Raw genomic sequence first — 115,343 nt, forward strand, 5'->3', positions numbered from 1 at the left:
CACTCAATTTAGACGTTTTAGCAGTCTTATTGATATAAGGAGGAAAGATAATATGCTTAATTTCTTGTTTATTCTGCCAAGCTAAATCATGGGCGGCCACTTCCTCTATCGCTAACCGTATAGGTATCTGGGCTATTTGCTCACTAGAAGGAATTTTAAGTTGCTCGCCCACTTTTAAGCCATTTAAATTCCCTTGTGTAAATGCATCTAAATTTGCTCCAACAATAGCAAGAACCACTTGAGGCAAGGTTGTATCCGCAGTTTTATATCTTTGAGCTATCTGCCAGATACTCTCATTAGCTAACGTTGGCCCATAGGTTGCTTCCTGAGTTACGGCGCTAACCTTACCACTCATATGCTGATAGACTGGTTGATTAATAACCCCCGGTTCGCCAATACTTGTTTTATTAACATTAGCTTTTTTGATAACAGTGATTGAATTGGGCTTTTTAATCTGATAACCCGGCGGATCTAATAATATGGTATATGCTCGATAAATTTGTCCTGCAGGCCAAGCTAAATCTACTACAATTTGGAGATAAGGGTCTGAAATTCGTTCAGTAGAGGTAATAGCAATAACGGGTTGACCATTCTGGTCTCTTTTTACAGTAAACCTTAGAAATGATAATATTTCATTTGACGTTAAGCCAATACGTGAATATTCCTCGACCGATGCTAAATTTACTCTTATGGTATCTAGAGAAACCCCTTCAGTATCTGTAAGTGGAATCTCAGCATTAAAGGGTTGATTAAGAAACGAATGTACCCTTATCTCACCCATTCCCATACCAAAAACTGATATAGGCAGCGATAAAGATAAAATCGCAGCCCAAAGACAATTTACTTTCAAGCAGCGCTCCCTGCGAGGACTAATCCATTTAAATATAGGAAAATAACATCTATATTCCTGTTATTCAACAAGTTCACTAGAAATCTCTTACAAATTAAGTAACTTATAAATTGCATCAATGCGCTTAGTGCTCCATAATTCTTATACTTTAATTAGATAGATTAATATGAAAGCGATTCTTTTAAATGGTAGGCAACTTGCATCGAAATTAAGAACGGCTGTAGCACAAGAAATATCAGCAAGAAAGAGAGCTAGTATTACCCCACCTGCTCTAGCAGTCATTTTAGTTGGTGATGATCCGGCATCTGAAATTTATGTAACCAATAAAAGGCGAGCTTGTGAAGAAGCAGGTATTACTTCGGTTGCTTTCAATCTTCCAGAAAATACCAAAGAAGAAAAATTAATTGATTTAATCCAAGAATTAAATCTTAATACAAATATTGATGGAATCTTAGTCCAATTTCCTTTACCACCCACTATAGATAGTGATCGCATTATTGAGTGTGTTGCACCCTCTAAGGATGTTGACGGTTTTCATCCATATAATGTAGGCCGTTTAGCGCAACGTATCCCTCTTCTTAGACCCTGTACGCCCTTTGGTATTATTCAACTACTTGACTTCTATGATATTCCTCTACGTGGGAAAAACGCTGTTGTTGTGGGCTCATCCAATATTGTTGGGCGCCCTATGGCTTTAGAGTTTTTGCTTGCTGGCGCTACCGTAACTGTTTGTCATCGCTTTACCGAAGATTTAGAGCCCCATATTAGACTGGCCGATATCATTGTTGTAGCTACCGGCGTATGTGATTTAATTCAACCTAGTTGGCTAAATAAATCGCAAGTTCTAGTCGATGTAGGCATACACCGATTAGACAATGGCAAGTTAAGAGGCGATATTAACTTTGATGCTGCAAGTCTTCAGGCAGGCTGGATAACGCCTGTGCCTGGAGGCGTTGGACCAATGACTATAGCAACTTTGCTCCAAAATACATTACAAGCTAGTAAGCGACAGAGGAAAGAACTATCTTTCTAATTCATCCCAATCAAATTCACCATCCAATTCATCAATATGTTCTCGTAAGCGTTTACGTTCTAGCTTGTCTTCTAGCATCTTGCGTATACGCTTCTTGTGAGCTAAGTCCACTTCCTCTTCTATAGGAAATTCAGAATAAGAATGGGCATCATCATCGAATTCACGATCATATTCTCTTGGTAAGTTCATCTTTGTTTCCACATAGTTTGAATCAATATAGTTTGAATCAATTAAGTTTTGTTTAATTTATTATCAATTTGTTCTTATATTTTCAATATAGATTATTTTGAAAAAAAATGTTAAAATATTTTTTGATTAACTTGCGTGGATTTAAAGCATATAAAGCCGTATACTGCAGAAATTTCGCTAAATCAAAATGTTATGCTCAGCTATCAACATGGTTATCATGCCGGAAATTTTGCAGACGTAGTGAAACATGTCACCTTATGTCGCATCTTAAATTATTTAACCCAGAAAGATAAGCCTCTCTTTTATTTAGAAACCCACGCTGGCTCTGGTTTATATGATTTACAAGATAATAAAGCAAAGAAAACGGGTGAAATCAATACAGGGATAGTTCCTCTCTGGGAGGCACGAAAGGCATTACCATCTCTATTTGAACCTTATACCCGAGTCATTGAATTACTAAACCCTGATAAACAACTGCGTTATTATCCTGGATCGCCCTCTCTAGCCCTGGCAAACTTACGTATGCAAGACCGAGCGACATGTTTGGAACTACACCCTCAAGAATTTAATCAGCTAAAAATGATACCTCGCTTTAATAAGCGTGTTTTCTTCGGCCACCAGAATGGGATTACAGCATTAGAATCGCTCCTCCCACCACTTGAGCGTCGTGGGCTCATTTTTATCGATCCTTCTTATGAAATTAAAACAGAGTATAAAGAGATTGCTAATGCAATAAACAAAGCCTTCCATCGTTTCGCAACGGGCGTTTACTGTATATGGTACCCTATTCTTAATCGACGTTTGCATACACAATTAATTGAAAAAATTAATGCCAATAGCCCTAAATCTAACTTACGTATTGAATTTTCGTTAAACTTACCAGATAAAACAGCAATGAATGGCTGTGGCTTATTTATTATAAATCCCCCATTTAGTCTTGCAGAAGAAATGAGAATAATTTTGGATTATTTGACTAAAATTTTTAATCCTAATAAATCATTTTATTTAATTGAATAACATGCTATTTATAATCTAATTTGACTTGCAACTTTTGAAGGAATTTTGTGTTAGTTACACCACTTTTAGCTTTTAAGGATAACTATATTTGGCTTTTGATTGACACCATGGGTAATGTAATCTGTGTTGATCCAGGTGAAGCTAAACCAGTTATGGACTATTTAAAAAGAACGGGATTCTCGCTTAAGGCCATTTTAATTACCCATCATCACATGGATCATATTGGAGGTGTAGACGAGCTTTGTCGAGCCAATCCTAAGACAATTGTCTATGGTCCGCCTGACACAAGAATTCCTTTAGTTCAACATACTTTACTAAATAATGATATAGTTGAACTCAATCCTTGGTACTTTCAAGTGTTAAATATTCCCGGTCATACCTCCAGTCATATTTGTTATTTTGAGACCAATAAGCAACTCCTATTTTGTGGCGATACCTTATTTTCAGCAGGTTGCGGCCGAGTTTTTGATGGAACTTATGAGCAGCTACTTAGTTCTTTAACCTTGCTTAAAGAATTACCGGAGGCGACAAAAGTTTACTGTGGGCATGAATACACGCGACAAAATTTACGGTTTGCCGCGACAGTAGAGCCTAATAATTTAGTTATTCAAAAATATCAACGAGAACTAAACCATTCTGGAGCTTGCTCCTTACCTTCTTCCATTGCATTAGAAAAGCAGATTAATCCTTTCTTACGAATAAATGAACCACAAGTAAGAAACTATGCCAAAATGCATGGTTGTGACTCAGATGAGCCTTTAGCAATATTTAAACAAATAAGATTTAACAAAGACAACTTTAATTAAATTAAGGCATAATTTTGAAAATTTGATCAGACTATAGCTAAAAAAAGGGTTTCTCGGCTAGATTATATCGAGTACACTGTTAAACCATTTGGCTTAGAGACAGGCTTTAATATTGAAGGCTAAGAGAACAATTCGAATAAAGTTATTTTTACTGTTACAATTCTGCTTTCTTTTAAATCCAGTTCAAAGTGCTTCAATCCCAACCGTTTGGGATGTTTTACGTGATCATTTTTCCATGAATCACGAGGTTTCGCAACCTGAAGTACAAGCACAAATACGCTGGTTAGTTTCTCACCCAGGCTATATTCAAAAACTCGCCCGTGCTGAGCCTTACATTTATCACATAGTTACAGAAATAAAAAAGAAAAAATTACCTGGTGAGCTTGCACTGATACCTATGCTTGAAAGTGCTTACGATCCATTTGCTTATTCTGGAGCGGGTGCTGCAGGTTTATGGCAATTGATGCCAGGAACAGGCAGTGAATTGGGTTTAAAACGGGATTGGTGGTTTGATGGTCGGCGTAGTATTGGTTTATCAACCAATGCCGCATTAAACTATCTAGCTTATTTAAACCGCTTTTTTCATGGTGATTGGACTTTAGCTATTGCAGCTTATGACTCTGGTGAAGGAACTGTCTTGCGTGCTATAAAACATAGCAGACAAAAGTATCGTGCTCGCTTCTGGTCCTTACCTCTCCCAAGTGAAACGAAATTTTATGTTCCACGCTTTCTGGCTTTAGCTGAAATTGTTAAATATCCCCAACGTTATCACGTTTCACTGCCTTATATTCCTTATGTACCTTACTTTGAAGAGGTCAATATTGGCAGTCAAATAGACTTAAATCATGCAGCAAAACTAGCAGGAATTACCTATAAAGATTTACTTAAGTTAAATCCAGGCTTTAATCGTTGGGCAACAGCACCTTATAAACCTTTTAAGCTATTAATTCCAGCTAATAAGGTAGCCGATTTTAATCGCAATCTTGCTAATCTTCCACAAGATAAACGGGTAAGCTGGACTCGTCACCAAGTACAAGCAGGTGATAACATAAATTCCATTGCAAAGCGATACTTTACTACAGCAAAATTAATACGTGAGCTTAATCAACTAAAAATGGATAAAGTAAAAAAAGGTCAGTATATACTTATACCCAGTACTCGCAATGCCCCTATGGCAGAACCTAAACCTTCTATGACAGTTATTGCTGATAGGCTCCCAACTACGCGAAATTATAAAGTAATTCATATTGTTCAACCGGGTGAGACGTGGCAAACCTTAGAAAAGAAATATGGTGTCAACACGCGAGATATAAAAACTTGGAATAAGCTCGCAACAAGACAAAACCTAATTAAAGGTGAACAATTAATTATTTGGCGCAAAACGACCACTCCTGGCATCTACACGGTTCTTGCAGGTGATAATTTAAGCAAGATTGCTAAACGACATCATACTAAAATAGCAGTATTAGAAAAGTTAAATCCTAATATCAATAAAAAAAGATTAAAACCTGGCCAGAAAATATTTATCGGATAAAGCTTACAATTAATTAAAGTTAGAAGCTCACTTGTTAGGCCATCTTAGCTAAGGTTTCGAGAGGTAGAGTTTACAGAGAGTAAATGAGCAGCACCGCAGAAACGTTTGCAACGCAGAAACGTTTGCAACGCAGAAATAAAGGAAAAGATGCAGGTTAGGCAAGAGCTCCAATGTAATTTCACCATAAAAGCCTTCACTTCTTTCTTGCCAAGCTAATAAGTTTTTATGCACAAGTTTAAAAAATAAACTAAAATTTTATTAATTGTTTAATTATTAATACAAAAATCTAAACTTGCACTTGCAAGTTATATATAAATCATGTGTTATAATTAGTTAATTAATTAACTAAGTTGAATATTATGAAATTATTGTTTGACTTTTTTCCGGTATTTCTTTTTTTTATAGGCTATAAGCTCTTCGGCATTTATGTTGCTACAGGTATTGCTATGGTTGCCTCCCTATTCCAAGTTATCTTTTTTAGGTTAAGGCACCAACGCTATGAGAAAATGCATTTGTTTAGCTTAGCTATTATTCTAGTATTAGGCGGAGCAACGTTATTTTTCCATAATCCATGGTTTATCAAATGGAAACCAACGGGTATTTATTGGCTAACTGCGCTTGTTTTCCTTCTCTCGCCTGTCTTTGCTAGCAAACCTTTAATTCAAAAAATTATGGATAGCAATATTAGTTTACCTACCAAAATATGGTATAGGCTAAACTACGCTTGGTCATTCTTTTTTATACTTATGGGTGCTGCTAACCTGTATGTCGCCTATCATTATGATACGGATGTATGGGTAAATTTTAAATTATTTGGCGGTGCTGGCTTAACTTTAATATTTGTTTTCCTGCAAGCATTATATTTAACGCGGCATGTATTAGATAAAGATAAAGAGTCACAGAAATCTGACTCTTCTCATAGTTTGTTATAATCAGGGGAGCAACGATGAGATTGCTACTAGTTGAAGATGATGAGTTACTTGGCGACGCTGTTAAAACCGGTTTAACCCAATTTGGCTACGTTGTCGACTGGCTCAAAGATGGTGAAGCGGCAAGAGCCGCTGTAAAATCTGAATCATTTGAATTAATTATTCTTGATTTAGGTTTACCCAAGCTATCTGGTTTAGGCTTCTTACAATCTATTCGCAATGAAGGCTATACAACACCTGTCATCATTCTGACTGCCAGAGAATCTATTGAAGATCGCGTTAGAGGCTTAGACAGCGGCGCTGATGATTATATTATTAAACCTTTTGATTTAAATGAATTAAGTGCACGCGTTAGAGCGTTAGCTAGACGATCTCAGGGTCGAGCTGATTCTATTTTACAATATCGCAATATTACCCTCGATCCAGCTGCGCATTCTGTTTACGTTGACGATGTAATGGTTAACGTTCCTCGTCGAGAATTTGCTCTCTTACAAAAACTCCTTGAAAATAGTGGCCAAGTCTTATCGCGCGAGCAATTGATGCAAAGTATTTATGGTTGGGATGAAGATGTTGATAGTAATGCCCTTGAAGTCCATATCCATAATTTACGTAAAAAACTTAATGCCAATTTTATTCGTACCATTCGTGGCGTTGGCTATATGGTAGAAAAAAATGAGAGCCATCACACCTGATGAAATCATCAATACGTAAATTTTTATTAATTAATTTATTGTTAGCTATTACGATTACCACAACATTAACAGCGATAGGTAATTACTATCTAGATCAAAAAGATATTCAGGAACACTTAGATACCTTAATGGCTATTTCAGCACTGTCTTATCAAGCGTTATTAGGCGATGATGTACATCAGCGGCCGCTTACTAAAATTCAAGACAATTTGGAAGTTATCCCACAAAAAATTGAAAATTTTTATCAACGCCGGTTTTTAAATGACTTACCGCCTAAAAACTACTTAGACAAATTTAACTTTCAAGTTTGGACAAATGGCGGCAAACTGTTATTGCATTCTTCAGCAGCACCTAGAATTCCCCTAACTGCCGAAGTGGATGGCTTTAGTGATAAAATCATAGCGAATCAGAAATGGCGTGTCTTTACAACTTATAATGCTCAAGCAGGTATTCGTACTGTCATTGCAGAGCGCTATGACACACGCAATGAGTTAGGTCATCGCATTGCCCAAGATGATCTCTATATTATGCTACTTACTTTTCCTCTTTCTGGCTTATTAATTTGGATTATCATTGGTCGGGGTCTAGATAGCCTAGATCGTGTTGCCCAGGAAGTGGCTAACCGAGCACCCACCCATTTAGAACCAGTTGATTTACAAGAGGTGCCGGAAGAAATCAAACCTGTCATAGATGAATTAAATAAGCTATTTTTTCGGCTACAAGAAGGTTTTGAAAGGGAAAAACGTTTTGCAGCTGATGCGGCGCATGAACTACGCACGCCACTTGCAGCACTTAAAACGCAGGCTCAGGTTGCTTTAAATACCAATAATATTGGAGAAAAGAACCAAGCTTTACAAAAACTAATCGCGAGTGTTAATCGTAGTACTCATATTGTTCAGCAGCTACTAACGATGAGTAAATTAGTTCCTGAAGCAGCGAGCATCAATGACATTGACGAGGTTAATCTTGTCAAAATAACACGTGAAATTTTAGCCATGCTAGCACCTAGCGCAGTAGAAAAACAAATTGAGCTAGAATTTGAGCATGACGAATATCTGCCCAAGTTCGAAGGTAATCCAACAGCACTAAGTATTTTAATACGGAACCTCGTAGATAATGCCATTCGCTATTGTAAGGAAGCTGGTAAAGTGCTAGTAAAAGTTTACCAGCAAGATCATCAAGAACTAGTTTTGGAAGTTCAAGATAATGGTCCAGGCATTCCTAGTGAATTACAAAATCGAGTATTTGAACGCTTCTTTAGAGTACTTGGCAATAAAACAACTGGTAGTGGCTTAGGTTTAGCTATCGTTAGGCAAATCTGTGACTTACATGGCGCTCGCGTTAAGCTAGATTCGCCTAAAGAGGGTACAGGTCTTATAGTGCGTGTTTATTTTCCTATTAACTTAACTAATAAAAGTGAGGATGCAGATCATTAATGTTATTTAAGGGAAGGTAATACCCAAAATTAAGAATTACGCTTTACTAAGTGCTTGAGAACCAATCCTATACCAATGCGCTAAAATTAGTTTTCTCTATACGCTATGGACAGCTAATTGCCGCAGGGCTTCTCTAATCAATTGCTCACAAGTTTTTTTACCATCATCTAATTTTCTAACTATTCTTGTTGCTTCCTGCAGCTTATAACCTAGGGCTTCTAAAGCACAAATTGCTTCGTGTTGCTCATGCTGATTACCAATCATAGTTTGATCGGGCACTGAAAGTGATTCATTTTGAGCTAATTGATTAACGATATCTTTCATTTCAATGATAAGGCGCTCTGCTGTTTTTTTACCTATACCAGGCAACTTAGTTAAAAAATTAGTATTATTTTGACTAATTGATTGAATAAGTTCTAAAGGTGTCACACTGGAAAGAATTCCTATAGCCACCCGCGGGCCTACACCATTTATTTTAATTAACGCTCTAAATACTGATCGTTCTAACTTATCTAAAAAACCATATAATAAAAAAGCATCTTCACGAACAACTGTGTGGATATGCAAGCTTACGGTATCACTGCCACTGTCAAGCTTAAAAAAGGTTTGCAATGATGTTTCTACATCATATCCTACCCCTTGAACATTAATTACCAGCTTTCCTGGTTTTTGTTTATCAATAATCTTACCTTGCAACCAACCAATCATCGTCTTTTCCTTAAGCCTAATTGCTTCTTAATATTATTCCTCATATGGCTGTGGCAAATTGCAATAGCTAATGCATCAGCCGCATCTTTCTGTGGTGGACGGTTTAACATAAGTAAGCGTACAACCATATGATTAACTTGATCTTTCTCGGCAGCACCATAGCCAACAATAGATTGCTTTACTTCCCGAGCTGAGTACTCACTGACTTCAATACGGTGAGATGCAGCTGCAACTAGAGCTGCACCGCGAGCATGCCCTAATTTTAAAGCAGCACTAGGATTTTGATGCATAAAAACTTCTTCAATAGCGACCTCATTAGGGCTAAAATCATCCATAATTTGGCAAATACCATCAAATATTTGTAAAAGTCGGGTACTTAAATCACCTGCGGATGTTCGAATACAGCCACTATCAAGATAGTATATATTGCGTTTCTCTTCCTTAATAACACCATACCCTGTTACACGTGAACCTGGATCGATACCTAATATAACACTCATCAATGGGCCGATTCGAATAATGACTCTGGAAGCTCAGCATTACTATGAACTTCTTGCACGTCATCTAAGTCTTCAAGCATATCAATTAATTTAATTAATGATTCTGCTGTTTCTTGATCAACCTTAACTGTTGTTTGAGCACGCATCGTTATATGAGACTGCTCAATCTCAAAGCCTGAATTTTGTAATGCTTGTAGGACATTATGGTAATTCTCAGCAGCAGTAATAATTTCAATTTGTCCTTCTTCAGAAGTAACATCTTCAGCACCCGCTTCAATAGCAACTTCCATGACTTTATCTTCTGGCTGACCGGCGGCAAGCAGAATTTCACCTTGTTTAGTAAATAAGTAAGCGACAGAACCATCCGTACCTAAATTACCGCCATATTTAGTAAATGCATGTCGAACGTCAGACACAGTACGATTTTTATTATCAGATAAGCAATCAACTAAAATAGCCACACCGCCAGGGCCATAACCTTCATAACGCATTTGCACCATATTATCGCCCTCAAAGCCACCAGCGCCACGCTTAATAGCATTATCAATCGTATCGCGCTTCATATTTGCTTTTAAGGCCTTGACAATGGCATCCCGTAATCTCGGATTGCTTGTCTCATCAGCACCACCCATACGCGCTGAAACAGTGATTTCGCGAATTAACTTAGTAAAAATTTTTCCACGCTTGGCATCTTGAACGCCTTTTCTGAATTTAATATTTGCCCATTTACTATGACCTGCCATAACCTACCTCTATCTACTCAGTGATAAATCTTAAATTATATCCTGTCATGACTTTAAAAAGAATGACTTATCGGATAGTTCCTCTAGTGTTAGAGAGTAAAGAACAATTTAATTCGTTTATAATTTGAAAGACTTGTATAAAGTGCCTTAGAATGCAACTATTAGCAAATTACAGGAATAGAATAAATTGTAATTATTTATGAGGAGAAAGGTGTGTTAGCAGGATTCGGTAACTATCATCAAACGGAGGCAATTGCTGGAGCCTTACCCCAAAATCAAAACTCCCCGCAGCAATGTGCTTATGGGCTTTATGCAGAGCAACTCAGTGGTAGCGCTTTTACAAGGCCCCGCCATCTTAATTTACATAGCTGGCTTTATCGCACTGCGCCCTCCGTAACTCAAGGTGATTACAGTTATCATCATGAACCCGCATTGAAATTTATTGCTCTACAGCCCCCTAACCCATATCGCTGGTCACCACTACCTATCCCTACGATCGAAGTAGATTTTGTAGACAGCTTATTTCACATTGCAGGTAATAAACTTGTAAATACTTATCTGTATCAATGCACGCAGTCAATGTCAGATCGTTATTTTAGTAATTATGATGGTGAAATGTTATTCGTGCCTTATCAAGGTGACATTATATTATTCACTGAATTTGGCCGTTTAGAGATTGGCCCTGGCCAGATTGCAGTAATTCCCCGCGGCGTTAAATTTAAATTGGAATTAAAAGATGACTTAGCATGTGGCTATTTAGCTGAAAATTCAGCGCAACCTTTAACACTTCCTTCTTTAGGAGTTATTGGTTCTAATGGTTTAGCTAATCCACGTCATTTTCTTTATCCTGTTGCTGCATTTGAGGATATGCATCAACCAATTGTTTTAATTTGTAAGTCAAACCACCACTTATGGTTTTGTCGCAGTAATTACTCGCCTCTAAATGTAGTGGCCTGGCACGGTAATTATGCGCCTTACAGCTATGATTTATCATTATTCAATACAATTAATACAGTCAGTTTTGATCATCCTGACCCTTCTATTTTTACTGTATTAACCTCTGAAAGTAGCAATAGCGGCATTGCTAATTTAGATTTTGTAATTTTTCCTCCGCGGTGGACGGTTGCTGAACATACCTTTAGGCCCCCCTACTTTCATCGTAATATAATGAGTGAATTAATGGGTCTAATTAAAGGCGAGTATGATGCCAAAAAAGAAGGTTTTCTACCCGGCGGAATAAGTATTCATAATTGTATGACAGCCCATGGGCCAGATAGCCAAACGTATAAAAGCATGATTAATGAGGAGCAAAAACCTACTCGCTATGAAAATACCCTAGCATTTATGTTTGAAACATCTTTACCTTGGCTAATCAGTGAAAAAGCATACATGCATTCGGCCAGGCAGCAAGATTATTCAGCTTGTTGGCGGGACCTAGATATTGTTAAGCCATAATCTTTTTTCTCTTAAGCTTGATGTTAAGGAATCGACATTAAAAAGATAACGAGTAATAAAAGAAACGCATAGATCTTTCCATATAACCAGTCAGGAACTATTCCACTAAAGAAAATACCAATTTTAGAACCTAACATACTCCCTAAAAATAAACCAAAAAGTGCTGGCCAATAAATATAGCCAGTACTGTATGGTGGGAGGTTTGGTAAATTATAGCCTGCAACAGCCAACACAAGGCTACCTATTAAGCTACTTGGCACGGCTAAGCCATTAGCCACTGCAGACGCTTTCTGCATTGAATAATTATAATATCTAAAAAAAGGCACAATTATGACACTTCCACCAATCCCTAACATAGAGGCAATCACGCCGGTTATTAAGCTAATTATGTAAAGAATTGTTTTATTTGGCTCTTGCTCTTGGGAAACAATACTATTTTTTTTATAAAAAAACTCCTTTTTAAAAGTATTTATAAAGACTAAAACCAGTAAAATAATAAACAGTCCCCTTAAGGCAAAAGAGCTTATAAAACTTGCTATTAAGGCACCTGCCATAGCCCCTAACGCGACAGGAGGTAGCATAAGTTTTAACAAAGCAGCATTTAAAGTTTGATTTAGGTAATGAAGCCAGCTGGCGTAAAGCATGTTAATTAATATGAAAGCTAAAGAAGTTCCCACTGCAATATGCATTACAATTTCAACAGGAACATGGTGAAAAGATAAAATCCAGAATAGCAAAGGTACAACTAACACGCCTCCGCCGAAACCAAACATAGTAGCGAGTATGCCTGTTAAAACTCCGACAATAAGATAAATCATAGTAATTAATAACATAATCCTTAGCGTTTAAAGTAATCCATTTAATTTCTATTTATTCTAGTAGGCTATTGATCTTAAGGAAAAAAATTATTTTATCTCAGGCAAGGCTAACCGCTTGATTCGGAATAAATATTATACTTATCTAGATAAATACCCTATAAACCAATGCTGTTCTAATAACACAAAGGTAATTTTTATTTTATGTTGAGCTTTATTGTTCAATACGCTATTAACAATCTTTATTTATTATTTAACTCTTTTTAAGTAATGTGCTAAATTTAATGTTTAAATTATCTTACTTGCTATAACACAACACTATTCTATCCATATGTAACAACTGAGATTAAGTTTATAAAATAAGATTTCCTTTAAATTCTCAATGGCTAAAGTGGCCTACTTTACATCTTAAAGCGTAAAGCAGGCATAAATTAAAATAAATCTTCTTGCGTCAAACCAACTCGTTCTAATAACCCTCTTAAGGTCTTTAATGCTTCAACCTGAATTTGTCGGACTCGCTCTCTAGTTAAATCAATTTCTTTACCTACGTCTTCTAGGGTTGCTTTCTCAAAGCCACGCAAGCCAAAGCGCCTTGCAATGACTTGTTGTTGGTTTTCCGTTAATTTATCAAGCAAGGATTCAATATGTACGCGCAAATCTTCATCTGTCAGTAACTCGGCCGGATTCATACTATTTTCATCAGGAATCGTGTCTAGAAGTGATTTATTTTCATCATAACCAATAGGTGTATCAATTGAGGTGACTTTATCATTTAGACCTAAAAGTTTTTGTACATCTTCTAGAGGTCTATCCACTAAATCAGCAATCTCTTCTGGTGAAGGCTCATGATCTAGTTTTTGTGTTAGATGTCTTGCAGCGCGCAAATAAACATTTAGCTCTTTAACCACATGAATTGGCAAGCGTATTGTACGTGTTTGATTCATAATAGCGCGCTCAATCGTCTGTCTAATCCACCAAGTAGCATAGGTAGAAAAACGAAAGCCACGATTAGGATCAAATTTTTCTACAGACTTCATGAGACCAAGATTACCCTCTTCTATCAAATCTAAAAGTGGAAGGCCACGATTTAAATAGCGTCTAGCAATTTTAACGACTAAACGTAGATTTGACTCAATCATCTTTTTACGAGCTTCAACATCCCCTTTTAAAGCTAGTTTGGCATAATGGACTTCTTCCTCAGCTGAAAGGAGCGGCGAGAAACCAATTTCACTTAAATACAATTGGGTTGCATCCATTATTTTACTTGCTTGACGGCCGCGGTGAAAGGATGGAAAAGCTTCTTCATCAGAAAAGTCAGGCTCAAATTCAACAGGATCAATATCAATATCGAGACTTATGTCATCAGAGGCAAGTATGTCGTCGGCTGGCTCGTTCCATTCTTCATCTGGTAAATCAGACTCTTTAATTGAATCATTATCTGCCTGCATGATTTCACCTTTGTGTTTAATTCAGTTCTGAGAAATTGGCTTACTTTGAAACTTAACTTCTTAAAAACTTAAATAGCTGTTAAAATTATATCCGCGGCAAGAATCCAGCTGGGTTAACTGGTTGACCTGCTTTTCTAATTTCAAAGTGAACCCCCCAAAATTTCCTATCCACAATACCCATGTCGGCAATAATCTGGCCAGCTTTAACAATTTGGCCCTCTTTCACTCGATTATGCAAATTATTTCCATATGCGGTAAGGAATTGATCACTATGTTTAATTATAATCAAATTTCCATATCCTGCTAGACCATTTCCAGCATAAGCAACAATTCCTGAAGAGGCTGCATAAACCTTCTCACCCTTTTTACCAGCAATATCTATGCCTTTTTTTCCAAATTTAAGATTAAAATTATTAACAATTTTACCTTGTGCTGGCCAAAACCAATGCCCTGCTGATTTAAGAGAAACTTGTTGGTAATTTAACGGTTTGTTAACAGCATTTTTAGATTCAGACTGCCAAGGTAATGCTTTAGAACTGAAATGAGGTATCTGTAAAACTTGACCAACATGGAGTCTTGATCTTAATAAGTGGTTATATCTTAATAGTTCACGAAAATCTAAATCATAACGAAAAGCAATAGCATAAATAGTTTCTTCCGGACGAACAATATGTTTTGCAGGCCTGCCTAAGTAAGAATGCCACTTTAATTCTTCAACAGGTGCTATATAGTTTCGTTCATGACAACCAACTAAAGATAAAAGTAGAAATAAATAACAAAACTTCTGCATGATTTCCCTAAAAAGTAAATTAGGCCAGACTCTTAAATGATATATTCCAAATTTAATAACGCTCATTTATTTTTTACTTCTACTTAACATCCTTTAAATCAATTAGGCTAACTCTATTTGATCAACCCAATTAGTTAATTGCTTAAATACTTTAAGATGGGTCATATCTAAATGAAGAGGCGTTATAGATACATAATTCTGACTAACTGCATGAAAATCTGTACCAGGACCGGCATTAGCTTCTATCCCTGGGGGCCCAATCCAGTAAATAGGACGACCACGGGGATCTACATCCTTAACTATTGGCTCTGCGCCATGACGGGTACCTAGTCGGGTTACTTTAAATCCTTTAATTTTATTTAAAGGTAAATCGGGCACATTAACATTTAATATAGTTTGTATAGGTAGCATTTTAGGACGCATCTTAGAAACTAATTTTCGCGCGATAATTGCAGCAGTATCGAAATGTTTAATATTATCCCCTACCATTGAAAAAGCTAATGCAGGGAAACCTAAATATCGCCCCTCTACAGCAGCAGCGACTGTGCCCGAATAAAGCGTATCGTCACCTAAGTTGGCGCCATCATTAATTCCTGAAACAACAATGTCTGCAACATTATCTAGGAGTCCTGTTAAAGCTAAGTGTACACAATCTGTAGGCGTACCTTCTACACTATAATAACCATTATCAAGCCTTGCCACATGCAACGGCTTTGTTAAAGTTAAGGAGTTACTCGATCCACTCTGGTTCCTATCAGGGGCAACGACATCAATTTCTGCAATTTTAGCCATTTCGGTTGCTAATGCTCTAATACCAGGTGCGTATACGCCATCATCATTACTTATTAAGATTCTCATGGTCTGCTCTCAGGTGATTCTAACCACTTTACTACAGCTAGACGTGTCTTTAATTCTTGCCTTTCTTCGATTATTTTATCTTCTAAAGCAGATTTTGTTGGATTTTGCTTTAATTCATCTTGTATCTTTGCTAACTGCATTTGTAAGTCTAAGATTTTTTGGCCGAATCGCTGTGGATTCAACTGCAATTCAAAAGCAAAACGGTTCATGTCTTCGGCAATATCATTAAGCTTGTCACAACCTATAGAAGGCTGCTTATTGGGGCACTGTTTAAGCGCAGCTTGCAAAGCTCTTGGATTATTACGATAATATTCTTCATCATGAGCCATACAGCTTGTTAAAAAAAGCATCATAAGGCATCCTATTAAGCGTTTAACCATATTAACCTCGTGGTTATAAAATTAAAGATGTTAACATTAGTTACTTACTTCTGCCATGTGCGGTCCTTGATTATTTTTGTAGGCTGCTTTGATTGAATTAATTGTGCCAATTGGCTATTTTACCCAATTTATTTTAAAGATAATAATTATGTTAGATTTTGATATTTCTCGTGATGAAGAAACAGGTGAACTATATCTTGAAACTTCAATCAATGGTAAAGCACTATTAACACTACCTCAATTAAATAAAAGCACTGCTTTTACTTTTGATGAAAGACGAGAATTCGGTTTGTTAGGAAAATTACCGCATCGAGTTGAAACATTAGAGGAACAAGTCAGACGAGCTTATTTGCAGTTTTCAAGCTATAAAACAAGCTTGCAGCAAAATATATATCTCAACAATTTACATGATAAAAACCAAATTTTATTTTATAAACTGGTTAGCCGCCATCTAGCTGAAATGTTACCGACGATTTATACGCCTATCGTAGGTACAGCTGTAAAGCGCTTTAGTCATGAGTATCGCCAACCAAGAGGTTTATATATTGCCCACTCTGACAAAAATCAAATTGAAGAAATCATTGGGAATCGATCGAATCCTGAAATTGACGTCATTGTAGTCACCGATGGCGAAGGCGTCCTAGGCATAGGTGATCAAGGGATTGGTGGTATGGATATACCTGTCGCTAAACTTATGGTTTATAGCTTATGCGGCGGTATAAACCCAACCCGCACCTTACCTGTCTTTTTGGATGTTGGAACAAATAATACTGAATTACTGAGTGATCCTTTTTATCTAGGTTGTAGACATCCAAGAATTAATGCCGAACAATATGACGCATTTATTGAAACGTTTGTTAGAGTGGTTCACAAACACTTTCCTAATGCTTTTTTACATTGGGAAGACTTTGGTCGTGGTAATGCAAGGCGTATTTTAGATCGATTTCAAGATGAATTATGCACTTTTAATGATGATATTCAAGGTACAGGCGCAGTTACATTAGCTGCTTTACTTGCGGCTTGCGAAGTGACTGGGAAGAAAATACATGAACATCGTATCGTTGTTTTTGGTGCCGGTTCAGCAGGCACAGGTATTAGCGATCAAATTGTTGATGCATTCGTAAGGCTTGGTATAAATGCAGAAGAAGCTTACGATAATTTTTGGTTAATTGATCGTCAAGGTCTTTTAATGGAACATGATTTAGAACTCACTAATGCTCAAAAGCCTTATGCTCGTAAACTTAAAGATATTGCTGATTGGACGATTAATGAAAAACAATATCCATCTTTAACAGATACAATTCGGCATGTTAAACCATCTATCTTAATTGGCTGTTCAGCACAACCAGGTGCTTTTTCGCAAGATATTATTGAAATCATGGCTAATAATTGTGAGCGGCCAATTATTTTTCCTCTTTCTAATCCGGATGACAAATGCGAAGCACAGCCTGCAAATATCTTAAACTGGAGTCAGGGAAAAGCACTTATTGCAACCGGAACAGCGTTCCCAGCAGTAGAATATCAAAATCGCTTAGTAGAGATTGCACAGTGTAATAATGCATTAGTGTTTCCAGGCATTGGGCTAGGTGTCTTAGCAGTTCAAGCCAGTCGACTGTCAAAAAGGATGATTTGGGCAGCAGCGCAAGCATTAAGCGAATTTGCACCCAGCAGAAAAGACAGCTTCTTACCACTTCTCCCTTCTTTAAATGATGCGCAAACCGTTGCAAAATATATTGCTATTGCAGTAGCTAGAGAAGCTATTGAAGAAAATCTAGCCCAGCAAAATCAAGAAGCGGATTTAGAGAAAGTAGTTAATGACTTATTTTGGGAACCGCGCTATTTACCTTTTCGCAAAAGAAAAATAGAAAATTTTTTATAAAATTCAATTCATAGTTATCGACCTATGCTATAGCTATGAATTCTATATATGAGCTAGGTTTCAGCAACAAATCAATACACATTAAGCAAAAGTTATTGCGTGCTAACCGGGGTATCTTGAAATCGAACTGTTACAGTTTGTGATGTTCCTCCCTGATTTTCCCAAGGCCTTGCATAACTAAAAACAAGTGATGTAACGCTTGGCGTTACTGCACCATGTATTATTTCAAAAGTAAAAACAGTAGCACCCCTGGCACCCATTAGCTTTGAATTAGGTCGTATAAATTGATTAGAAACTAACCGCAATAATGATCTATCGTAGTTATGCAAAGTCCACTGATAACCTGTTGTCGGATTAGCAGGTAATACGACTTGAAATTGAGTATCGTGCGGCTTAAGATTTATAGTCATAGGCTTATCACTTGTAGCTGCATAAGAAGTTGCTATAACAACTAATAATATTATAGTAGCCCATATCGCTTTCATATTAATCTCCTAAGCGTTATCTACTTTAATGTAAAAGTATATAAGCTATAATCTAGCTTTTTATTTGTATATCGAACTGGCTTATCTAAATCTAGCTCTGGTATAAACACCGCATTTAATACCATACAAAGAGTCATTATCCCTTACGGGACTTATTACTTTAAGTATAATCTGAATTTAAAGACTAGCTTATTAATAGTTTTAAAAGTTATACTAGCTTGCAAAATTAAGGAAAATTTTACTTATGAAAGCAATCGGATATAAAACAGTGGGTACGCCAGACGTTTTAGAGGATTTGGATTTACCTGTACCTAAAGCAAAGGGACATGATTTATTAGTCGAGATAAAGGCCATTGCAGTTAACCCTGTCGATTGTAAAGCCAGGGCTTATCTTGTTCCGCCTAAAGAAGATCAATATCAAATTCCTGGTTGGGATGCAGTTGGTGTCGTAAAAGAAATTGGCGAACAAGTTTCTCTGTTTAAACCAGGTGATGAAGTTTGGTATGCTGGCGCTATTAATCGCCAGGGCTGTAATAGTGAATATCATCTAGTTGATGAACGAATTGTGGGCTTTAAACCTAAAACCCTTTCCTATAGTCAAGCTGCCGCCTTACCTTTAACGACGCTTACTGCTTGGGAATTATTATTTGATCGTTTAAATGTTCAAAAAACTGATCAATCGACTATTCTTATTACAGGTGCTGCAGGCGGCGTAGGCTCTATATTGATTCAGCTAGCTCGCCAGTTAAGCGCATTAACTATCATAGGTACTGCCTCCCGGCCAGAATCACAGGTATGGGTAAAAAACAATGGCGCTCATCATGTTTTAAATCATCATGAGCCCCTTAAACCGCAATTAACTCAGTTAGGTTTGGACGAAGTAGATTATGTCGTTAGCCTTACCCATACTGATGAACATGGCCTGCAATTGCTAGATTGTTTAAAACCGCAGGGTAAATTTGCTCTCATAGATGATCCACAACAGCTAGACTTTAAGGCATTTAAGTTAAAAAGCATATCAATTCATTGGGAGCTTATGTTTACGCGATCCCTTTTTATGACAGCTGATTTAATAAGACAACATGAGATCTTAAATGAAGCAAGTCAGTTAGTTGAGCAGGGCTTATTAAAGACAACTCTAAATGAAGAGTTTGGAATTATTAATGCCACTAATCTACAACGTGCTCATCATCTAATTGAAAGTGGACGCTCTGTAGGTAAGATTGTTTTAAAAGGATTTCATTAGAAAAATGCTTTTAAAATTACTTAGTTCTTAGTTAAAAACCTTGATGAAGCTATTAATTAATTTGGTGCAGAGCCATTTTTATAAATACTTCATTAAAAATTAAAAATGTTGTTAGATATAAAGTTAATAAGTTTAATTTGAACTATCGTTTAATTTGCTTAACCTATTGACTAATAAATATAAGGAAGGAGTCTTTAATGAAATATCTCTTATTTGGCTTAAGTGCTTTAGTTTCTTTTTCAGCCTCGGCTGAAATGATTAACAAAGGAGCAACTTCGCCTACTATTGCGCAGCCTACTACCTGTATTTCTGCCGAATTTACTGCTACGGGCAATGAGCATTGGAAACAAGTTAATCTTATGCTAACAAATAATTGTACTACGCCCGTTGATTTTCAAGATGCGACAATTACTTTTAAAAGTAAAACTGCCATCAATACAAATTTCTGGGGAGATTTTGCACCACTTCCTTATCCTGATGGTAATCATACTATTACATCGCAACCTCAAACAGATAATAGTTTTTTAGCTACCCTCAACCTTCATTTCCCAGACTTTCCTAATTCTTCAACGTTGTTACCAGTAGGACGCTCCATTCATATTAAATATGGCGTTCCTTCCGATGATCATATTGAAGGCAGTACGAGTGTTTATTTACAATCGACCCCTCCCCCTCCTAGCACTGGCACGATTCGCTTAAAAAATAATTCAACAAAACCTGCAAATGTCACGCAAAACTATGCTCTCGTACACATTACAATGAATGGCCAAAATGTTAAAGATGTTCAATTAGGCTGGGGGGCAACTCAAGATGTGACTGGTTTGGCTACTGGAAACTATACTATTCTGCCTGAAAATGTAGTCGATAGCGCCGGAAATACTTATCAAGCCACTGCTGTACCAAATACTATACAGCTTGCAGCAGATCAAATTGTTACTTCGACAATAACCTATTCTTTAGGCCAAAATAAAGGAAAAATTAATTTTAAAGTACAACCTTTACCTACAGAGTTAGCAGGCTATAGCGTTAATCCACGTATATTACTTACAGAAACCTCTACTGGTGGATCTGTTTCACAAACAGTTCCCTGGAATACTACTACGACTGTGTCACAGCTGAAAGCTTGTAGTACTTATAAATTTTCTACAGCAGCGATCAATTATAATAATTATAATTGTACTCCTACCTTTAATCCTCCTAGTGCTATTGCCAATACAATTACAATTACTCCAGCTGAAATTAGTTTAACTTATAAATGCGTTCAAGTTGCCCAAGCAGCTGTTACTATTAATGTGCGCAATGCACCAACAACTCTAACTTCACTAAGAGTTACGCTAACTCCAAATGATAATACTTCACCTATTACGCAAGTTATTAGTTTAAGTAATGGAACAGGCTCTAAAGTTGTTAATTTAACTCAAGGGGTTATTTATAGACTCTCAGCTGAGAATGTACCTGGCTATGCTGTTACATTTTCACCTCAACCGTTAACTGCTACAGCCGATGCAATTGAAACCATTACCTTTACTAAAATATCAGAAACAACAGGCAGGTTAATTACTTATATACCTGGCTGGAAGACACCGCCTTCAGCAGAAGCATTAGCAGCTGCTGGCTATACTCATGCAATGATTGCCTTTGGCGTATTTAGCACCACTAACCCAGGTGTTATAGTTCCTGCATTCAACACCATTACAAAAGATTATATTCAATCGTTGCATAATGCAGGTATTAAAGCCATCCTTTCTCTAGGCGGTGCTTTAACCAGTATCCCCAATACGAGTGTTGACTTTCATCAAGTCTTAAGTGCTGCTTCTTCACCGCAAACTTTCCAGCAAACCTTTATCAACTCATTAAATTGCTTAATCACTCAATATAACTTTGATGGATTTGATATTGATATTGAACATGGAATAAATGCGGGCGGTACTTTCTCTCAACCACAAGGTGATATTGCTGTACTAGCTAGTATTATTAACACTATGTATCAACAAAAACCATCCTTGTTAATCACTTTAACGCCACAAGTAGCTAACATTGCTGCAACTAGCAGTTTTGATCAAACATGGGGAAATTATGCCTCTTTAATTATGCAAACTCACAATTCCTTAGCTTGGGTTGGTATTCAATTATATAATACAGGCTGTGCATTTGGGATTGATCTAGTTTGTTATGGTCCTACGCCAACTAGTTCACCGAATTTTAGTGTCGCTATGGCTACAGATTTACTTGAAAACTGGCCTGCAACTGTTAATGGTCGTGCGACAGGTTTCCAACCCTATATTAGCCATCTTAAACCTAGTCAAGTTGTGATTGGTTATCCAGCGCCTAATGCAAGCGGTGCTAGCGATGGCTCACCTGTAACACCAACCAGTACCATTAAACGAGCTATTCAATGCTTAAAAACAGCAACCGCTGGTAGTACAAGTTGTGATACTTATATACCACCACGCGCGTATGGCATGATTGGTGGTGTTTTTAACTGGGAAGTGACCTATGATCAAAATAATAATTTTAGGTTCGCGACTGATCTTAAAAATTGTGTAATCAATGGTAACTGTTCTTAATTGTTCGTGCGCCCTTAGCGGCGCACTTCCCCCTTTTCAGATTAATTTCCTAACTCATTAAATTTCTTTGGAAACTCGCTACAGAGAGTGCAGTGCGAGGAGACACGGAGTGCAGAACCGGAATGTACACTGAGTACATGAGGATTCGAGCACCGTATTAACAAAGCAATGCGCCTCTGTAGTAGAGTTTCCGAAGAAGTCTATTTTAAAACTTGATCTTATTTACCAGACAAGCGATCATTTTCTTTTTGCCTCAAGAAGGAATTCAGCGTGGAACGTGAAATAATGGAATACGATGTTATTATTGTCGGCGGAGGCCCTGCAGGCTTAACTGCTGCAATTAAATTAAAACAATTAGCTGCCCTTGCTAATACTGATATTAGTGTTTGTATTTTAGAAAAAGGGGCTCAGATAGGAGCTCATATTATTTCAGGCGCTATTCTTGAGCCTAGAAGCCTAAAAGAGTTGCTACCTGACAGCTGGCAAGAAGCACCTCTAAATACGCCTGTTAAGGAAGATACCTTTTATCTCTTTACAGCAAAAAAAGCCATCCGTTTTCCAAAACCGCCACAGATGCATAATGATGGTAATTTTATTATTAGCTTAGGTGAGTTATGTCAATTTTTAGCTAAGAAAGCTGAAGAACTAGGCTGCGAAATCTACCCAGGATTTCCCGCAGCAGATATCCTTTATAACCCGCAGGGTGAAGTCATAGGCGTTGCTACAGGTGATGTTGGAATAGATAAGCAGGGTAATAAAACTGCCAATTATCAACCAGGCATGCATTTACTTGCAAAACAGACACTCTTTGCCGAAGGTTGTCGTGGGCAACTTAGTCAAAACCTGATGAATCGTTTTAACTTAAGGCAAAACGTTCAGCCTCAAACCTATGGCATAGGCATAAAAGAAGTTTGGCAAGTTAAGCCAGAAAAACACCATGAAGGTAAGGTTATACACTCTTTTGGCTGGCCTTTAAATCAGAGAACTTACGGTGGCTCATTCATTTATCATATGGCAAATAATCAAGTTGCGTTAGGTTTTGTCATAGGATTAGATTACGAAAATCCATGGCTTAATCCATTTGGCGAGATGCAACGTTTAAAAACCCATCCATTTATAAGTGAGTTATTAATGGGTGGTGAGCGAATTAGCTATGGCGCTCGTGCGATTAATGAAGGTGGCTGGCAAGCTTTACCAAAACTTACTTTTCCAGGTGGGGCTCTAATTGGTGATGCAGCAGGCTTTTTGAATGTGCCTAAAATTAAAGGGATTCATGCGGCTATGAAATCGGGCTTATTAGCTGCAGAGGCTTGCTTTGAAGCCTTAAAAACAGCTAAAGGAACAGAAAACAAGCCTATGGAATTAACGCTCTATTCGCAAAAATTTAAAGCATCTTGGCTTGCGAATGAATTATATCGTGTTCGTAACATTCGCCCTGGATTTAAATACGGCTTATGGGCAGGTTTAGCTAACGGCGTCTTCGAGACTATTACCCAAGGCTATGTGCCTTGGACTCTAAAACATCGAGCGGATCACACAACTTTACATCCAGCAGATAAAAGTAAAAAAATTGATTACCCTAAACCTGACGGAGTTCTGACTTTTGATCGGCTCTCCTCTGTATTTTTAACTAATACTTATCATGAAGAGAATCAACCTTCTCATCTTAAACTTCGGGAACCCGAGATTGCTATCGACATTAATTATAAATTATATGCTTCGCCAGAAATAAGGTATTGCCCGGCTGGTGTTTATGAAATTATTGAGGAAGAAAGTGGTCCTCGGCTACAGATTAATGCTCAAAACTGCATTCATTGTAAAACATGCGATATTAAAGATCCCAAGCAAAATATTATTTGGACAGCACCCGAAGGAGGTGGCGGCCCTAACTATATTAATATGTGACATCTTTAAGATATTACCTATTAATGTGAAATTAAGATCACCTGAGGTAGTTTTGCAATTTTAAAAAGATCTTCTATCTGCCTTTGGTTAGATTTCTTATTAAACTCTACTGTACCGAGCTTTATAAAAAGTCTAATGATAGGATTTATCAATTAATCTAATAATTCCTACTATCCAAAATTTGCCAGCAAATTAACTTAGCTCATTTGAATTTCATTAGAATAATTAACAATCATTTGAGTAGGCGCTATCGATTTTACTTTATTCATTAAGTCAGGCATCAAACTAGAGAGCCAATTTACCATCGGATCAAAATGTGCATACAATTGTGACTGAGCGCTATATTGTTGATAAGGAAGTGAAGTCATTTTAATGATAACCATAATTAAAGCCACCATAAAAATACCTCTTACAAAACCAAATACCATGCCTAACAATCTATCAGTTCCACTTAAACCTGAGCGCTTTAACAGAAAGCCTAGCAAAGTATTGACTATAGCACCGATAAAAATTGTTATAATAAGTAATGCTACAAAAGTAAGAATATTGCGTGCTGTTTTATCTTGAATATAATTTTGTAGCCATGGATCTAGATAATGCGAATAGCGGAAGGCAACCCAAAGAGCTATAGCCCAAATGCACAGCGCAATTAATTCTTTTACAAAGCCACGAAATAGGCCTGTTAATACGGACAGTAAAATAATACTAATTATTACTAAATCAATCCAATTCCATTGCATAATTAACTAATCCTTGTAGTAACAATAAGCCCCTGCAATTGCATCGCACTTGCTAAACGCTGCTGCAGAACAATTGCTTGTTGCTTTTGACTTAGCTGACCTACTATAACTCGATACGCCACACCATTTTTACCCACTACCTTACGATAAGCAGCTTGATAACCTTTATTTTTTAATTTATTTACTAATGCAATAGCATTACTTTGTTGCGAGAAAGTTCCTAGTTGTACGGCATAATACTTAGAGCCAGTTGGCTTTAAAGATTTATTGGCTTTTGCTAATAAATTTTTTGAACTCTGAACAGGAGCAATATAACTATTAGAAAGCTGCTTCGGAGCAGTAGCTACTGTAACTTTTACTTTAGACGCCGAAGTAGAATCCTGTATCTTAATCTTTTGGGCAGCTACTACTTGATTATTAGGCTTAATTGTTTCTTTGGTAACGATAACAATTGTCGATTTTAAATCATTGAGAGCACTAATAGGCTCAGCTTTTACTTTCACATTTGAAGATTTAATGTCATTTGGAACTGCTGGAATATCAACATGAGCAACTTTCATAGTCTGAAAGACTTGTTGCTTTTCTGGCATGGATAATTTTGGCGTGATAGGTTTTGGCGGTAATTTAATAGAAATAGTTTCATCAAAACGATGGCTAGATTTTTTTATAAGGACAGGAGCAAAAATAGTGCCAATAGACACAATAACCGCAATGCCGATTAATCTATGTTTTAATCGTTCATCAATTATTAATTTCATAGCCATTCCTTAAAGTGCTAAAACTATTATTAAAATAGTTACCCTCATTAAGAGAAGCAGATAAGATTGCGCCTACTATTATAAAAGAGCCAAAAACTACAATTAAATCATGACCCTCTGCCTCTTTACAAGCAGCTTGATATGCCAAAAAGGGACTATTATAACATATATTTAAATTTATTTCGTTAGCAGCTAAAGATGAAATTAATTGCTTAGCCTGCGCTGCTCGCTTTCCGGGTAGTAACGCTGGATACCAATATTGGACATAATCTTTAAGTGGTTTAATCATCCCTATGATATCTTTATCAGCCAATGCTGAAAAAACAGCATGCACCTTTACATTAGAATAATGGGTCATTAAATAATGAGCGAGGTATTGAGCTGCTTGCGGATTGTGTGCAACATCTAAGAGGGTATGACGAGGTTTGGTAATTATTTGAAAACGTCCAGCAAGGTTTATTTTTTTTATTCCATCAACGCACATGTCAGCTTTAATGGGTAATTGTTTTTTTAGGCAAAAAGTAGACATTAATGCTGCAGCAACTGAATTAGGATGAAAGGACGTCTGAGGGATAGTCAGGTTAGTACCTTTAAATGAAAACTTTATTTTCCCATCGGCTATGTGATAACTGTATTCTTGGCCATTGCGATAGATTGGCGCATCACATCTTACCGCTTTATGCAATATACTTTGCGGCGGATTTCTATCAGCATAGATTACAGGTTTATTAGGACGAATAATACCTGCTTTTTCATGACCAATTTTTTCTAATGTATTACCTAAGTAAGCTTGATGATCATAATCAATTGTTGTAATAATTGCTAAATCAGCATCAATGCAATTGACTGCGTCAAGGCGTCCGCCTAGCCCTACTTCAAGGATAATCAAGTCTAAATGATGACGCTTAAAATGCCATAGGGCCGCTAAAGTTGCTACTTCAAAATAAGTTAATGCAATCGCTCCCCGTGCTTTCTCAATCCTATTAAATGCTTCTACCAATTCTAAATCAGTAATAGGTTTTTGATTAACACGAATACGTTCATTAAAATTTATTAAATGAGGCGATGTATAAGTAGCTACTTTATACCCTGCTTGTGTATAAATTGACTCAAGTGCTGCAACTGTAGAGCCTTTTCCATTTGTACCAGCAACAGTAATAATAACTGCATTTAAATTAAGGACATCTAAAACAGTCGCAACTTCATTAATACGCTCTAACCCTAACTGGATAGTTTGCGCGTGACGATGCTCTAAATCATCAAGCCACTGGGATAAATTTTTTCCTTTAGTCATATTACTTATGAGTTAGTTTAGAAATCAACTCTGCAATAGTAGAACGCAGCGCTTTGCGTTCTAAAATCATATCAATGTGACCATGCTCGAGTAAAAATTCGCTACGTTGAAAACCTTCAGGTAGTGTCTGCCGCACTGTTTGTTCAATTACACGTGGCCCAGCAAATCCTATTAAGGCATTGGGTTCAGCGATAATGACATCACCTAAACTTGCAAAACTTGCTGACACACCGCCCATGGTAGGATCCGTTAATACAACGATAAAGGGAAGCTTGGTTTCTGCAAAACGCGCTAAGGCTGCAGAAGTTTTGGCCATCTGCATTAAAGAAAATAATCCTTCTTGCATTCGAGCTCCTCCGCTTGCAGTAAAGCAGATATAAGGTCGATTTTCAGCGGTAGCAGCATTTACTGCTCTAACAAATTTTTCACCAACAGTAGCTCCCATGGAGCCGCCCATAAAGTTAAATTCAAAAGCACTCACCACTACCGGATGAGATTCTAAATTGCCTTTCATAACGATTAAAGCTTCTTTCTCACCTGTAGCTTTCTGCGCTTGACTAATTCTATCTTTATATTTTTTTGAATCTTTAAATTTTAGGCGATCAACAGGTTCTAAATTAGCTGCAATTTCTTCTCGAGGAGATTCATCTAGAAATTGATCTAAGCGTTCTCTTGCGGTGATGCGATGATGATAACTACAAGTTGGGCAAACTGATAAATTTTTTATAAGTTCAGTGCTATACAAAACTGAATTACAACCTTGACATTTTACCCATAAACCTTCTGGCACCCCTTTTTTTTGACTAGATTCTGTCTTAATAATAGAAGGTAATAATTTCTTAAGCCAACTCATAAACTAAACCTATACAAATTGAATGACGATAGTATAACGCGAAATTAAGTTAAAAGTTAGCAGACATTTCAAGCAAACCTTGCCTAAATATTTGTAGAAGCTTTTGCAGCTATTCAACCTATATCACCTGTCTTGATTTAAATTGAACTAATTTCGGCAATATAAGTAGTAAAGAGCTAACACAAGCTCTCGCCGCTATTCCTAAAATGTGAAACTGTAACTTTCAGTAATAATTGATATTATAGATTTAATAGATAAAACTAAAATTTATATAAAACTTTATTTAAGTTTTTCTAAAAAAAGCCGCTAATATCAGTAACCAGCAATATCGGGGTGGTTATGATAAGATTACTTATAATAATTATAACGATGATGGCTTGCTTAAATTCTGGCTGGTCGCTAACCCGCTATGGTGAAACTCTTTGTCACCAGCCCGATTATTTCTGCCTTAAAGTTAAATCTGGAGATAGTTGGGAAAAGCTATTTCCTAATTCCGAAGCACTGGATATTGTCAAGCGAGTGAATCGGATGAATATCAGATTGCGCCCTGGCATGGTCATTGCCATTCCTAAAAATTTAGATAGATTAAGTGTTTATGATGTTTCTCCTTTTCCACGTTATATTGAAGCCAATAATGAAAAAACTATTTACGTTAGTCAACAGAGATTAGCTTGGGCAGCTTATGATGAATCTGGGGAATTAGTTTGGTGGGGGCCAATTTCTTCTGGCCTTGACAGATGCCCGGGTGTTTATGGAGGCTGTACAACACCAACGGGTTCTTTTCGAATTATACGAAAGCAGGACATTGATTGCATTTCAACTGCTTTTCCTATGCGAGCAGATGGTGATAATGGCGGTGCTATAATGCCTTTTTGTATGCACTTTTTTCGCGGTTATGCCCTTCATGGCAGCGATGAAGTTCCAGGCTATCGTGCAAGTCATGGCTGTATCAGAATGTTTACTGAAGATGCGCGTTGGTTAAATGAGGAATTTGTTGACTTGCCAGGCGGAGGAATGCCCGGTACGCGAGTCGTTATCGACTCGCCTAATGGCTAATACTCTATTGCGCCTTTCGTTTTTTTACAATTTATGATATTACCCTTAAAGAAGGGTAAGCCATGCAAAGGGCTATAAATTGCTTATTGTAACATAGTAAAAGAACCTGCAATCCCATGTGCCGCTAGCTGCATTTTAAAAGACTCTGTCATCTTTTTGTCCGCAAAAGGTCCCACTTTAACAATAAAGCGCTCTTGATGCTTTTCAACTAAAATTGGAGAGGGCGTCAATTTAGAAAGTTTTTTTTGCAATAAATTAGCTAAGTCTTTAGAAGAAAATGCACCAGCCTGCACATAGTAATGTGCAAAATCTGATTTACCCGGAAAAGCCAACGCTTCTACTTCCACAGGCGCAGTCCCATGCGGCAATAAACCTAATTTACTGGCCGCTGCATAAGATAAATCAATGATTCGATCTTTGCGAAATGGCCCTCTATCATTAACTTTAACAATAGCTTCACGTCCATTGCTTAAATTTTTTACCCGAACATAAGTAGGAAGAGGCAATGTCTTATGTGCAGCAGTCATGGAATACATATCATAATTTTCGCCACTTGACGTTCGATGACTATGAAATTTAGTACCATACCACGATGCAATACCTCGCGTTTTATAACCCTTAGCCGTTCTTAATACAGAGTATTTACGTCCTTCAACGGCATAGGATTCAGGGTTCCCATAACGGCTTAAGGGTTCATAAACAGGTTTAATCTGCCTAAATTTTGTCGGCGGCGGCCCTGGGGGCGCGGCATCTTTTATACTCGTTGAGATACGGTTATCTATTTGTTTATTTTCAGCAGCCACATTTGTAAACTTAGCTTGTTGCCTTGTCGAATTTTTTATAAAACCTGATTGAGGATAGCAACCAGCTATCATTATTAATGAAATCAAAATCAATACGCGCATTTATTATCACTCTTTAATTTTTTTTAATACTATATACAAAGCTCTATTTGAATAAAATACTTCTCATAGGTAATTGGATGGCTAGTTAAGGCTGTGTTACTATGGCAACATTTGGAATAACGAGTATAAAAATGAGGATTTTACATACTTCCATAAAGTTAGCATTAGCTACATCATTAATATTAAATTCAACTAATTTTTATGCTACTACTTCTCTACCCACTGTAGCATCTTCCCCCGCACAAACAATAGCAAATAAACCTCTTATTACCCCTGCTCCCCCTATTGCCAATGCACAAGCTTTTATATTAATTGATGTTAATAGCGGTAAAATAATTGCTGAGAAAAATAGCGAACAAAAGCTGCCGCCGGCCAGTTTAACTAAAATGATGACGCTTTACGTTATTTCAAATGCCCTACGTAGTGAGCAAATTCATCTCAATGATAATGTGCGTATCAGCCATAATGCCTGGAAAACAGGTGGTTCACGTATGTTTGTAAAAGAAGGTCAAGAAGTTTCTGTTGCAGATCTGCTAAAAGGAATCATCGTTGATTCAGGTAACGATGCATGTGTGGCTATGGCAGAACATCTAGGTGGTAGTGAGACTGGCTTTGCAGAGATTATGAACCAACAGGCTCAATTATTAGGCCTGAAAGATAGCCACTTTACAGATAGTACAGGCTTACCTAATGAAAAATTATATACAACTGCGAAAGATTTAGCGATTTTAGGTAAAGCACTGATTAATGATTTTCCCCAATATTATCATTGGTATAAACAAAAATGGTTTACTTTCAATGGGATCCGTCAACCAAATCGCAATCGTCTATTATGGCGAAATAGTCAAGTTGATGGTGTTAAGACAGGCCATACTAGCGAAGCCGGTTTTTGTCTAGTCTCTTCCGCTAAGCGCGATAATATGCGATTATTAGCAGTTGTTTTAGGTTCACCGAGCGATTCAATTCGTGCTGATGATAGTGAACGTTTATTAAATTACGGCTTTCGTTTTTATGAGACTCATGAATTGTATAAAGCCAATCAAACCGTTTCAGAGTTACCTATTTACAAAGGCAAAAGCAATAAACTTAGTGTAGGACTGTTACACGATCAATTCATAACTATTCCTAATGGCCAATATCAGCGGCTAAGCATTAAAACCGAAATACCATCAACCATTGAAGCGCCTATAAAAAAAGGGGATCGCATTGGCAATTTAGTAGTCAACTTTGATGATAAAGTATTAGAGGCTTATCCTTTATATGCGTTAGAAGATGTTCCAACAGGTGGCTTTTTTACACGATGTAAAGATTCAGTACACCTAATGTTTAAGCACTGGTTTGGTTGAGGATCTTAATGAATTCTGTTGTCTATTTAAATGGTAAATATTGCCCTGCAAATGAGGCAAAAATTTCTATTTTTGACCGGAGTGTTCTTTTTGGTGATGCCATCTATGAAGTAATTCCTGTGTATAACAGCAAACCTTACTTCTTAGATTTGCATTTAGAGCGATTAAGGGCAAACCTTAAAAAGTTAAAGATCAATCTGCCATTTTATAATTGGAATGCCATTTTTTTAGAATTAATCCAGTATAATGGTGGTGGTAATCTCCAATTGTATGTGCAGATTACTCGAGGTAATCAAGGTAGTCGTAAACATGATATTCCTCAAAATATAAGCCCTACCTGTTTTGCTTTCACATTACATAATCCTTACCCCACGCTTGAAGAAAAACGCCGTGGCTTACATGCCAAGTTACTGGAAGATATACGCTGGCTTAGATGCGATATTAAAACAACTTCTCTTATAGGTAACATCTTACTTAATGAAGAAGCCTTATCCGCAGGCGCAAATGTTGCGCTGCTGGCTCGAGATGGCTTTCTTACTGAAGGCAGTGCCACTAATTTCTTTATTGTGGATAAACAGGGCATTATTAAAACACCTCCTTTATCTAATCTTTGCCTACCAGGCATTACTAGACATATTATCATTGAATTAATTACCAAACTTAAGCTACCCTTTATAGAAGGGCCTATTCCAGTTGAGGCTGTTTTTAAAGCGAGTGAGGTTTGGGTAACGAGTACAACAAAAGAAATATATCCTATAACAATTATTGATGGCATACCCGTTGGCAACACTAGCAGTTCTTATTGGGTACAATTACATAATGAATATCAAAGATTAATTAAAGGCTTTAATGACAGATAAACTAATTATTGAATTTCCTTGTGATTTTCCAATTAAAATTATTGGTATTCATTCTGATAATTTTAGTTCTGATATTACAGAAATCATTTTAAAACATTTTCCTAACACAGAAAGTAGCCGGATAGTTTATAAAATGAGTGAAAAAGGTAATTACGCGGCTATTACAGCAACAGTCTATCCAACTTGTCAGGTAGAATTAGATGCGCTTTATCAAGAGCTTACTCAATATCCTGGAATAAAGATGGTGTTATAATGCTCATAATTCGTCATCTAGGCTTGCAAGATTATCTTTCTACTTGGGAAGAGATGAAGCAATTTACCCTTAATCGAGCATCTAAGACCCTTGATGAGTGCTGGCTACTTGAACATTCTCCCGTTTATACGCAAGGACAAGCCGGCAAAGCGGAGCATATTATTAATCCAGGAAATATTCCTATCATACAATCTGATAGGGGGGGCCAAGTAACTTATCACGGTCCAGGTCAAATTGTAGCTTACCTATTAATGGATCTTAACCGGCGAGGCTTAGGCATTCGAACTCTAGTTAACCAATTAGAACAAATTTTAATTTCCTTGCTTGCGAAGTATAATATTTCAGCAGTGAGTCGCGAAAAAGCACCTGGTGTTTATGTTGAGGGAAAGAAAATAGCATCTATTGGCCTGCGTGTAAAAAATAGCTGCACTTACCATGGCATTGCATTAAATGTAAATATGGACTTAACACCTTTTGCTGGCATTAACCCCTGTGGTTTTGTTAAGCTACAAATGACACAAATGCGTGATTATGTACCTGATATCAATTTTGCAGATGTTAATAACAAATTAGTAGAACTATTTTCTAGATCCTTTAATAATTAACAAACTATGCAATTATTTTCAGAATATGTACAACCTGTTACAATTTGGCTTGAGGCACATCCTCATTGGGCATTGCTTTTTACCTTTTTTGTCTCTTTCACTGAATCCTTAGCAATTATTGGCAGTATTATTCCAGGCTCAGTTACGATGACAGCTATTGGTATACTAGCAGGTTCCGGTATTATGCGCGTTGATTTAACTTTGCTAGCCGCTACCTTAGGTGCTATTGCTGGCGATAGCTTTAGCTATTTATTAGGCTATACCTTTAAAGAGCGATTAAGAAATATTTGGCCTTTTAGCAAAAATCCTACCTGGCTCACCTATGGGCAAAATTATTTTCAGCGTCATGGTGGTAAAAGTGTTTTACTTGGACGATTTATAGGCCCACTACGCTCACTTATCCCACTTATTGCCGGTATGATGCATATGACTCAATGGCGTTTTTTTACTGCCAATGTGTTGTCAGCTATTGGCTGGGCTTTATTGTATATCATGCCAGGTGTTTTTATCGGCGCTGCAAGTAGTGAATTATCGCCAGAAATTGCAACACGCTTATTTATAGTTGTTTTAATCTTTCTGGCAGGTTTATGGTTAATTTCAGTGAGTGTAAAGTGGTTAGTTATCCAGCTTAACTATTTTTTACGTATCCAACTACAGGATTTTTGGACTTGGTCGGGAAAACACCCAAAGCTATCTAAATTAATCCAATTTTTAACGCCTCCAGGCGAAAGTAAGCACTATCAAACAGCCTCCTTATGCTTAGGATTTGTCTTAAGTTTTTTTCTTTTTTGCTTATTAAGTTTTTTTGTTATTCAAGGCATAGGCCATAAATCAATTAATGAGCCCATTCATTTCTTTCTACAAAGCTTAAGAACACATCCTTTTGATGTCTATTTTATTAGTCTTAGTCAATTTGTTAGTAACCTTAGTTTATGGGTTCTATTTATCTTCATTTGCTTAATAACAATTTACTATAAAGATAATCGTACCTTTAGATACTGGTTAAGTATTAATCTAATTTGTGCTTTATTATTGTTAATCACCCATTTTTTTATTGAGAATCCAAGGCCGGCTGATCTCTTAGAAATAAAATCAAGCAATTCTTATCCTGCTATTCATTTAACATTCGCTACTGCTCAATTTATGGGAATTATTTTATTTCTCAATAAATATGGCAAATGTCGCTTTAATCAATTTTTAGCTATTTTATTGCCTATTATCTTACTTATGGCAGGGATTGCGTATATTTATCTAGGCGATAATTGGGTTATGGATATACTAGGTGCCTATCTTGCTGGACTAAGTATTACTTTATTTCACTGGCTTTTATATCGACGCCATGGCAAGCCTCTAGGATATAAAGCTTTCTTGTCACCACTCTTATTCTTAATACTGATGTTAGGGACTACCATTTCTTTAATATTTAATTATGAGCCAGCTTTGCGTTCCCACCAAGTGTACCTAGCCCAATATGTTTTAGCAGATGATGTATGGTGGAATCAACAAGAACCTTTGTTACCAATTTATCGTACAAATCGCTTTGGTAAGCGTATTAGTTTATTTAATATTCAATATGCTGGAACATTAAGTCATCTTGAGGCAGCACTAGTAAATGCGGGATGGCGAAAGGAAAATGAATCATTTATTAAATCATTCATTCAGCGTATAAGTGGAGGTCATACTTCCCTAGATTCGCCTCTTATGGCGCAGCTATACTTAAACAGAAAACCAGCGTTAGTCATGACTTATCAGCCTAATCCTGAAAGCCCGGCTGTGATTTTAAGAATTTGGCGCTCAAATTATCATTTAAAAAATCTTCACCAGCCTATTTGGCTTGGATCAGTTAATATTTACTCTGTAGCAAAAGAGCAGACCAATAGTACAGCTGCTATCGATTATGTAAGCGCTTCTTTGACTCATTTTTTACAAAAACGTAATGTTGTACAATTAAGCTTACCTCGCAAATTAAGACGTACACCTTATCCTGTAGAACCTGTTATTTTATTAATTAAGGAAAACCTACCTCTTTCTAAAGAAAGCCATTAGAATTTTTCTTAATGAAGGTAATAGATCAGGAGGTATGACAATGTCTTGGTGAAGAGTTGGATTGGCGCTAAGGGCTGATCACTTACTAATGAAGAAGACTTTCATTATAACTTATCCTTATACTATGATTTTATATTAGATGGACAGAAAGGAAATTAAGATGAATTATATCAGGGATTTTATCCATGTTATTTTGCCATTAATAAGTATACTTCTACTTATATTAGGAATTAGGAATAAATATAAAAGTTACGTTGTTTTAGCACTTTGGGTAAGTATTATTTCTATTGCCCTTCATTATCATCTTGCAGGTGGTGAGATATTAGGTTACTACTTTGACTATGTACAAGCTTTTATTTATTCAATAAATTTATTGACTTTACTGGCGTGTATTATTTTCTTAATTTTTCAATTTAGTAGTCAAATAAGAGTTTTTCGTTATATTAGTAGTCTTCTGGGTGCTATTTCAATTATTGGTATTGGTTTGCTGCTTATCAATCTTTGGATTAATGCCTCATTTATAGAAAACAGAATGCCTGGTACACCTATTCTACAGGTAGCTGCTTTTAAAAAATTAGATTACTGCTCTTACCGTTATGTATTTTACAAAATAAGTCAAGATGGTACATTGAAATTTATGTGCCCTAATCATTATGGCTTAATTCCTTCTGTAGGCGTTTTAACTGCAGCACCCGATTTTATCTTAAGACAGCTACCGCCTAATTTGCAGAGGAAATTTCAAAGTGCACATTTAATAAAGCGCCGTTCTCATGCAACAGTTTAAAGAGTTTTCTTGCTTAACTTGTAAATTTTTATTTAAGTGTAAGGTGCAAGCAATTCACAGAATAACATTTATTAATTAGACCTCTTCCCAAACCGTCAGTGACGAGGCAAGGTCTGTTGTAAATGAGTCTGTCTGAATTGTTTGCCTACAGCAATAAAGTAAAAGGCAGAAGTTATGTTCTATTGTTTAATAAATTTTGATAACATGCTAAAAAGTCTTATTCCCTTAGTGTTATGCGCTTCTTCGTTTTCTTCCTCTTAGCAGTCTTAAGTAGCTTTGTACTTAGTATGGCTCCAAAAATAAATTGGGATAAAGCCGTTGATAATGCCATTATTCGCTATGGGCTTCGTACGGAACCTGAAATGATTCGCTTTTTTAACAAAGCGCATGTTAGCTATCCTCCTAAAGAAATTGCTCTTCTTGCTTTTAAAAAGGAACGAAAAATAGAATTATGGGCAAAAAATGATAATCAACCATGGCGTTTTATTCATAATTATTCTTTAACTGCTTTTAGCGGCCGACTAGGCCCTAAATTAAAGGAGAGAGATGGCCAAATTCCAGAAGGCGTTTACCGCTTAGTTAATTTTAACCCTTTCAGCAATATGCATTTATCGATGATGATCGATTATCCTAACCATTTTGATCGTCTTCAAGCCAGTAAAGATGGTCGACATAATTTAGGTAATAATATTTTTCTGCATGGCAAATCACTTTCAGTAGGATGTCTAGCTGTTGGCGACTGGGCCATCGATCAATTATTTCTTTTAACGCGCCGAGTTGGATTAAGTCACGTTAAACTCATCATAGCCCCTAATGACTTACGAATTGGGAAACCCGCTACTGCAACCTTTGCTCAACCCCGTTGGCTTCCAGAATTATATAAGCAGATTAATACAGCCCTTAATGAATTTCCCAGCTCACGAAAATATATTTAAACTAGATCAAACTATGAAGGATTGTCTATCTTTAGACACTAAGTGCTAATCTCATAATTAATCTTTTATCTGGACCTATTTAAATAATTTTTACTCATGCTCTGGAGACACAACAAAAATCCCAGGCGCATTGCGCAGGTATTCATTATAATCCATACCATAACCAAATATATAATGATCATCTACACGAAGACCAACAAAATCTGCATTTTCCAAGCCATTGGGAACACGTTTATGATGCTTATCGACTAAAACTGCACTATAAACTTTTGTAGCGCCCATTGCTTTAACATCTTTAATAATAGCTGCCAAAGTAAGCCCACCATCAAGAATGTCATCAACAACTAAGACCGTTCGCCCCGTTAGGTTAAGACTTGGTTTCACTTTCCAAACTAAATCACTGGCTTTAATATCACCCTTATAACGAGTAGCATGGACGTAATCCACCTCTAGTGGGAAATCTAGTCTAGGTAATAGATTTCCCATTGGGACTAATCCGCCAATCATAACGCATAAGATGATAGGGTTTTTATCATAAAGCTCTTGATGTATGTTAATCGCCATCCTATCAAGGGCCGCTTCTACCTCTTTAGTTGTATATAAACAAGTAGACTTTTCATAAACTTCTTTAATTTTGCTTGGAATTGACATTTAATGACCTACTACTTTCACAGTTAATTAACGCTTTTCAGGTACAGGAAATAAGCTAATTTTGCTGTCTACTCCCGACTTCTCTTTAACTTTTCCAATTCCTTGTTTACTAACCTCATCTATTCTATAGATAAAGTGCATAGGAATAAATGTCCGTTTGACATTTCCGAACTCAAGCTTTAAACGTTCTTCAGAAGGATCAACAACAAGAGAAGTATTTTCACCAAAAACAAATTCTTCTACTTCAAGAAAGCCAAACAACTCACTTTCACAAATCTTTCGCGCATAAATTTCATAAACCGCATCCTGATTAGCGAAAATTAGACGGTATAAAGATTTTTTGGACATTAAATATAACCAGAAAATTAAATGGCTCCATTATACAGAGAAAACTTATTTTTCCTACCATTGTCTTATCAGGAAAAGGGCTTAACGTTTACAAGTGGGTTGAAGTGAAACTGGAGCAGCATTAGGTATTTCTTTTTCATTACCTTCTAAATGAATAGGTCCAATTAAATTTTCTTCGAGCTTCTGCATAACAAGGCAATAAAAACCAGCAGGAAAAGGTGAAATCATTTTTCCTATTTCATTAAAAATTTCTAACTTTTTTAGCCATTTTTCTGATCGACAAGGCGGCACATAATAGAATGTAGATAAATGACATTGTATATAGCCCCGACGTAACATTGCTCGCTTAACTGATAAAACAGACGTAGGTTTACCTGATAATTCCTTAAAATCTTTTTTATTAGCTTTACGCAACCAACATCCCCATAAACTGATAGGATTTATACCAAAAAAAATAACATAGCCCAATGGCTTAAGCACTCGATCAATTTCATCAAGTATGCTTTTTGAAGTTAAAATATCTAAAGTCAGTGGAGCAATAAGGCAATCAATACTATCCCTATCAAGTGGAATTTGATTAAATAGCATTACAGCAGTAGAAGTATTGTCTAGATAAGGAGTTACCAGCCATTTATGTTGAAACCGAAGCTTGTAAAAGAAATTATCGCCTATACGACCTAATTGCAAGAGTGTATCACCATGTAACAGATCTTTTAGGGGATTTAATTCCGCAAAAAAAGCGTGATTAACCTCGACTCCCTGCTTAGTAGAGCACCAGTCATTTAAAGCATAGAATTTACTTCGCTGTTCCTCTAAAGACAAAATGGGCGTCCTAGACAATAAATTTATCTTTTTACCACAGAGGCTATAAGACAGCAAGCTATACCCTTTAGACATTAGACTTCTTTTACAATGTTAATCAAACAGATTTAACTAAATCATCCCATCTAAACTGGTATGTTTAAAGATACCTATGAAAATTAATAGAGCGCAGAAATAAGGAGAGAAACTATTGTTGCTTGTTTTTGAGATTAAGAGTCTACTATTAACATATCAGCAAACTATTATACAAGAATAATACAGTTAGGTTATTGAATATATTTAAAATTCTTTCTTGCAATTTTTAATTTTGTTATTCTCAATTTATAATTTCTTATCTTTGTTTTAATTTCTTCTCAAAAAACTAAGTAAAATAAAATAAATTAAGGCATAAGTCCTTATTTCTACTTCATATCTTTTATATTTTTAATGCACTCTAGCATAATGTTGTCTAAAATTAATCATAGGATTATAGGAAACCAACTAAGCTATGACAGCAACAGCAGAAGACCAATGCTTGCAAGGAATTGCCCAATTAATGGTGCATGAAAATCTCTTAGATAAGGGTAAAGCCTTAGAGTATCAGCATATTGCTCAAAATAACCGACAAACATTGTTGCAATACCTTGTATCTAATAATATTTTAGAAGCAAAAAGAATAGCCTTAATCATTGCTCAGAATTTTGGTGTTCCTTTATTAGATTTAGACAGCATCGATCCAGACATTATCCCAATTTCACTTGTTAATGATAAGTTAATCGGACGCCACTGCATTATCCCTCTCTATACGCATGGTAATCATTTATATTTAGCAACTGATGATCCAAGTAAACAAACGGCTTTAAAAGAAGTCCAATTTCATACTGGATTACATACTAATGCCATTGTGGTTGAAACAGATAAATTAGCAAAATTAATTGATAAATTTCTTTATGAAAAGGAAAGTGAAGGGCTAGCTAGCTATGGCGCTAGTGACGATAATTATGAAGGCATAGAATTTAATTCAGGTGAAGAAGAACCTGAAGAGAGCGCTCTTAAACAAGAAGATGCACCGATTGTAAGATTTGTAAATAAAATTATTATAGAAGCCATAAAAAAGGGCGTTTCTGATATTCACTTTGAGCCTTTTGAGAAAGATTATCGTATCCGGTATCGCCTAGACGGTATTTTAACCGAAGTAGCAATACCCCCTGTTAGTTTAGCAAGTAGAATAACCTCAAGAATTAAAGTGATGTCTAATTTAGATATTTCAGAAAGACGTGTGCCGCAAGACGGTCGTTTTAAAATGCGGTTATCAAAAACACGTGCTATTGATTTTAGGATTAGTACCTGTCCTACTGTTGGTGGCGAAAAAGTAGTTATGCGTATTCTAGATCCTAGTTCTACCAAGCTAGGCGTTGAATCCTTAGGCTTTAATCCAGTTCAGAAACAGCATTTTTTAAGGACAGTAGAAAAGCCACAAGGTATGATTCTAGTAACAGGTCCAACAGGTAGTGGTAAGACTGTTACTCTTTATACTGCCTTAAATCTTCTTAACACGCACGAGGTGAATATCTCGACTGCTGAAGATCCGGTAGAAATTAAACTTCCAGGGATTAATCAAGTAAATATTAATCCTAAAGCAGGGTTAACCTTCTCTGGAGCATTACGAGCTTTCTTGCGACAAGACCCGGATATTATTATGGTTGGGGAGATAAGAGACTTAGAAACAGCAGAAATTAGCATTAAAGCCGCACAAACTGGACATTTAGTGTTATCTACTATACATACCAACAGTGCTGCAGAAACATTAACTCGTTTGAGTAATATGGGAGTTCCATCATTTAACATTGCAAGCTCAGTGAGCTTAATTATTGCCCAACGTTTAGCACGCCGCTTATGCGATCAGTGTAAGACTATTCGAGATGATTTAACGCTCCAAAGCTTAGTTGAACTTGGATTCACTGAAAATGAAGCCAATACTATTCAATTGTATAAAGCTGTAGGTTGTCATTATTGCTCAAATAAGGGTTATAAAGGCCGAGTAGGGCTCTTTGAAGTGATGCCTATGTCAAAAGAAATTGGTAAGGTTATTATGTCTGGCGGTAATTCATTTGATATTTTACGTCAAGCTCAGGCAGAAGGATTAACGACAATTCATCAGGCAGGACTTGAAAAAATTAAAGAAGGGGTTACAACGCTTGAAGAGGTCAATCGAGTAACAATTGAGTAAAATAGTATGGATAGAAATAAAAACGCAGTAGCTACTTATCGTTGGGAAGGAATAAACCGCTCAGGCCAAAAGGTGAGCGGTTTTATTGAATCAAATAGTATTGCTATTGCCAAAGCTGCCTTAAGAAAACAAGGCATTATCACCAATAAAGTCATTAAAAAACGTAAATCCCTCTTTGACAAAAAGAATCGAAAGATTACTACTGCTGATATTACCGCATTTACCCGTCAATTAGCGACTATGATTAATGCAGGCATACCACTTATACAGTCTTTTGATATTATTGCGCGAGGCCAAACTAATCAAAAAGTTAAGACACTTATTGAAGAAATAAAAAAGGATGTTGAATCTGGCTTAACATTAACAGAAGCTCTAAAGAAACACCCCAAATATTTTAATGAACTTTATTATAACTTAGTTGATGCAGGCGAAAAATCAGGATCACTTGATATTATGCTTGGTAAAATTGCCACTTATAAAGAAAAAATAGAAAAAATTAAGAAGAAAATTAAAAAGGCCCTAACTTACCCTATTGCTGTACTTGTAATAGCCTTTTTAGTTACAGCTGCATTATTAATTTTTGTAGTTCCGCAATTTGAATCGCTATTTAAAGGCTTTGGTGCAGACCTACCGGCCCTAACAAGAGGCGTTATTAGTTTATCTGAATTTTTTCAAGCCTATTGGTATATCATCTTTGGAGTTATTGGTATAAGTATTTATGCTTTCATTCGTGCAAAGAATACTTCCGCTCACTTCGCACATACCATTGATCGCCTAATGCTGAAATTCCCTATTATTGGGCCTATTTTACAAAAGGCAGCTATCGCCCGTTTTGCACGAACATTATCAATTACATTTGCAGCAGGCTTACCCTTAGTCGATGCTTTACGTGTGGTCGCTGGAGCAACAGGTAATATTATTTATGCGCAAGCAACAGATAAAATACGAGAGGAAGTTTCAAACGGCCAACAAATTCGTATAGCTATGGAAAATACACACTTATTTCCCAGCATGGTCGTTCAAATGATTGCTATTGGTGAAGAATCCGGTGCTCTAGAACAAATGCTTGCAAAAGTTGCTGACTTTTATGAAGAAGAAGTTGATAATGCTGTAGATTCCTTAAGTAGCTTAATTGAACCCTTAATTATGTCAATATTAGGAATTCTCGTAGGCGGGTTAGTTGTTGCTATGTACTTACCTATCTTTAAACTAGGCTCAGTGGTTTGATGGTGATATTCGATAATCAATTTATAGAACTAAATAGTCCTTTATTTTATATTCTTGTTGCCTTTTTTTCGCTAATTATCGGCAGTCTGCTTAATGTTATTATTTATCGGCTTCCCTTAATGCTAAAACAAGAGCAATTAGCTGATTGCGCTTATTTATTAAACTTACCTGAAGTAAAAAGTAAAAATATTAATCTTTTTATACCTCGTTCATTTTGCCCTAACTGTCATAACACAATTAAAGCCATTCATAATATTCCTTTAATTAGCTACCTTTTTTTACGCGGTCATTGCCACTTTTGCCACACATCTATTCCTTGGTGCTATCCCCTAATTGAATTATCAAGTATGTTGTTAGCTCTCTATGCAAGTTGGCATTTTGGCTTCAATCTTTCTCTAGTCTTTGCTTTATTTTTTATTTGGATAAACATTTGTTTAATTTTTATTGATCTCGACCATCAATTATTACCTGACAGCTTAACTTTACTTTTATTATGGCTTGGTTTGATTGCCAATACGCAAAATTTATTTATATCTTTACCTAATGCTGTGCTAAGTGCAGCTGGCGCTTACTTAATATTGTGGGTGTTAATAAAAGCCTATTATCTTATTACAGGCAAAATTGGCATGGGCCATGGCGATTTTAAATTGTTTGCAGCTTTCGGAGCATGGTTTGGCTGGACAGCGCTACCCTTAATACTTTTATTCTCATCCATTACCGGTACTATTGTCGGTTTAATTTATTTAAATTTAAAGAGACAATCTAGAAATACGCCTATTCCTTTTGGGCCATTTCTTTGTATTGCTGGACTTATTACCTTGTTTTGGGGACAAAAAATCCTTACTTGGTATCTAAGTTATTGGCATTAATTTAGCTATCCTTATAAAAATCATTTAATCTAAATTTGCCTTCAACTTTTATTACGATGTTTTGCTAGTGCCGAGAAGAATTCGGGTTTATTAAGCCCTATTGCTGCAAAAATTTGGGGTACTTTATCCCAGCTATTTTCTTTATCAATGCTGTCAACGATGAGGTCAAACCCCTTCCTCTTATCAGAATCAACTCCCCAGCCATTGATATAGCAAAGGCCTCGTAGGCGTTTTGCTTCAATATGGCCTAAATTATCTGCAGCCAATAAATAAGCATGAGCTTCTTCATATAATTGTTGCTGCTGACGTTTATTACTTGGGTTTGCAAATAATTCTTCCTGCTCAAGTTGCTCTCGAAACTTTCCTTCTTCAAGAAGTTTACTGCCTAAGGTATACTGTGCTTCAACAGAATCTAAAGAGGCTGCGGCACGAAAACACTCATTTACCATTAATTCTGCAAAAGGAAACTTTTTTCTATTCTTTATCGATTGATGAATTTTCGCCAGATTTATATACAGACTAATTTCTTTTGCGATAGCCTCGTCAGATGTTGGATTGAGTAAACGATCATGTTTCAAAGCCTTAAGCTTTTTTTTGATTGATCTGATAGTATATCGAGTAAAAAAATTCATGAGTAACTCCTACTAAGTTGGCGGAGGCACAGAAAGTAACCAATGTAAGGTATATACCCCGCTAATAACAAGCACTATAAAAATTAATATTTGTACAATAACTAATAGTCCTTCTCTGCTGCTGTTTTTTACAGCTTTTTTTCTAAGGTCACTTTCTGTGGTAGTAAAACCATATAATTCATTTTCAATAGAATTTGAGGTTAGATAGGCAATAAGAGTAGCCAAAATAGCTGGCAGGAAAAAAATTAAAAAAACAACAGTATTGGCGCCTACATCGGTAAAATTATAATGTTGTTTAAGATCTTCACTCCAAATATAAATGAAAGATGGCACATTATAGTTAAGTTTCCAAATTAAATTAGGTAAAATAAAAAGCGCAAAAAGAAATAAAGATAAACCAGCAACTAAGCTAATTATACTAATAATAAATAAAGTTTTATTATGCTGATATCTGTCATGTTCCATAATTTTTTAACCTACAACCTTTAATTAACTTAATCAAAAATTGTATAGCCTATTTCTACCTCTAATAACTTAATTATTGTCTCTATTTGCTTTTTTGTAATTCTATTTATTGATAAAGGAGGTAATTTATCGAGATTAAAAAAGCCAATATCAATAATTTCATGATCATTGGCAAACTGACCCCCAAGTATTTCACACTCAAAGATACACTTATAAGTGTATGGCCAGTGTGGCGGATGATCATGCCGCGCTGTATCCCATAAAGCTAACAGCCTTGTAGCTCTACAAAGCAGCCCTGTTTCTTCCTGCACTTCTTTTACAATACATTCTGAAGGTGATAAATTAATGTCAGCCCAGCCACCTGGCAAGGACCATTTGCCATCTTGCTTTTCTTGCACTAATAATAATTGATTCTCTTTAATAATCACTGCCCTAACATCAATCTTAGGTGAAGCATAACCGGATTCAGCTAAAAACTTTACTTTCAGTGCGCTTGCCTCTTCATCTTTTAGAGTAAATAATTTTGCTGATACTGCCATTAATTGTTTATAGCGCTCTCTATCATAAATATTATTACAATAAGCCAACCCTGTTTGAGCAATAGCTTGTATCTCATTTGCAATAGCTAATAAATTTTTAGTATTTAAGAGGGTTTCTTTCATAGTTAATTTAAGTAACTTACCCTATTAGATTTTCCAAACACCTTAAGACCCAAGATCAGTAAAACGTACATAAGCATTTTAGAACTATTTTCTGCTGATACTTGCTTTAAATGACAGTTTGGAAGAATGTTATTATTCAACATAGCAGAAGAACTGTATGTTGCCAAGCAATACTAAATTTGGAACTGGAATCTATTGGGTATAGCTTAATATTCATCATTTCCTGTTATGATTAAACCTTTTAAATTTGTGGAATTTTAATGAAACGTCATGCATTTATAATTTCAGACGGAACCGGAATTACTGCTGAAAACCTAGCGCATAGCTTACTGACCCAATTTAATAATATTGATTTTGAGAAGCATATTACTCCCTATATTGATACTTTACCGAAAGCTCAGACCGCTGTTGAACAAATTAATCTCGTTTTTAAAAATACAGGTGTAAAACCTTTGGTATTTATGACTTTAATTAATCCTGATATAGCTAATGCTATTAAACAAGCGAATGCTTGTGTATTAGATTTATTTAATACCTTTCTTGGCCCTTTAGAAAAAGAATTAGGTGAAAAGTCATCTTATACTGTAGGAAGAGCCCATGGTTTCTCACAAGCTTATACCCATCGAATTATCGCCGTTGATTATGCGCTGGCACATGATGATGGGGTTAAAATAAAAGGCTATGATCAAGCCGATATTATTTTAATAGGCGTATCACGCTGTGGTAAAACACCCAGTTGTTTATATATGGCTTTGCATTTCGGTATTCTTGCAGCAAACTACCCTTTTACTGAGGATGAATCAAGTTATTCTCGCCTGCCTGAAAGCCTACGTCCCTATAAAAATAAATTATTTGGCTTAACTATCGATGCAGAAAGACTACAGCAAATACGCAATGAACGCAGGCCAAATAGCCGCTATGCTTCGGCTGAACAATGTCGTTTAGAGGTTTTAGAAGTAGAAGGCATGTATAAACGTGAAAATATCCCTTACTTAAATACTACTCGCTTCTCTGTAGAAGAGATAGCCACTAAAATTATCAGTATTGCGGGTATACCTCGTAAGTTTTGAGATAACTTAGTCTTTTCATTTAATAAAATTTGAACAAGTAATAAGTATAAACAACAATTTGAGCTAAAATTTAATAATTACTTATAAAATTTTTATTGTCATGCCCGATTTAGACAGAAGTTTTTACTTTTCTGAAACGCTGATCAAGGAAGTTTATCAAGATTCTCCTACAGGCAATATAGAAGTTAACGAGCTTATAAAACAGAAGCCCTATTGGATTTCTCCAACTGAACAAAAACGACCTAAAAAATTAATTCTTGCTGATTGGAGTGCACGCAATTGGTCTGAAGAAAAAATCATGACCGTTATTGAAAAGCTTACTCATCTCATCGACAATGGTTTTTCTATTGAAATATGGCAAAACGGTAAACTTGTTACTCTAACAAAAGATAATATAGCCTCACTTAGAGAAGAAAGTGTACGTTATGCCATAACTCCTGCCTTTCCCGAAGAAATTAGAGCAAATAATAAACTATACAATCAGGAAAATACACTTATTTTAGATAATTATTGGATTTCTTATTTACTTAATAAAAGTCATTTAACATCAGCTCGTGGCCTTAAAGTCAGTGACTATATTAGCTTGTCTGAGAAGGAACAAGCCAAAGTAATTGCAATCTTACAGGCTAATTCTCCTTTTACCCATCTTATACATGATGTTTTTTCTAAAGACGTAAACTTAGCATGTAAAAAATTAAAAAATCAGTTCCCAGATCTAAAAATTATAAAACATTATGAAAAAATTGACTTGGGAGAGATTAAAAAGGTTCTTACTAGTTTTATAAAACAAGGACAAGCAATTGTTGTGAAGGGCCTTACATTAACTCAAAATGACTTTAGAACAATAACAGATATTGAAAGCAGATCCCTTAATATTCCTACCTTAGAATTACAAGCATTATTAACAATGACTACTGAACTTCGTAGGCTAAAAATTGCTATAGGTGAGGATGATAGTAAAGGTAATCTAATATTAGGAGAAGATAGCCTAACTAGGCTTGAAAGTCTGATTTTAAGCACGATGACAATGGGCAATATAAAAGCACTCCTTAAGAGAGCCTCGAACTTAAAAATGTTAGAGATAGCTGACTCAACTGCCTTGGCTAAAGAAAGTTTATTACCAGATGACTTAGAAAATCTTAAAAATTTGGAAGAATTAAGCTTCCAAATTACCGTCAAAGAGACTGATTTCATCTTTAAGAATTTCGCCTTATTAATGGATGCAACGCGCAACATTAAAAGGCTTCATTTAGAAGGCTTCTATATTCCTAACAATATACAGATACCTCCTTTTTTGGAAGAGTTTAAGATAGATCGTTGTATTATCTCAGGCGTTATTTTACAGAAATTGTTTACTGATGCGCCTGTTAAAAAAATTTGCTTTATTGGGACCAGTGTTATAGATAAAAGTGAAATTAGATTAAACACTCATTATCTAGAAGAGCTCGTTGTAAACGCGAGTAAATTAGATATATTAACGCTTAATTTATTTCTTAAATCGGCATCTCAACTTAAAAAACTTACTATTAAGAATATTAGAGAAATAGACAATACTAGTCATTTAGAGCTTGAAAAAGAGAGTCTTAGCTATTTAAATGAGATTGATCTTTCTAATACTGACATTTCAGTAGCCACTTTATCAGAATTATTACTTGCTGCACCTAATTTAAAAAAATTAAATTTAAATGATTGCATTAACTTAGCTGACTTGTTGAAAGTAGCTTCATCTCTAACTCAAATGGAAGAATTGAGTGCTTCTTCAAGCAATATTTCAAGTACAAACGTACAAACAATTCTTACTTCTTCACCTAGACTTAAAAAACTCAATCTTGCTAACTGTGAAAATTTATCAGAAGTGATACAACTAGCTGAAAACAGCTTAGCTTATTTAGAGGTGATTACACTAAGTGGAAGCCACATTCATACACTAAGTTTACAAGCTTTGATCTTAGCTTCACCTAACTTAAGGGAATTAAATTTATCAAATTGCCCAACCTTACTAAGTAGTGGAAAAATTAGCCAACAAAACTTTTCTACTCTTGAAATACTTGATTTCAGTTTTAACAAGACTGTTGCTGATAATTTGCAAAGTATACTTACTACAGCTGTTAACCTTAAAAAATTGGTTTTAAGTAGTACTTATTTAGCAGGTGAGCTCTCTCTTACTCAAGGAACTTTAGCACACTTAGAGAGATTAGAATTATCACCTAGTTATCTTACAGCCACTAACCTAGCAAATTTGTTAAAAGCCGCCCCACATATTAAAGAATTAGATTTAGCAGTTGTTTCTTCTATAGGTTCTTTTGAACTTAACCTTCCAGAATTAAGTCTTAAGAGATTAGAAAAGCTTAGTTTAATACCTGGTAACAATAGCACTATCCAATTCTTATTAGCTGCAGCACCAAATCTTAAAACAATTACACTTTATGGCAATAGCAGTTGCAAGTTAATTGATAATTTGACGCTTGCAGAAAAAGGTCTACAACAATTAGAAAATATAACTTGCTCAGACATCAACTTCTCCGCTTCAGCCTTACAGACCTGGCTTAAAGCAACACCTAACCTTAATACCCTTAAATTAGAATCTTGTTCTCTTTTGCAAGGGCAATTTGACCTTCTGGCAAATAGCTTACCAAATTTAACAGAATTAAACTTAAGCCAAAGTTTTGTTAGTCCAAGTAATTTATTAATGTTATTGAAAGCTTCACCTAAACTTACTACGCTTGATATAAGTCGTGGCGAGGCGCTATTAAACCCAATTAAGATATTACCCAATAGCCTTATGCACTTAAGGGAAATTAATTTAGCAATCACGACAATTAGTGTAGATAATTTAAAAGCATTATTGAAAGCTGCACCTAATCTCAAAAAAATTCATTTATGGGGCTCTAATATTAACGACAAGTTAATTGATGAAGAGTTAAAAGATTTACTAAGCCATATAGAAGTTACAGGCCTTGAAAAGAAATCAGATGTTGCTAAAACACGTTCTGGTAATTTAACCAAACAGGATAATACTAGAAACAACGATGAAAAAGTACCTACCAGTCAAGATGCTTCCCCTAAACAAGAATCTATTGCAAGAGATAGATCTCATAATCCAGCTGATCATAGAGAGTTTATCCCCCCTTCTGATGATTTTGAATTCCAATTTCGTGGCCTCAATCAAACAAAAAATCAAGGCATGATTATTGAGAAGTTATCGCAATATTTATCACTAACAAATCAACATTTAGAGCAGATACCCAAAATTCAAGATGGTATTTGTGATGCGCTGTCTCACTTCTTTAAAAAAACTAATAATGTACAGACATGGAATAAATTTATTGACCGAATTGCTAACTGGGATGGAAAAAGTGAATCCCTAACAGATTCACTTAAACAAGATTTCAGTAAATTGTTAAACTATGTAAAAAAATATCAAACAAGTCGCCTTTCATTTCTTAGCCAGCACTATCTAGGGGATAACCTAGCTAATTTCCTAGCAAAATTGCAAGAATCTGCTATTTTGACTAATCCTTGGCATGCGATTGCGATTAAGCCTGAACCTGATAGTAACGATTGGATTGTCTATGATCCTAATTTTGTTGGAGGTGCTCGTAAAGTCAAACATAATGAGCTCGCGTCGATTATTCATCAGGCTTTGGGCAAATTGGTTTCAGTTGAGACATTAATTGCGCCAATAAAACCAAAAATCAACGATCCACAGGCTTTTTTGGAAGAAGGCGGTTTATTAACTTTAGTTGATTGCGCTAATCTTAAACTACTATTAGAGCAATTAACACCAGTGAAAGATCTGTCCATTCCCGCCTTAGAAGGACTCTTGTTGCGTGATAATGAAGGCATTCCTGCCTGGGTCATTGGATTAAGAGAGGCTAAGCTCAATACTTTCACGCAAACACTGCTACAGCAATTTATCGCCAAAATACCTGACCCTATCTCTGCTTTACAGCATAGTATTGCCCACTTAACGGAAATACAGCGACGCGAAATCTTAACTTATCTACTGCTTGTTAAACCTTTGAAAAAGGTGATTTTAGATAAAGACAATACCACTAAACGAGAAACAACTGTCAATTTGGCAGACATCATCCATCATCCTAATTTCCTTCTGAGAGATTATGAAAAAGCATTTACCACCTGGAAAGCACCGAAAAGTGTGACAGAAAACCTCAAAAGCTATTGCCTAACTTGTGTGCAACCGGCAGTTCATAAGAAACGTTTAATTAAAGTAAGCTCATCTGAAGAAGTCGAGGCTTTAAATTATGCCTTAGAACACCACTGCCAAAGGAAAAGTCGTCCTGTCTTTCGCATTGAACACCCAGATGACTTACTGTGTGCCTCGCCGTTTGTGGCGTATGACGATAAAACCCAGACCGGCCAGCTACGGAAAGGTCCCGGTGGGCGATTCTATGATTTTTTAAAAGCCAATCAAGGTAAAGCGCCGGTTATCTTAGTTAATTATGACCGCTTCTCAGCCAGTGACCTCGTTCGCTTTAATAGTTTGTTAGATGAAACACGTAAAGTCGATGGCATCCCATTGCCTGCTGAAGATGCCTTGGTAATAGGCGTTATCAATACCCAAAAGCCTGATTGTTATCAAGGCTCTGATTTTTATTCCCGTTTTGATGTTGTAGAAACCTGTCCAATTCATCGAGCCCCTTTAGTTGCTGGCGTGCCTGAATTGCCTGTTCAGGACATGACTATAGAGCAGACCCAGAACAATTCTTATATTATTAACCTCTATCAAGCACCGGATTGGGAAAATCAACTATTAGGGCACTGGGTTTTAGACGGTGATCAATTAACCTTTCAAAAGGGTGAATTAGCTAAAGCGCTGGACCATGGCAAGGCCATTGAGCTTCACAATGCCCCCTGGCAAGATGACTCATTTGTCCGATTCTGGCAAAGCGCCTATCTACGAGGCGCTATTCAAACGCCAGGACCGCGCCTAACATTTCCTAACGACATCAAGCTGACTAAGCGTAAGGGCTATAATTGGGAATCCCTACAACAAGACGTGACCTTTAAACCTGACCTCGATGGAAAGGCAGACACCGCTGTTTTAAACCCAACCTTATACAGCGACTTCTTAAGTCGTTATCACTTAAATGGCACAGCCATTAAGCATGTCCCAGGGCTTATTGAAGCGGCAAAAGGGAGCACGCTTACCGTGAATCTCACCCGGGCTTTAAGTGAACATGAGTGGGCAAGGCTATTAAGTACTTGCCAAACTCATCAAGTGAAGCTCACTGTCTGCTGCGCGCCAGGCGTTCATTTACCACCTGCACTCGCCTCATTGCGGACAGAGCCACATTCATTACCTAATTGGACGCGTCAAATCGCTACCACTCAAGTCTTGGTGAGCTCTGAATTAGATACGACCGTAGCGATGGTGACGAAAGAAAAAGGTTGGACCGTCATTGACGTTTCCGAGTGCAAGCCGTCTGATTTGCTTTATCGGCTATCGGGTGAATTTAAGAAAGAAGAGTTACGTTTTGAATTTAAGGGTGAAAATAAAGCCTTATTGCAAGCCTTAGATGCCAAGAAAAAAGTCATTTTAAAAGGCAGGTTTTCTGCTGAACTCCGTGATGCGCTCGCGCCGCTGCTTATCAAACGCTTAAACCACCAAGAGCCAGCAGGCCAACTTGTCTTAATCACTGATAAAACCGATGATTTTCACTTTGCCAATCCACAACGTCATGATGTTACTGTAGAGGAAAAACGAGTCCAATTAGGCACGTTAGAAGAAAACATTGAAGCCAAGTTAGCGCCCTACCTTGAGCAAGAATCCTTAAGTCAGTTAAACGCACGCCTTCGCTATTTACGCCTACATCCGACTCAAAAAAACAGTGATAACGCCTGGCTGGGGCTCTATGACTTGCCTCTTAATCGCCAAAAACTCCCGGCGTTTAATCCAAAAACAAGTGAGGCAGAAGCCAAAGCATTTACGCAAGCCAGACGCAATGAGATTAATGCGATACTTGCACACTCCCCCTTCGTCTTTTTAACGGGCCTGTCCGGCGTGGGTAAATCGACGTTTGTGGAGCGTGAACTTTTAGAAAAAGATGAAGGCGAACTGTTGATTGGTGAAGCCCGTATTGAAGATTGGGCACGCAGTAAAAAACCAGGTAAGAAAATTCTCTTTTTAGATGAAGCCAATTTAAGTCAAAAGCAATTTAGTGAATTTGAAGGATTATTTAATAGCCCACCGACCCTATTAATTAATGGGGTTTTATATGAGCTGTCGTCTGAGCATCAAGTTATTTTTGCCGGTAACCCATTAACTTATGGCGATGAAAGACAGTTAGCACCCTTCTTTAAACGCCATGGTAATGCCATTGCGTTTAGTCCACTGCCACCCGCTGTTTTATATGAAAAAATTTTAAAACCCGTTTTTGCAAACATTGGGATTACGCCAACGCAGCAAGAAGAAATTAGTCAATCTATCCTTAAGGTCTATGGCTACTTATGCACCTTATCAACCACCGATATTTTAATTACCCCACGTGAGTTGCAAATGATGGCGCTTTTGGTGATGTCGCAATATACCAAAAACCCCCATGCTGACATCAAAGTACTGACAGAGCAGGTCATTCATGAGGTGGCCTATCCATTAGTTCCTACGACACGGCGTGTTGAATTTGCTAAGCAGTTTCCAGCCCACTTGTTTCCTGAATCATTAGACACTTCGACACAACGATATGGAAAAAACGAGTTTACTATTACCCACTCTCGACGAGCTATTGTTAAACAACTGGAAGACTTACTCGATTTATGTGAACTGCGCGTTGAGAAAAAAAAGTCGTTTAATGAAGACCAAGCCTATGGCGGACTGGGCGGCATTATTATTGAAGGCGAGCCTGGTATTGGTAAAAGTGAGCTCCTACAAATGCTTTTGGCTGCACGCGGTTATCAGGAAGTCCATAATGTTAACAGCGCTCCCAAAGAAAAACCCTTTTATGTCATTGCGCCGAGCTTGCCGTTCGCTGAAAAAAAATCGCGCTTACTACAAGCCTTTCATGAAGGCGCCAAAGTCATTTTAGAAGAAATCAATAGCTCACCTATGATGGAGCAATTACTCAATAGCTTATTGATGGGCAAAACGCCCGAAGGCAAACGACCCGAAAAACCTGGTTTTATGGTTTTTGGCACCCAAAATCCAACCACAATGGCCGGTAGGCGTGCCGCGAGCACGGCATTGTCAAGACGTTTAATTACTACCACGCTAACCCCCTATCCTACACAGGAAATGGTAAACATTTTAGTGAGTGAAGGGTTACCAGCTGAGCGGGCTAAAGTCATGGTGCAGGCTTTTGAAAACCAAGTCGCTTTTGCCACACAACATCGCTTCTCCCCTGCCCCTAATTTTCGCGATTTAATTCATTTAGCAAAGAAGGAAGTAGCACAGTTAAACAACCCAAGTAATGTTCAGAGAACTGAGCAAATTCTCAATTCTAGGGATTTCTTAATTAGAGTAATCGAAAATTACATGCAATTACGTGATGCTCAAGATGAGGTTATATTACCTTTTCAATTTACTAAAGAGCAAAAAAAACATGCCGCCCAACAGTTAATTAACGCTTTAACGCAACCTGAATCATTTACATTTATTAATTCATCAGATAGAAAAATACTACTGGATGGTAAACTATTTACAGCTATTCATAGTGCTTTAGAGAAAGAACCCGGTCGAAATTTACATAGTACACTAGATAACGCTAAAAAACCGTTTACTTCAGTTAACGATTTAATCGATTTTTTAAACCAACGTAATCCTAAAAAAGTGCTACATATATTGCTACAAGATTATAAGGATCAGGCTTCAAAGGAAGGAAAAGTCTATCAGTTTTTTGGCCAATCTAAAAAACAATTAGAAATAGTTACCAGGTTACTTTCCGCTTTAGAGACTAAAGAAGAGATATCAATAATGGCTGCAGAAAAAGTTATTTTGATGCAAGGAACCTTAGGTGATAAAATTAGAGAGCTTAAGGCTAGCTATGAACGATATAATAACACTCAATTAAAAGATATTGAGCAATTATTTAATAATGATGGTAAACAGCCTGGCCAGATTAAAAGAGAGCAACTACCTTCATATTTATCATAATAGTTTTAAGAGAAATGATCTTTTCCACTCCTTTATTTTCTAATTGAAAAACCTGGTGCAACTGCTATCCAAACCATTTAAGACTTATAAATAAAATAATTGCATAAAATTCAAGGTTCTTAAAACTATAAACGCTTGGTGTTAAGCTGTGGACCTTCTGGTTTAATTATAAAACTAAAAGATCTTCCTCGCTTTAGATAATTATATTACGCTTGCCATAAAGCCATAAAATCAATAACATTTAGTGCACTCAACACATTAGTATCATTCATAACTTGCGCAATTTGATTATATTTTTCTTGATTGAAACGGCTCTTAAGATTGCGCTCAAATTTCTCTAATAAAACAGGAACACCTTCTTGCCGCCGACGCTTATGGCCAATGGGATATTCATTTGTAATCAGATCTGTTTCACTACCGTCTGTAAAAATTATTTTTAGGCTATTAGCAATTGAACGTTTCTCTGGGTCATGATAATCCTTGGAAAATTGCTGATTCTCGGTCACAACCATTTTTGCCCGTAACGCGTCAATACGAGGATCAGCAGCTGTAGAATCCTCATAATGTTCAGCTCTTAAATCGCCATAGATTAATCCTATAGCTATCATATATTGAAGACAATGATCTCTATCAGCAGGATTATGTAGCTCGCCTTGTTTACTAATAATTCTGATTGCTGATTCATGAGTAATTATTTCAATGCGCGCAACGCTATCTAATTTGCCCTTCACCAGTGAATGTAGCTTAACAGCACACTCAACTGCCGTTTGCGCATGAAACTCAGCAGGATAGGATAGTTTAAATAAGACATTTTCCATTACATAACTACCATAGGGCCTTTGGAATTTAAATTCATTCTGCTTAAACAACGCATCATAAAAACCCCACTTAGGAGCTGTTAGTGCGCTTGGATAACCCATTTCCTTTTGCTTTGCTATCAATGCCAGCCTAACCGCTCGTGAGGTAGCATCGCCAGCAGCCCAAGATTTTCGGGAGCCAGCATTTGGAGCGTGTCTATAGGTTCTTAAGCTTTGGCCATCTACAAAGACTTGTGATAGAGCACTTAACATCATGTCTCGATCACATCCTAACAACCAACTTGCAACAGCTGTACTAGCAACCTTAACTAAAATAACATGATCAAGGCCAACTCGATTAAAACTATTCTCAAGTGCTAAACAACCTTGAATCTCATGTGCTTTAATCATCGCAGTAAGCACGTCATACATAGTAAGACCTGACTGACCTTCCCGTTGAGCTTGACGACTTACATAATCAGCAACAGCAAGAATAGCACCTAAATTATCTGAAGGATGTCCCCATTCTGCTGCTAGCCAAGTATCATTAAAATCAAGCCACCTAACCATAGCACCAATATTAAAAGCCGCTTGAACAGGATCAAGCTCATATTGGGTACCTGGAACTCGAGCTCCACCTGGTAAATCTGCACCAGGGACAATAGGCCCTAATAGTTTAGTACATTCAGGAAAATTAAGGGCTAATATACCGCATCCTAAAGTATCCATTAAGCAAAAACGGGCTGTTTCATAAGCAGCAATACTTTCAATCTTATAATTTAAAACATAATCAACGATATCTACGATAACCTTGTCATAATCGGGTTTAATATTATCTTCAACATATGTATTCATTTATTCTCTATCCTTAATAGCTACAAAAGGACGGGGAGCGGGACCTGTGTATTCTGAACTGGGTCTAATCAAACGATTATCTGCTCGCTGTTCAAAAACGTGGGCCGCCCAACCTGTAATTCGCGACATCACAAAAATAGGTGTAAACAGAGGAGTCGGAATATCACCATAATGGTAAGCAGAAGCGCTATAAAAATCTAAATTAGGAAATAATTTCTTTTCACGACGCATAACGGATTCAACGCGCTCTGAAACCTCAAACAACAAAGTATCGTTTTTAGCTTGCGCTAGTTTTTTTGACCAAGCTTTAATGATATCAGAGCGTGGATCAGAATTTTTATAAACCCGGTGTCCAAAACCCATGATTTTTGCTTTATTAGCTAACATGAGCATTAATTTTTCTTCAGCATCATCAGGCGATCTAAATTGTTCTAATAGCTCCATAGCAGCCTCATTGGCTCCACCATGTAAAGGTCCGCGTAGTGTTCCTATAGCTGAAGTAATTGCAGAATAAAAATCAGCCAAGGTAGCCGCAGTCACTCTGGCTGCAAAAGTAGAAGCGTTAAATTCATGTTCAGCATATAAGATTAAGGAAACATTCATCATTTGTCGCTCAAGATCTGTTGGTGTCCGACCATGTAATAATGAAAGAAAATGTCCCCCAATTGTTTTTTCCTCACTTAAACCACTAATTTCTTTACCATAAAAATGATAGATATACCAAAAACACATAATGCCAGGAAACAAGGCAAGTAATCTATCAGCAATATCGTATTGTTGAGAAAAATCATGTTCTGGCTCTAAAGTACCTAATACTGAACAGGCAGTACGTAGCACATCCATAGGATGAGCCTGCTTTGGAATAAGCTTTAGTACATTTATCAAAATACTTGGTATATGTCTTAAGCCAATAAGCTTTTCTATATAGGTATTCAATTCATTTTGAGTGGGCAGGCGACCATAATGGAGTAAGTATGCTACTTCTTCAAAGGAAGCTTTCTCGGCTAGCTCATCAATGGAATAACCACGATAATTAAGGCCACTTCCTTCTTGCCCTACAGTGGCAATAGCTGATTGTCCAACAATGACCCCGGCCAATCCTGCTGTATTATTAACCATCTTGTTCCTCCATTAATTGATCTAATTGCCTCTCGTAATTATGGTAACCTAAGACTTCATAGAGCTCTTCTCTTGTTTGCATTTCTTTTAACAATTTTACCTGTGTACCTTGACTTAATATTGTTTTGTAAACTGTCAAAGCAGCTTTAGACATAGCGCGAAAGGCACTTAAAGGATAAAGGATTAATTTTACACCTACTTCAGCTAACTCTTCTGAAGTAAACATAGGCGTTTTACCAAATTCAGTAATATTTGCTAAAATCGGCACATTAACAGCTTGCGTAAATTGCCGATAATCAGCTAAAGATGTAATCGCTTCAGCAAAAATCATATCCGCACCCATTTCAACATAAGACTGTGCTCTTTCAATTGCAGCACTTAAGCCTTCCATAGCGCAGGCGTCTGTTCTAGCCATAATAACAAAATTTTCATCTACACGCGCGTCGACTGCAGCCTTAACTCGATTACCCATCTCAGTTTTTGAAACAACTTCTTTATTAGGCCTATGTCCGCAACGTTTAGCAAGAACTTGATCTTCAATGTGGATTGCTGCAACACCTGCACTTTCCATAAGTTTTACAGTACGCGCGATATTAAAAGCATGTCCCCAGCCTGTATCAACATCAACTAATAAAGGTAAAGAGGATGCTTGAACAATGCGTCGTACATCTTCTAAAACATCAGTTAAATTTGTCATACCTAAATCAGGTAGGCCATAAGAAGCATTAGCAACACCTGCGCCCGAGAGATAAATCGCCTGACATCCCGCCTGCTCAGCAAGCATGGCGCAATAGGCATTAATTGTTCCTACAATTTGTAGTGGAGGCTGTTTTGCGACCAATTCACGAAAGACCCGTCCTTTTGAACTAATCATTACCTAGTTCCTTTTTAGTCAGTGAATGAACTTTTTATCATGACATTAAGCCGATAGCAACTTCAAGTTGTTGTGGTTTAACTTTCAGAAAAGTAAACATTAGGTAGAGATAAGCCTTGGAATTTAAACTAACGTATTTCAATTTAGGTAAAGGGAGCAGCCTATTACTTGAATGAATAAGAGGCATAAAATGCCTCTTATCTCGAATGCTTACTATTTAGGCGAGACTTCTTTCCACCAACTTGTTTTAGTCTCAGTAGCCCATTGTTGCTCACGCATACGTGCAACAAATGCTTCAGTTTTTTCAGGTGTAGAAGATTCTTGATTAAGTTTAATACACCAATCCCAATCACCCATAGTAGACCACATATTTTCTACACCATCCCACTTTGCCATAGCATTTATTTCAGACCAAGGCTTATTAGTTTTCATAAAAATTACGCTATTCCATGCTTTCATTTTAGTCCTCATTAAAAAATTAATAAAAGCTAAAGTATAGACTTCAGCTTATTTAGCTTAGTCTAATTTTTTAAATCATGCTAACTTTTTAGCAAAGCTTATTCTCTTGCATAAGAAATCAAACTTATTCAGAATTAGAGGTTAACTGGATTGCTTAATATCTACTAATAATGAAAAAAGGATTTTTGCTAGCTTGTGCTGCTTGGCTTTTACCTCTTACCTCTTTTACTGCTCAAACTGAAGTGGCAAAAATTTGGAATACGGTGACTATTAATATTAAGCATAATAACTATCGATTCTATCTAGAGCCACAATTACGCATTCAAGATGCGCCAAATAAGCTAGATCAAGCATTAAATAACGTAGGATTAGGCTATCTTGTTAGGCCTACGCTAGCCTTATGGATAGGAACAACGTCACTGATTATTGGTTCATTATCAGATGAGATACCTAATCGAAGAGAATTTAGAGTTTGGCAACAGATGGTCCTATCCGACAAAATTCAGCAATCCGATTTACAATGGCGAACGAGGCTTGAAGAGCGTAAGCGAGAACAGTTTTCAGACTTAAATTATCGTCTACGTACCCGCTTGACAATAGAACAACCTTTTTATAAGTCTTTAAGTTGGGTCTGGTTTGATGAATTTTTTATAAACTTAAACAGGCCAACCTGGATTACTAGTAATACTATTGATCAAAATCGTTTCTTTATTGGGGTTGATCACAAGGCTTCTAAGACTTTGACTGTTGGTCTGGGCTATTTAAATCAGTATATTTTTACTAAACCGCCTTTAGTAGGCCATGTTGCTTCATTTTACCTTAAATGGGAAAATAATTAAGCAATGCATTAGACTTCTTCGGAAACTCGCTACAGAGAGTACAGTGCGAGAAGACACGGCGCGCAGAACCGGAATGTACACTGAGTACATGAGGATTCGAGCACCGTATCAACGAAGCAATGCGCCTCTATAGTAGAGTTTCCGAAGAAGTCTAGCTTAGATTACAAGTTGGCCTTTTGAATACCACCTACAATATCCAGACATATAAACGCGATTATCTTGTACATCACAAAAAATATCTCCCTTTCGCTCTAAACCTTGTATTGCATGTAATTGGGTTTTATCCAAGCGTTTAGACCAATAGGGTGCTAAGACACAATGTGCTGAACCTGTAACCGGATCTTCAGCAATATTATGTTTGGGATAGAAACAACGGGAGTAAAAATCAGCTTCACTACTTGTACTCGACAAAATTAATCCACGTTTAGGCAAATTTGCTAACAGATTTATATTAACTTGTGCTTGAATAACCTGCTCTTCTTCGCCCAAGATTGCTAAATAATCGAGTTCGCTTTCATATAGTTCTAATATGGGTTGATCAACTACGGAGTCTAATAATTCTGAAAACTTACATTTTTGGTAACTTAGACGCGGAAAATCTAATGTATAGAGATTGCCCTGCTTACTTACACTAATAGGGCCACTCAAACTAGAAAACTCGATTGTATCTTTAGACGTTTTACCTAATTCAAATAATACAAATCCTGCCGCTAAAGTGGCATGGCCACATAAACTAATTTCACCTTTAGGAGTAAACCAACGTATATAGAGGCCAGAATTATTCTCAATAATAAAAGCAGTCTCAGAAAGATTATTTTCAGAAGCTATAGCCTGCATTAATTCATCGTTAAGCCAATTATCTAGAAGACATACGGCGGCAGGATTACCATGGAATATTTTATCGGTAAATGCATCTATTTGAAAAATTTCAATACTGTCCATGGCTTGACCTCTAAATTAAACTTTAGGAATGAGGCTGAAGATTACCTATCTCAATTTAAATTAGCAAGTTCATTAAGGAAAATAAAACAAAGCTAATTTAAGATAAAATTCATCTCTAAGTTGTTAAATAAACTGTTCCCAATTTATAATTAAATTATAAAGAATTACGATTTACATTATTAACAAGTGTAAACTGTATTCCCATAGGGCAGCTCTTATTAGCTTCTTTTTGAATTAAGGATTCAATTAACATGATAAGCTCTCTCATTTCTAATTTAGAATCACTCTCCTCGTCTTTAATACTATGCCTTAAAAATGGAGAATATTGTTTTACAGTTTGCATCACTTCCTTATTTAGAGAGGTTAAATCTAAACTGCATAAGTCTTTAAATAAAATTGTAAATAAACGCAATAATTCAATAAAGTTATCTTCCCTTGTTATAGAAAATCTTCTAGTCTGTTTATTCCTATCATTTTGTATTACGTTCACAATTTGATTGTAAGCAATTTGAAGCTGCTCTGCTAAGGCCTGCTCAAACTCTTTTTTGGAAAAAAGGCTAGCCTGATAAGCCATATTTCGACAGTTCTCTTGTTTATAATACGCTATTAATTCCTTTTTAGTTGGCCGTAGTAAATTTAAAGAAGAAACCATCAGTTTAAATTGATTATGCAGGTGTGCATAATTGATGAGGTTTACAGCCTTATTAATTTCAAGACCATTACTAAGTGTCTCGCAAGTATGAAAGAGAAATTCTTGCATTTCTACATCCTGCTCTCTTAGAAGAGGAACTTTAAAAAGTGCTTTCTTTACTGCTTCCCATAAATATCCTTTAGCTACTTCCTTAGCTGAAAAAAATCCGTAATGATAACGCCAGGAAAATGCCTCATTATTAACTAGTTCATCGAGCACAGGTTTTAATAATTGATAAGTTATTTCTATGTATTTTAACTGAATAGGAAAGTTAATCTCCATTGGCGGGATAGTTATCTTTTTGGCTAAAGGACCCATCTCTATAAGCTCATCTTCTTCTGTAGAAAAAGGCCTACTAGGTTTTAATTGGCCTTCCCGTAATTGCTCAAGATATTGCGCCAATGTCCATACTTTCATAATAAACTCCTTTTATATCCTATTGCTAAAGTATAGAACACTGAGTATAGGTACTATAGCCCATAAACGTTAAGCTAAGCATTTTCTCTTATATCTTCTACAACCTGACAGTTATAACTATAGACAAACTATATTTAGGTAAGGCAATATAAAAGAGAAATTTTTTGATTAATTTACATGACGTTAACATTTATTACGTGATGCTGGCTTTTGTTTAATCATTTCTTTAAGAAGAAAACGAGCGGGCGATAAAAAACGAATAAATGAAGATGGCAAAGCAAAAGGTTGCTTAGTAATTAAGGCACTTAACCAATCGGCACAGAGGGGTATCGTTGTTAAACCTCGAGAGCCGAAACCTGCAAACACATATAGACCATGATAATAACCACCGATGATAGGTAACCACCGCTTTGGATCTTTAGCTAGAGGAGAAAAGAGTTCCTTAAAAACAGGCTCATTAGGTAGCGGCCCTACAATTGGAAAGTAATCTGGTGTTGTGGCACGTACGCCCATCCAGTGGCCAACTACGGTTTTAGGTCCTTTCAAGTTAGGCATTAAAACATTTAATTTAGCTAAATTTTTTTCATCCTCAGCTTGCCTATTCTCTAAACTTGTTTTATTAGGATGATAAGTAGCACCAATAGCGTGTTCATTATTAAAATTAGGTAAAATATGACCTTGACCGCAAATAGGAATGGCTAGTTTTGCTAATTCAGCATGTGTTTTAATAAATGTTACCTGCCCACTGGTAGGTGTTAGTGGCAAAAAAGAAGATTCATAAAATTGATTGGCTTGATAACCATTAGCAAGTATCACCACATCGGCAGAAAATCCATTACAAAACCAGGTCTTATTATCGTAATATAAAGTATTAATTTCATAATTAGCAATATGATGTATTTGTGAATCGGCAACTAAAACTTTACAAAGCTCTTTACAATTTATCCAACCCGATAGCGGCAAAAATAAAGCATCATAAAAGATCTCTAAATTGGCATATAAACTTGCTTCTTTTGCCGAAATTAACTGTCCTAACTCAGGATAATGAGCAAACAAATGAGTATGGATTTTCTTTAATACTTTTTGCTCTCGGCTATTATGAGCAAGTTGTAGAATACCATTTAATTCACCAATAAAATTAGATAACAAGGCTTTTTTATAAAAAGAATGAGCGTATAAATAAGCAGTTAACGTAAAACGGGCTATAGGAGATTGAAAAGCTGAAAACTGGGGATATAAAATAGCTTGTGTATTACCGGATGCGCCACTTGCTAACTCTTTTTGATCATCAAGTAAAAAAACTTCACACCCCTTATTAGCCAAAAAATAAGCAATAGTACATCCCGCTAACCCACCGCCAATTACGATCGCTTTAGGTATTTTTTGAGTTTTTGAAGATGGCATATACCAGGGTGTTTGTTTTATTTTAATAGGCTTAAGCGGTTTATCTAATTGCGCATTTAAAATTTGCTTGCTAGAAATTAAACTATTATTTTTCTTGATTTTAAAACCCACGTTTTGCAAAAAAGCCTGGGTCGTTTTTTGCACACCTACACCAGTTAAAGTAGTTCTCGAGGTAGATAAGAGCGCTATTGTAGTAAAAAATTCATGCTCTTTTGCCCAATTCCTAAGATTAGTTTCCTTAAGAAACCAGGCATCGATACTAAAATGCCGCAATTTATATTCCAAACTATTTTCACCACAAATAATTAATTCCTGAAAACAAGAGTCCAAATCACCTAACATTAAAATCAAATTAATTCTACCTTGTTCAAAGCTTAAATAATGAAAGCCAGGTACTAAAATAGGATATTGCTCTAACAATAAAGCTGCTTGTGGTTCTAACTTTGGAAATTTATTTAAGATTCTTGCTAAATCCGTTTTTTTTAAAGGTAGAGGTTCACAACAGATATAATAAAGCGCTGCTGTATCTGGCGCATATTTTAGCCAATATTGCCAACTTAATAAGAATGTTAAACCTGTCTGAAACTGAGTATCAGCTAGAGTGAAGTGACTTTCTTGATTTGCTACAAGTTGTTGCCAACGCGTTATAAGTTTATTGCCAACAATATAAGCTTCTTCAAGATCTAATTGTGTATCAGGTAAACAATAAAAACTATCAGTCCTGATGGAATAGGGTAGATTGTCACACCACTCTAATTCCATCGTCTTTATTGAACTAAATAAACGACTCAATTAAAACTCTAACTAAACTAAGCAGCAATTAAAGAAACTTCATCTTTGACAACTTGTTTTTTGTCATTCATCCATCTTTTTACAATAGGAGATAAAAGGCATAAAGATATACTCGCTGCAATTGCTATACAGCCTAGAATTAAAAAGACATGGCTATAACCAGCATTTGTTACAATAGGGTTAACAGTATTATGGCCTACTGTCATCCAATTAGAACTATAACTCGATAAGGTTGCACCTACACCAGTAGAAAGCATCCAGATACCCATCATAACCCCTTGCAATGAGTTTGGCGCTAAAGCACCGACCATAGCATAACCAATAGGTGAAATAAGTAACTCACCTGCGCTTTGTAATATAAAACTCATTACTATCCATTCTGGCCCTACTAATCCTTTTTCATTGGCATTAGCAATACCTATAGGTAAAATAGCAAAGGCAACACCAATTAAAAGCAATGCGAAAGCAAATTGCATTGGAATATTAATATAAATCCCGCGTGCTCGCATGCGGTTAAATAATATACTTAATAAAGGGCCACCTAAAACAATACAAATGGTATTAATATTTTGAAACCATTGAGGTGGAATAGTTAACATTAACCAATGACGTTGCACATTATGGGCAATAAAATGAGTTAATCCCATTGGCCCAATTTGATAAAGCATCCAAAATACAATACCTATTATCATTAATATGCCAAAGGCAAATATCTTTTCTCGAGCTTCTTGTTCAGATTGCTTAAATGCTAATAAGTAAATAACGCCAACCATAGTAATCCCAGTAAAAAGTACTAACTTATTAGCTAAGTCTGCAAAATGCAGTAAAGGACTTAAAATAAAAGGAAGACAAATGACCATTAATAAGCCTTTCAAAGAAGAACGAATTTGTTGACGCTTATCAAATTGGGCGTAAAGACTATATTTATCTGCCAAAGCATGCCAGTAATATAAACAGATTAGCAAAGCAGCCAAATTACCAATACTACTTAACAGAAATAAACGGTGATAGTTGTGAAGCAATTGAAAATAGCCACTTAAACTAAAGCCTGCAAAAAAACCGATATTCATACCGGCATAATTATAAAGAAAGGCACTTTCGCGTCTTATATCTTCTGGCTTAAATCGCTGAGTTAACATGCAATTTAGGCAAGTTACATTTAATCCAGAACCTGTCAAAAAAGCAGCCAGTCCATAATACAAATAATTTAAATCAACAAAGGCAAGTAACAAACAACCTATTATTTGCGCTAACATCCCCACACAAAATAAAGCGCGATAAGATAAAAATCGCCCTCCCCAGTATCCACCTAATAAATGGAGGGCATAATTAAATGCTACAAAAACACCCATGATACTGTTGGCATATTGAGCTGTTAAATGCAATGGGCCGGTCATATAAAGAACTAAGGTTGAATACAAAACACTAAAGCTTAAGGTTGAGAAAATTTGAATACAAAAAAGTGCAAAAATACTTTGAGAAAAAAAACCACCCAGTGATTTATTGCTATCTTTAATGGACATTTAATACTTCCTCTCTTCACTCTAGTCTTTTGACTATGCCATGCAATTTTTTAACTGTCTATGTTCACTTTCAATGAAAAATTACAAACTTCATTATCTTTTAAAAATGTAAATCATTTTATTTACAAAATGTTATTTTTAAAGCATATTGATATATTTTGAACAGAGGAAAATACTCTATACCTCTAGTCATAAGTTTTTTCAACTTTCTGCTACAGTATATTATTAATAAAAAGGTTACCAAATGCACAGAAAAATTTATTTATCAGGCATTGAAAAAAGACCTGGAAAATCGTTTGTTTCACTAGGAATCGTTGCCATTTTACAAAAACATTATTCACTACATTGCATTAAGCTATTTAAAGAACTTGATAATAACCAAACTTCTCTTTTGCAAAGCTTAACTCAAAATTTTATATATCCAACTATGTCTATTAACCAAGCTATTAATATGATGCGCGAAGAGCCAGATGCTTTATTCTCAACAATTTTTGCAATGATTAATACCGAAAAAGATTATGAGATTACTTATATAGAAGGAAGCGATTTTGAAAGTGATAATGATGTTTTTGAATACGAATTTAATTTAACTTTAGCGGCACAATTAAATTGTGAAGTTATTCTGACAGTCTCAGCAAAAGATAGGTCGTTAAACCACATGCAATCTATCATTGCAACTGCACTAGAAATTAGTAAGCGCAATCATGCAGAAGTCATTGGGATTATTGTTAATCGTGTTCCACTTAAAGATGAGTTTAAAGCTTATGAACTTTTTAAAAATCAATTTCCTCATTTAACATTTATTATCATTCCTGAGTTTGAAAATTTAGCAAACCCATCTATGCAGGAAATTGCCAATAAACTAAATGCCATTGTCCTATGCGGAAAAGATGAATTGCACCGCACTGCAAAACAATTTACGGTCGCCGCTAAAACAATTGGTAATTTCCTTGAATCTAGGCTTAAACGAGATGGCATGTTAATCATTACGCCTGATGATCGCATCGATATTTTACTAGGTTCACTATTAGCTGACCAATCAAGCTCTTATCCGAAAATAGCTGGCATTGTCCTTACCGGAGGTGAAATGCTAGGTAAAACAATTCGAGAAATTATTTCCGGCTTAGAGCGCCCTTTTCCAGTCTTGTTAACAACCCATCATACTTATGAAACGGCTACTTCATTATTTTCGGCTAAGTTTAGCCTAACCAAGGATAATTCAACCAAAGTAAAAGCAGCCATTGAGGCCATGGAAACTTATTTTTCTCCACCTATCTTAAAATTAATTAATCAAACAAAAAGAATCTCAGGCTTAACACCTGCCATCTTCTTGCATGAATTAGTTAATAAAGTACGCGCCAATAAACGGCATATTGTTTTACCAGAAGGAACCGATTCTCGGATTTTAATTGCAGCTGATTATCTTTTGAAGCGTAATATCGTCAATATTACTTTACTGGGTAATAAAGAAAAAATTAAACTCCTAGAAAAACGAATGCAGCTTGATTTAAATCATGCCAAAATTATTGATATTGAAGAATCAGAAAAAAAAGCTAGCTATGCAAAACAATATTGGCAGCTTCGGCAACATAAAAATGTTAATTTGCCCATAGCGCTTGAGCGCATGGCTGATGTTAATTATTTTGCTGCCATGATGGTTTATTGTGGCGATGCTGATGGCATGGTGTCAGGCGCGGAACATACTACAGCAAGCACCGTAAGACCTGCTTTAGAAATTATAAAAACAAAACCTGATGCAACTAAAGTATCATCTATTTTTATCATGTGTTTACCAACCCGGATTTTAATTTACGGCGATTGTGCAATAAACCCAGACCCAGACAGTCAAATGCTGGCTGAAATTACCCTCAAAGCTGCAGAAATTGCCGCACATTTAGGTATTGAACCTTATGCTGCACTTTTATCCTACTCCTCTGGTACATCAGGTCGAGGAAAAAGTGTTGATAAAGTTATTAAAGCGGTTGAAATTCTTCATCAAAACTTCCCAGACATGTCTGTTGAAGGACCCATGCAATATGACGCTGCTGTGGATGCTGAGGTAGCAACGAAGAAGCTTCCGGGTTCAAAAATTGCAGGCAAAGCAAATGTCTTAATTTTTCCGGATTTAAATACAGGCAATAACACTTATAAAGCTGTACAGCGGGAAACAGGTGCACTAGCCATTGGTCCTATTTTATTAGGTTTAAATAAACCTGTTAATGATTTAAGCCGTGGTTGTACGCCACAAGATATAATCAATACTATCTTGGTTACAGCATTACAAGTTGAGGATAATTATGAGCATTAGTCAAGTCATTAAACAAGATTGTATTTTAACGATTAATGCTGGCAGCTCATCGATTAAATACAAAGTATTTAGTCAACAAAATAATCATCAGATTATACCTTTATTATCTGGATTAATTGAGGGCATTGCTGAAAGATCAGGCCTTTGGCACCATTATAAAGTGCAAAAAGAACAACGTTCACATCATTTTGCTAATCATGAAGAAGCATTTGCTGAATTAGATAAGCAGCTTAAACAAGATTTACTTAATCAAACCATTGTGGGCGTTGGTCATCGAGTCGTTCATGGCGGGCAATATCTATGGCAGCCAACAATTATTACGCCAGAAGTGCTTAAAGAGATTAAAGCCTTGTCTAAATTAGCACCACTACATAATCCTATCAATGCCGCTGGCATTGAATATGCTCAGGCCCATTTTAAAGAAGCGGTACATGTCGCACTATTTGATACAGGTTTTCACCATACCATGCCTAAACATACTCATTCTTATGCAATAGACGCTCACCTAGCGCAACAATTTCATATTAGACGCTATGGTTTTCATGGCATTAATCATGAATATGTAAGTTATGAGGCAGCGAAATTTTTAGAAAAGCCTGTTGCAGAGTGTCACTTCATTTCATTACATCTAGGAAATGGCGCAAGTGCTTGCCTGATTAAAAATGGGAAATCTTTTGATACTTCAATGGGTATGACGCCTTTAGCAGGATTGGTAATGGGGACACGTTGTGGTGATATTGATCCAGCTATTCCCATCTATCTTCAACAGCAAGGATTGGAACTATCCACAGTCAATACCGTACTTAATAAGCAAAGTGGCTTAAAAGGAATTGCTAATAACAATGACATGCGCGCTGTTTTAGCAAATTATCATGCCGGCGATGAAAATGCAGTTCTTGCTATAGACATGTATGTTTATGCTATTCAAAAAATAATTGGTGCTTATTTAACTCAAGCAAAAAAGCTCGATGCTTTAATTTTTACTGGCGGCGTAGGCGAAAACTCAGCCTTTATTCGCGAAAAAGTGGTATCATCTTTAAATCATTTCGGTTTTATTCTAGATAATGATTTAAATCAAAAAAATAAACAAAAACAGTGTTATGTCATATCCAAATGCGGAACTCCCATTATGATTGTACCGGGCGATGAAGAAAGTTGGATAGCACAGAAAGTCTTTGGGAAATTAACTCACTCATTAAAATAATTTTTGCATACTTTAAACAGCGAAATAGATAAAAATAACTGGCGCATAGCTATTTAGGCTTTATAGATGCGCCAATTGTTAGTTTACCTTAACCTATTGTTGACCCACACCGCTTAACTCAGCTGCCCAATAAGTGGTACCAGGTAGAGTATCCCATGGATTAGGCAGTGTATCAGGTGTAATATAAACCCAGCCAGCATGTCTTTGTTTAGTTAAGCTTATAGCATTTGTTAATGAACTATAAGGCGTAGCATACAATAAATGCCAAAAACGAGATGCAGGATACTTTGTTTCCCAACCACTAGGACGCCAGTTAATATAAGCGTTATAGTTGGACTCAAAAGTCACTAAAATATCAGCTGCATTAATATAACATTCAGGTGTATTAGTACCAAAATTGACTATTGTAATCGCCTTACCGCTCTTTGCTTTTACAAAGTTATTTAAATTTTGATAATAGCTAAGTTTACCGCAACTTTCAGAAAAGCCCTCATCGAAAAAGATACCATCGACTTGATACCAGTTATAATATCTGTTGATATCTGCCTTTATAGCTTTAAGGCTACGTTGACCATAACTGGTGTAAACATAACCCAATACCGATTGACCTGCATTGTGATTTCTTATAACTTGCGCTGCATAAGCAGGATCTTTTGTCGTGCCAGGGCCATTAAACGGGTTAATTAAAGCAATATTGGCGGTTGGTGCTCCTTTAATTAATTGATCCCAATAACAGTTTGTTGTACCGGTACAAGGATAAAAGTAAGAAGGAACGGCGATCTTTTGTGATGTAGTATCATTGCAATTTGAATTAGCAGGATAAGAAAGCGTCATCTTTGTTAGAGAGGATATCCCTGCAGGTGACTCAACCTGATAAAGATAATCTAAGCTTCCAGCGCAATTCTTATTAGGTAAAATATCTTCGCGCTGGACAGTCCAGGTTTTAACGTTCCCAGAAGTTACAGAAATTGCCTTAACAGGCGTCCAATTCCAACCAGGTCCCACATATTTATAAAGCGTTTGATTCTCAATAAGATAATTGGCCATAAGTCCACCTTGCGGAAAACCATTATCTGCTTGAGGTTCAACATCGATATAAACTCGATAGAAATCCTGAGTAGCGGTCACTTCGTATGAAAAAGTTACACCATTTGCATCAGCACTCGCCTTAGGATTAATAATTAAATTATCAGCCAAAGGCGATGACCATAACGAACTTACATAAAAAAACAAAAAAATTACGTAGATTTTTTTTAAACTCATTTTATATCCTTATTCTGTTTTTAATTCCTTTAAAAAATTAATTTTTTAAAGTTTTTTTTAACCAAAAGATCAGTATAAATGAGTTAAGTTAATTTACTAAAGTAATCTTTTAAAATTTTATAAAATAAAATTTATATCAAAGATAAAAAACACTTATTTTTTATATAAATTTATTAATAATTTATTGATTAAATTAATCTTTTTTTAAATCTCTAAATACTTTTTCTGCAGCTTCAATAGTTAAGCTAATTTCCTCTTGCTTGTGTGCACTAGATAAAAAGCCCGCTTCATACATAGAAGGAGCAAGATAAATTCCTTTTTCAAGCATTTTATGATAGAAGCGTTTAAATAAAGCTTCATCAGAAGCAGCAACGTCTTGATAGCTCCATACCTGTGATTTTTGGGTAAAGCAAAAGCCGAACATACCACCTAAAGATGCCTGGCAAAAAGGAATAGAAAAGGCTTGTGCTAATTCAGCTAAACTTGTCATTAATAATTGGGTATGAGAATCTAATTGTTCATAAAACCCTGGTTTTTCTATTTCGCTTAAAGTAGCTAATCCAGCAGCCATAGCTAAAGGATTACCCGATAAAGTACCCGCCTGATACACACTACCTTCTGGCGCTAAATAAGACATAACTTCTGCACGACCGCCGACTGCACCAACCGGCATACCACCACCAATCACTTTACCTAAGGTAGTAATATCAGGCGTAACATCATAAAATGCCTGCGCGCCACCTAGCCCAACTCTAAAACCTGTCATTACCTCATCAAAAATTAATAAAGATTGATGAGTATCACATAATTTACGAAGTTCATTTAAGAAACCTGGCTTAGGTTGTACAAAACCCATATTACCAGCAACAGGCTCAATGATAATAGCAGCAATATCGCTAGGATACTGGTTAAACAACGCTTCAACTTGCTCTAAGCTATTAAAATCAGCAGTTAAAGTATGTTCAGTAATACTTTGTGGAATACCCGGTGAGGCAGGAATACCTAATGTCAAAACCCCCGATCCAGCTTTTACTAAAAGACTATCATTATGTCCATGATAGCAACCATTAAATTTGATAATTTTATTTTTCTCTGTATAACCGCGGGCTAAACGGATCGCAGTCATTGTAGCTTCAGTACCGGAATTAACCATTCTTATCTTTTCGATAGCAGGCATTAACTGAATTATTTTTTGCGCTAATTTAATTTCAAGTTCAGTGGGTGCTCCAAAACTCATACCTTGCTGCAATACCTCTTCAACTGCTTGAATAACTTTCGGATGACAATGACCTAAAATTAAAGGGCCCCAGGAACCTACATAATCGATATATTGACGGTCATCAACGTCTACTAAATAAGCACCTTTTCCCTGCTTAAAGAAAACAGGATTTCCACCAACACCTTTAAAAGCACGTACTGGAGAATTTACACCCCCAGGTATTATGGCTTGAGCTTGGGTAAATAATTGCTCAGATTTAATCATTATTACTTCCTTTAGGCAAAATAACTCTTATTTTACTCCATCCAAAGGATTATACGAAATACAAATTTATCATTTATCTTTACATTAAGGGTCTCAATCGGCAAAATTACTTTTTTTTAAAAAATTGAGATGCAGAATGCAAGATTATAAACGCTATATTTGTGTCATTTGTGGTTTTATTTATGATGAAGCAGAAGGTTGGCCAGAAGATGGTATTGAGCCTGGCACACGCTGGGAAGATGTACCAGAGAACTGGTTTTGTCCTGATTGCGGTGCTGGCAAAGAAGATTTTGAAATGGTAGAAATAGAATGATTTTAAAAAGGTTTTACCACCACTAGCAAAACAATTCCAATTAACAACACCGTTGGAATTTCATTAAATATACGAAAAAATAATACAGCTCTACAATTAGAGTCACTAGCAAAGCATCTTAGGAAATGTCCACAGCTTAAGTGATAACACCATAAAATAATAACTAATGTAAGCTTGGCATGCATCCAAGGTGCTTTTAGATAGTAATGGTAATTAAAAGTAATAAGCCAAATACCTAAAATTGTAGTTAACAAAGCAGCAGGCCAAGTAATCCCATAATAAAGGCGGCGCTCCATGAGCTTAAAACGGCTATCACTTATTTTATCAGTTGTATCAGCATGATAAACAAAGAGACGCGGTAAATAGAAAAGACCTGCAAACCAGGCAACCATAGCAATAATGTGAAATGCTTTAATAACTAACATAACTAATTTTTCTTATTTTTTTGACGATTTTTTCGAGAGTGTTTAAGTAAGTTTAGACCTTCTACACTTAATGAAAACCCCATAGCAAAATAAATATAAGCACGAGGGATATGGAATTTAAAGCTATCGGCTATCAAAACCATGCCTATTAAAATTAGAAAACTTAATGCTAGCATTTTTATAGTAGGATGTTTATCAATAAATCGGCTTACCGGTTCACTTGCATAAATCATCACTAAGATAGCACATGTTATTGCTACTGCCATAACCCATAATCGAGTCGTTAAACCGATGGCTGTTAAAACACTATCCAGTGAAAAGACAATATCCATAATACCTACTTGAATGACAACACTCCTAAACGTAACCAGCTTATTTTTCATCTCTTTAATTTCAACAACATCTTCGTCTACTTCATGTCTAATTTCTTGAGTCGCTTTAACAATTAGAAAACCACCCCCAGCAAATAAAAATATATCCCGAACTGACAAGCTAAAACTGCCAATTTGAATGAGTGGCGTCGTAAGCTTTACAAGCCAGACTGCAGAAGCTAATAAGGCTAAGCGAGTTATCCAAGCAAAAGTAAGTCCCCAGCGTCTAGCACTACGACGTTGCTCTGCTGGGAGTTTCTCAGTAAGTATTGATAAAAACACTAAATTATCGATACCTAAAACAATTTCAAGAACAATTAATGCGCTTAGACTCAATAATATATCTATAAATTCCATGTGTTGATCTCTGAATTAATTATCCATTAATTCCGCAATGGGAAAGGATTAACAATAACGCTAACTATATCTTTTATGCAATAAATTATTAATCTATAAAAAGAATTCTAAAAGTTTTAAATTACTTTATTATTAGCTATAATATGGGTCGTTATACCTATTAACCGTGAGTATTGGCAATAATTAAATTAATTAAAAAGCTATTACGTAAGTCTCGAGGCAAACATGCGCCTACAGTAGCTAATTATATTATTCCTCGTAACCAGCATAATATATCCAAGACCGATATTAGCACAAATGCGCTAAAAGTATTGAATCGTCTTAATAGTGCAGGCTTTCAGGCCTATTTAGTTGGTGGGAGTGTTAGGGATTTACTTTTAGGTAAGTCACCTAAAGATTTTGACGTAGCTACTAATGCAACGCCAAACGAGATTAGAGCGCTCTTTAGAAACAGCCGGATCATTGGTCGGCGTTTCAAATTAGTACATATTATTTTTCACCGTGACATTATTGAAGTAGCCACCTTTCGAGGTAATAGTGAATTAAATAATAATCAAGTGCAGTTAACCAATGAGCGAGGAATGCTCATTCGTGATAATGTTTATGGTACTATTGACGAAGATGCTTGGCGGCGTGATTTTACAATTAATTCACTCTATTACAGTGTAGAAGACGCTGCAATTGTTGATTTTACGGGCGGTGTAAAAGATATTCATAATAAGACATTAAGTATTATTGGTAATCCAGAAGTACGCTATCAAGAAGATCCTGTAAGGATGCTAAGAGCTATTCGTTTTAGTGCAAAACTCCATTTTAAGCTTGCTCCTGAGACTGCTGCTCCCTTAGAGAACCTGAGTTCTTTAATTTCACATATTTCTAGTTCTCGCTTATTTGATGAGATGACTAAGCTCTATCAATGTGGCGAAGCAGAAACCGTGCAGCGTTTATTAATTCAATATGGGTTATTTGAACACCTATTTGCACAAACGCACGCTCTGTTTAATAGTTCTTATCCTGTAAAAGCTTTTCTTGGTGTTGCGCTTGAGAATACGGATGCACGTATTCGCGATAATAAACCTATTACACCTGCTTTTTTGTTTGCTGTATTACTTTGGTTTCCACTACTTAACCAAGCAGCCAATTACCAACGAGATGAGCAATTACCTCCTCTGCTAGCTTTAGAAAAAGCCATGTCTCATGTTATTAGCGAGCAGAATAAAATTATTGCTATTCCGAAGCGTTTTAGTCAAGTTATACGAGAAATTTGGCTCTTACAGTTTCGTTTTCCTAAACGTTGGGGCGGGCGAGCTATCAACTTACTGAAGCATCCTCGTTTTCGTGCCGCCTATGATTTTCTATCACTTAGGGCCTTAGCTGGCGATGAATCACTTGATCTAGTTCAATGGTGGGCAGCGTTTCAGGAAGTTTCCGAAGAAGAACAAAAACAAATGATTAGTAAACTTCCTACGCCACCCGGGCGGAAAGCAAGGCGTCGAAAAAAACAACAAGCACCTTCATGATTGTATGCTATTTGGCTTTAGGTAGTAATCTAAATTCGCCTGAGCGCCAGCTTAGACTTGCGATCAAACATTTACAGGCTCTACCACACAGTTATGTTATCAGGGTTGCTCCTTTCTATGTAAATAAAGCCTGGGGCAGGAAATCACAGCCTAATTTTTGCAATACTGTTGTAGCTCTTTTAACCACGCTGCCGCCAGAAAAACTACTTATTGCGTGTCAAACAATAGAGTGTAAACAAGGAAGAGTGCGACGCGTTAAGTGGGGTGCCAGAACCATAGATATCGATATTTTACTCTATGGTAAACAAACCATCAAAAAGCCTTTTCTTATGATTCCACATCCGCAGTTACTTTATAGAGATTTCGTTTTAAATCCATTACTTAAAATTGCGCCATTAGTTTGCTTACCCAATGGGCTACCTATTTATGAAGTTAAAAAAATCTAAGTAGTTCTATATAAATAATAGAAAATATCTTTTATAGTAAATTAGTAAGAATTCGATAAAAAATATGTCATTTTTTAATCAATCATGATTCAATTAATTAAGGTTACTTTTACTGCAAAAATATGCCCGAATTAAGCTACTTAGCACTTTAAGGAGAAAACGTTGTATAATACAATCTTGCATGCAACTGATCTAAGTGATAATCATTATAACCTTTGCCAACAAGCAGTGAGTCTAGCTCAGTGTTTTAAAGCCCAACTTCATTTTCTCCACGTTATTGAAACACCTGCTTCCCTACAATGGGCGCAGAGCCTTGGGTTTGCTGAATTAGCGGCGCCAGTTAAAGATGACGCATTAACTACAATGGCCACTTTAGGTGAAGCACTCAATATTCCTTTAGCTAACCAACATGTTGAAGTCGGCACTGCTTATAATCACATAATAACAAAAGCAGTAGAATTAAGTTGCGATTTAATTATTGTAGGTAGTCATTCAAACTATACCCTACTACCATCTTTTTTAGGTAGTACCGCTGATGCTGTTGTACGTCATGCACCTTGTGCTGTTTTAACTTTGAGGGCAAGCTGATTGGTTAGTTACAGCTATAAATTTCTTATGCAGAAAAGACAGTTAGAAATTAACGTTTCTTAACATGTTTCATTAAACGTTTTTTTCGCTTAAGTTGCCTTGGGGTTAATTTATTTTTTTTGTCCTTAAAAGGATTAATATTGCCTTTAAATTCTAACTTCAGTGGTGTTCCAATAAGCTCTAGCTGGGTAGTAAAGTTATTAATTAAATAACGCTTATAACTATCAGGCAAGGAATCTAACTGATTGCCATGAATGACAATAATAGGCGGATTATGACCGCCGGCATGAGCATAGCGAAGTTTAATTCTTCGTCCTTGTACCAAAGGTGGCTGATGCTGATTCACTAGATCTTGCAATAAACGAGTTAACTTTGGCGTTGAAAAAGTCTGAACAGCGCTCGCATAAGCTTCATCAATATCTTTAAATAAAAGACCAACACCACTGCCATGCAAGGCTGAAATAAAACGCATCTTAGCGAAATTCGCAAATTGTAGCCGACGAGCTAACTCGTTTTTAACTTGCTCTTTATGTTCTTCATCTAAACCATCCCATTTATTAACTGCAATAACCAGCGCTTTTCCAGACTCAATAATAAAGCCTAACAAATGCATATCCTGCTCAGTTAATCCTTCTTTAGCATCTAAAAGCATTAAACAAACATGAGACTCTCGAATGGATTGCAATGTTTTAATCACTGAGAATTTTTCTATCTTCTCGTCAATCCGGGCTCGACGCCTAACTCCGGCAGTATCAATGAGAATGTACTGCTTTTCATTGCGACTAAATGGAATAGCAATACTATCACGCGTTGTTCCTGGCATGTCATAGACAACAACCCGTTCTTCACCTAAAATGCGATTGACTAAGGTTGATTTACCCACATTGGGGCGACCAACAAAGGTAATCTTAATAGCTTGACTATTGGTTTCCGGTGATTCGAAACGCCCTGGAAAATCAGCCGTTAAAACCTTAAGAAAATTTTCTATTCCTTGCCCATGCGCTGATGAAATAGAGTAAATATGACTAAATCCTAAACGTTGAAATTCAGCGCAAGCGATTTGCTCATTTAAGCCTTCTGTCTTATTTACTAAAAGAAAAACAGGTTTATTTAATTTACGTAACTCTTTAGCAATATTCTCATCTATACCAGTAAGGCCAGCTCTGCCATCTACCAAAAATAAAACAACATTTGCTTCATCAAGTGCTGTAGCAGATTGCTTAGACATTAATTCATCAACGGCAATATCATCAACACCGATACCACCGGTATCCACAACTATAAACTGTTTATCTTCAAACGTTGCTTCACCGTATTGGCGATCACGTGTTAAACCTGGAAAATCAGCAACCAGAGCATTTTGTGTATGAGTTAAACGATTAAATAACGTCGATTTACCTACATTAGGACGACCTACTAAAGCGACAACAGGAATCATATTAACCTACAGTAAAATGACTTAATTTGCCATTACTAGTCATAACATAAATATTATTACCAGAAACACTTGGTGCTACATAGATAGCACTACCTAAATTTGTACGCGAGATAAACTCGCCTGTCTCAGTGGATAAAACATGTAACATACCTGTCTTATCACCAACAATTAAATAATTGCCCATGAGAACAGGTTCTGTTAAACGCCGCGCTTTTAAGTCATCTTGCTTCCATTCTACTTGGCCGTTTTTCTTGTTAAAAGCCCAAATAACGTCATTACTATCTGTCATAAAAAGTGTTTTACCTTTAATTGCTAAATTTGTAAAGGTAGAGGCAGGTTTACGCCAAATAAACTGCCCATCTGATAATGATAAGGCACCCACATAACCTTGATAGCTTGCAAGTAAGGCAACATCACCTTGAACGATTGGATCAGCATCTATATCCACTAAGCGCTCAACATCACTAGAGCCACTTGCAAAAGCAATACTTCTCTGCCATAAAACCTGGCCTGTTTGAATATCTACAGCATCCATTTTCCCATCAGAGTAACCGACTAAAACAGTATCATTATTAAGGATGACGGGCGAAGAACTCGCTTTTAAGATTAAATTAGGGGCACCATGCTCAGATACCCAAAGCTTATTACCGGTCTTTAGGTCAAACGCATATAAATTACCATCAATTGTTTTAGCAATAACTTTATTTTGCGCGATAGCAGCTTGGCCAAGTACATCACTTGAAACTTTACTACGCCATATCTCGTCACCATTTGCTTGATTTAGAGCAACAATATTTGAAGAATCAGTACTAAGAATTAGAAATCTCTGGGCAATAGCAGGCCCACTAACTATTCCAGTAGATAATTTTTTAGACCAGAGCACTTTACCAGTTCTTTTATCTACTGCTTCAACAGCACCATTACTATCAGCCATATAAACAGTATCTTCATAAATAACCGGCTTTAGTTTTAAATAAGCTGTTTTATTTTTTTGTCCAGACCCTACTGAAACTGACCACTTTTCTTTTAATTGGGCTTTAGCCGTAACCGGCTCTAAGGCTTGTGGAACAGGCGTATTATCTTTACCTAATAAATAATCATCAACTTTTGTACAACCCACTAGGGAAAGAGATATGAGCAAAGAATAAAGTGTTGTTCTTTTCAGATTTAACATAAAACCTCTTACACTGTTTTCGAAACGTGATTATCTATAGATTGAGCTAATGCGGCCAATTCATTCGTTTTCATTTCTAAATAAAGATTGCCCATACCTTGCGTACGTACTTCAGAAATAGCCTTTTTATAGTAGTTAATAGCTTGCTGATATTGGCCAGTTTCCGTATAAATATCACCTTTAAGCTCATTTACTATCGGAATGTAAGCCAAATCATCAACCTTACTTAATTCAGCAAGCGCTTTCTCATATGATTTTTGAGCGGTATAAACTCTTGCAATACGAATGCGCGCTACATCTTTGAGGGGCTTTACCGGACAATGATTAGCCACATAATCTAGTAGCTGACTTGCTTTATTAAAATCTTCCTTAGCAACATATAATTTTGCTAAAGTTAATCGTGCGGCATGCGCATAAACAGTATTACCATATTCCTTTATTAACTGATTAGCATACGTTTTAACGTTCTTATCATCTTGATTTGAAAAAGCAATCATTAAGTGTTCATAAGCATTTGAGGCTTGAGTAATAACTTTTTCTTTATGCCAGTGCCAATACTTATAACCAGATAGACTAAGTAATAAAATAGAAAACAAGATGGTAATCAACGTACTATATTTATGCCACCATCTCTTTATTGCTTCTAACTGCTCTTCTTCTGTCATATATACTGACATGCTTCTTATCTCCCATAAAGGATTGTATAGCGCCTGCTACTAAACTTAATAGTTAACGTTATACTTGGTTTTAAATCACGATAAACCATATCTAACCAGCAAAAGTCCATTGCAAAACAATAGTTGTTAGAATGTATAATTTTGTAAATAGTTAATTAATTCATTTTGCGAAATAGTGACTTGTTGCTCATTACTACGCAAGTTTTTAATACTAATTTGGTGATTTTTTACCTCATCATCGCCAAGAATAAGTGCTATATGAGCACCTGCTTTATCAGCTTTTTTAAACTGACTTTTAAAACTTCCTCCTGAGGTATTGGTAATGACTTGCCATGTCTTATTATGATTATGCAATTGCTCAGCAATAATAAGCGCTTGCTGCAAACCATCATTACCTGTGGCAACCAAAAAAATACTTGGTAACGATTTAGGAGTTAAGTTGACAGACAGGGTTTCCATTAGTAACAATAATCGCTCAGTGCCCATCGCAAATCCCACAGCCGGCGTTGAATTACCTCCTAATTGATTAATTAAGGAGTCATAACGACCACCTGCACAAACCGTTGCTTGGCTGCCTAGCTTATCAGTTACCCACTCAAACACCGTATGTCCATAATAATCTAAACCTCGTACAAGAAAAGGGTTAACCTCATAGTCTATACCCATTCTATCTAAGCCAGCGCACAGGCTAAAGAAATGTTGTTTACTATCCTCACCTAAAGAATCTATAAGTTTTGGAACTTCACTAAGCAAAGCCTGCATAGCTGGATTTTTACTATCAAGTATCCTTAGAGGATTTCTTGTTAAACGGCGCTGACTATCTTCATCCAATTTATTGTAATGCTTATTAAAAAAAGAAACCAATTGTTCTTTATAAGATTGGCGTTCACTTAACTCACCCAAGGTATTAATTTGCAAGCGTACCGCATTATCTATCCCTAGCTCCTGCCAAAGACGTTTACAAATGGCAATTAATTCTAGCTCAATAGCAACGCCGGCTATTCCTAGTGCTTCAACGCCTAACTGATTAAACTGGCGATAACGACCTTTTTGTGGCCGCTCATAGCGAAACATAGGGCCCATATACCAGAGCTTTTGGTGTTGATTATATAAAAGGCCATGTTCTAAGCAAGCCCTAAGACAACCAGCTGTTCCCTCAGGACGCAAAGTGATACTATCACCGTTTAAATCTTGAAATGTATACATTTCCTTTTCAACGATATCTGTCACTTCACCAATCGTACGTTTAAATAAGTGTGTACTTTCAATAAGAGGAAAACGTATTTCTTGATAAGCGTAACTAGTTAAGCAATTTATAAAAATTTGTTCCAATAATCTCCATGCACCCGTTTCATGAGGTAAAATATCATTCATACCTCGTATTGCACGAATTTTCTCAACCACTCTGCTTCTCCACTACATCATCATCATTATCACTAGTAGCAAACATAGATTGCATTCTTGAAAGAACTGTTAGTTTTTTTTCAGCCACTTCATTTTGTGCATTTATGGTAGGCTTGGCTTGATTGACTGTTTCTTGATGCTTAGTAAACACAGGCTGCATACTATCTTTGTTTTTCTGCCACCATAAACCAATAACAATAATAGCTGTAATAGCTACTAATCCTGTAAACCAACGAACAAAACGTTCACCTTTATTTGTTTCTCGCCTACTTTGCCACAATGCTTTTTCAGGTTTTCGTTCGTATGTATAACGACTATTAAAAACCTGTAGAAAAGGTTCAGGAGAAACGCCTAATAATTTTGCATAAGCGCGCAGATAGCCTTTTATAAACACCGGTTCTGGCATATTCTCATAATCATCAGATTCTAGTAATTCAATCACTTTTACTCTTAAATGCAATTTTCCTGCTACATACTCTTGTGTAAAACCCTTTTTTTCGCGAAGTCGCGCTAATTGTAAACCTGGACTCTCAAGTGTTTGATTCACCTCATCCATTATTATTGTTGTACTCATTTATTACTCCAGAATTGTTCGTTAAGTAAGTGAATCTACTTAACCGTAACTTATAATCGGCTTCTAAATCAGTTTTTCCCGCTTTGTTTGCCACTTCTGCAGCCAATCTTAATAAAGTTTGATCAGTCAGTGATATTTCATGATATTTTTGCAGGTAATTCAGCGCTTTTTCAGGCTTACTTTGCTTTAACTGAATAGATACCAATTCAACGAGTGCCTGCTTGCGTCCTGGATCCTGCTCTAAGGCTTTTAAAAAATAATTTTCTGCTTTCACATAATCTGGAATAGCAGCAGCACACAAACCAGCATTTTCATAAGCACCGGCCGTATGAATATACTTAACATCATTTGCAGCTTTAATAAAATAATTTTCCGCCTCTTCATAGGAGCCAATACGGCAAAGGAATGTGCCATAATTATTCAACTGCACACCATTTTCAGGCGCTAAAGCAAGCGCTTTTTTGTAAAATACTTTAGCCTCATTTATCTCACCTGTCTTTTCCATATAAAAAGCCATTGCCGCATTTGCTTCAGGCGATTTTGGTGATAACTCCAGGGCCTTAAGGAGTTTCTTTTTTGCCCGAGGGCGGTTACCTTTTTGAAGATAGCCTAAACCTAGCTGGATATTATAAGCTGCTGTATTACTACGCTTAGTATCTTGCAAAGCCTTTTCAGCTTTCTCTTCGTTATTAATTTGGCATCCCTGCAGACCTAGTAAAATTAGTAAAAATAATAACTGCACTACTTTAAACAAAGTATTACCCATCCTGCTTTATTATTAATTGGGCATTATAACCGCGAATGGTTAAATTAAAAAAGACTATTCTTAGCCAAAAAATATTCGCGTCGAGCAACTTAGTTGAATTTTAAATTTATTTATAATTAAAGATCTTGGCGAATCTTATCTAAAAAGATCGCGACATAAGTGAATTATGCTAAAATGAATATTTTTAGTGTTCTTGTTGCTTTGCAATATGAGGTGGTTTGAAATGCAGCTTTTGCCATCGAGATGAGCGGCTTGTTCTATCTTTAACTGAGCCCGCCAATTGCCCACAGGCTGCATCAATGTCATCACCCCGCGTCTTACGCGTAATTGTATTAATTCCTTTAGCCATTAAAATATCGCGAAATTGGTTAATAGTGGCTTCCGATGAGCGCTCATATTGAGTTAGGGGGAAAGGGTTAAAGGGAATTAAGTTAACCTTAGCAGGTATATTATGTAAAAGCTTTACCAGTTGGAAAGCATGCTCAGGTTGATCATTGACTCCTTTGAGCATGACATATTCAAAAGTAACTTTTCGTCGCGGTTCATCTTTAAAATAACGTTTACAAAGTGCCATTAATTTAGCAAGTGGGTACTTTTTATTAATAGGAACCAATTCATTGCGTAATTCATCGTTAGGAGCATGAAGCGAAACAGCTAATGCAACAGGGCTTACTTCTCGTAAGCGTTCTAAATCAGGTAAAACGCCTGACGTACTGAGAGTGACTCTGCGCTTAGATAGTCCATAAGCAAAATCATCCATCATAATATCCATTGCAGTCACTACATTATCAAAGTTAAGTAAGGGTTCACCCATACCCATCATAACAACATTGGTGACCTGCTTATCATGAATACCTTTATTTTTTGAAAGCTCTCTAACAGCTAACCATACCTGGCTAATGATCTCAGCTGTGGATAAATTGCGATTAAAACCTTGCTTCGCTGTCGAACAGAAACTGCAATTTAATGCACATCCTACCTGAGAAGACACACAAAGCGTGCCACGATTTTTTTCTGGAATAAAAACTGTTTCAATACAGTTGTTGCACTCAAGTTTTAATAGCCACTTATAGGTGCCATCATTTGATTTCTGCCAGGAAGTAATCTCTGGCAGGCGAATCTCAGCAATTTCAGATAATTGCTCACGAAGCGATTTACCGAGATTGGTCATTTGGGAGAAATCATTAAAACCAAATTGATGAATCCATTGCATAACTTGTTGCGCACGGAATGGCTTTTCACCTAATTGCTGAAAGAATTCTCGCATCTGTTGATAGTTAAAATTCAACAAGTTAATCTTATTACCCATGACCACCCTCAAAACCGACTACCTAACTTAAGTTTAGCAATTTTATAAGTAGCATAGAGCTAAATATACGCACTACAAATAATAATTGACACCTAAGTTTATTGTCTTACACAAATTTCATGTGGCTCAAAGAAAAAGGCTATTTCTTGAGCAGCTGTTTCAGCACTATCTGAACCATGTACGGCGTTAGCATCAATGCTTTCAGCAAAATCAGCACGAATTGTCCCTTTGGCCGCTTCTTTTGGATTTGTAGCACCCATAATTTCACGATTCTTAGCAATGGCATTTTCACCCTGTAAGACTTGAATCATAACAGGGCCAGAAATCATAAAGTTGACTAAGTCATTGAAAAAAGGACGTTCTTTATGCACTGTATAGAAACCCTCTGCTTGCTCTTGCGTTAATTGTACCATTTTTGCAGCGACAATATTTAAGCCAGCCTTTTCAAAGCGAGTATAAATCTCACCAATTACTGATTTTTTCACAGCGTCAGGCTTAATGATAGACAAAGTAAATTCAGCAGCCATTCATATACTCCAGGATTAATTAAAAGGCGCTATTATACATGAACAATTATCAATGTGGATAATATTAATTCGTAACTAAGGTAAAATCCTGTTTTGAAAATTGGCGCTCCGTTTAGAAAAAGGAGTTTTTCTGTTCTCATCCGGTCATTCTCGTGCAGACATTGTTGCGTGGATAAGTTTAAGAGTTAATTATAACCAAAAATGATCCTATATCATCCCGATAATTCTATGTCATCCCGCAAATCCTATATCATCCCCGCAGGCGGGGATTTATTCATCAATTAGCACTGAGGTTAATTGTAGATGGATTCCCGCCTACGCGGGAAAGACATTCATTATCTACGCAACAATGACAGAGAAAAAAATGATTATTATTTAAGCCTAATCTATCAATTACCTTTCAGGATCACCTAAATTGGCATTAAAAAAGAGTGACTCTTTATTTTCTTCCTCTTGAGCCAAATCAAGCCGGTAATCGGGTAATAAGTGAATAATCTCTTTAGCACGTAAAATTAAATTATAAAAGTTATCACGAAATTCACGTAATTGCTTGCCAATATAATTAACCTGATCAGCAAAATCAGCAAGATTATTATCAAAATCTTCAGTATAATTAGCAAGCTCACTAAGGTTAGCAATAATTTCTGCTCTTAATCCTTCATTAAGTGGTGTATCTAAAATTTTTTCAGCACGCTGCCAAGCATCAGGTTTAGTCAATGTCTCTGCTTTAAAATTAAAATTACATAATAAAGCCGTAAGCGCTTGAGTAATAGCTGCTTCAGTTTTAGAAATACTATCCGTTTGTAATTCCGTTTTGACCTCTTTTACGATAGCCATTAACTTTTTGTGCCAATCATTAGCTCTTTCTATTAGTTTTGCTTGGCTCTGAGCAATTAATTTTTCATGTTGAAGCTCAAGCTCATGAAAATCATTATTTAAATTAATTAAGATCTGACGCTCTTTTTCTAAATCCTTTCTTGCTGTTTCACCAGGAGCGCCCTCTTCCCTACTGCTTTCGCCAGACAGCAAATAATCAATTATGAGTTTTTGCGCATAAAGCTGATAATCTTGTACTTGCTGTAAAATGATGCCGTTGAAGACATGCTTTAGTGGCAGACGCAATAATTGATGATAAAAAGTCTCGGGTGTTTTTAACGCACACAGCAAATCTTCTTGCTGTAAATTTATTCGATAGCGTTCAAGAATACGTTGTGCTGTAATTAGCCCGTAAGTTGAAAACCATCCAGATAGTTCATTTTCTGATTGTTCACTCATTATCAATCCAATTTGATTTTACAATTATGTATGATATAACGCCGCCTATATTTCATATTTTTTATTTTATATGTTTAGCGTACCTATTCAAAGTATACCTGATTTTTCTTCCTTTTTACGCGTGCCTACACCAGTAGCCTGGCTTGAAATAGCCATACAAAATATACCCTTGCTTCTTCTTGATCATGCCCATTGTGAAAGAAAAGCGGCTGCTAATGCGATTAATTTCATTAGTAAGTATCCAGGCTATCCAGAATTAGTCAATATGATGTCGCCTTTGGCGCGGGAAGAATTACTGCATTTTGAGAAAGTTCTTAATATTATGGACCAGCGAAATATTGCCTTTGGCCCTTTGCCGCCGTCAAACTACGCTCAGCAACTTCATCTTTTAGCAACTAAACAAAATACGCCTGAGCGTTTATGCGATTTATTATTAATTGGCGCTATTATTGAAGCTCGCTCTTGTGAGCGCTTTAATGCCTTAGTTCCTAAACTGGCTGATTCCCAATTAGCCCATTTTTATGCAACACTTGTAAAGGCAGAAGCTCGGCATTTTGAAGATTATTTAAAGCTTGCACAGTTATATGGCAAAAATATTGATGAGCATTTAGATCATTTTCTTAGCGTTGAAAATCAATTAATTATAGGTTCAGATAGCGTATTCCGCTTTCATAGCGGCATACCAGTCTTAGTATAGTTTAAGCAGCGGGAGTTGTGGACGGCGGCGTTGGATCATCAGGCGCTTGCTCAATATTTAATTTATAATTGCCTGAAAAGTAAGCTTTAAGCCCTTCATTATCATCTTGGTTAATTTCTTTAAACTTAGCAGGCGTCAGCACCTCATTAGTTTGAGCGTTGGTGACCACCCCCGTTTGGCCATTTTTAATAAATCCGCGATGTTCAAGCCAAGCATCTACACCCCGATCAAATTCTTCTTTTATTAACTTTTGTTTTGCATCTTCCGGTGAAACTAACTTATTATTTAAATACAATTGAGTCTTTAAAACGCCATTCTCATCCACACCTATATCATATTTTATTGAGCTCGATGGCGTACCATATGTTAATTTCCACTGATTTTTTCTAAAATTATGTGCCCAAATTAATCCTTCTTTTAGAAGAGAAGGTGAATGATGCGATGCTTTAGCGAGTGTACACAAAGCGGCAAAAATATCCATAATGCCTGTATGCCATTCTACATAGGAGGTCTGACCTGAAGGTTTAATAAATTCAGCGATTTTTGCATTAACCAACTCCCATAAAGGAATTTTATTACCATTACGATCTGTCTCCTCACTTAATGCTGCCTGTCCTGCTTCAAATCTAGCTTTCCTTGACATTACAGCAAGAATTAGATCAGCCTCAACCTCTGATAGGCAGATAGACTTTCGTAATTTCTCTTTTATCTGCTTATTGCGTTCTACTATTTCTTCTTGACTACGCATAATAAACCCTTAACAGCTATATCTGATTAAAATAAAAACCTTTTGATCTATGATAACACAATATTTGCGGCTTGTCATCCCAGTCGCTCAACACATACTGCTCAAATAAATCACCCTGAAATGCATGCGTCGTTAAGCCCGGTTGGTGAGTGTGGCCATGAATTAGTGTCTTAACTTGATGCTTGCGCATATGATTTAACATGGCTTTAGGCTCAACAGCCATGATAGTTGCAGATTTAATATGATTATTCTGGCTATGTTGCCTAACTCTATTGACCATCTTTTGTCTTATTATTTTTGGTATACTTAAAAACAAAGCAGTAAATAAGGCATTCCGTGTTAATTTGCGAAATCGTTGATGTGCCTCATCATAGATACAGTACCGATCGCCATGAACTAATAAAATTGGTCTATCTGCTAAAGAGATAATAGTGGGCTCTGGTAATAATGTCATACCCGCCAGTGTTGTAAATCGCTTGCCAATTAAAAAATCTCGATTACCAGGCATAAAAAAAATACTAACCCCTTGATCTACAAGCGATTTAAGTGCTTTAGCAATACTTAGACTCCATTCCTCTAGCGTATCATCGCCAGCCCAGGCATGAAAAAAATCTCCTAATATATAAACAGTACGTGTATTTATAGCTGCCCAGCTAATAAATTTTTCGAAACGTTGGTAAATTACATCTTCATTAGGATGAAGATGTAAATCTGAAATAAATACAGCTTCTAACATAGTGGCTCAATTAAAATATGTTCGTCTTGCAAGAAAATTTGGCAAGGTTTGTCTTGCGGTTGAATAGCATCGCTTAAGCGATAAAAACCCGCAATAGAAACAAGCTCTGCATCCAGCGATTGACAAAAAATACGCGCATTTTTATCACCCGATATACCAGCCAACGCGCGACCTCGTAAGGCGCCATAAATATGAATATTGCCATCAGCCAATAATTCTGCCCCATGGCTTACAGATGCTGTAATAATTAGATCGCCGCCCTTACTAACCACTTGCTGACCTGATCGCACTGGTGTGGTTAATAATTTCGTCTTTGATTCATCAGAACTCACAATTGGTGCTTCTTCACTTCCTATTTCCTCTATAGAGGTATCAGCAAGTGATTTATCATGAGAAGAAGAGGCATGCAAAACAGCCATACCTCGTGATTGAGCTAACGTTGTCATCAATGAATTAGCACCTTGAATACCGACTGGAAAAATACTATGTAGACGTAGACATTGACAAAGGGCGTCTAAATCAAGGTCTTCATTTTGTAGCGCGCTACAATCGATAACAACAGGAGTTTTATTAAACAACCTGGGCGCCTGAGCCACAACTTCATTTAATTGTTGGGTAAATAAATTTTTATCCGTACTTAATAATTGAATGACTGTAAAGGTATATAATCTACCTTTAAGCTTAAATACTTGTGTTTTCAATGAATTATCTATCATGCTTACAATATCCATAGCCTCCTTTTTTGTTTATACTAACACGTGGGGATTCATAACAGAAGGACATCAACGTGGAGAAAATTTGGTTAAAAAACTATCAGCAAGGCGTACCCCATGAGATTGACCCTAGTCAATATAGCTCGCTAGTCGAATTATTTGAAAAATCTTGTCAACAATTTGCTGATCAAGTTGCTTATGTTAATTTAGGTTATCCTTTAACTTATGCACAATTAGAAAAAAAGAGTAGGCAATTTGCGCATTTTCTTCAAAGCTTTGGTTTAAAAAAAGGCTCGCGTGTTGCAATCATGATGCCTAATCTATTGCAATATCCGATTGCCTTATTTGGTGTATTGAGAGCAGGTTTGATCGTTGTTAATACCAATCCCTTATATACTGCAGATGAGGTTATTCATCAAATGAATGACTCAGGTGCTGAAATTCTTATTGTCTTAGCCAATTTTGCAAAAACAGTGGAAAAGGCATTACCTCATACAACCATCAAACATGTCATTATAACAGAAGTTGGTGATGCCTTATCGCCTATAAAAAGAACGATTGTTAATATGGTAGTTAAATATATTAAAAAGATGGTTCCAGCCTATAAACTACCACAAGCAATAAAATTTAATGATGCCTTCAAGCATAAAACAGATAAACCTTTAACCACACCTCCCCTTAGCCACAAAGATATTGCCTTTCTACAATATACGGGTGGAACCACAGGTGTTGCTAAGGGCGCTATTTTAACCCATGGCAATATGATAGCAAACATTTTACAAGCTTATTCCTGGATTATACCTTTGGGCCTTGCAAAACAGGATATTATTGTTACAGCCTTGCCTCTCTATCATATTTTTTCTTTAACAGCCAATTGTCTAACCTTTATAAAAATAGGCGCTAAAAATATTTTAATAACTAATCCGCGGGATATTCCACATTTTATTGATGAAATAAAAAATAGCAAATTTACTGCCTTGACTGGGGTAAATACCCTATTTAATGCTTTATTAAATCATTCTAAATTTAAAGAAATTGATTTTTCCAGTGTTAAGCTCACCCTCTCAGGTGGTATGGCTTTACAAAAAAGTGTTGCCAAAAAATGGCATGACATGACTAAAACTCGAATTCTAGAGGCTTATGGTTTAACAGAAACTTGCCCTGCTGTAACCATTAATCCTATGTATCTGGAGGACTACAATGGCAGCGTAGGTCTACCCCTGCCTTCGACCGAAGTGTCTATTCGCGATGACAGTGGGAAAGAACTTGATATCAATGAAATTGGTGAACTTTGTGTGAAGGGTCCCCAAGTCATGGCAGGATACTGGCAACGTCCTGATGAAACAGCACTGGTTATGACGGAAGATGGTTTCTTAAAAACAGGTGATATTGCCAGAATAGATGAGAATGGCTATGTTTATCTCGTGGATAGAAAGAAAGATTTAATTATTGTTTCAGGATTTAATGTTTATCCCAATGAAGTTGAACAAGTCATTAGCCAACATCCTGGTGTTCTTGAAGTAGGTGTCATTGGTGTAGAACATGATAAAATTGGTGAGCGCGTTAAAGCATGTGTTGTAAAACGTGATGAGAAACTAACGGCAGAAGACATTATTGCTCATTGCCGTGAGCATCTTACTTCCTATAAAGTGCCTAAGGAAGTTGAATTTTACAAAGAATTACCTAAAACCAATGTGGGTAAAATCTTAAGGCGAGCATTACATTAATAGGAACCGAGCAGTTCTCTTATAAAACGGCTGTCTTTGGCGCAATCTATGCTAAGATAACGCTTTTCAGTGCTCACATAATAGATGCGGCGCTTGTAAAGCCTTCTCTTTCACAAAATTGCATACAAATTCAGCCATGCTCTAAATTTTTTAACATAGCTACTAATAAGCTTGAAGACCTTGTAAATATGCATGTGTGGACGTTGCTAATGCCTGTAAATTATATCCACCTTCCAGAACAGAAATGACAGTATCATTGGCATACTTGTTAGCAATTTCCATTAATTTTTGACCTAACCAAAAGAAATCCTCTTCATCTAAATTTAAACCGCCAATAGGATCTTGATAGTGGGCATCAAAGCCTGCTGAAACAAATAAAATTTCCGGTCTAAATTGTTCAAGACGCGGCAGAAATACCTTCTCAAATTGTTTGCGATATTCCTTTCCTGTAGTAGCAGCAGCTAGAGGTAAATGCGCAATAATGGGATGATCAACAATGACAGGATCAAAAGGATAAAAAGGATATTGAAAAGATGAGCAAAACAAGATATTTGGATTGTTTTGTAAAATATTTTGTGTTCCGTTACCATGATGTACATCAAAATCAACGATACCTATACGATGCGCTTGATATTTTTGTATAGCATATAAAACACCACAAACGAGATTATTAATAAAACAAAAGCCCATAGCCTGTGCACGCATAGCGTGATGGCCAGGCGGCCTAACCAAGCAAAAAACTTTTTTCGCACTACCTTGATAAACCTTATCAACTGCTTCGATTACACTTCCTGCTGCATGTAGCGCTGCTGATAAGGTTTGTGTATTCATCACAGCATCTGGACCTACTGAAATATAACCTTGAGTAGGCGCTGCCAAATCTAACATCTTTAAATAATCCAGAGAGTGAATACTTTCTAAAAGTTGATAAGAAATAGCCTTTGAATCATGCCAGCTTAAAGGCAGTGTAGATGTTTTTAACTCATCAATTAAAGTGCTAAGTCGTGCTGGAGATTCTGGATGAGTATGACCCATTTCATGCATAAGGCAGCTATTATGTGTAATTAAATGAATTGTATTGTTAACCATAAATATTGAGAGTAATAAGTCCTTTATTACACTATAGCAACTCTTGTAAGGTTAAATCTAATCTAGATAAGATTTATTTTTGCCTTCACATAATTGCATCATAATTCGCGCTGTTGCACCCCATACAAAGCGAGTTTCTGCTGTAAATTGATAAGACATAAATCTAAGCCCACGTTTTTCTACCTCTATTTTTTGGTAATGAGCTACATCGCATACTTTAGCAACAGGAACCCGCAATACAGCGACAACTTCCTCACTAAGAAAATAGGGTTCAATTGTTTCAATAGAAGCAAGCCATGGAGAAATTAGATAACCAGTTAAGGTCTGCTCTGGAGCTAAGGATTTTTGTAAGGTGACACGATCGGCGGTTATCCCTAATTCTTCCTCAAGTTCTCTTAATGCAGTAGCAAAAAGAGTTTCATCTTGCTCTTCCCACAAACCACCAGGAAAACATATCTCACCAGGATGGTTTTTTAATTGACTGCTTCGCTCAGTCAGTATAATTGAATGAGTTACTCGTTCATGCAAAACAAGTACAGCCGCATTACGACGTTGCATGCCCTATCCTTTATTAAAATCCTATTCATTTAATAATTAAAGCTCGACGCAAAAACTGTAAAATAACCTCTTTTTCTAAATTCTAAAGATGTAGTCAGATCTTAGTTCCCCTGAATAAGTCACAGACCATAGATGAAACAAAACATTTATTAATTATAGGCCCTTTAAAATGGCAGCAATCTTAGTGAAGCACTCTTCATACTCATCATCACAAACCGAATCAACCACGATAGCGCCTCCAGCAGCAAGATAAAGCTCATTATCTGCAGCAACGATAGTTCGTATGGCAATATTCGTATCAAATCTTCCATGAGCCGAAAAATAACCTATACTGCCACAGTAAACGCCACGTCGATACGGCTCAAGTTCCGCAATAATATGCATCGCTTCACGTTTTGGCGTACCCGTAATTGAACCGCCTGGAAAACAATTAGCGAAAGCGGCAACAGGCGAAACAATATCAGCGCACTCTGCTGTAACATGACTAACTAAGTGGTGAACAGCCTGATAACTTTCTACTTCGCATAAAGCGGGTACTTGAACCGTACCTACTTTAGCAATCTTACCTAAGTCATTACGCATTAAATCGACTATCATTACATTCTCTGCCCGATTTTTAGGACAAGCGCTTAACGCTTGCTGCAGCCTCATATCTTCTACCTTTGTTTGCCCGCGCGGTTTTGTCCCTTTAATGGGTGAGGCAAGTAGTTGCCTATTTTCTAGTTTAATAAAACGTTCCGGCGAAAAACTTAAAATACTGACATTGTCTATTTTCATAAAAGCGCCAAAAGGCACCGGATTAAAAGCTCTTATCTTACTATAAATTGCCCAGGGTTCACCTTGATAATAGGCTTTAAAAGGTTGCGTATAGTTGACTTGATAGCAGCGTCCCTGTTTTAGAGCTTGATGAATATTAGCAAAAGCCTTTTGATATTGTGCTTTTGTAATTAAAGGAGTAAATGTTTTTTGTGGAACCGAGCCTTTTACCGTTATTTCTTGATTATGCCATTTAAGCAAAACCTCTTGGACAATTGCTGCGGTTTCAGCTTGCATGTTAGCAGCAAATAGGGAAATCTTTTTTAAATGATGATCAGCAATAATTGCCCAATCATACAAACCAATCTGAGCACTCGGCATACTCATTAAGGATTGTTGTTCTTTACAAGAAACGTCAGTTAATTCACAACCAAAATCATAAGAAAAAAAACCAATCGCCCCGCCTTGGAATGGTAAATCTAATTGATAATCCACTAAGGGTATATTTCTTTGTAGTGCATCTAAAAACACACTTGCTGTGGCATGCTTGCTAGAAAGCGTATTATAAGGGTAAGCACTTACGATATCATAACGGCCTCGAATGGAATCAGCACTTTCTAAAAGAACAAAGCCAGGCAGATTGCTTAATTTTGTATAATAGCCACTTACGTTATTGGTATATGGAATATCAATTATTGAAAACTTCGTCATAATTCTCTACACAGACTACTTCATAGTTTAGTTTGCCAGGTAATGTTGCACTTTTTTTCCACAAAAGTAAAAAATTAATTATTATAAAACAAAAAAATTGTCATAATGCAGGAAGCAATCCATTCTCAAAATTAATCTGAGATAAATTAAGCAACTAAGGTTTAATCCCTACGTCTAAAGATGGTTTTTATTAAAATTTATGAGTATTCTATGTCTCTATGCTCAGAAAAGGAGATGTAGTGTGACAATAATCGCACATTTTGAAATAGCATTTAAACAATTTTTAGATGAACATGGAAAGTTACATAATTCGCTGCCCTCTTGGGCAGAAGAAGGCTCTTTACTACAAGAGCTTTATCGTATTATGGTGCGTACACGTATTTTTGATAAAAAAGCTATTGCACTGCAACGTACAGGTAGAATGGGCACTTATGCGCCAATTAATGGTCAAGAAGCCATCTCTACTGCCATTGGCCATGTCATGCGCAAAGAAGATGTATTAATTCCCTATTATCGTGATTATGCAGCACAACTTCAACGCGGCGTTAAAATGTCTGAAATTTTAGCTTATTGGGGTGGTGATGAAAGAGGCAGTCAATTTAGCTGTAATTCGGAAGATTTACCAATTTGCGTACCGATTGCTTCTCAATGCCTACATGCAACAGGGGTTGCATTTGCCTTTAAATATCGAAAACAACCGCGCGTTGCCGTTACGTGCATTGGCGAAGGGGGGACATCTGAGGGCGACTTCTATGAAGCAATTAACGTTGCTGGTACCTGGCATTTACCCGTGGTTTTTGTGGTTAACAATAATCGATGGGCTATTTCCGTTCCCTTAGCAAAACAAACTGCGTGCAAAACCATTGCGCAAAAAGCAATTGCTGCCGGTTTTGATGGTGTTCAAGTAGATGGTAATGATGTCATAGCTTGTCGCGATGTAGTCATGCAAGCTATTGAAAAAGCGCGCCTTGGCGGCGGTCCAACCTTAGTTGAGGCGCTCACTTATCGCTTGTGTGACCATACTACTGCTGATGATGCAACACGCTACCAACCAGCAGCTGAAGTTGAAGAAGCACAATTAAAAGAGCCTATTAGCCGGCTACGACATTTTCTTACTGAACGTCAGTTATGGAATGATGAACAAGAAAAACAATTACTCGATGAAAGTAATGACTTTGTTCAACAACAAGTTGATGAATACTTAAGCAGGTCACCACAAACTGTCAATACAGTATTCGATTATCATTATGCAGACCTACCCGATTATTTAATTGAACAGCGCGCAATAGCTATGGAGGAAGCCGCTCATGCCTGATATTACCCTCGTTGAGGCAGTTACCCAAGCGCTAGCTTACGAATTAGCCCAGGATGAAAATGTCATTGTATTTGGTGAAGATGTTGGTAAAAATGGTGGCGTATTTCGTGCGACTGTAGGCTTACAGGACCGTTTTGGCGAACACCGCGTATTTGACTCTCCTTTAGCTGAATCAATGATTGGTGGCCTTGCAGTAGGTATGTCAATTCAGGGTTTAAAACCGGTTGCAGAATTTCAATTTATGGGTTTTATCTATCCTGCTATGAATCAGATTATTTCTCATGCTGCTAGAATGCGTAATCGTACTCGCGGCCGATTGCACTGCCCTCTTGTATTTCGCGCGCCTTTCGGTGGCGGTATACGGGCCCCCGAACATCATTCAGAAAGTACTGAGGCTTTATTTGCTCATATTCCTGGTTTACAAGTAGTTATTCCTTCCTCTCCAAAACGCGCTTACGGTTTACTTCTTGCTGCCATCAGAAATCCTGATCCGGTTATTTTCCTAGAACCTAAGCGTATTTATCGTTTAGTAAAACAACCAGTAGAAGATAATGGAGAAGCATTACCAATAGGTAAGTGTTTTACGCTTATGCAAGGTGATGATGTAACACTTATAAGCTGGGGCGCTAGTATTCATGAAACCATGCAAGCTGCCAAACAATTAAATGAAGAAGGGTTATCCTGTGAAGTCATTGATGTAGCAACAATTAAACCGTTAGATATTGAAACTATCTTAAATTCCGTTGAGAAAACGGGCCGCTGCGTAATTGTGCACGAAGCGGCTAAAACAGGTGGCGTTGGCGCCGAGATTTCAGCTCAGCTGATGGAAAATTGCCTAGATAGCCTATTTGCGCCCGTTCAACGAGTCACTGGTTATGATACGGTAATGCCTTACTTTCAACTAGAAAAATACTATATCCCTAGTGTTAAGCGAATTAAAGACACTGTTATCAGCATAATGGAGTAATAATGAATATTTTTAATTTACCTGATTTAGGTGAAGGTTTACCCGATGCAGAAATTCATGAATGGTTTGTCAAAGAAGGCGATACCGTTAAAGCGGATCAACCATTAGTCTCTATGGAAACTGCGAAAGCCGTGGTTGATGTTCCTTGCCCACAAGATGGCGTGATTGCCAAACTTTATGGCAAACCAGGTGATGTATTAAAGACAGGCTCTCCGCTTGTTGCTTTTAAAGCGACAGCAGAAGCTAAAGCAGATAAAGGAACCGTGGTTGGCAACCTGGAAGAAAGTCATGATATAAGCGAAGATAACTTTACGATTGGCGCAAGCAAGACCAATACCACTCGCGCCAAAGCAACGCCTGCTGTGCGCATGTTAGCGAAAAAACTAGGCGTTAATTTAGCCACTTTATTAGGCAGTGGTGAGCATGGCATGATTACCCGTGAAGATGTAGAACGCGCTGCTTCTAATCAAACGCAACTACCAGAAGGTTTTGAAGCTTTACGCGGCGTTAGACGAACGATGCTAAATAGCATGATTCAATCTCATCGTGATGTTGTGCCCGTCACTATTTTTGATGAAGCAGATATTCATGCCTGGACTAAAGAAAGTGATATCACCGTTCGCCTTATTCAAGCACTAACCCAAGCGTGCCAATTAGAGCCTTCTTTAAATGCGTGGTTTGATACGCTGCACAATGCGCGAAAATGTTTTAAAGAAATGCATCTGGGATTAGCGATGGATACAGAAGATGGCCTTTTTGTACCGGTTATTCATAATGCACATTCTTTATCAGCAACCAAGTTACGCCAACAAGTTGATGAGTATAAGAAAACCGTTCGTGAGCGCTCTGTTCCTGCTGAAAATTTAAAGGGTGCTACGATTACTTTATCTAATTTTGGTAAATTCGCTGGCCGCTTCGCAAGCCCTATTATTGTACCACCAACAGTCGCTATTCTTGCAGTGGGTCGTTTATATGAAGCACCAGTCGTTGAAAATGGTCAAATTGTTGCGCATCGAATATTGCCTTTATCGTTAAGCTTTGATCATCGTGCGGTGACCGGGGGTGAGGCCACACGCTTTCTAGGGGCTGTGATTAAAGCGTTACAGCAGGCTTAGCAGCCTCATTGGATCAAAATAAAACCCCGCTAAAGCGGGGTTAGTATATCAAACTATTTTTGAGCTGGAGCTGATAAATTTTGTATCGCTTCATCAAATGATTTTTCAACATCCTCAACTTTCTTTTGACGCTCAGTTTGCCAGAAGAATGGTTTTTTAACTTTATTTGTACAAGCATCAACTAAAAGTTTTACAGCTAGCACAACTCCAAGCACAATGTTTGCAAAAATCAACTTCCCTTTAGCTCGATGTTGACTCATCTTGTCATCTTGACTATGAGCGCAAATTTTAAAATTTTTACTAAATTCTGCACTCTTTTGTGGTGGTAACAGTCTGTTTTTAATGTCATCTTTGTTTTGGATAATAAATTCATCTAGACGTGCCCTCAAGGTTGCTGCTAAATCCTGTGCTGTTTCCCCTGCTGCTTTATCCCCTTCCTTATCTACGCTAGCACCATATTTTGCCATATCATCTATGCCAGCATAAACTGCTTGCAATCTTTCTTTTAACTTTTTATCAAGTGCATTTACTATTTCTTTCGCTTGCCTATGCCTTGCAGTTACTTCTTGAGGCTCAGTAATAATTGGTTTTGGCTCTGGATCTAATTGTCCTTGTAAGCTCTCACTTAACTTTTTAAGCTCTTTAACGTCAAGAATCAAACGATTTAATAAAGGTTGTAAGTGTACACCGGGAAAGTTTTGCTGTTGAATAGCCTCCAATAAAGTATCACTATTACCATCTTCTCTATAGTTATTTAATGCTACTTTTAAAGTATTATTTACCCAATTTTCACGATTATTTTTATCTGAAGATAATAGAGGTATTTTATCTTTAACGCTAAATCTTTCTGCCCGTTGATTTAAATAAATATCTAATTCACTTAAATATTTCTCAACTAATTGCTCTTGTTTAGCACTAATTATATCACTAGAAGCGGTTTTAATAGCCTCTTTAGCCTCGTCTATCTTACTATTAACAGATCCTGAAAATTCAGTAAGCGTTACCTGCTCAGGTGGAGCGTTATCTGTAAACATACGAGTAGGTTTTGTAACTTTGTATCCTTGCTCTTCATAATCTAATAACATTTTGTCTATTTCTTTTTTGACTGCCAAAGCACTCCTAATTTGTGTTGCAGCTCTTTTTACTTTCTGTACATCGCGTTCAATATCCTTATTTTCATCTGCAACTGTAAGAATCGTTATAGCTTCTATAGCATCATTTTCAGCAAAACTTAACTGCCTTACGCAAGCCTGTAATTTTGTTGAAGGTACTATACTCAAAGCATCACGACAAGAATCTACTAATTTCTCAATTTCTTCTTTAGTCGCTTTAATCCCTATTTGTTGTTTATCAAAGTCTGAAATCGGAATATTTTCTTGAACTTTCTTAAAAGCTTTAAAAGCTGCATTAAGGCTTTCAACCTGTTGAATAAACGTAATTTCTTCATTAAGAGTAGCTTCATTTTTATATTTTTTATATTCTTCATACATGCTACTATAACTTTCATAATTTTCTTTCAATCTTTCGTAGAACTCATTAACTTGTACTACAGCCTCCTTTATTTTTTCTTGGCAAACATTACTTCCTTCTTCTAAATCCTTTTTAAGGCTAGAAAAAAGTATCTTAAGCTGTTCTGCTTTCTCAATATATTCTTCCTTATTAGGATTAGTAGTGGCTGTAATTTGTTTAGCTAACTCTTCCCGCTGTTCTAGAAGAGTGGTTATCTCACGAGAAAATTGAGAGATTTTTCCAGCTGTTATTAGCCACTGATTAAGCGGTCTATCTTGTCTAGCCTCTATTTCTCTTACTTGATTAGCTAATGTATGGTAACCTTCTAATAATTTTTTTATCTTTTCAAGGGTACGCATCACCTCTGAGAGTTCTACTCTGCTTCGAGCATTATCTTTCAACTCTTGGTTTAATCTGTCTATGGCTTCACCAGCCCCTAGATAGTGATCATCATAGATAGCTTTTGCATTATAATATTGGGTCTCTGCTCCAATAAGTTGAGCGCCTATCTCTTCTAGTGATTCCAAAAGCCCCGTTAATTGTGCATATTCGGTTAAATAATGAGTCAGTTCGTCTAATCGCTTATCTAAGAATTGATTTAATTTTTCTGCTTGAGCTTTTGACTCTTTATGAACACCGAGTAAAATTTGATAAAAATGCTTTGGATTACTGACCACATCTTTAAAGAGGATTCTTTTTTGCCCTATGGCATCCATTAAGCCATTTAAAAAAGGCTGAACAATATCTGCAAGATCAGGCGTAAAAATATCTTTAATAAAAGAAACAACTACTTCGTTATCAAGTTTCTTACCACTTGCGATATTTCGATTTAATCTACCCATTTCTTCTAAGAATTTTTGAAAATTAGTTATGATAGGAAGACTCTGCTTTTTAGCCCTCAAAGCTTCCTTTATCCTATTCTTGACTTGTTGTGGAATAGGTTCAGATTCCCCATCAGAAATTGTCTTTAAATCAACTTTGTAAATAATAGCTAGCTTTTGCGTAAATTCGACCAATTTTTCATTAAAGGCTTTGAATTGCTTCTTATATAATTGCAAGCCAGCTGCTACATCGTCTTCATATTTTGTTCTGAGCTTTGTCTTGTCCTCTAATTCAACAGGGATTTCCTTATCACGATGTAAAGTTTTACTAAATTCAACACGTTTTTCTTCAATTTTCTTTTTAAAATCTTCAGGATTATTAGATGCTCTTTCTTCAGCCTGTTTTAATTGAGTAGTTAAATATAATTCTATCTTATTTAATCTTTCCTTTGCAGCTCGGATACTTTGTTCTGCTTCGCCTAAACCCTCATCCGCTATTCTATATTGTTCATTGATAGCCTCTCTAATTTTTGGAGCATGCTCAATAAGCTGCTCAGGAATACTTCTTTGTTCAGATAAGTGGGTAAAAGCAGCTTTTTGATGATCAAATAAATTGGTTAGAGCTACTAGTTGCTCTTGTTTTGCTCGTTCTAACTCTACAAGCTTAGCTTTAATATGATCAATTTTCTCTTCTGGAGTGGAAAAACTAGCTAGATCTAATTCTAAACCTTCTCCTAATTTATCAGCTTTATCCTTAACCTCCTTAGATTGAGCTCTCAGGCCAGTAAGTCTTTCAGTATGTGCCTTTAATTCTTGCTGATACCAACTGCTAATAGCCTCGTTTAATTGGCTTTTTAATATACTACGAGTGCGGGATAGAGTGCCATCTACCTCCGTTGGTATATTATTTAATTCACGTACAACTTCATCTGCAGCTATACGTTGTTGCATTATTCCTCTATTATTTTCCTTAAAATATTTAATATTAAATAACTTTTCACCTGCTAAAGAGTCATCCTGAAACTCCGCTTCGTATACTTCTAATAATTTTTGCGATTCTTCATCAGTAGAAACTATTTGTCCAAGGATACAATCCTTTCTTTCCCTAATGAACTCAACACATTCTTTCGACAATAATGCTAACTGATTAGCTAGTACTTCAACTTGCTTTTGCTTCTCTAATATACATTCAACCTGTTTTTCAGGTTCTTCTTCTGTAAGTTTTCTTAATTCTCGAAGCTGGTTAGCAATCCCTTCACTCTTTGTTTTTATTTCTTTAATTAAAAGTTGAATAGCTTGTTTCACTAACTCAGATTTAGCATTTTCCTGCTCTACTTGTTTATTTTTCGGGTATTTTGTAAAAAAATCAGAAATAGATCGCTCTAGGAAGCTTTTTATGTATCGTTTATATTCTTCATAGCGTTCGTGGACGTTAATTTCAGATTCACTTATTTTATAAACATAAGGTTGATTTTCCTTAGGAGCATGGTTTACTTTCGGAACCCACTTAAAGGCATCAGGATTTAAAAAAGTTGCAAAATCTTCAAATTTTATAGGAAGAGTATCTATTTGGTTTAATAAATCAATCACAATACTCAAAAGAATTGGATGCTGAATTTCAAAATTGTAATATTTATGCAGCTCTGACCCTGGCAAAAATTCTTCCTTAATTTTAATAAATAATGAATCATTGATTAAATTTGCTAATTTATCGTCTTCCAAAACATCGCTTAAATCAAAACTATGAATGATAAACAATAAGTGGCTCAAAACAGGATTGGAATCTGCTGAATCTGGGCGGTTAAATATTGCCACAACTACTTCTTTTACAGCATTTTTAACACTCTGCTCTGTTAAAGGTTTTTTTAATTTTTTAATTGCGCTTTCTACTTGTTTTTTAAAATCTTTTGAATCTAATGTCTTTAAATCTTTTAAGGCAGGTGTTGCATATTTTTCTAAAATTTTATCTAATGCTTTAGCATTTTTAATCTTAGTTACATCTGTTAAGCCAATTGTGCCACCATTATCAAATGCCTTAAGAATTTTTTTTATCTCATCAATTAAATTTAATAAAGCTTGAATTTGTTCCTTAGTCTTGTTGACTTCTGGAGTATTATGAGATTGAAGCCCTTGATCTTTTAGTGCAGATTCTAGGCTTTTTTGCAAATTAAACAATAACTTACCAAGGGGACTTTCTTCAACTGTTGTATAAGAGGGTTCAGCTTTTGTATGAGACATAGTACATATTCATATAATTATATGTACCTCTATTATAGTTATGAATACTTAAGGAATTATTAAATTTTGTATATATTTTATACTATTTGATATATTTATCCTTATATTTTTTAAGAGTTAAGCATTTCAATCCAATGCTTTTTTTTTAAAGACAAATGCACAAATTCCAAAAAACACATACCCCTTACTCCTACCTCTAAACTCGGATAGTCTAAATCTTCTTGAGTGTCTGTTAAGTTGTTGATAGCTAAATAAAATTGATAATAATGATTAGCAAAAGCTTCAAGAAATCCTTCATGATGACCCGCTGGGAGGCGGCAGCTCGCTCGTGCTTTTGCTGACAAGTAGGTATTGTTATTGCCTGCTTCATAAATTTCAATAGGAGCATTCGGTTGATAGTATTTTAATTGGTTATGGTTAGTATGTTCCCATTTTAAGCTTCCGTTTTCGCCTATCACGTGAAGTGTTAAATTAGCGCTATCGCCAATGGTTATTTGTGAAGCAACTAAAGTACCTTTAGCACCTTGAGTAAATCGCAATAAGACCGTACCATCATCGTCTAATAATCGATTAGGAACAAAAGTATCCATTTCAGCAAAAAGTGACTCTGTTTGTAAACCGGTAACATACTCGATTAAATGAAATGCATGGATGCCGATATCAGCCATTGTTCCAGACGCACCTGCATAATTAGGATTTTGCCGCCAACTTGCCTGTTTATTTTGTTTTTCATTAAATTGACTTAACCAACCTTGCGTAAAGCTTGCATGTACTTTTCTTATCGCGCCTATTTTACCTGCTCTAATTTGCTCACGCATTTCCTTAATCATTGGATAACCCGTATAAGTGTATAGCACACAACCTAAAAGCTTCTTCTCTTTTGCTAAATCCCTTAAAATGATCGCTTCTTCTAAATTAAGCGTCATGGGTTTTTCTAATATAATATGAAAACCACGCTCAATTACTTCTCTTGCAATAGGGAAATGGAGATGATTCGGGGTAACAATAGAAATGACTTCAACCCGTTGCTCTTCGGGTAGGTTTTTTTCTTTTTCTAGCATCACTTGGTAATTTGGATAGATTCGCAATGGATTTAAACCAAGTGATTCTCCTAGCTGTTTTGATTTATTCAAATCTTGACTAAATGAACCAGCAACTAAATCATAAACATTATCTAATCTCGCTGCATAACGATGAATAGGACCAATCATTGAATCAATACCGCCACCAATCATCCCCCAACGTAACTTTTTCATAGTATTTAATTGTCCTTAATAAAAATTATAATTAATATAAATTGGCATGTTAGCAAATTTATACGTAGCTTAAATTCGGGAAATTTACAGTATGAAGACACTTAATTATGCCACTTTAGCGGATTCTTATCTTATTAAACAACTTCCTGGCTTTTTATTTGTAAAAGATTTACAAGGTCGAATCATTAATGCAAGCCTACCTTTTATAGCCAGCACAGGCTATAAAACATTACATGAGGTCAGTGGCAAGACTGATTTTGATTTACCCTGGGCAGCCCACGCATTAGAGTATACACGTTGGGATCAAGAAGTAGCCAAGGGTTATATCTTAATCAATCATCTAGAACAACACTGCCATGTTAATGCCGCCCCTTGCGAAGTACTTGTTAATAAGGCACCATTTATGAACGCTGCTGGCGAAATTATAGGTGTTATAGGCTTATACTCTATGCAACAGCATTCTTCTATAACAAACAGTATTTGTTTAAAAGCAAATTCTCTGGCTATCTACGGGCAACAAAGAAAGTGCCTTAAATACCTTATACAAGGTCTATCAGCGAAAGAGATTGCCAAAAAAATGAACCTTTCACATCGAACAATAGAGTATTACTTGCAAATTTTACGCAAAAAATTGGCTTGCCGAAATAAAGCTGAGTTAATCATTAAAGCAAGTCAGCTTCTAAATTAGAGATGTCTCCTTAATTAGATGTCAGAATAACTTACTCAATAGTATTAGCTGACCAATAAACAGCATTTGCAATTAACCGTTGCATCTGGGGCATAAAATAAATTGGATAATCTTCATGACCTGCGCGAATATAGACAACTTTACCTTGATGGATTTGCCAAGTTAACACTTCTCGGCTTATGCGATTTTCATTCCATTTTCCTTGCATAATCACTTCATCAGGTGTTGGTACTGCAAAAGGTTCCTCATAAACTTCTGTTTGCGGAATGGTAAAATTGGTTATGCCCTGCGCGATGGGGTGATGCGGCAGAAGTATTTCAATATGTTCAGGCTCGCCTGTATCTTCATAATTATGCCAATTGCCTTCCGTGTTTAAAATTTGTTTAAAAGGTTTAGCAAAATGGGAAGAGTGAAGAGCAATAAACTCCATACCTTGTTTAACTCGTTCAGTTATAGGCACAATTAATTCCTCAGGTAGCTCATTATGCCTTTTATGCCCAAACCAAATTAAAACATCAGCATTTTTTAGCACTTCCTTATTAAGACCAAAGTATTCATCATTAAATCCTATAGCCTTAGTAACTAAATCAGACCTTTTTGCTAAAAAATTAGCAATCAACCCATTAATACCTAAGGGATAGACGTTTTTAGGCTCGGTACCTTCTGACCACACTAACACATTAATTAACCTGTTTAATTTAGCAATCATCTATTCTCCCTTATTTAGTTTTATGCTGTTCTTAACATAATAAAAATAAATACCTGAGGTTTCTATAATGCAGAAATACGTTATTTATAAAGGTCGGTAGATAAAATAATAAAGTAAAAGATAGGTACAGATAGGTAATAGCAAATTATTAATGCCTCTGCTACGAGCTCCTTCTAGCAGCGTAAGAATAACTGCAAGTAATACTGAACTTATGAAAAGTCTTAGATGATTGAGCACCCAATTTTCCAGTTCAACTCTCAATTCAACTAGAAAGCTATTGATTTAAAAAGATAAATCTCATAGCAAATAAAATATTATAAATAATAACGTAAATAAAACTATGCGAGCTAAGAAGTTATCATTGTCTTTAAAAAGACTAATAATTCGCAAATTTTTTATTGCAAGTGAGAGCATTTCTTGGCTTGTATAGAAGACTTTTTATAGATTAATATACGATTCATTTTTTTATAAAGGATTACAAAGCGTTGCAAAATTATAAATATCGGCCTGATATTGATGGATTACGGGCTATTGCCGTTTTATCTGTAGTGGGATTTCATGCCTTTCCTCATTTTTTTAAAGGGGGTTTTATAGGTGTCGATATTTTTTTTGTGATTTCAGGATTTTTAATTAGTAAGATTATCTTTGATAAATTAGCGCATAAAGCTTTTAGCTTTAAAGAATTTTATAGCAGACGTATTAAACGTATTTTTCCTGCTCTAATTTTTGTTCTAACTGTTATTTATATAATCGGTTGGTTTAGTTTATTTAATGATGAATATGAGCAACTTGGCAAACATATTGCTGCTAGTTCACTTTTTATCTCTAATTTCATTTTAAGTCAAGAAACTGGCTATTTTAATAATGCAGCAAACACTAAGCCTCTACTTCACCTATGGTCCTTAGGCATTGAAGAACAATTTTATATCATTTGGCCATTTTTATTATGGTTTGGCTGGAAAAGAAAATTCAATTTATTGATTATTTGTCTTTTACTTTTAACTATTTCTTTTTCCTTAAATATATTAAATATTAGAAATCATGAAGCAGACGTTTTCTATTCGCCTATTACAAGGGTATGGGAATTATTATTAGGTAGTACTTGGGCTTATCTTTTTACTTATCCCGATCGATTGCTTTCCTTTTTTAATACCTTGCCAAGAAATTTTTTTTTAATGCAGAGAAAAATAAAATGGCAAGAGGTTCAATCGATCATTGGCTTTAGCCTTTTATTAAGTCTGGTTTTTTTTCTTAATGATAAAAAAACTTTTCCCGGCTGGTGGGCGCTCCTGCCCACTTTTGGTGCACTGCTTGTTATTATGGCTGGCCCTAATGCATGGATAAACCGAACTATTTTATCGCACAAAGTGTTAGTCTGGTTTGGGTTAATTAGCTTTCCTTTATATTTATGGCATTGGCCGCTTATATCCTTAGCTCATCTTATAACTGGAGCTAAGCTAACAAAGTCATTACGCATTAGTTTAGTGCTTATAAGTATTGTACTGGCATGGCTAACTTATGCGATAGCTGAAAAGCCATTACGGTTTTCTAAAAATAGTAAAGTAACTCTTGGACTCATTAGCTTCTTATTTTTGTTAGGTATAATTGGCTATGTTACTTATACAAATAATGGTTTTAGTTTTAGGCTAAAAGAAAGAACCGAATTCCTTAATTTTTTTGAGAATAATCCGCCTCAATTAAAGTATCTAGTAAATCACGATCTACTTAAAAAATATCGAACGGAATGTGATTATTATTATGTAACCTCAAAAGATAAAATTGCTTTAAAAGAACCCATTGATTCCAGTTGTTATATTCCGACAACGAATAAACGAATATTTATCTGGGGTGACTCTCACGCACAGCAACTTTACTATGGCTTAGCAAAAGTCTTACCTAAAGATATCTCTATTTTACAGGTAGCCTCTTCCGCTTGTCTGCCCCAGTTAGTTTCTAAACAAAATCCTAGTCATTACTGTGAACGTTCTAATCGATTTGCTTTAGAAACTATTAAAAAAGAAAAACCGCAAATAGTGATTCTTGCCCAAGTGCAAGGTCATGAAAATAATCCTGACTTGCTATTAATTTCTACAGAATTAAAAAAATTAGGTATTGCCCATGTTTTAATATTAGGCCCTGTTCCTCAATGGCAACCTCATTTATATAAAGTGATTGCTAAAAAATATTGGCTTTATTCTCCTAAGTATATCAAAACCAATTTAGATAAATATGCTCTTAAAACGGAAAAAGTAATGAAGCAGAGATATGCAAATCGCCCAGATATAGAGTATATTTCTCTATTTGACTTTTTCTGCACGAAAAAAGGTTGTCTAACTTATTTAGGCAAAGATAAAAAGGTAGGATTAGTTACCTTTGATTATGGCCATTTAAATCCAATTGCCTCACTTTATCTAGCAAAAAAATTTCTGGCGCCCATAATTCTAAGTCAGATTTCCAATACACAACACACGTAAAAGCGATCAGAGGAAGTATATCAATATCTTGGTGAACAATTGAATTTGAGTTGCTCGAAAATAATGCTGGAAAAAAGCAGCATAGCTATTTATGTAAGCATTTGCAGCATTATTTTCGCACAAGGTGCGCCAAATACAGCCGCTCGGTAGTAGTAGCATCTGATCACTTACCAACAAACTTAATTTCATCTGTAACAACAAAAGTAATTAATCTTAAATCAAGCTGAGATTGCTCTGCACAACCTTATCTAAGGACTGTTCTACTGCGTCAACCTTTTGCATACGCTCAGTTTTCTGAAAGAAAAAGGTTGCTTGATGGGTAGCTATTTTGCTTACAACAAGCTTTATAAGTGTAAAAACATTTAGCGCGATATTAGCTAAAATTGGTTTCCAAGCTTCTCTATGTTTACTCAACTTATCATCTTCACTATGTAAAAGCGTTTTAAAATTCTCATGAAATAAGAGAAGTAAATGTTTGCGAACTATTCCTCCTCTTATAAGTGCCTCTTCATTCTTCACTAAAAATTCATCTAAATTTTTTCTTAAGCGATTAGCTAAGCTCACTGCAGTCTGACCTGAGCTACTCGTTATACCTTTAAGATGATCATCACTATTTATCTCAATACCATAATTATGCATGACTTTAATATCGTCATATAATCTTTTTATTCCTCGAGCTAAGGCGTTTGTAGTGTTATTTTTTTGCAAACTATCTAGGACAGATTTAGCTCTCTCAAGATTCACAGCAGGCCAATAAACTTCAGAACTTAAATCATCACTGTAATCGATAGGCAATGTCTTTTCATAATCTCTAACAGCTATTATTAAACGATTCAATAAAGGCTGTAATTGCTGGCCTGGGAAGTATGATTTATTAGTATTAATAAATTTCACTAATTTTTGGCTATTGCCATCTTTTATAAAGTTATCTAAAAAATTTTTTAAACCATCCTCTGTTGATGATCCTTTAATAAATAACTCACGCGCGCGGCTATCTTTTGAAGTAAATGTATCTTTAAAATTAAATTTTCTGGCGCGCTTTGTCAGATAATTATCTAACTCCTGCTTAAAGCGATCTGCTAATACTATACGCGCTAAAATACGGCTTTGAGCGCTAGACACACAGCCCTGTTTAACAATTAATTCATTTTTAACTTTATCACTACTTTTTTCGATATCTTCAATATTTCTGATTAATTCTGGACATTCTGCTAATTTATCTTTTGATAAAACTGCTTTTAATTTTAGGAGCTCGAGGTTAGCTTTTTCCATAAGTAAATTAGCTGCATCTAACTCTTGTCTATACATTTTATTAATATCTTCTTTATGCTCATCAATGATATTAATAGTAATGCGATCGCCTTTTTCTTTAGCTTGATGAATTAAACTGTTAATATAGTCTTGTAATTTTTTCACTAAAGAAACAGCTAACTCTGCTGAATCAGCGTTTACTGTGCTAATACTCTCTTGCAAAGATAAGACTTCAATAGGTTTAATTTTTGCTATCATTATTTTTGAACCCTTTTTGCTTTCTTCCACTTCCTTTTCAATATCCTTAAGTTTATTAAATAGAGTATTAATATCAGTGGCACTAGGTTCCTCTTTTTGTAGATATACTTTAACCAATTGATTAAATTCATCTTTAGCTGTTTGTATCTCTTTAATTTTTAAATCAAAAAATTGAGTTATCTTATTATGATAAGCATTGGTCATTGCAGTTAGATTATTTTGTAGTTCTAAACATAGATGATTTAGCTGTTTAAATTTTACTTGGTAATCCTTAAAATCAGTTAGCTTTAATAAGAAGCCTAACTCTTGCAATTCTTGATTAATAACTTGTAAACTTTCATGATAAGCTTCAATAGAAAATTGCCTCTCTCCAAAGTTGTCCAATACTGCAGGAGAGTTAGTTAACCTATCTTTTAAATCATTCATCTCGCGGCCTAAGAATTGAATTTCTTCTGATAGGGTAATTAGTTTATCTAAAATTTGAATTTCTTGATTTAAAGTAAATAATTGTTTTTCTTTCTTTTGTAAATTGTTAATATCTTCCTGCAATTGTATTTCTTGCTCTAAAGTAACAATATCTGCTTTATCCTCTGCAATTTTTTTATCTAAATTTTTTAATTTATTAATTATATCTTTTAAAGGACTGGTGAGTGCTAAAATCTTGTGGGCCTCTGCCGCTAATTTTTTTAACTGGTTTAACTTTAGAGTATTGTTCGCCCTGGCTGTTTCACTCTGGAAAATTGAAGGATGAAAAATTAGTCTTAAGCGTTGATAAAACTCTTTCCAATGGTTAGGTTTATTGATTTTTACATCCGGGCAAATAATATCAAAAAATAATTTATTTAAATGAAGACTATTAAATTCTTTAACCCCTTCAAATAGATTTCTAACTTGACTAATAGATAAGTCTTGCTTAGCTGCCGGTATTAATTGCTTATCTATCCAATTGTAAATTCTGTATAGCTCAACCAGTTCATTATTTTTGATATCATCCTCATGAACTTGCCCTAACGTTTCAATGTACTTTATGACTGCCAAACGATCTAATTCAACTAATTGCTCTAAAACTTCTATAATTTCATTTCTCTTTTCTGTGGAAATACTACTATTGAGAATAGTTAAAGGTTTAGAAAAGTCTTCCAACACTTCTCTAAAAGCGGTCATGTTATTGTTAACTCTTTTCTGTAAGACATCTAACTCCTCTCTTGGTGTTAGTGTTTGAATGGATTTAAGCTCTTCTTGCTTTTCTTGCAACTGCTGATGATTAAAATTTTTGCGTAAATCATTGAGCGCCTGTAATCTACTTTCTAATACACCTTTAAGCTCATTGACATTCCCTTCACTCATTTTTTTCTCAAATTGAATTTTTTCATCGAGCATTCTTAACACGCTATCTTGTTCAATTAGAGTCATTTCAATTTGCTTAATCGCTGTTTTTATCTCAACTAAATGATTTTGTTCTGTTTCATACCAATGATGAAACTCTTTCTGAATTTCATCACTAAATAAGGTAACTAAGTCTTCTGGAATAGCTGTATTTGCACTGAGCTCTTTTAATTTTTTTTCCTGTAAATCCAGCTCCTGCTGTAAAGTCTGAAGCGCATGCTTTTGACTGTCTAATTCAGTAAATTTTTTAGCAATATAATCTAATTTAAGCTCTAAATCTTCGGGAGGTATGTCTATTTCAAGCTTAAACTGCTCAGCCTTCGTTTTCATTTCCTTACAGCAGTCGCTAATTGTTGTAGTTGCTTTAAGATACTGATCTCTTTCCTCATCTATCCACTTACGCCATATTTCCTTCATTTGAGCAACCAGCTCTTTTTTAGCTTGATTAAGTAGCTGCCCAATTTCTAATTGGAAGGAATTAAAAATATTATCAATATATTCTTTAACGGTCATTAAGTGCAGTGTATCGCTTGAAATATTAACAAAGGTCGTAGTTAATAACTCTTGCATAGAATGCGTAGTTAAACCAAACTTTTGATAATTAACAAATAAGGGCGTTAAATGTCCGTGAGATTCTTTAATTATTTCGCTTAAAAACGTTTTTGAATGAATCCTTTGGATTAAGGCATTTTTATACTTAACTAAATACTCTTGAGTAACGACTTGAAGTTGTTTTAATTCATCTAGTTTATGAATTAAGTTATATAAAGATGTCTTAGAATATTGTTCTGGTTTAACCTGATCCATTGTCAGACTCTTAATCTGCAACGTTATATTAGCTATTGTTGTTTTACAGTCTTGCACTAAATGGCCGACAGTTCCCTGAATCAATGCACCCTTTGCTTTTTCACTTTTTACTTTTTGTGTTTCAGCGAAATCTCTAAAATAATCCGCAATGGTTGAGTCAATTAATTGGTAACTATGAGGAGCATACTGTTCATACAATCCATTAATATCAATTATATTTTTAGTCTCACTAACTTCAAAAGCGAATCGGCCTTTATGAATAATTGGTTTATTCATAAGCTTTGATGTATTCTCAATTGCTGCTGGATCTAAAAAGGGAACTAACTTTGAGAAATCATCTTTAGGTAAAGTAGATAATAACTTAGATAAATCAGCTATAACGTCAAACATGATTGGATGTTTAATTTGAAAAGCATAACGTTGCAATAATGAATTTAAATATTGTTGTTTAAAATTTCCTAAAAGGGCTTGAGTAATATCTTTTATAAAGTTGTTTTTATTCCCTTTAATATAAGCCGGCGTAAAAAAGGAAAAATTAGTATTTTTCAATAAATCATCAATTATTGTTTGTGCACTAAGACTTTGTATAGTTGCATTTTTTAAAAGTGCAGCGTTTATTTGTTCCTTTAGATGATCTAATTTTTGCGTAAAATCAACTTCATTTTCTGGGATTTCTAGTAAAAACTGTGATGCAGCTGTTTGACTGATATTAGCTAAATTCTTTTTAAGAAAACGATACAATTGATAAGAAGGACTTGCGTAGTCTCTAGATAAATTTCTTAAACTAATAAGCTTTGGAAGTACAAATAAATCACTTAAACCAGGCCCGCCACCCCGATTATAAATATTCATTACACTACGTAGTTGATCGATTAATTTTAACAACTTGTTAATTTGATTAGCTGTTTCTTTTGCTGCTTCCGATTTATCTGCTTTAAATTCACTATTATTTTTTGCTGATTTAAGACGTTCTTCTACTGATAAAAGGAATTGGCCGAGTGGACTATCTGTTACATTTGAATAAGACATAATAAAGCTCACAGAAATTTATTTTCAAGCTAAGTTCAAAATTAAAATTTGCTAATTGTGAGCATTAATTTTTCATAAATCAATAAAAATATCTTTCGTACTAATTTTTGGCAAGTTTATTTAATAGATTTCCAAGCCGACAACCCGCCGTAGCTAATCGCTGTTTAACAGTTGTTTTAACTGCATGCTGATATGCTTTAGAAGGTTTATCACCATTCTTTAATAGATAAGCTAATTCAACGGCTAATTGATGAGATTCTTCTGCCCATTGGCTTGGATTTAATAAATCAGAATTCGCATCACAAGGCCAGCGCTTTTCTAAGCTGTGAGCTTTTTTTACTATACTCTGATAAGAATAATGCGTCTTTAAATACCCACCTCCATTATCCCAATAAGCATGTAAATTACTAGCCACAGGATTAGGTGCTAATGTAATTAAATTTCCGCCCTGATCGCCCTTAGGATAAGATTTGCTAAATAGACTGACTGCATGCATTGGCTGATGAATATCACCAATAACATGTAAAAGAATACGCAGGCTAAAACCTTTATCATAATTAGAGGCCGTTTCACTTTTTAAAATAGAAATGGCTTCATTAATGGCAGAAACGGCATTAATTTTATCCGGCTCAATGACAGGCGTATTATCAATGGAATAAGGAATATCAATATAGTGTATCGGTTGTAACCATAGCTCATTTCGATAGCGTAATCTATCCAACCAAGGTGCGGCGCTAACAAGTGATCTTGGCCCATATACTTCATCAAGAGCATGATTATAAGAATTATAAATTTGTTTTGCTTGTGGTGTGAGTTGGTCATAAGCAATTTGAGCAACAATGCGATGACCTACACTGTTCCAAGCTTCTGCACTTAGACTCAGTCCTAAACTTAACCCAAAGCCAATTATTACTGGAATTTGTTTTCTCATTATTTATCCTAAATACGGTGACCATGCTGGTTCTTGTACATCACCCTCTCGAGTAGGCAAACGTACTTTAATGCGTCCATCAATTGAAACCATCCCTAATACACCCTTCTCTTGATAACGCGTTGCATATAAAATTAAACGACCATTAGGTGAAACAGAGGGTGACTCTGCTAAAGGTGAAAACGTCAACTGATTTATATAACTCTTATCAATATCTTGTACGGCAATGGTAAAACGACTATTTTCATCCCGATGCAGCATAACAATATGTTTTTGATCAGGTGTATAGGATGCGCGAGCATTATAATTACCTTCATAAGTTATACGGCTAATATTACCATCAGCAAGTGATAATTTATAAATTTGTGGTGAGCCTCCGCGGCCAGAAGTAAACAGTAACGAACGATTATCAGGTGCAAATCTTGGCTCGGTATCAATCGCCTCACCAAAGGTTAATTGCTTTAAATTGCCACTGCTTAAATCCACACTATATATTTTAGGGCTACCCCCTTTAGAAAGTACTACAGCAAGTTGTCGCCCGTCCGGTGACCAAGCCGGCGCTCCATTTATACCCATAAAATCAGTGACCAATGTTCTTCGTCCGGTTGCAACATTGACAATAAAAACTTGTGCCTTTTTCTTTTCAAAAGAAACATAAGCAATATGTCTACCATCAGGAGACCAAGAAGGTGACATAATAGGGGCTGCTGATACGAGTAAACTTTGTGGACTATGGCCATCAACATCTGCCACCTCAAGAGAATATTTAGAACGACCACCTTGCCTCTGCACTAATACATAGGCAATACGCGTAGAAAAAACGCCTCTCTCACCAGTTAGCTTCTCATAGACCAAATCACTAATATGATGGGCTAATGCGCGCATCTCTTTAGCACTAACTTGAAAGCTTTGAGTTAACAATACACGACCTTGCGCTACTGCATCAACGAGCTTAAAACTAACTTCATAATGATTAAATCCAGACTTTATAATATGGCCTGTTAATAAGCTGTCTGCACCCGCTTGGCGCCATACATTAAATGACACACCTTCAGCCGAGTTAGGAGGAAGAGTTACTATTTTAAACCGGCCAGAAAAACGTAAATCGTTATTAATAACATTAGTGAAATCCTGGCTTAGGCTATCATAACCGAAAGGATTAATAGCAATTGGCAAGGCAGAATTAACCCCTTGAGTTAATTCCAGATCCAGCGCAAATAAGGATTTTGCAAATACAAGAAATAGTAGTGTTATAATTTGCTTAAGCATTTACCTACCCCCTAACATTTTCAGGTCTTACGGTTAAACTAATATCACGAAATAAATCAAACGTTGCTGGGTCAGTTGGCACAGGTAACGGTGATGCTTTATAAATGGCTGTTTGTGCTGAACGATCAAGTAGAGGATCGCCACTACTGCGTATTAGACTTACTTCTAAAACTTCACCACTTGGCGCTAAACGAATACGAAATTGACTCGATAAGCTGCTATTAACATTTTCAGGCAAAATCCATTGTCTGCTAATTGCATTGATAATCATTGCTTTATATTTATTCACTTCACCAGCAATTTTTGCCTTCTCGGCAGCTTCTTTTGCTGCCTGCTCAGCGCGGTAACGCTCTGCTTGCGCTTTTGCTTCCTTTTCAAGCTCTTCTTTCTCTTTCTTTTCTTGTTCGGCGCGAGCTAAGTTCATTTGTTCTTCTTGTTTAAGCAGAGCAAGTTTTTCTGCCTCCTGGCGCTGTTTTTGTTCTAATTGTCGCTGTTTATTTTTAAGATCTTCTAAGCGCTTAGCTTCTTGCTCTCTTTGTAGTGACAATTGTTTTAAACGTTTTTGCTCCTCTTCTATTGCTTTCTTTTTAGCTAATGCCAATTTAGCAGCTTCTTCCTTTAATTTGGCTAAACGTTGTTGTTCTTGTAGGCGTGCCTTACGCGCAGCTTCAGCTTGTTTTTTTAAAGCAAGTTGCCGATCTTGTTCAGCTTTTTGTTGTCTGGCTCGCTCTTCTTTTAATCGGTTTACCGTATCCATAACTTCTTTACTGTCAACACTAACTGCTTTTACAATCTCAGGCTTAGGCGGCTGATTTATTACCTCTGCAGGCATGATCTGTCCTGGTTTATTTTCAGTCTCTTTGACTAAAACTGGCCTTGGGCTCGTTGATTCAGCTAATAATAAAATGCCCAAAATAAGATGTAAAAAAAGGGCGCCAAAAAATGATTTGCGGTAACTATTATCAATCATCCTTGATTCTCCTGTATTACATTTGAAGAATCTGTTAATAAGCCAACCTGCTCTGCCCCTGCTTGTTTTAGTAACCCCATAGCAGTAACGACTTTACCATAAGCCACACCTTGATCACCTTTAACAAGTACATGCAGTGCTTGGTGCGTTTGTTTTGCTAATTCTAATTCAGCAGCTACACGTACCATTAGAGCATGTTGTTCAATAGGACTATTAGGCTGACTATGAATATTTAAAAAATAATCACCTTGCTGATTAACAGAAACAATGATGGGTTCGCGATCACCAGAAGCCAAGGATTCACTGGCAGCTTTAGGTAAATCGACCGTGACACCTTGTGTTAGTAGAGGCGCTGTAATCATAAAGATAACTAATAAAACAAGCATAACGTCAATATAAGGTACGACATTGATCTCAGCTACTGGACGGATACTAGTTCGCTTTTTTCTTAACATATTATCCTCTAACTGGCGCGGCAGTTTGCTGTTCGATTAGAGCAACTAACTCATCTTGAAATAAATCATATTGATTTAATAAATTATTTGCCCGCGTTGAATAACGATTATAAGCAATCACTGCAGGAATAGCTGTAAATAAGCCTAACGCTGTTGCTACTAAGGCTTCAGAAATGCCAGGAGCCACCATCGCTATCGTAGCTTGTTGAGCTTGGCCTAATGCTTGAAGGGAGGTCATAATTCCCCAAACTGTACCAAATAAACCGATATAGGGTGCAATGGATCCTACTGAGGCAAAATAAGGGAGGTGGCGCTCAAGTTTAGTAGCCTCTCTCGCATGATTAATTTGCATAACTCGTTGAATAGGCTCAAGTACGACAGCGCCGTGTTTCCTGGAGCGAATATATTCTTTAAAACCGGCATGAAAAATTGCAGCTAATCCTTGCTTTTCACGCGGATTACTATCAATGTCAGTATATAATTTGCTTAGATCCGTGCTTTCCCAAAAACGCTTAGTAAAATTATTGTATTCGCGTCTTTTGCGATTAAAATACCAAGCTCGTTGAAGAATAAGTGTCCATGAAAAAATTGATGCAATAAGCAAAATCAGCATCACAACTTTGACGACAATACCTGCTTGTACAAAATAACCCAAAACACTGGCATGGCTACCCATGTTTTTATTCCTCCACATAATAGGTATGTTAAAATTAATCTAAAACGTTATTAGCTAAAATTATCTGGTAAACGTTTTGGTTTCATTCCTTTATTTACACACACGACTTTAATATTGGCCTGGCAAAGCAACTTTTCTTTGGCTTCCATTATTTGTTCAAACAACAAACTACAACTACTTTTATCAGCAATAAAAGTGCTGATAGATAATACATCATCTAGACGCGCAGGGTAATAGTAATGCAATTTAATATCTGTAATTGTAAAGTAATAATCAAGTGCTGCTAATTGAGTTAAAGGTAAGCCAGTTTGCCGTAACATCTCTGAACGTGCTCGCTCAAAAAAACGAAGATAGTTAGCATGGTAAACAATACCCATGGCATCAGTATCTTCGATATAGACACGAAAATTAGTTTGGTAAATCTCTTTAAGATTCATCGATTGGCTCACGATTGGATAAGCCCATGCCAAAATGCTGGTAGGCTAACTCAGACGCCACACGGCCTCGAGCAGTACGCATTAAAAACCCTTGCTGAATGAGATAAGGTTCAATAACATCTTCAATTGTCCCTTTTTCTTCACCAATAGCAGCAGCAATACTCTCAACACCTACAGGGCCACCAGCAAATCGTTCAATAACGGCCAGCAGCAATTTTCTATCCATAATATCAAAACCATGTTGATCAACCTCTAACATTTTTAGGGCAAGCTTTGCTATTTCTAAGGTGATGACACCTTTACCACATACTTCAGCATAATCACGAACACGCCTTAAAAGGCGATTAGCAATTCGGGGTGTACCACGTGAACGCAGTGCAATTTCGCGAGCGCCCTCTTCTTCAGTTGAAACTTTCAGTAAACGAGCTGATCGCGCTACAATTTTCGTTAGCGCGTCAACTGAATAAAATTCTAAACGCTGTACAATACCAAAACGATCACGTAATGGCGAAGTTAATGACCCTGCTCGAGTCGTTGCCCCAATTAAAGTAAAGGGTGGTAATTCAAGTTTAATAGAGCGAGCAGCCGGACCTTCGCCAATCATAATATCTAATTTATAATCTTCCATAGCCGGATAAAGTATTTCTTCAATGACAGGATTTAAACGATGTATCTCATCAATGAAAAGTACATCATTTTCTTCAAGATTGGTAAGAAGTGCAGCGATATCACCCGCTCTCTCCAGCACAGGTCCTGAGGTTTGTTTTAAATTAACCCCAAGTTCATGCGCAATAATGCCTGCTAAGGTTGTTTTTCCTAATCCAGGTGGGCCAAAAACTAACACATGATCAAGAGCATCTTGCCTGTTTTTGGCAGCATCAATAAAAATACGCATTTGTTGGCGAACAGCGTCTTGTCCAATATAGTCCTCAAGGCTTAAAGGGCGAATGGCTCGCTCAATAGCATCTTCTTGGACAGCTGTAGCACTTATGAGTCGATCACTTTGTAGCATATTTTTGTCTTACAAATTTATTTGCTGCATTCTAACATATTTCTTTAGCTAGGTTGATGGCCTTTTTGTATTTATAATGAGTAAGTTTACCTGTGCCAGATAATCTACTAATTTGACTATGTTTTCTATTATCTAA

The 115,343-nt window shown here is 36.2% G+C and carries 99 protein-coding genes (1 of these 99 only partly in view); 39 read left to right on the plus strand and 60 right to left on the minus strand.

The annotated features are described in order from the left end of the window. A protein-coding gene (locus ACQUW5_RS01530) for a motility hub landmark protein FimV (RefSeq protein ID WP_444989332.1) crosses the window boundary here: on the minus strand, positions 1 to 850 show its 5' portion. The gene continues 1,718 nt to the left of window position 1, outside the view; the window shows 850 of its 2,568 coding nt (coding positions 1–850); its start codon is at positions 848 to 850; the stop codon falls past the left edge of the window. Between the two features lie 166 nt (positions 851 to 1,016). Between ACQUW5_RS01530 and folD the strand changes: the two genes are divergently transcribed. Next, complete coding sequence (folD, locus tag ACQUW5_RS01535; protein ID WP_444989334.1) at positions 1,017 to 1,883, plus strand: bifunctional methylenetetrahydrofolate dehydrogenase/methenyltetrahydrofolate cyclohydrolase FolD; 867 nt, start codon at positions 1,017 to 1,019, stop codon at positions 1,881 to 1,883. On the opposite strand, the gene ACQUW5_RS01540 is transcribed toward folD, so the two are convergent. Then, complete coding sequence (locus tag ACQUW5_RS01540; protein ID WP_444989335.1) at positions 1,872 to 2,072, minus strand: hypothetical protein; 201 nt, start codon at positions 2,070 to 2,072, stop codon at positions 1,872 to 1,874. The genes folD and ACQUW5_RS01540 overlap by 12 nt on opposite strands. A gap of 192 nt (positions 2,073 to 2,264) precedes the next feature. On the opposite strand from ACQUW5_RS01540, the gene ACQUW5_RS01545 reads away from it, so the two are divergent. The 6 genes from ACQUW5_RS01545 to ACQUW5_RS01570 all read left to right on the plus strand — a co-directional run bounded on the left by ACQUW5_RS01545 (position 2,265) and on the right by ACQUW5_RS01570 (position 8,486). Beyond that, positions 2,265 to 3,089 (plus strand): 23S rRNA (adenine(2030)-N(6))-methyltransferase RlmJ, encoded by an 825-nt coding sequence (locus ACQUW5_RS01545; RefSeq protein ID WP_444989607.1) that lies wholly within the window; start codon positions 2,265 to 2,267, stop codon positions 3,087 to 3,089. Positions 3,090 to 3,136: 47 nt separating this feature from the next. Beyond that, on the plus strand, positions 3,137 to 3,895 hold the full coding sequence (gloB, locus tag ACQUW5_RS01550) for a hydroxyacylglutathione hydrolase (RefSeq protein WP_444989337.1): 759 nt from the start codon (positions 3,137 to 3,139) through the stop codon (positions 3,893 to 3,895). A gap of 112 nt (positions 3,896 to 4,007) precedes the next feature. After that, positions 4,008 to 5,429: a lytic transglycosylase gene (locus ACQUW5_RS01555; RefSeq protein ID WP_444989339.1), complete on the plus strand. Its 1,422-nt coding sequence runs from the start codon at positions 4,008 to 4,010 to the stop codon at positions 5,427 to 5,429. 359 nt (positions 5,430 to 5,788) lie between these two features. After that, positions 5,789 to 6,361 (plus strand): septation protein A, encoded by a 573-nt coding sequence (locus ACQUW5_RS01560; RefSeq protein WP_444989341.1) that lies wholly within the window; start codon positions 5,789 to 5,791, stop codon positions 6,359 to 6,361. Positions 6,362 to 6,375: 14 nt separating this feature from the next. After that, on the plus strand, positions 6,376 to 7,050 hold the full coding sequence (locus ACQUW5_RS01565) for a response regulator (protein ID WP_444989343.1): 675 nt from the start codon (positions 6,376 to 6,378) through the stop codon (positions 7,048 to 7,050). Then, a complete protein-coding gene (locus ACQUW5_RS01570) occupies positions 7,050 to 8,486 on the plus strand; it encodes an ATP-binding protein (protein WP_444989345.1) in 1,437 nt (478 codons plus the stop codon). Before ACQUW5_RS01565 ends, ACQUW5_RS01570 begins: the two co-directional genes overlap by 1 nt. A 96-nt stretch (positions 8,487 to 8,582) precedes the next feature. On the opposite strand, the gene ruvA is transcribed toward ACQUW5_RS01570, so the two are convergent. The 3 genes from ruvA to ACQUW5_RS01585 are packed head-to-tail and all read right to left on the minus strand — an operon-like array spanning position 8,583 to position 10,437. After that, a complete protein-coding gene (gene ruvA / locus ACQUW5_RS01575; protein WP_444989346.1) occupies positions 8,583 to 9,194 on the minus strand; it encodes a Holliday junction branch migration protein RuvA in 612 nt (203 codons plus the stop codon). Then, positions 9,191 to 9,694: a crossover junction endodeoxyribonuclease RuvC gene (gene ruvC / locus ACQUW5_RS01580; RefSeq protein ID WP_444989348.1), complete on the minus strand. Its 504-nt coding sequence runs from the start codon at positions 9,692 to 9,694 to the stop codon at positions 9,191 to 9,193. Before ruvC ends, ruvA begins: the two co-directional genes overlap by 4 nt. Then, positions 9,694 to 10,437 (minus strand): YebC/PmpR family DNA-binding transcriptional regulator, encoded by a 744-nt coding sequence (locus tag ACQUW5_RS01585; RefSeq protein ID WP_444989350.1) that lies wholly within the window; start codon positions 10,435 to 10,437, stop codon positions 9,694 to 9,696. Before ACQUW5_RS01585 ends, ruvC begins: the two co-directional genes overlap by 1 nt. 213 nt (positions 10,438 to 10,650) lie before the next feature. Between ACQUW5_RS01585 and hmgA the strand changes: the two genes are divergently transcribed. Then, positions 10,651 to 11,892, plus strand: coding sequence for a homogentisate 1,2-dioxygenase (gene hmgA, locus ACQUW5_RS01590; protein ID WP_444989352.1), 1,242 nt, complete (start codon positions 10,651 to 10,653; stop codon positions 11,890 to 11,892). Positions 11,893 to 11,915: 23 nt separating this feature from the next. Here the strand turns inward: hmgA and ACQUW5_RS01595 are convergent, their stop codons facing one another. The 5 genes from ACQUW5_RS01595 to ACQUW5_RS01615 all read right to left on the minus strand — a co-directional run bounded on the left by ACQUW5_RS01595 (position 11,916) and on the right by ACQUW5_RS01615 (position 16,156). Then, a complete protein-coding gene (locus ACQUW5_RS01595; protein WP_444989353.1) occupies positions 11,916 to 12,725 on the minus strand; it encodes a sulfite exporter TauE/SafE family protein in 810 nt (269 codons plus the stop codon). Between the two features lie 413 nt (positions 12,726 to 13,138). After that, on the minus strand, positions 13,139 to 14,155 hold the full coding sequence (gene rpoS / locus ACQUW5_RS01600; protein WP_444989355.1) for an RNA polymerase sigma factor RpoS: 1,017 nt from the start codon (positions 14,153 to 14,155) through the stop codon (positions 13,139 to 13,141). 85 nt (positions 14,156 to 14,240) lie between these two features. Further along, the gene (locus ACQUW5_RS01605) at positions 14,241 to 14,945 is read right to left on the minus strand and encodes a peptidoglycan DD-metalloendopeptidase family protein (protein ID WP_444989357.1); all 705 of its coding nucleotides are present in this window, start codon (positions 14,943 to 14,945) and stop codon (positions 14,241 to 14,243) included. A 102-nt stretch (positions 14,946 to 15,047) separates the two neighbouring features. After that, a complete protein-coding gene (gene surE, locus ACQUW5_RS01610; protein ID WP_444989358.1) occupies positions 15,048 to 15,803 on the minus strand; it encodes a 5'/3'-nucleotidase SurE in 756 nt (251 codons plus the stop codon). Further along, positions 15,800 to 16,156: a hypothetical protein gene (locus ACQUW5_RS01615; protein WP_444989360.1), complete on the minus strand. Its 357-nt coding sequence runs from the start codon at positions 16,154 to 16,156 to the stop codon at positions 15,800 to 15,802. Before ACQUW5_RS01615 ends, surE begins: the two co-directional genes overlap by 4 nt. Positions 16,157 to 16,331: 175 nt before the next feature. Here ACQUW5_RS01615 and ACQUW5_RS01620 point away from each other — a divergent pair, with 175 nt between their 5' ends. Further along, on the plus strand, positions 16,332 to 18,062 hold the full coding sequence (locus ACQUW5_RS01620) for an NAD-dependent malic enzyme (protein ID WP_444989362.1): 1,731 nt from the start codon (positions 16,332 to 16,334) through the stop codon (positions 18,060 to 18,062). 92 nt (positions 18,063 to 18,154) lie between these two features. Here the strand turns inward: ACQUW5_RS01620 and ACQUW5_RS01625 are convergent, their stop codons facing one another. After that, positions 18,155 to 18,547, minus strand: a complete 393-nt coding sequence (locus ACQUW5_RS01625; RefSeq protein ID WP_444989364.1) for a protease inhibitor I42 family protein — start codon at positions 18,545 to 18,547, stop codon at positions 18,155 to 18,157. Between the two features lie 244 nt (positions 18,548 to 18,791). Here ACQUW5_RS01625 and ACQUW5_RS01630 point away from each other — a divergent pair, with 244 nt between their 5' ends. The 3 genes from ACQUW5_RS01630 to ACQUW5_RS01640 all read left to right on the plus strand — a co-directional run bounded on the left by ACQUW5_RS01630 (position 18,792) and on the right by ACQUW5_RS01640 (position 24,265). After that, on the plus strand, positions 18,792 to 19,793 hold the full coding sequence (locus tag ACQUW5_RS01630) for a zinc-binding alcohol dehydrogenase family protein (protein WP_444989366.1): 1,002 nt from the start codon (positions 18,792 to 18,794) through the stop codon (positions 19,791 to 19,793). A 197-nt stretch (positions 19,794 to 19,990) separates the two neighbouring features. Further along, a complete protein-coding gene (locus ACQUW5_RS01635; RefSeq protein ID WP_444989368.1) occupies positions 19,991 to 22,360 on the plus strand; it encodes a glycosyl hydrolase family 18 protein in 2,370 nt (789 codons plus the stop codon). A 270-nt stretch (positions 22,361 to 22,630) separates the two neighbouring features. Continuing rightward, entirely contained in the window at positions 22,631 to 24,265 is a 1,635-nt protein-coding gene (locus tag ACQUW5_RS01640; protein ID WP_444989370.1) for an electron transfer flavoprotein-ubiquinone oxidoreductase, read from the plus strand. A 197-nt stretch (positions 24,266 to 24,462) separates the two neighbouring features. Here the strand turns inward: ACQUW5_RS01640 and ACQUW5_RS01645 are convergent, their stop codons facing one another. From ACQUW5_RS01645 to accD, 4 genes are read right to left on the minus strand one after another with little or no spacing between them, the layout of a single operon-like run. Next, positions 24,463 to 25,005 (minus strand): CvpA family protein, encoded by a 543-nt coding sequence (locus ACQUW5_RS01645; protein ID WP_444989372.1) that lies wholly within the window; start codon positions 25,003 to 25,005, stop codon positions 24,463 to 24,465. A 2-nt stretch (positions 25,006 to 25,007) separates the two neighbouring features. After that, entirely contained in the window at positions 25,008 to 25,763 is a 756-nt protein-coding gene (locus ACQUW5_RS01650) for an SPOR domain-containing protein (protein WP_444989374.1), read from the minus strand. Continuing rightward, positions 25,747 to 27,057, minus strand: a complete 1,311-nt coding sequence (folC, locus tag ACQUW5_RS01655; RefSeq protein WP_444989375.1) for a bifunctional tetrahydrofolate synthase/dihydrofolate synthase — start codon at positions 27,055 to 27,057, stop codon at positions 25,747 to 25,749. Before folC ends, ACQUW5_RS01650 begins: the two co-directional genes overlap by 17 nt. A 1-nt stretch (position 27,058) precedes the next feature. Next, positions 27,059 to 27,910 (minus strand): acetyl-CoA carboxylase, carboxyltransferase subunit beta, encoded by an 852-nt coding sequence (accD, locus tag ACQUW5_RS01660; RefSeq protein ID WP_444989377.1) that lies wholly within the window; start codon positions 27,908 to 27,910, stop codon positions 27,059 to 27,061. Positions 27,911 to 28,279: 369 nt separating this feature from the next. Here accD and ACQUW5_RS01665 point away from each other — a divergent pair, with 369 nt between their 5' ends. Next, positions 28,280 to 28,966 (plus strand): L,D-transpeptidase, encoded by a 687-nt coding sequence (locus tag ACQUW5_RS01665; protein ID WP_444989608.1) that lies wholly within the window; start codon positions 28,280 to 28,282, stop codon positions 28,964 to 28,966. An 83-nt stretch (positions 28,967 to 29,049) separates the two neighbouring features. Here ACQUW5_RS01665 and ACQUW5_RS01670 read toward each other — a convergent pair whose 3' ends face one another. After that, complete coding sequence (locus tag ACQUW5_RS01670) at positions 29,050 to 29,871, minus strand: septal ring lytic transglycosylase RlpA family protein (RefSeq protein WP_444989379.1); 822 nt, start codon at positions 29,869 to 29,871, stop codon at positions 29,050 to 29,052. A gap of 101 nt (positions 29,872 to 29,972) precedes the next feature. Here ACQUW5_RS01670 and ACQUW5_RS01675 point away from each other — a divergent pair, with 101 nt between their 5' ends. From ACQUW5_RS01675 to ACQUW5_RS01705, 7 genes are all read left to right on the plus strand, one after another. Continuing rightward, positions 29,973 to 31,217, plus strand: coding sequence for a D-alanyl-D-alanine carboxypeptidase family protein (locus ACQUW5_RS01675; RefSeq protein WP_444989381.1), 1,245 nt, complete (start codon positions 29,973 to 29,975; stop codon positions 31,215 to 31,217). Between the two features lie 8 nt (positions 31,218 to 31,225). Next, a complete protein-coding gene (locus tag ACQUW5_RS01680) occupies positions 31,226 to 32,077 on the plus strand; it encodes a D-amino acid aminotransferase (protein ID WP_444989383.1) in 852 nt (283 codons plus the stop codon). Further along, positions 32,067 to 32,330, plus strand: coding sequence for a YbeD family protein (locus ACQUW5_RS01685; RefSeq protein WP_444989385.1), 264 nt, complete (start codon positions 32,067 to 32,069; stop codon positions 32,328 to 32,330). Before ACQUW5_RS01680 ends, ACQUW5_RS01685 begins: the two co-directional genes overlap by 11 nt. Further along, on the plus strand, positions 32,330 to 32,935 hold the full coding sequence (gene lipB / locus ACQUW5_RS01690; RefSeq protein WP_444989387.1) for a lipoyl(octanoyl) transferase LipB: 606 nt from the start codon (positions 32,330 to 32,332) through the stop codon (positions 32,933 to 32,935). The genes ACQUW5_RS01685 and lipB overlap by 1 nt, the downstream gene beginning before the upstream one ends. Before the next feature lie 6 nt (positions 32,936 to 32,941). Further along, positions 32,942 to 34,981: a VTT domain-containing protein gene (locus ACQUW5_RS01695; protein WP_444989389.1), complete on the plus strand. Its 2,040-nt coding sequence runs from the start codon at positions 32,942 to 32,944 to the stop codon at positions 34,979 to 34,981. Positions 34,982 to 35,141: 160 nt separating this feature from the next. Continuing rightward, on the plus strand, positions 35,142 to 35,765 hold the full coding sequence (locus tag ACQUW5_RS01700) for a type I secretion system protein LssZ (RefSeq protein ID WP_444989390.1): 624 nt from the start codon (positions 35,142 to 35,144) through the stop codon (positions 35,763 to 35,765). 287 nt (positions 35,766 to 36,052) lie between these two features. Beyond that, positions 36,053 to 36,700: a L,D-transpeptidase family protein gene (locus ACQUW5_RS01705; protein WP_444989392.1), complete on the plus strand. Its 648-nt coding sequence runs from the start codon at positions 36,053 to 36,055 to the stop codon at positions 36,698 to 36,700. 90 nt (positions 36,701 to 36,790) lie between these two features. On the opposite strand, the gene ACQUW5_RS01710 is transcribed toward ACQUW5_RS01705, so the two are convergent. The 3 genes from ACQUW5_RS01710 to ACQUW5_RS01720 all read right to left on the minus strand — a co-directional run bounded on the left by ACQUW5_RS01710 (position 36,791) and on the right by ACQUW5_RS01720 (position 38,596). Next, the gene (locus ACQUW5_RS01710) at positions 36,791 to 37,351 is read right to left on the minus strand and encodes a hypoxanthine-guanine phosphoribosyltransferase (protein ID WP_444989394.1); all 561 of its coding nucleotides are present in this window, start codon (positions 37,349 to 37,351) and stop codon (positions 36,791 to 36,793) included. A 27-nt stretch (positions 37,352 to 37,378) separates the two neighbouring features. Further along, positions 37,379 to 37,699 carry a DUF1820 family protein gene (locus tag ACQUW5_RS01715; RefSeq protein WP_444989396.1) on the minus strand — a complete coding sequence of 107 codons (321 nt, stop codon included), beginning with the start codon at positions 37,697 to 37,699 and terminating at the stop codon, positions 37,379 to 37,381. An 81-nt stretch (positions 37,700 to 37,780) separates the two neighbouring features. Next, on the minus strand, positions 37,781 to 38,596 hold the full coding sequence (locus tag ACQUW5_RS01720; protein WP_444989397.1) for a methyltransferase domain-containing protein: 816 nt from the start codon (positions 38,594 to 38,596) through the stop codon (positions 37,781 to 37,783). Between the two features lie 412 nt (positions 38,597 to 39,008). Here ACQUW5_RS01720 and pilB point away from each other — a divergent pair, with 412 nt between their 5' ends. From pilB to ACQUW5_RS01735, 3 genes are read left to right on the plus strand one after another with little or no spacing between them, the layout of a single operon-like run. Next, positions 39,009 to 40,730 (plus strand): type IV-A pilus assembly ATPase PilB, encoded by a 1,722-nt coding sequence (gene pilB / locus ACQUW5_RS01725; protein WP_444989399.1) that lies wholly within the window; start codon positions 39,009 to 39,011, stop codon positions 40,728 to 40,730. A gap of 6 nt (positions 40,731 to 40,736) precedes the next feature. Continuing rightward, positions 40,737 to 41,957: a type II secretion system F family protein gene (locus tag ACQUW5_RS01730; protein ID WP_444989401.1), complete on the plus strand. Its 1,221-nt coding sequence runs from the start codon at positions 40,737 to 40,739 to the stop codon at positions 41,955 to 41,957. Next, on the plus strand, positions 41,957 to 42,826 hold the full coding sequence (locus ACQUW5_RS01735; RefSeq protein WP_444989402.1) for a prepilin peptidase: 870 nt from the start codon (positions 41,957 to 41,959) through the stop codon (positions 42,824 to 42,826). The genes ACQUW5_RS01730 and ACQUW5_RS01735 overlap by 1 nt, the downstream gene beginning before the upstream one ends. Positions 42,827 to 42,867: 41 nt before the next feature. Here ACQUW5_RS01735 and ACQUW5_RS01740 read toward each other — a convergent pair whose 3' ends face one another. From ACQUW5_RS01740 to ACQUW5_RS01750, 3 genes are read right to left on the minus strand one after another with little or no spacing between them, the layout of a single operon-like run. Further along, entirely contained in the window at positions 42,868 to 43,458 is a 591-nt protein-coding gene (locus tag ACQUW5_RS01740; protein WP_444989404.1) for an SEL1-like repeat protein, read from the minus strand. Between the two features lie 12 nt (positions 43,459 to 43,470). Then, entirely contained in the window at positions 43,471 to 43,923 is a 453-nt protein-coding gene (locus ACQUW5_RS01745; RefSeq protein ID WP_444989406.1) for a hypothetical protein, read from the minus strand. Positions 43,924 to 43,952: 29 nt separating this feature from the next. Next, positions 43,953 to 44,585 carry an NUDIX hydrolase gene (locus ACQUW5_RS01750; RefSeq protein WP_444989408.1) on the minus strand — a complete coding sequence of 211 codons (633 nt, stop codon included), beginning with the start codon at positions 44,583 to 44,585 and terminating at the stop codon, positions 43,953 to 43,955. A gap of 260 nt (positions 44,586 to 44,845) precedes the next feature. Here ACQUW5_RS01750 and ppsR point away from each other — a divergent pair, with 260 nt between their 5' ends. Both ppsR and ACQUW5_RS01760 read left to right on the plus strand, forming a co-directional pair. Further along, positions 44,846 to 45,655 carry a posphoenolpyruvate synthetase regulatory kinase/phosphorylase PpsR gene (gene ppsR / locus ACQUW5_RS01755; protein WP_444989410.1) on the plus strand — a complete coding sequence of 270 codons (810 nt, stop codon included), beginning with the start codon at positions 44,846 to 44,848 and terminating at the stop codon, positions 45,653 to 45,655. A 100-nt stretch (positions 45,656 to 45,755) separates the two neighbouring features. Then, on the plus strand, positions 45,756 to 53,765 hold the full coding sequence (locus ACQUW5_RS01760) for an AAA family ATPase (RefSeq protein WP_444989412.1): 8,010 nt from the start codon (positions 45,756 to 45,758) through the stop codon (positions 53,763 to 53,765). A 206-nt stretch (positions 53,766 to 53,971) separates the two neighbouring features. Here ACQUW5_RS01760 and ACQUW5_RS01765 read toward each other — a convergent pair whose 3' ends face one another. The 4 genes from ACQUW5_RS01765 to ACQUW5_RS01780 form a co-directional block, all read right to left on the minus strand. Beyond that, complete coding sequence (locus tag ACQUW5_RS01765; protein WP_444989414.1) at positions 53,972 to 55,417, minus strand: bifunctional 2-methylcitrate dehydratase/aconitate hydratase; 1,446 nt, start codon at positions 55,415 to 55,417, stop codon at positions 53,972 to 53,974. Beyond that, a complete protein-coding gene (gene prpC / locus ACQUW5_RS01770; RefSeq protein ID WP_444989416.1) occupies positions 55,418 to 56,536 on the minus strand; it encodes a bifunctional 2-methylcitrate synthase/citrate synthase in 1,119 nt (372 codons plus the stop codon). Further along, positions 56,529 to 57,410, minus strand: coding sequence for a methylisocitrate lyase (gene prpB, locus ACQUW5_RS01775; RefSeq protein WP_444989418.1), 882 nt, complete (start codon positions 57,408 to 57,410; stop codon positions 56,529 to 56,531). Before prpB ends, prpC begins: the two co-directional genes overlap by 8 nt. 213 nt (positions 57,411 to 57,623) lie before the next feature. Next, complete coding sequence (locus ACQUW5_RS01780; RefSeq protein WP_444989420.1) at positions 57,624 to 57,869, minus strand: hypothetical protein; 246 nt, start codon at positions 57,867 to 57,869, stop codon at positions 57,624 to 57,626. A gap of 170 nt (positions 57,870 to 58,039) precedes the next feature. Here ACQUW5_RS01780 and ACQUW5_RS01785 point away from each other — a divergent pair, with 170 nt between their 5' ends. Then, positions 58,040 to 58,708 (plus strand): DUF2490 domain-containing protein, encoded by a 669-nt coding sequence (locus tag ACQUW5_RS01785; protein WP_444989422.1) that lies wholly within the window; start codon positions 58,040 to 58,042, stop codon positions 58,706 to 58,708. 156 nt (positions 58,709 to 58,864) lie between these two features. On the opposite strand, the gene ACQUW5_RS01790 is transcribed toward ACQUW5_RS01785, so the two are convergent. The 4 genes from ACQUW5_RS01790 to ACQUW5_RS01805 form a co-directional block, all read right to left on the minus strand. Continuing rightward, on the minus strand, positions 58,865 to 59,650 hold the full coding sequence (locus ACQUW5_RS01790; protein WP_444989424.1) for a PhzF family protein: 786 nt from the start codon (positions 59,648 to 59,650) through the stop codon (positions 58,865 to 58,867). A gap of 154 nt (positions 59,651 to 59,804) precedes the next feature. Further along, positions 59,805 to 60,758 (minus strand): hypothetical protein, encoded by a 954-nt coding sequence (locus tag ACQUW5_RS01795; RefSeq protein ID WP_444989426.1) that lies wholly within the window; start codon positions 60,756 to 60,758, stop codon positions 59,805 to 59,807. 183 nt (positions 60,759 to 60,941) lie between these two features. Next, positions 60,942 to 62,954: an FAD-dependent 5-carboxymethylaminomethyl-2-thiouridine(34) oxidoreductase MnmC1 gene (mnmC1, locus tag ACQUW5_RS01800; RefSeq protein WP_444989428.1), complete on the minus strand. Its 2,013-nt coding sequence runs from the start codon at positions 62,952 to 62,954 to the stop codon at positions 60,942 to 60,944. A gap of 17 nt (positions 62,955 to 62,971) precedes the next feature. After that, positions 62,972 to 64,477 (minus strand): peptide MFS transporter, encoded by a 1,506-nt coding sequence (locus ACQUW5_RS01805; protein ID WP_444989430.1) that lies wholly within the window; start codon positions 64,475 to 64,477, stop codon positions 62,972 to 62,974. Positions 64,478 to 64,721: 244 nt separating this feature from the next. On the opposite strand from ACQUW5_RS01805, the gene pta reads away from it, so the two are divergent. Together pta and ACQUW5_RS01815 are read left to right on the plus strand one after the other, a co-directional pair. Further along, positions 64,722 to 66,785 carry a phosphate acetyltransferase gene (gene pta, locus ACQUW5_RS01810; protein ID WP_444989432.1) on the plus strand — a complete coding sequence of 688 codons (2,064 nt, stop codon included), beginning with the start codon at positions 64,722 to 64,724 and terminating at the stop codon, positions 66,783 to 66,785. After that, positions 66,775 to 67,989 carry an acetate/propionate family kinase gene (locus ACQUW5_RS01815; protein WP_444989434.1) on the plus strand — a complete coding sequence of 405 codons (1,215 nt, stop codon included), beginning with the start codon at positions 66,775 to 66,777 and terminating at the stop codon, positions 67,987 to 67,989. Before pta ends, ACQUW5_RS01815 begins: the two co-directional genes overlap by 11 nt. Before the next feature lie 93 nt (positions 67,990 to 68,082). Here ACQUW5_RS01815 and ACQUW5_RS01820 read toward each other — a convergent pair whose 3' ends face one another. Further along, positions 68,083 to 69,252, minus strand: coding sequence for a spherulation-specific family 4 protein (locus ACQUW5_RS01820; RefSeq protein WP_444989435.1), 1,170 nt, complete (start codon positions 69,250 to 69,252; stop codon positions 68,083 to 68,085). A 193-nt stretch (positions 69,253 to 69,445) separates the two neighbouring features. After that, positions 69,446 to 70,735, minus strand: coding sequence for a glutamate-1-semialdehyde 2,1-aminomutase (hemL, locus tag ACQUW5_RS01825; RefSeq protein ID WP_444989437.1), 1,290 nt, complete (start codon positions 70,733 to 70,735; stop codon positions 69,446 to 69,448). A 136-nt stretch (positions 70,736 to 70,871) separates the two neighbouring features. Here hemL and ACQUW5_RS01830 point away from each other — a divergent pair, with 136 nt between their 5' ends. Continuing rightward, entirely contained in the window at positions 70,872 to 71,048 is a 177-nt protein-coding gene (locus tag ACQUW5_RS01830; protein WP_115331302.1) for a rubredoxin, read from the plus strand. Positions 71,049 to 71,050: 2 nt separating this feature from the next. Here the strand turns inward: ACQUW5_RS01830 and hemJ are convergent, their stop codons facing one another. Together hemJ and ACQUW5_RS01840 are read right to left on the minus strand one after the other, a co-directional pair. Beyond that, a complete protein-coding gene (gene hemJ / locus ACQUW5_RS01835; RefSeq protein WP_444989439.1) occupies positions 71,051 to 71,473 on the minus strand; it encodes a protoporphyrinogen oxidase HemJ in 423 nt (140 codons plus the stop codon). Between the two features lie 2 nt (positions 71,474 to 71,475). Further along, complete coding sequence (locus tag ACQUW5_RS01840) at positions 71,476 to 72,201, minus strand: TerC family protein (protein ID WP_444989441.1); 726 nt, start codon at positions 72,199 to 72,201, stop codon at positions 71,476 to 71,478. Between the two features lie 191 nt (positions 72,202 to 72,392). On the opposite strand from ACQUW5_RS01840, the gene pcnB reads away from it, so the two are divergent. The 3 genes from pcnB to ACQUW5_RS01855 all read left to right on the plus strand — a co-directional run bounded on the left by pcnB (position 72,393) and on the right by ACQUW5_RS01855 (position 74,755). Next, a complete protein-coding gene (pcnB, locus tag ACQUW5_RS01845; protein ID WP_444989609.1) occupies positions 72,393 to 73,721 on the plus strand; it encodes a polynucleotide adenylyltransferase PcnB in 1,329 nt (442 codons plus the stop codon). Further along, positions 73,718 to 74,167 carry a 2-amino-4-hydroxy-6-hydroxymethyldihydropteridine diphosphokinase gene (folK, locus tag ACQUW5_RS01850; RefSeq protein ID WP_444989443.1) on the plus strand — a complete coding sequence of 150 codons (450 nt, stop codon included), beginning with the start codon at positions 73,718 to 73,720 and terminating at the stop codon, positions 74,165 to 74,167. The genes pcnB and folK overlap by 4 nt, the downstream gene beginning before the upstream one ends. A gap of 162 nt (positions 74,168 to 74,329) precedes the next feature. Next, positions 74,330 to 74,755 (plus strand): universal stress protein, encoded by a 426-nt coding sequence (locus ACQUW5_RS01855; RefSeq protein ID WP_444989445.1) that lies wholly within the window; start codon positions 74,330 to 74,332, stop codon positions 74,753 to 74,755. A gap of 49 nt (positions 74,756 to 74,804) precedes the next feature. On the opposite strand, the gene der is transcribed toward ACQUW5_RS01855, so the two are convergent. The 9 genes from der to ACQUW5_RS01900 all read right to left on the minus strand — a co-directional run bounded on the left by der (position 74,805) and on the right by ACQUW5_RS01900 (position 83,899). Beyond that, the gene (der, locus tag ACQUW5_RS01860) at positions 74,805 to 76,193 is read right to left on the minus strand and encodes a ribosome biogenesis GTPase Der (RefSeq protein WP_444989446.1); all 1,389 of its coding nucleotides are present in this window, start codon (positions 76,191 to 76,193) and stop codon (positions 74,805 to 74,807) included. Between the two features lies 1 nt (position 76,194). Continuing rightward, positions 76,195 to 77,367, minus strand: coding sequence for an outer membrane protein assembly factor BamB (bamB, locus tag ACQUW5_RS01865; protein WP_444989448.1), 1,173 nt, complete (start codon positions 77,365 to 77,367; stop codon positions 76,195 to 76,197). Positions 77,368 to 77,375: 8 nt separating this feature from the next. Then, a complete protein-coding gene (locus tag ACQUW5_RS01870; protein ID WP_444989450.1) occupies positions 77,376 to 78,044 on the minus strand; it encodes a YfgM family protein in 669 nt (222 codons plus the stop codon). A gap of 126 nt (positions 78,045 to 78,170) precedes the next feature. Then, entirely contained in the window at positions 78,171 to 79,418 is a 1,248-nt protein-coding gene (gene hisS / locus ACQUW5_RS01875; protein WP_444989610.1) for a histidine--tRNA ligase, read from the minus strand. A gap of 22 nt (positions 79,419 to 79,440) precedes the next feature. Next, positions 79,441 to 80,022: a helix-turn-helix domain-containing protein gene (locus tag ACQUW5_RS01880; protein ID WP_444989452.1), complete on the minus strand. Its 582-nt coding sequence runs from the start codon at positions 80,020 to 80,022 to the stop codon at positions 79,441 to 79,443. After that, positions 79,997 to 80,776 (minus strand): type IV pilus biogenesis/stability protein PilW, encoded by a 780-nt coding sequence (gene pilW / locus ACQUW5_RS01885; RefSeq protein ID WP_444989454.1) that lies wholly within the window; start codon positions 80,774 to 80,776, stop codon positions 79,997 to 79,999. Before pilW ends, ACQUW5_RS01880 begins: the two co-directional genes overlap by 26 nt. A gap of 196 nt (positions 80,777 to 80,972) precedes the next feature. After that, positions 80,973 to 82,097, minus strand: coding sequence for a dual-specificity RNA methyltransferase RlmN (gene rlmN, locus ACQUW5_RS01890; protein WP_444989456.1), 1,125 nt, complete (start codon positions 82,095 to 82,097; stop codon positions 80,973 to 80,975). 98 nt (positions 82,098 to 82,195) lie between these two features. Further along, positions 82,196 to 82,624 carry a nucleoside-diphosphate kinase gene (ndk, locus tag ACQUW5_RS01895; protein WP_444989458.1) on the minus strand — a complete coding sequence of 143 codons (429 nt, stop codon included), beginning with the start codon at positions 82,622 to 82,624 and terminating at the stop codon, positions 82,196 to 82,198. 393 nt (positions 82,625 to 83,017) lie between these two features. Further along, on the minus strand, positions 83,018 to 83,899 hold the full coding sequence (locus tag ACQUW5_RS01900) for a hypothetical protein (protein ID WP_444989460.1): 882 nt from the start codon (positions 83,897 to 83,899) through the stop codon (positions 83,018 to 83,020). Between the two features lie 70 nt (positions 83,900 to 83,969). Here ACQUW5_RS01900 and ACQUW5_RS01905 point away from each other — a divergent pair, with 70 nt between their 5' ends. Beyond that, positions 83,970 to 84,596, plus strand: coding sequence for a MiaE family protein (locus ACQUW5_RS01905; protein WP_444989462.1), 627 nt, complete (start codon positions 83,970 to 83,972; stop codon positions 84,594 to 84,596). Position 84,597: 1 nt separating this feature from the next. On the opposite strand, the gene ACQUW5_RS01910 is transcribed toward ACQUW5_RS01905, so the two are convergent. The 3 genes from ACQUW5_RS01910 to minC are packed head-to-tail and all read right to left on the minus strand — an operon-like array spanning position 84,598 to position 86,796. After that, positions 84,598 to 85,344: a hypothetical protein gene (locus ACQUW5_RS01910; RefSeq protein WP_444989464.1), complete on the minus strand. Its 747-nt coding sequence runs from the start codon at positions 85,342 to 85,344 to the stop codon at positions 84,598 to 84,600. A 16-nt stretch (positions 85,345 to 85,360) separates the two neighbouring features. Beyond that, positions 85,361 to 86,080, minus strand: a complete 720-nt coding sequence (locus ACQUW5_RS01915; RefSeq protein ID WP_444989466.1) for a UDP-2,3-diacylglucosamine diphosphatase — start codon at positions 86,078 to 86,080, stop codon at positions 85,361 to 85,363. Further along, complete coding sequence (gene minC / locus ACQUW5_RS01920) at positions 86,074 to 86,796, minus strand: septum site-determining protein MinC (RefSeq protein WP_444989611.1); 723 nt, start codon at positions 86,794 to 86,796, stop codon at positions 86,074 to 86,076. Before minC ends, ACQUW5_RS01915 begins: the two co-directional genes overlap by 7 nt. Positions 86,797 to 86,867: 71 nt before the next feature. Here minC and ACQUW5_RS01925 point away from each other — a divergent pair, with 71 nt between their 5' ends. Continuing rightward, positions 86,868 to 88,520 (plus strand): AMP-binding protein, encoded by a 1,653-nt coding sequence (locus ACQUW5_RS01925; RefSeq protein WP_444989468.1) that lies wholly within the window; start codon positions 86,868 to 86,870, stop codon positions 88,518 to 88,520. A gap of 162 nt (positions 88,521 to 88,682) precedes the next feature. On the opposite strand, the gene ACQUW5_RS01930 is transcribed toward ACQUW5_RS01925, so the two are convergent. The 3 genes from ACQUW5_RS01930 to pabB form a co-directional block, all read right to left on the minus strand. Further along, a complete protein-coding gene (locus ACQUW5_RS01930; protein WP_444989470.1) occupies positions 88,683 to 89,564 on the minus strand; it encodes a histone deacetylase family protein in 882 nt (293 codons plus the stop codon). Positions 89,565 to 89,666: 102 nt separating this feature from the next. Beyond that, positions 89,667 to 90,167: an NUDIX hydrolase gene (locus ACQUW5_RS01935; protein ID WP_444989472.1), complete on the minus strand. Its 501-nt coding sequence runs from the start codon at positions 90,165 to 90,167 to the stop codon at positions 89,667 to 89,669. Positions 90,168 to 90,320: 153 nt separating this feature from the next. Next, the gene (gene pabB, locus ACQUW5_RS01940; protein WP_444989474.1) at positions 90,321 to 91,634 is read right to left on the minus strand and encodes an aminodeoxychorismate synthase component I; all 1,314 of its coding nucleotides are present in this window, start codon (positions 91,632 to 91,634) and stop codon (positions 90,321 to 90,323) included. Between the two features lie 241 nt (positions 91,635 to 91,875). On the opposite strand from pabB, the gene pdhA reads away from it, so the two are divergent. From pdhA to ACQUW5_RS01955, 3 genes are read left to right on the plus strand one after another with little or no spacing between them, the layout of a single operon-like run. Continuing rightward, the gene (gene pdhA, locus ACQUW5_RS01945) at positions 91,876 to 92,949 is read left to right on the plus strand and encodes a pyruvate dehydrogenase (acetyl-transferring) E1 component subunit alpha (protein WP_444989476.1); all 1,074 of its coding nucleotides are present in this window, start codon (positions 91,876 to 91,878) and stop codon (positions 92,947 to 92,949) included. After that, positions 92,942 to 93,916 (plus strand): alpha-ketoacid dehydrogenase subunit beta, encoded by a 975-nt coding sequence (locus ACQUW5_RS01950; RefSeq protein ID WP_444989478.1) that lies wholly within the window; start codon positions 92,942 to 92,944, stop codon positions 93,914 to 93,916. The genes pdhA and ACQUW5_RS01950 overlap by 8 nt, the downstream gene beginning before the upstream one ends. Positions 93,917 to 93,918: 2 nt before the next feature. Continuing rightward, positions 93,919 to 95,031 (plus strand): dihydrolipoamide acetyltransferase family protein, encoded by a 1,113-nt coding sequence (locus tag ACQUW5_RS01955; RefSeq protein WP_444989480.1) that lies wholly within the window; start codon positions 93,919 to 93,921, stop codon positions 95,029 to 95,031. A 53-nt stretch (positions 95,032 to 95,084) separates the two neighbouring features. On the opposite strand, the gene ACQUW5_RS01960 is transcribed toward ACQUW5_RS01955, so the two are convergent. Together ACQUW5_RS01960 and ACQUW5_RS01965 are read right to left on the minus strand one after the other, a co-directional pair. Beyond that, a complete protein-coding gene (locus ACQUW5_RS01960; RefSeq protein WP_444989482.1) occupies positions 95,085 to 99,599 on the minus strand; it encodes a hypothetical protein in 4,515 nt (1,504 codons plus the stop codon). 110 nt (positions 99,600 to 99,709) lie between these two features. Further along, positions 99,710 to 100,855 carry a Gfo/Idh/MocA family protein gene (locus ACQUW5_RS01965; protein ID WP_444989484.1) on the minus strand — a complete coding sequence of 382 codons (1,146 nt, stop codon included), beginning with the start codon at positions 100,853 to 100,855 and terminating at the stop codon, positions 99,710 to 99,712. 91 nt (positions 100,856 to 100,946) lie between these two features. Here ACQUW5_RS01965 and ACQUW5_RS01970 point away from each other — a divergent pair, with 91 nt between their 5' ends. Further along, entirely contained in the window at positions 100,947 to 101,543 is a 597-nt protein-coding gene (locus tag ACQUW5_RS01970) for a LuxR C-terminal-related transcriptional regulator (protein WP_444989486.1), read from the plus strand. Between the two features lie 31 nt (positions 101,544 to 101,574). Here the strand turns inward: ACQUW5_RS01970 and ACQUW5_RS01975 are convergent, their stop codons facing one another. Then, complete coding sequence (locus tag ACQUW5_RS01975) at positions 101,575 to 102,252, minus strand: ThuA domain-containing protein (protein ID WP_444989488.1); 678 nt, start codon at positions 102,250 to 102,252, stop codon at positions 101,575 to 101,577. Positions 102,253 to 102,737: 485 nt separating this feature from the next. On the opposite strand from ACQUW5_RS01975, the gene ACQUW5_RS01980 reads away from it, so the two are divergent. Then, a complete protein-coding gene (locus ACQUW5_RS01980) occupies positions 102,738 to 104,726 on the plus strand; it encodes an acyltransferase family protein (RefSeq protein ID WP_444989490.1) in 1,989 nt (662 codons plus the stop codon). 213 nt (positions 104,727 to 104,939) lie between these two features. Here the strand turns inward: ACQUW5_RS01980 and ACQUW5_RS01985 are convergent, their stop codons facing one another. The 8 genes from ACQUW5_RS01985 to ruvB all read right to left on the minus strand — a co-directional run bounded on the left by ACQUW5_RS01985 (position 104,940) and on the right by ruvB (position 115,207). Next, positions 104,940 to 109,457 (minus strand): coiled-coil domain-containing protein, encoded by a 4,518-nt coding sequence (locus ACQUW5_RS01985; protein WP_444989492.1) that lies wholly within the window; start codon positions 109,455 to 109,457, stop codon positions 104,940 to 104,942. A 100-nt stretch (positions 109,458 to 109,557) separates the two neighbouring features. Then, entirely contained in the window at positions 109,558 to 110,388 is an 831-nt protein-coding gene (locus tag ACQUW5_RS01990) for a S1/P1 nuclease (RefSeq protein WP_444989493.1), read from the minus strand. A gap of 3 nt (positions 110,389 to 110,391) precedes the next feature. Then, a complete protein-coding gene (gene tolB / locus ACQUW5_RS01995) occupies positions 110,392 to 111,657 on the minus strand; it encodes a Tol-Pal system beta propeller repeat protein TolB (protein WP_444989494.1) in 1,266 nt (421 codons plus the stop codon). Positions 111,658 to 111,661: 4 nt separating this feature from the next. Then, positions 111,662 to 112,627 (minus strand): cell envelope integrity protein TolA, encoded by a 966-nt coding sequence (gene tolA / locus ACQUW5_RS02000; protein ID WP_444989496.1) that lies wholly within the window; start codon positions 112,625 to 112,627, stop codon positions 111,662 to 111,664. Next, entirely contained in the window at positions 112,624 to 113,082 is a 459-nt protein-coding gene (gene tolR, locus ACQUW5_RS02005; protein WP_444989497.1) for a protein TolR, read from the minus strand. The genes tolA and tolR overlap by 4 nt, the downstream gene beginning before the upstream one ends. Position 113,083: 1 nt before the next feature. Then, complete coding sequence (gene tolQ, locus ACQUW5_RS02010; RefSeq protein ID WP_444989498.1) at positions 113,084 to 113,758, minus strand: protein TolQ; 675 nt, start codon at positions 113,756 to 113,758, stop codon at positions 113,084 to 113,086. A 50-nt stretch (positions 113,759 to 113,808) separates the two neighbouring features. Beyond that, positions 113,809 to 114,195 carry a YbgC/FadM family acyl-CoA thioesterase gene (locus ACQUW5_RS02015; protein ID WP_444989500.1) on the minus strand — a complete coding sequence of 129 codons (387 nt, stop codon included), beginning with the start codon at positions 114,193 to 114,195 and terminating at the stop codon, positions 113,809 to 113,811. Continuing rightward, positions 114,185 to 115,207 (minus strand): Holliday junction branch migration DNA helicase RuvB, encoded by a 1,023-nt coding sequence (ruvB, locus tag ACQUW5_RS02020; RefSeq protein ID WP_444989501.1) that lies wholly within the window; start codon positions 115,205 to 115,207, stop codon positions 114,185 to 114,187. The genes ACQUW5_RS02015 and ruvB overlap by 11 nt, the downstream gene beginning before the upstream one ends. Positions 115,208 to 115,343: the final 136 nt, after the last annotated feature.

Source organism: Legionella pelazae (assembly GCF_052527395.1).

Coding starts and splice junctions, on each gene's coding strand:
- ACQUW5_RS01990 (WP_444989493.1), bottom strand. CDS start 110,388: ATGAGAAAACAAATTCCAGTAATAATTGGCTTTGGGTTAAGTTTAGGA.
- ACQUW5_RS01705 (WP_444989392.1), top strand. CDS start 36,053: ATGGCTCCAAAAATAAATTGGGATAAAGCCGTTGATAATGCCATTATT.
- ACQUW5_RS01615 (WP_444989360.1), bottom strand. CDS start 16,156: ATGATGCTTTTTTTAACAAGCTGTATGGCTCATGATGAAGAATATTAT.
- ACQUW5_RS01790 (WP_444989424.1), bottom strand. CDS start 59,650: ATGGACAGTATTGAAATTTTTCAAATAGATGCATTTACCGATAAAATA.
- ndk (WP_444989458.1), bottom strand. CDS start 82,624: ATGGCTGCTGAATTTACTTTGTCTATCATTAAGCCTGACGCTGTGAAA.
- lipB (WP_444989387.1), top strand. CDS start 32,330: ATGCTCATAATTCGTCATCTAGGCTTGCAAGATTATCTTTCTACTTGG.
- ACQUW5_RS01700 (WP_444989390.1), top strand. CDS start 35,142: ATGAATTATATCAGGGATTTTATCCATGTTATTTTGCCATTAATAAGT.
- ACQUW5_RS01735 (WP_444989402.1), top strand. CDS start 41,957: ATGGTGATATTCGATAATCAATTTATAGAACTAAATAGTCCTTTATTT.
- ACQUW5_RS01565 (WP_444989343.1), top strand. CDS start 6,376: ATGAGATTGCTACTAGTTGAAGATGATGAGTTACTTGGCGACGCTGTT.
- ppsR (WP_444989410.1), top strand. CDS start 44,846: ATGAAACGTCATGCATTTATAATTTCAGACGGAACCGGAATTACTGCT.
- ruvA (WP_444989346.1), bottom strand. CDS start 9,194: ATGATTGGTTGGTTGCAAGGTAAGATTATTGATAAACAAAAACCAGGA.
- folK (WP_444989443.1), top strand. CDS start 73,718: ATGATTGTATGCTATTTGGCTTTAGGTAGTAATCTAAATTCGCCTGAG.
- ACQUW5_RS01765 (WP_444989414.1), bottom strand. CDS start 55,417: ATGAATACATATGTTGAAGATAATATTAAACCCGATTATGACAAGGTT.
- ACQUW5_RS01625 (WP_444989364.1), bottom strand. CDS start 18,547: ATGAAAGCGATATGGGCTACTATAATATTATTAGTTGTTATAGCAACT.
- ACQUW5_RS01780 (WP_444989420.1), bottom strand. CDS start 57,869: ATGAAAGCATGGAATAGCGTAATTTTTATGAAAACTAATAAGCCTTGG.
- ACQUW5_RS01730 (WP_444989401.1), top strand. CDS start 40,737: ATGGATAGAAATAAAAACGCAGTAGCTACTTATCGTTGGGAAGGAATA.
- ACQUW5_RS01830 (WP_115331302.1), top strand. CDS start 70,872: ATGCAAGATTATAAACGCTATATTTGTGTCATTTGTGGTTTTATTTAT.
- ACQUW5_RS01740 (WP_444989404.1), bottom strand. CDS start 43,458: ATGAATTTTTTTACTCGATATACTATCAGATCAATCAAAAAAAAGCTT.
- ACQUW5_RS01900 (WP_444989460.1), bottom strand. CDS start 83,899: ATGAGTGAACAATCAGAAAATGAACTATCTGGATGGTTTTCAACTTAC.
- hemJ (WP_444989439.1), bottom strand. CDS start 71,473: ATGTTAGTTATTAAAGCATTTCACATTATTGCTATGGTTGCCTGGTTT.
- hisS (WP_444989610.1), bottom strand. CDS start 79,418: ATGAATGATATTTTACCTCATGAAACGGGTGCATGGAGATTATTGGAA.
- ACQUW5_RS01595 (WP_444989353.1), bottom strand. CDS start 12,725: ATGTTATTAATTACTATGATTTATCTTATTGTCGGAGTTTTAACAGGC.
- bamB (WP_444989448.1), bottom strand. CDS start 77,367: ATGTTAAATCTGAAAAGAACAACACTTTATTCTTTGCTCATATCTCTT.
- ACQUW5_RS01670 (WP_444989379.1), bottom strand. CDS start 29,871: ATGCGCGTATTGATTTTGATTTCATTAATAATGATAGCTGGTTGCTAT.
- der (WP_444989446.1), bottom strand. CDS start 76,193: ATGATTCCTGTTGTCGCTTTAGTAGGTCGTCCTAATGTAGGTAAATCG.
- prpB (WP_444989418.1), bottom strand. CDS start 57,410: ATGATTAGTTCAAAAGGACGGGTCTTTCGTGAATTGGTCGCAAAACAG.
- ACQUW5_RS01745 (WP_444989406.1), bottom strand. CDS start 43,923: ATGGAACATGACAGATATCAGCATAATAAAACTTTATTTATTATTAGT.
- ACQUW5_RS01680 (WP_444989383.1), top strand. CDS start 31,226: ATGAATTCTGTTGTCTATTTAAATGGTAAATATTGCCCTGCAAATGAG.
- ruvC (WP_444989348.1), bottom strand. CDS start 9,694: ATGAGTGTTATATTAGGTATCGATCCAGGTTCACGTGTAACAGGGTAT.
- tolB (WP_444989494.1), bottom strand. CDS start 111,657: ATGCTTAAGCAAATTATAACACTACTATTTCTTGTATTTGCAAAATCC.
- ACQUW5_RS01910 (WP_444989464.1), bottom strand. CDS start 85,344: ATGCGTAGTCAAGAAGAAATAGTAGAACGCAATAAGCAGATAAAAGAG.
- ACQUW5_RS01935 (WP_444989472.1), bottom strand. CDS start 90,167: ATGCAACGTCGTAATGCGGCTGTACTTGTTTTGCATGAACGAGTAACT.
- ACQUW5_RS01630 (WP_444989366.1), top strand. CDS start 18,792: ATGAAAGCAATCGGATATAAAACAGTGGGTACGCCAGACGTTTTAGAG.
- ACQUW5_RS01585 (WP_444989350.1), bottom strand. CDS start 10,437: ATGGCAGGTCATAGTAAATGGGCAAATATTAAATTCAGAAAAGGCGTT.
- ACQUW5_RS01970 (WP_444989486.1), top strand. CDS start 100,947: ATGAAGACACTTAATTATGCCACTTTAGCGGATTCTTATCTTATTAAA.
- ACQUW5_RS01645 (WP_444989372.1), bottom strand. CDS start 25,005: ATGCAATGGAATTGGATTGATTTAGTAATAATTAGTATTATTTTACTG.
- prpC (WP_444989416.1), bottom strand. CDS start 56,536: ATGGTTAATAATACAGCAGGATTGGCCGGGGTCATTGTTGGACAATCA.
- ACQUW5_RS01915 (WP_444989466.1), bottom strand. CDS start 86,080: ATGTTAGAAGCTGTATTTATTTCAGATTTACATCTTCATCCTAATGAA.
- ACQUW5_RS01870 (WP_444989450.1), bottom strand. CDS start 78,044: ATGTCAGTATATATGACAGAAGAAGAGCAGTTAGAAGCAATAAAGAGA.
- accD (WP_444989377.1), bottom strand. CDS start 27,910: ATGAGTTGGCTTAAGAAATTATTACCTTCTATTATTAAGACAGAATCT.
- hemL (WP_444989437.1), bottom strand. CDS start 70,735: ATGATTAAATCTGAGCAATTATTTACCCAAGCTCAAGCCATAATACCT.
- ACQUW5_RS01930 (WP_444989470.1), bottom strand. CDS start 89,564: ATGCATGAAATGGGTCATACTCATCCAGAATCTCCAGCACGACTTAGC.
- ACQUW5_RS01950 (WP_444989478.1), top strand. CDS start 92,942: ATGCCTGATATTACCCTCGTTGAGGCAGTTACCCAAGCGCTAGCTTAC.
- folD (WP_444989334.1), top strand. CDS start 1,017: ATGAAAGCGATTCTTTTAAATGGTAGGCAACTTGCATCGAAATTAAGA.
- ACQUW5_RS01540 (WP_444989335.1), bottom strand. CDS start 2,072: ATGAACTTACCAAGAGAATATGATCGTGAATTCGATGATGATGCCCAT.
- ACQUW5_RS01795 (WP_444989426.1), bottom strand. CDS start 60,758: ATGAAAGTATGGACATTGGCGCAATATCTTGAGCAATTACGGGAAGGC.
- ACQUW5_RS01750 (WP_444989408.1), bottom strand. CDS start 44,585: ATGAAAGAAACCCTCTTAAATACTAAAAATTTATTAGCTATTGCAAAT.
- ACQUW5_RS01710 (WP_444989394.1), bottom strand. CDS start 37,351: ATGTCAATTCCAAGCAAAATTAAAGAAGTTTATGAAAAGTCTACTTGT.
- ACQUW5_RS01675 (WP_444989381.1), top strand. CDS start 29,973: ATGGCAACATTTGGAATAACGAGTATAAAAATGAGGATTTTACATACT.
- ACQUW5_RS01620 (WP_444989362.1), top strand. CDS start 16,332: ATGTTAGATTTTGATATTTCTCGTGATGAAGAAACAGGTGAACTATAT.
- ACQUW5_RS01715 (WP_444989396.1), bottom strand. CDS start 37,699: ATGTCCAAAAAATCTTTATACCGTCTAATTTTCGCTAATCAGGATGCG.
- ACQUW5_RS01975 (WP_444989488.1), bottom strand. CDS start 102,252: ATGATTGCTAAATTAAACAGGTTAATTAATGTGTTAGTGTGGTCAGAA.
- rlmN (WP_444989456.1), bottom strand. CDS start 82,097: ATGGGTAATAAGATTAACTTGTTGAATTTTAACTATCAACAGATGCGA.
- pabB (WP_444989474.1), bottom strand. CDS start 91,634: ATGACGAAGTTTTCAATAATTGATATTCCATATACCAATAACGTAAGT.
- folC (WP_444989375.1), bottom strand. CDS start 27,057: ATGACTAAAGGAAAAAATTTATCCCAGTGGCTTGATGATTTAGAGCAT.
- ACQUW5_RS01840 (WP_444989441.1), bottom strand. CDS start 72,201: ATGGAATTTATAGATATATTATTGAGTCTAAGCGCATTAATTGTTCTT.
- ACQUW5_RS01650 (WP_444989374.1), bottom strand. CDS start 25,763: ATGAAATTAATAATTGATGAACGATTAAAACATAGATTAATCGGCATT.
- ACQUW5_RS01985 (WP_444989492.1), bottom strand. CDS start 109,457: ATGTCTTATTCAAATGTAACAGATAGTCCACTCGGCCAATTCCTTTTA.
- tolA (WP_444989496.1), bottom strand. CDS start 112,627: ATGATTGATAATAGTTACCGCAAATCATTTTTTGGCGCCCTTTTTTTA.
- ruvB (WP_444989501.1), bottom strand. CDS start 115,207: ATGCTACAAAGTGATCGACTCATAAGTGCTACAGCTGTCCAAGAAGAT.
- ACQUW5_RS01760 (WP_444989412.1), top strand. CDS start 45,756: ATGCCCGATTTAGACAGAAGTTTTTACTTTTCTGAAACGCTGATCAAG.
- ACQUW5_RS01635 (WP_444989368.1), top strand. CDS start 19,991: ATGAAATATCTCTTATTTGGCTTAAGTGCTTTAGTTTCTTTTTCAGCC.
- surE (WP_444989358.1), bottom strand. CDS start 15,803: ATGAGAATCTTAATAAGTAATGATGATGGCGTATACGCACCTGGTATT.
- ACQUW5_RS01685 (WP_444989385.1), top strand. CDS start 32,067: ATGACAGATAAACTAATTATTGAATTTCCTTGTGATTTTCCAATTAAA.
- ACQUW5_RS01605 (WP_444989357.1), bottom strand. CDS start 14,945: ATGCAGAAGTTTTGTTATTTATTTCTACTTTTATCTTTAGTTGGTTGT.
- ACQUW5_RS01560 (WP_444989341.1), top strand. CDS start 5,789: ATGAAATTATTGTTTGACTTTTTTCCGGTATTTCTTTTTTTTATAGGC.
- minC (WP_444989611.1), bottom strand. CDS start 86,796: ATGATAGATAATTCATTGAAAACACAAGTATTTAAGCTTAAAGGTAGA.
- tolQ (WP_444989498.1), bottom strand. CDS start 113,758: ATGGGTAGCCATGCCAGTGTTTTGGGTTATTTTGTACAAGCAGGTATT.
- ACQUW5_RS01545 (WP_444989607.1), top strand. CDS start 2,265: ATGCTCAGCTATCAACATGGTTATCATGCCGGAAATTTTGCAGACGTA.
- ACQUW5_RS01960 (WP_444989482.1), bottom strand. CDS start 99,599: ATGTCTCATACAAAAGCTGAACCCTCTTATACAACAGTTGAAGAAAGT.
- ACQUW5_RS01785 (WP_444989422.1), top strand. CDS start 58,040: ATGAAAAAAGGATTTTTGCTAGCTTGTGCTGCTTGGCTTTTACCTCTT.
- ACQUW5_RS01815 (WP_444989434.1), top strand. CDS start 66,775: ATGAGCATTAGTCAAGTCATTAAACAAGATTGTATTTTAACGATTAAT.
- ACQUW5_RS01805 (WP_444989430.1), bottom strand. CDS start 64,477: ATGTCCATTAAAGATAGCAATAAATCACTGGGTGGTTTTTTTTCTCAA.
- ACQUW5_RS01665 (WP_444989608.1), top strand. CDS start 28,280: ATGATGGCTTGCTTAAATTCTGGCTGGTCGCTAACCCGCTATGGTGAA.
- ACQUW5_RS01570 (WP_444989345.1), top strand. CDS start 7,050: ATGAAATCATCAATACGTAAATTTTTATTAATTAATTTATTGTTAGCT.
- tolR (WP_444989497.1), bottom strand. CDS start 113,082: ATGTTAAGAAAAAAGCGAACTAGTATCCGTCCAGTAGCTGAGATCAAT.
- ACQUW5_RS01965 (WP_444989484.1), bottom strand. CDS start 100,855: ATGAAAAAGTTACGTTGGGGGATGATTGGTGGCGGTATTGATTCAATG.
- ACQUW5_RS01820 (WP_444989435.1), bottom strand. CDS start 69,252: ATGAGTTTAAAAAAAATCTACGTAATTTTTTTGTTTTTTTATGTAAGT.
- ACQUW5_RS01955 (WP_444989480.1), top strand. CDS start 93,919: ATGAATATTTTTAATTTACCTGATTTAGGTGAAGGTTTACCCGATGCA.
- pta (WP_444989432.1), top strand. CDS start 64,722: ATGCACAGAAAAATTTATTTATCAGGCATTGAAAAAAGACCTGGAAAA.
- ACQUW5_RS01880 (WP_444989452.1), bottom strand. CDS start 80,022: ATGAGTACAACAATAATAATGGATGAGGTGAATCAAACACTTGAGAGT.
- ACQUW5_RS01720 (WP_444989397.1), bottom strand. CDS start 38,596: ATGTCTAAAGGGTATAGCTTGCTGTCTTATAGCCTCTGTGGTAAAAAG.
- ACQUW5_RS01695 (WP_444989389.1), top strand. CDS start 32,942: ATGCAATTATTTTCAGAATATGTACAACCTGTTACAATTTGGCTTGAG.
- pilB (WP_444989399.1), top strand. CDS start 39,009: ATGACAGCAACAGCAGAAGACCAATGCTTGCAAGGAATTGCCCAATTA.
- rpoS (WP_444989355.1), bottom strand. CDS start 14,155: ATGCAGGCAGATAATGATTCAATTAAAGAGTCTGATTTACCAGATGAA.
- ACQUW5_RS02015 (WP_444989500.1), bottom strand. CDS start 114,195: ATGAATCTTAAAGAGATTTACCAAACTAATTTTCGTGTCTATATCGAA.
- ACQUW5_RS01905 (WP_444989462.1), top strand. CDS start 83,970: ATGTTTAGCGTACCTATTCAAAGTATACCTGATTTTTCTTCCTTTTTA.